Raw genomic sequence first — 115343 nt, 5'->3', positions numbered from 1 at the left:
CGCACCTCCCGCCCTCCGCTGCTGCCGACGCTGGAGACGTATCTGGCCCACGCGGGCCGCAAGGCGGAGACGGCGCGCGAACTGCATCTGAACCGTCAGACGCTGTACAACCGGCTGGCCCGCATCGGCGAACTGCTCGGCACCGACCTGGACGACCCCCAGGCGGTCCTGGCGCTGAGCCTTGCCCTCCGGGCCCGCCGCCACACTTCGTAGCTCCGGACTCGTTCGACGAGCAGCCGCTCACCGCGTCCGCGCCACCGCCAACGGTTTCGTCAACTCGTCGTAGATGCTGAGAACTTGAGCGATCGTGTCGTCCTCCGTCGGCCAACTCGCGGCCTGTACACGCCCCGCGGCCACCAGCTCCGCGCGCCGCCCCCGATCACCGAGCAGTCTGACCACCGCCCGCGCGAGCGCCTCCGCATTCCCGTACGGTACGAGCTCCGCCCCGTCCCCCACGAGTTCGGGCACCCCTCCGACCGCGGTGGCGACCAGCGGTACGCCGAGCCGCAGCGCCTCCTGGGCAAGTACCGAGCGCGCCTCCCACCGGCTGGACAGCACGGCCAGATCGGCGGCGGCGAGAAGTTCTGCGATGTCGTCGTGGCTGCCGATGAGCCGGACGGGCAGCTCCTCGTTCCTGATCCGGCGCTGCAGAGCGGCCCGCTCCCGCCCCTCCCCCACGATGATCAGCAGCGGTACGGGGTCGAGTTCGCGCCATACCCGTGCGGCATCTAGCAGCATGTCGTACCCGTGATGCGGTACGAGACTCCCGTACGACACGATCAACGGCCGTTCCACCACACCGAGTTCGGCCCGCGCCTTGCCTTCGTGGACATCGGCGGGAACGCGCGGTACGGGGGCGGAGACCGGCGAGAGCCGGGCATCGCGCGCTCCTCGGTGCCGCGCCCGGTCGACCAGGTCCGATGTCGTACCGAGCACAACTGCCGCCGCACGGGCGGCTCTTCGCTCCATCAGATGAAGCAGCCGGCTGCGTGCTCCCTCGGCGTGGGCGCGAGCGTGCCAGGTGACGACCAGCGGGATACGGCGGCCGCCGAGCGCAAGAGCGGCGCGTACGGCGGCGTGCAGACCGTGCGCGTGGACCACGTCCGCCGTCAGGCAGGCGGTACGCAGCGCGGCAACGGCGACGGGATCGCTGCGCCGCGGTACGGGAGCGAACCGGGCACCCGTACCGGAGAAGTCGTAGGCGTGGTCCAGTTCGGCCGGGGCACAGACGGTGACGTGCACGCCTCTCGCCACCAGCCCTGCGGCCAGCGAGCTGACGTGGGCGCTGCTGCCCGCGCTGCCGCCGCCCAGGACTTGGACCGTACGCAGCTGTGACACGTTGAATGGCTCCCGAGTGGCGGTGATGGCACCGTCAAGGATGCCAGTCCGTACGCACGTTCCGGCACAGTCGAGCCGCTGTCCCGCTGCATACAACAGCAACCGGCCGTGACGCACCACTCGCACGGGTGAGAAGGTGGCGCGATGTTGCCGCCTCCTTGGGCCCTGTCAGCGGTCCGACAGCATGTGGGCGAGGCGGCTGATCCGGTCCCCGTACACCGTCGCCGCGACAAGCCCCGCCGCATGGGCGACGAGCCCGGCCCGGCCGCGGCCCACGACGATGGCGACTCCGAGTGCGGCGCCCAGGGCGTGGGCCCCGGTGTCCCCGATCATGGTGCGCTCACCCAGGTCGTCGGCGACGAGGGCTGCCGCGGCCCCCATGGGCGCGGCAGCGAGGGCGCCCGGCAGGCCCGGGGCCCCGAGGGCGAGCACGGTGGCGGCGGCCACTGCGGGCCGTACATCCGCCAGATTGACAAGGTGCGCACCTCCGGCGATCACGACGCCGGCGAGGACCCGGTCGACGGGCCGCTCCTTGAGCAGCGCACCGGCCGCGAGCCCGGCGGCCCCGATCCCGAAGAGCTTCACCGCGCCACTGGTCACCTCGCCGTCCCGCAGCGCACCCAAGTGGGCACGGAACCCGCGGCGCGGATCGTCCGCACCGACGAGGTCGTCGTAGGCACCGCAGCCGCCGGCCGCGAGAACGGCGAGCACGGCGGCGTACCGGGTACGCGCAGGCAGTGGGAGAACGGCGGTTCCGGCTGCGGCGCCGAGGGCGACGGCCGGTCCCGCGTACAGATCGACGGTGCGGCCCGCGTAGTTGGTTCGCTGCCAGCGCCTGCGCGGCCGGGCCCGCAGCGCCCGGTACGCACCCCCCGCGACGGCGGCTGCGACGGCACCGGACACTGCGGCTCTGCTGAACGTTGCTCCCATGCGAGCCAGGCTACGCAGCGGCCCGCCGGACCGTCCGGAGGGCCGCTGCGTCCGCACATCGCCGGGCAGACTCGAATGACAATCCCGCCCGGAGACCGAGCACGAACACGCGCCCGACGGCCGCGAAGCCCCCGCTACCCGTCCGCCCGCGCCGCGGCCAGCAGCTCCTCCGCATGGGCCCGGGCCGTCTGCGAGTCCTCCTGTCCCGCGAGCATCCGGGACAGCTCCCGTACCCGGTCCTCGCCCTCCAGGACCGTGACCCCGCTGCTGGTCACCGACCCGTCGACCGTCTTCTCGACCAGCAACTGCCGGTCCGCGAAGGCCGCCACCTGCGGCAGGTGCGTGACGACGACGACCTGCGCGGACCTGGCGAGCTTCGCCAGCCGCCGCCCGACCTCGACGGCCGCCTTGCCGCCGACGCCCGCGTCGACCTCGTCGAAGAGGTACGTGGGTACGGGATCGGAGCCGGCGAACACCACCTCGACGGCGAGCATCACCCGGGACAGCTCACCGCCCGACGCGCCCTTGGCGATCGGCCGCGGCTGGGCGCCGGGGTGCGGGGCCAGCAGAAGCTCGACCTCGTCGGCGCCGGACGGCCCGTAGACCACACTCCGCCCGCCGATCTCGATGCCGGACGCCTCGTCCGCCGCCTCGGTCTGCCGGATGTCGAAGGAGACCCGGGCGTGCGGCATGGCGAGGGATGCCAGCTCCGCGGTCACCGCCTCGGCGAAGCGCTCCGCCGCCCCTGTACGCGCATCGGTCAACGCCTGCCCGAGGCCCGAGAGTTCGGCGCGCAGCGCATCGCGCTCCGCCGTCAGCTCGCCGATGCGGTCGTCGTCGCCCTCCAGCTCGGTGAGCCGGGTGGCCCCTTCCTCGGCCCAGGCGAGTACGGCGGTGATGTCCTCGCCGTACTTGCGGGTGAGTCCGGTGAGTGCGGCTCGCCGCTCCTCCACCGCGGCGAGCCGCAGCGGATCGGCGTCCAGCTGGTCGGCGTACCCGGCCAGTTCGCCCGCCACATCGGCGAGCAGGATCGAGATCTCGCCGATCCGGTCGGCGAGCGCGGCCAGCGCCGGATCGTGGGCCCGTACGGCGTCCAGGGACCGTCCGGCAGCCGCGACCACAGTCGTCGCGTCGACGCCCTCCGGATCCTCCGGGTTGCCCGCGAGCGCGGTGTGTGCGAGGGCCGCCGCGGAAGCGAGCGCTTCGGCATGGCCGAGCCGCTCGGCCTCGGCGGCCAGGTCGCCGTCCTCACCCGCGAGTGGTTCGACCGCAACGATCTCGCTCAGCCCGAAGCGCAGCAGATCCGCTTCCTGGGCGCGTTCGCGGGCGCGCGTCGTCAGCTCGTCGAGTTCCGTGACGACGGCCCGCAGCCGTCGGTAGGCCGACGCGTACTTGGCGTGCGGCACGGCGACACCGTCGCCCGCGTACCGGTCGAGGGCCTGCCGCTGCCGCGCGGGCTTGAGCAGCCCCTGCTGGTCGGTCTGGCCGTGCACGGCGACGAGTTCGTCGGCGAGTTCGGCAAGCACTCCCACCGGCACGGATCTGCCGCCGAGATGCGCCCGGGAGCGCCCCTCCGCGGAGACGGTACGACTGATCAACAGCGCGCCGTCGTCGAATTCGGCCCCGGCCTCCTCGGCCCGCAGGGCCACGGCGTCGCCGTCGGACACCGTGATCCGCCCCTCGACGATCGCGGCCTTGGCCCCGATCCGCACCAGGGCAGGGTCGGCACGCCCGCCGAGCAACAGCCCGAGGCTGGTGACGACCATGGTCTTGCCCGCGCCGGTCTCACCCGTCACCGCGGTGAAACCGGGTGACAGCTCGACCACCGCGTCGTCGATGACTCCGAGCGACCGTATCCGCATCTCCTCCAACACGGACATGACCTTACGAGGTCCGGGCCCCGATGTGCGACGGGCCCCGCCCCCCGGGGGTCACTCTCCCGTGTGCTCCTGGAGCATTCACACCGCCTCCGGGGGAATGTACGCCGGTCAGTGCGGCGCGCCCCGCCACCCCGAGACGGGCAGTGCGAACTTCGCCACCAGCCGGTCCGTGAAAGAGGCGTGGTGCAGCCGCGCGAGCCGTACGGGCACCGCACCGCGCCGCACCTCGACCCGCGCCCCCGCGGGCAGCTCCACGGTCCTGCGCCCGTCGCACCACAGCACTCCGTGCGGGGTGTGCTGCTGGACCTCGACGGCGAGCACCGAGGTCGGCGAGGTCACCAGTGGCTTGGCGAACAGTGCATGGGCGCTGATCGGCACCATCAGCAGCGCCTCGACCTCGGGCCAGACGACGGGTCCGCCCGCCGAGAAGGCGTATGCGGTCGATCCGGTCGGGGTCGCGCAGACGATCCCGTCGCAGCCGAACCCGGTCACCGGCCGACCGTCGATCTCCAGGACCACCTCCAGCATCCGCTCGGGCGACACCTTCTGCACCGCTGCTTCGTTGAGCGCCCAGTCGGTGTGGACGATGTCGCCGTTGCTGTGCACGACGACGTCGAGCGTCATCCGTTCCTCGACCTGGTACGCCCGGGTGACGACCCGGTCGACGACCTTGTCCAGGTCGTCCCGCTCGGCCTCGGCGAGGAAGCCGACCCGGCCGAGGTTGACGCCGAGCATCGGCACCCCGGAGGCGCGGGAGAGTTCGGCGCCGCGCAGCAGTGTCCCGTCCCCGCCGAGCACGATCAGCAGCTCACAGCCGTCCATGGCCTTGGGCGTGGTGTCCGTGACCGTCTCGACGGACGGCGGCAGCGGGAGATCGGCCGCCTCGGTGGCCAGCACCCGTACGCCGAGGCCGCTGCGCAGCAGTCCCTGTACGACCAGCTCGGCGCTGCGGATCGCGGCCGGGCGGCCGGTGTGTGCCAAAAGAAAGACAGTTCGTGCCGCATTCGTCGTCAACGAGGCCCCTCCGCCACTGCACGGTCGACATCTGCGGGATCCAGCTCAGGTGCTCCGGCCCGCAGCCACAGAAAGTACTCGACATTTCCCGAGGGCCCCGGCAGTGGACTCGCCGTCACCCCCTGCACTCCGAGACCCAGCGCCCAGGCCCGGCGCGCCACCTCCCGTACCGCTTCGGCCCGCAGCTCGGGGCTGCGCACCACTCCACCGCTGCCGAGCCGCTCCTTGCCGACCTCGAACTGTGGCTTGACCATGAGGACCAGGTCCGCGTCCGGGGCGGCGCAGCGCGCCAGAGCGGGCAGGACCAGCCCCAGCGGGATGAACGACAGATCGCCGACGACCAGGTCCACCGGCTTCCCGTCGATGGCTTCCAGCGTCAACTCCCGCACGTTGGTACGGTCCTTGACGGTGACGCGCTCATCGGACTGGAGCGACCAGGCGAGCTGCCCGTAGCCGACGTCGACGGCGACGACATGACCGGCGCCGGCCCGCAGCAGGACGTCGGTGAAGCCACCTGTCGACGCCCCGGCGTCCAGTGCCCGCCGCCCCTCGACCTTCAGCCCGAGGGGCACGAAGGCGGCGAGGGCACCGGCGAGCTTGTGCCCGCCACGCGAGACGTACTCGGGGTCGCTGTCGTCCTTGATCACGACGACGGCGGCGCTGGTCTCGACCTGGGTGGCGGGTTTGGTCGCGGTGTTTCCGCCGACGGTCACCCGCCCTGCGGCGATCAGCTGGCTCGCATGCTCGCGCGAGCGGGCGAGCTTACGACGTACCAGCTCGGCGTCGAGACGGCGACGTGCCACTCCTGCCACGTTCGGTTCAGCTCCTGTTGTTGTACGAGGGCATCGGTGCGGGTACCGGTGCGGGTGCGGGCCTGGCGTCCAGCGCGGTCAGCGCGTCGCGCAGCCCACTGTGTACATCCTCGTACACCTCGATGTGTCCGTCCGCCGGGAGGTGGTCCGCATCGGCGAGACGCTCCAGCCGTGCGTCGACCTCGGCGTTGCCGGTGGGGGTGCGTACGACGCCGAGGGGCGCGGGTGCGGCGGGGTCGACAGGGGTTGCGGCGGCCGGGGCCGGGGCCACGCCCTCGTCGGACGGATCTTCCGCCACGGCCATGGGTGTCACCCCGGGCGCTGTTCCGGCTGCCGGGATCGAGTCGCTCATGCGGGAAACGCTACCGCGAAGGGCTGCGGTACCGTCGGTCACGATGGCGACCATGGCGGAGTGCCGCAGCGCACTCGACAAACTTTCCGACAACCTCGCGAGGGCCGACGGCGACGTGCGCAGCGCGGCTGCCCTCGACCGCTCGCTGAGCTGTCACATCAAGGACCTCGACGTCACCTTCACCGGCCGGCTGGCCAATGGCCGGATCCAGGTCCTGGACACGGTCGACGGCCCGCCCGGGGAGAAGGCCGAGATCCGGCTCGCGATGACCGGCGACGATCTGGTGGCCATGGTGAACGGCGAAATCAACTTCGCCAGGGCATGGGGCGCGGGCCGGGTCCGCCTGGAGGCCGGCTTCCGCGACCTGCTGAGACTCAGGTCACTGCTGTAGCGGCGGGGCGGATCCGCTTTCCCGGCCGGTCCCGCCACTGAGGGCGGGCCCCGTTCGGTCAGCCTCCTGCCGACGCCCCGGCGGCCGCCCTGCCCTGCACGCCCACCGCGCCGCTCCGCTGCTTGCGCGCGGCCGGCACCACCAACGGCGTCCCGGTCTCCGGGTCGTCGATGACCTGGCAGCGCAGCCCGAAGACCCGCTCCACCAGCTCCGCGGTGACGACCTCGCCGGGTGTCCCCTCGGCGATCACCTCGCCTTCCCGCATCGCGATGAGGTGCGTGGCGTACCGCGCGGCATGATTCAGATCGTGCAGGACGGCCACCAGGGTGCGCCCCTGCGTCTCGTGCAGCTCCGCACAGAGATCGAGGACATCGATCTGGTGCTGGATGTCGAGGTACGTCGTCGGCTCGTCGAGCAGCAGCAGCGGCGTCTGCTGGGCGAGCGCCATGGCGATCCAGACACGCTGCCGCTGCCCACCGGACAATTCGTCGACATAGCGACCGGCAAGCGCATCGACTCCGGTAGCGGCCATCGATTCCTCGACAATGCGTTCGTCGTCCGGCGACCACTGGCGCAACAGCCCCTGGTGCGGATACCGACCGCGTCCGACGAGGTCGGCGACGGTGATGCCGTCCGGCGCGATGGAGGACTGCGGCAGCAGCCCAAGCGTCTTGGCGACCTTCTTGGCCGGCATTCCGTGGATCGTCTGCCCGTCCAGGAGTACCCGCCCGCTGTTCGGCTTCAGCATCCGCGAGAGCGCACGCAACAGGGTCGACTTCCCACAGGCGTTGGGGCCGACGATCACCGTGAACGAGTTGTCGGGGATCTCGACCGAGAGATTCTCCGCGATGACCCGCTGGTCGTAGCCGAGGGTCACCGAGTCCGCGGTGAGGCGCTGCATGGTCGTACTCCCGGAGTCGGAGGTGATCGGGTGCGCGGGGTCGCCCCTCGCCACGGGCAGAGGCCGCGGCCGAGGCCCGGTCGCCCGGCGGGTCGGCCATCCGGACGGTGGCACACCGGGCAGAACAAAGTTAGGTTAGCCTACCCTCCTTTTGGCTCGAATCGCCGGGAGTCTCCCTTCACAGCCCCAGCCTGGCGACCGCCTTCCCCGCGTCCAGCCCGCACGAGCCGTCTCCGGCGTACGACCACGCCGCCCCGCAGAGCGCCCGCAGCCCGTCGAGCACGTCCCCGTCCCCTTCGAGCACCAGGTCGCCACCGCGCACCGACGCCGTCCAGCCACCGCAGCCGAACCCGTCGCCCGCCCGCACCACCTCGGGCTGCCCTGTCAGCAGCCCCCGCAGATCCGCGTCCACGTACGTCGGCCGGTGCTTCGGCTCGGCGGCCACCAACTGCGCCGCGTCCGTCACCCCGGTGAGCACCAGCAGCGAGTCCACACCGCCGTTGAACGCCCCCTCGATGTCCGTGTCCAGCCGGTCCCCGACCACCAGCGGGCGCTCGGCCCCGGTCCGCAACACCGTCTCCCGGTGCATCGGAGGCAACGGCTTCCCGGCGACCTGCGGCTCGGCCCCGGTCGCGATCCGTACGACCTCCACCGCCGCACCGTTCCCCGGCGCGATCCCCCGTGCACTGGGAATCGTCAGATCCGTGTTGGACGCGAACCACGGCACCCCCCGCGCAATCGCGTACGCGGCCTCGGCGAACCGACCCCACGTCATGTCGGGGCCGCCGTACCCCTGCGCCACCGCGACCGGCTCGTCGTCAGCCGATTCCACCGGCACCAGACCGCGCTCCCGCAGCGCGACGTGCAGCCCCTCGCCACCCACCACCAGCACCCGCGCCCCGGTCGGCAGCTGATCGGCCATCAGCCTGGCCACCGCCTGCGCCGAGGTGATCACATCGGCGGGCTCGGCAGGAACCCCGAGTTCGGTCAGATGCTCGGCCACCGCGGCCGGGGGCCGCAGGGCATTGTTCGTCACATACGCCAGGTGCATCCCGCCGTCCCGCGCCGCTCCCAGCGACTCGACGGCGTGGACGATCGCATGACCGCCCGCGTACACCACCCCGTCGAGATCGAGCAGCGCCGTGTCGTACGCCTCGTTCAACGCGGTGCTGCTGCCGCTCGGCCTGGTCCTGCTCGCCTGACTCATTCTTTGCGCTCCTCATTCCATGCTTCTGTCCCGATCATCGCGCATCCCCGCCGCGCACATACCATGCAGAAATGAACACATCAGGTCCGGCCGGGCAGGGACTGCGTCTGATTCCGTTCCGTGGACTGCGATACGTCCCCGAGCGGGTCGGCAGTCTTGCCGCGGTGACGTCACCGCCGTACGACGTCGTCGTGCGCCCCGACGGGCTGCACCACCTGGAGTCGGCGGATCCGCACAACATCGTCCGGCTGATCCTGCCGCAGGCCGACTCGGCCGCGGCCCGCCACACACAGGCCGCCGAGACCCTGAACCGCTGGCTGGCCGAGGGCATACTCGCTCCCGATCCCGAGCCCGCACTGTACGTCTACGAGCAGAGCAACACCGAGATCCTGCAACGCGGCATCGTCGGCGCGCTGGCGCTCTCCTCCCCCGCCGACGGCATCGTGCTGCCGCACGAGGACGTGATGGCCCATGTCGTCGAGGACCGGGCCAACCTGATGCGCACCACCGCGGCCCATCTCGAACCGCTACTGCTCACCTACCGCAGCGAAGGCCACCCGACCGGTGCGTCCGCCGTCATCGAACGGACCATCCACCGGCCGCCGCTTCTCTCCACCACCACCGAGGACGGCTACAGCCACCGGCTCTGGGCGGTCACCCGCCCGGCCGACCGGGCCGAGATCGAGACCGATCTCGCCCACCACCAGGCCCTGATCGCCGACGGCCACCACCGCTGGGCCACCTACCTCCGCCTCCAGCAGGAGCACACAGCTCCAGGCCCCTGGGACTTCGGCCTGGTCCTCCTCGTCGACACGGCCCGCTACCCGCTCCGGGTCCGCGCCATCCACCGACTGCTGCACCGCTTCCCGGTCGCCGACGCGCTCGCCGCGCTGAACGGCCTCTTCCGCATCCGCGACATCGAGGGCCCGCTCCCCCGGGCCCTGGACGCACTCGCCGAGGCGGCCGCCGAAGGCAACGCATTCCTGCTCGCGGGCGACGGCGGCTTCCACCTCATCGACCGTCCCGACGCCGGTCTGCTGTCCCGTACGATTCCGGCCGACCGTCCGACCGCCTGGCAGACCCTCGACGCGACGGTCCTGCACGCGGCTCTGCTCGACCACGTCTGGCAGATTCCCGACGCCCCGGAGCACATCGCGTACATACACGACACCGCGGCCGTCGTCGAACAGGCCGAACGTCACAATGCCACGGCGGTCCTGATGCATCCGGTACGTGAGGAAGTCGTCCGGGATCTCGCCCGACAAGGCGTCACCATGCCCCGCAAGTCGACTTCCTTCGGTCCCAAGCCGGCCACCGGCCTGGTCCTGCGAAGCCTCACCCTCGACTGACCCCCACAGCAACAAAAAAGGGCGGCACCCCTTGCGGGGTGCCGCCCTTTCTCATGCCTTACGACTCGGACGTACCGTCCTCGTCCTTGCTGCCCTTGTCCTTGCCGTCGCTCTTGTCGTCATCCGCAGCGTCGGCCGGCGTCTGAGCGGCGTCGTCCTCGTCCTCGTCCTCACCGAGGGCATCGACGAACTCGACACCGTCCAGCTCGGCAAGCCGGTCCGAGGCATCGGTGGCGCCGTCCTTGTCGGCCTCCAGCGCCTTCCCGAACCACTCACGCGCCTCGTCCTCGCGTCCCGCCGCCAGCAGCGCGTCCGCGTACGCATAGCGCAGCCGCGGAGTCCACGGGTGTACCGCGTTCGAGGCGAGCTCGGAGCTCTGCAGCGTGACGATGGCGGCATCGATCTGCCCCATGTCCCTACGGGCCCCGGCAGCCACCAGACGCATCTCGACCTGACCGGCCTTGTCCAGCTTCTGCACCTCGGGCTCGCCGGCCATGGCCATCGCCCGCTCGGGCCGCCCGAGTCCGCGCTCGCAGTCGGCCATGACAGGCCACAGCTCCACGGAACCGGTCATCCGCTTGGCCGCCCGGAACTCCGCCAGCGCCTCCGAGTACTTCTGCGTCGCGTACGCGGCGAACCCGGCCGCCTCACGCACGGCAGCAACCCGCGAGGCCAGCCGCAACGCGATCCGCGAGTACGCGTACGCCTGCTCAGGGTCCTCGTCGATCAGCCGGGCCACCATCACAAGGTTCCTGGCTACATCCTCGGCCAGGGTCTTCGGCAGGCTCATCAGCTCCTGCCGCACGTCCTTGTCGATCTCGTCACCAGTGACGTCGTCAGGAATCGGAAGCCGCTTGATGGGCTCACGGTCCCGGTCGTCACGCCGCTCGAACCCACCACGGTCGTCACGCCCGCGGTAACCACCCCGTCCGCCACGGTCGTCCCGCTGCCCGCGGTCGTCCCGCTGCCCGCGGTAACCCCCGCCTCGGCTGTCGTCGCGGCGGAAACCGCCGCCGGAGCCGCCACCGCGGCTGTCGTCGCGCCGGTAGCCGCCACCACGGCTGTCGTCGTCACGGCGGGGGCCACGCGGCCGGTCGTCACGCCGCTCGAACCCACCCGCAGGACGCCCACCACGGTCGTCATCACGCCGCGGACCACGGTGGCCACCGCGGTCATCCTCCCGACGCGGACCACGGTCACGATCCCGGTCACGGTCGTCACGACGGAACCCACCACCGGAACCACCCCGGCTGTCATCACGACGGAACCCACCCGGACGGTCATCCCGCCGGTCGTCCCGACGGAAACCGCCGCCGGAGCCACCACCGCGATTGTCGTCGCGACGCGGCGCACGATCCCGGTCGCGGTCGTCGCGGCGGAAACCGCCGCCGCTTCCACCGGTGGGCCGGCTGTCGTCACGCCGCTCGAACCCACCCGCAGGACGCCCACCACGGTCGTCATCACGCCGCGGACCACGGTGGCCACCGCGGTCATCCTCCCGACGCGGACCACGGTCACGATCCCGGTCACGGTCGTCACGACGGAACCCACCACCGGAACCACCCCGGCTGTCATCACGACGGAACCCACCCGGACGGTCATCCCGCCGGTCGTCCCGACGGAAACCGCCGCCGGAGCCACCACCGCGGCTGTCGTCCCGACGGTAGCCGCCACCACGGCTGTCGTCGTCACGGCGGGGGCCACGCGGCCGGTCGTCACGCCGCTCGAACCCACCCGCAGGACGCCCACCACGGTCGTCATCACGCCGCGGACCACGGTGGCCACCGCGGTCATCCTCCCGACGCGGACCACGGTCACGATCCCGGTCACGGTCGTCACGACGGAACCCACCACCGGAACCACCCCGGCTGTCATCACGACGGAACCCACCCGGACGGTCATCCCGCCGGTCGTCCCGACGGAAACCGCCGCCGGAGCCACCACCGCGATTGTCGTCGCGACGCGGCGCACGATCCCGGTCGCGGTCGTCGCGGCGGAAACCGCCGCCGCTTCCACCGGTGGGCCGGCTGTCGTCACGCCGGTAGCCGCCACGGTCGTTGTCCCGGCGCGGTCCGCCCGAGCTGAAGCCGCCTCGGTCACCACCGTCCCGGCGACGCGGCTCGCGCTCCGAACGATCGTCGGGAGAGTTGGGGGACATCGGTGTGACTCCTGTCATCGGTACTACAAGACATTCTCGCGCAGCCGGACACCCGACGCGCTTCGGCAAAACAAAAAGACCCTCGGTCCCAGCATGAACGCTGGGACCAAGGGTCCTTGAAAGATTGTTCGGCGGCGTCCTACTCTCCCACAGGGTCCCCCCTGCAGTACCATCGGCGCTGAAAGGCTTAGCTTCCGGGTTCGGAATGTAACCGGGCGTTTCCCTAACGCAATGACCACCGAAACCCTATCGGGTTCTAGCGAACAAGCACACTTTTCAATTAAGTAGTGAAGCTGTTCAACCGGTGCGACTGTTCGCAACCCGGGAACAACACAGTGGACGCGAGCAACTGAGGACAAGCCCTCGGCCTATTAGTACCAGTCAGCTCCACCCGTTACCGGGCTTCCACATCTGGCCTATCAACCCAGTCGTCTACTGGGAGCCTTAACCAATCAAGTTGGTGGGAATACTCATCTCGAAGCAGGCTTCCCGCTTAGATGCTTTCAGCGGTTATCCTTTCCGAACGTAGCCAACCAGCCATGCCCTTGGCAGGACAACTGGCACACCAGAGGTTCGTCCGTCCCGGTCCTCTCGTACTAGGGACAGCCCTTCTCAATATTCCTACGCGCACAGCGGATAGGGACCGAACTGTCTCACGACGTTCTAAACCCAGCTCGCGTACCGCTTTAATGGGCGAACAGCCCAACCCTTGGGACCGACTCCAGCCCCAGGATGCGACGAGCCGACATCGAGGTGCCAAACCATCCCGTCGATATGGACTCTTGGGGAAGATCAGCCTGTTATCCCCGGGGTACCTTTTATCCGTTGAGCGACAGCGCTTCCACAAGCCACTGCCGGATCACTAGTCCCGACTTTCGTCCCTGCTCGACCCGTCGGTCTCACAGTCAAGCTCCCTTGTGCACTTACACTCAACACCTGATTGCCAACCAGGCTGAGGGAACCTTTGGGCGCCTCCGTTACTCTTTAGGAGGCAACCGCCCCAGTTAAACTACCCATCAGACACTGTCCCTGATCCGGATCACGGACCCAGGTTAGACATCCAGCACGACCAGAGTGGTATTTCAACGGCGACTCCACAACCACTGGCGTGGCTGCTTCAAAGTCTCCCACCTATCCTACACAAGCCGAACCGAACACCAATATCAAACTGTAGTAAAGGTCCCGGGGTCTTTCCGTCCTGCTGCGCGAAACGAGCATCTTTACTCGTAGTGCAATTTCACCGGGCCTATGGTTGAGACAGTCGAGAAGTCGTTACGCCATTCGTGCAGGTCGGAACTTACCCGACAAGGAATTTCGCTACCTTAGGATGGTTATAGTTACCACCGCCGTTTACTGGCGCTTAAGTTCTCAGCTTCGCCGACCCGAAAGTCAGCTAACCGGTCCCCTTAACGTTCCAGCACCGGGCAGGCGTCAGTCCGTATACATCGCCTTACGGCTTCGCACGGACCTGTGTTTTTAGTAAACAGTCGCTTCTCGCTGGTCTCTGCGGCCACCCCCAGCTCACCGAGCAAATCGGATCACCAGTGATGGCCCCCCTTCTCCCGAAGTTACGGGGGCATTTTGCCGAGTTCCTTAACCATAGTTCACCCGAACGCCTCGGTATTCTCTACCTGACCACCTGAGTCGGTTTAGGGTACGGGCCGCCATGAAACTCGCTAGAGGCTTTTCTCGACAGCATAGGATCATCCACTTCACCACAATCGGCTCGGCATCAGGTCTCAGCCTTAACGTGTGACGGATTTACCTACCACACGGCCTACACCCTTACCCCGGGACTACCACCGCCCGGGCTGGACTACCTTCCTGCGTCACCCCATCGCTTACCTAGTACAAGTCTGGTTCGTCGGCTCCACCACTACCCTCAACTCCGAAGAGATCGGGCCGGCTTCACGGACTTAGCATCGCCTGATTCAATATTGGGCGTTTCAAAGCGGGTACCGGAATATCAACCGGTTGTCCATCGACTACGCCTGTCGGCCTCGCCTTAGGTCCCGACTTACCCTGGGCAGATCAGCTTGACCCAGGAACCCTTAGTCAATCGGCGCACACGTTTCTCACGTGTGTATCGCTACTCATGCCTGCATTCTCACTCGTGAACCGTCCACAACTCGCTTCCGCGGCTGCTTCACCCGGCACACGACGCTCCCCTACCCATCCACACAGGCGTTAGCCCTTAATGTATGAATGACACGACTTCGGCGGTACGCTTGAGCCCCGCTACATTGTCGGCGCGGAATCACTTGACCAGTGAGCTATTACGCACTCTTTCAAGGGTGGCTGCTTCTAAGCCAACCTCCTGGTTGTCTCTGCGACTCCACATCCTTTCCCACTTAGCGTACGCTTAGGGGCCTTAGTCGATGCTCTGGGCTGTTTCCCTCTCGACCATGGAGCTTATCCCCCACAGTCTCACTGCCGTGCTCTCACTTACCGGCATTCGGAGTTTGGCTAAGGTCAGTAACCCGGTAGGGCCCATCGCCTATCCAGTGCTCTACCTCCGGCAAGAAACACACGACGCTGCACCTAAATGCATTTCGGGGAGAACCAGCTATCACGGAGTTTGATTGGCCTTTCACCCCTAACCACAGGTCATCCCCCAGGTTTTCAACCCTGGTGGGTTCGGTCCTCCACGAAGTCTTACCTCCGCTTCAACCTGCCCATGGCTAGATCACTCCGCTTCGGGTCTTGAGCGTGCTACTGAAACGCCCTATTCGGACTCGCTTTCGCTACGGCTTCCCCACACGGGTTAACCTCGCAACACACCGCAAACTCGCAGGCTCATTCTTCAAAAGGCACGCAGTCACGACTGTTGCTCCGAAGAACAACAGCGACGCTCCCACGGCTTGTAGGCACACGGTTTCAGGTACTATTTCACTCCGCTCCCGCGGTACTTTTCACCATTCCCTCACGGTACTATCCGCTATCGGTCACCAGGGAATATTTAGGCTTAGCGGGTGGTCCCGCCAGATTCACACGGGATTTCTCGGGCCCCGTGCTACTTGGGTGTCTCTCAAACGAGCCGTTAATGTTTCAGCTACGGGGGTCTTACCCTCTACGCCGGACCTTTCGCATGTCCTTCGCCTACATCAACGGTTTCTGACTCGTCTCACAGCCGGCAGACCGTGAAAGAGAGATCCCACAACCCCGCATGCGCAACCCCTGCCGGGTATCACACGCATACGGTTTGGCCTCATCCAGTTTCGCTCGCCACTACTCCCGGAATCACGGTTGTTTTCTCTTCCTGAGGGTACTGAGATGTTTCACTTCCCCTCGTTCCCTCCACACTGCCTATGTGTTCAGCAGCGGGTGACAGCCCATGACGACTGCCGGGTTTCCCCATTCGGACACCCCCGGATCAAAGCTCGGTTGACAGCTCCCCGGGGCCTATCGTGGCCTCCCACGTCCTTCATCGGTTCCTGGTGCCAAGGCATCCACCGTGCGCCCTTAAAAACTTGGCCACAGATGCTCGCGTCCACTGTGCAGTTCTCAAGCAACGACCAGTCACCCGTCACACACCGCACAAGCGATGCTTCACCGGGACCGGCGTTTGAAGGCAACCTTGCGGCCATACCTTCAGACACCCAACAGCGCGCCCAGTACCCGAAATTCATCCGGTTCGTTTTCCACGCTCCGAGGAGCAGTACTTACGACCCGGTTGAACCACCAGGTACTGAATAGTCAACGTTCCACCCATGAGCAACCACCGCCGAACATTTGCCGACGTAGTGGCCTCTGACCGAGCAAGCCCGGTAAGAAGTGCTCCTTAGAAAGGAGGTGATCCAGCCGCACCTTCCGGTACGGCTACCTTGTTACGACTTCGTCCCAATCGCCAGTCCCACCTTCGACAGCTCCCTCTCACAAGGGGTTGGGCCACCGGCTTCGGGTGTTACCGACTTTCGTGACGTGACGGGCGGTGTGTACAAGGCCCGGGAACGTATTCACCGCAGCAATGCTGATCTGCGATTACTAGCAACTCCGACTTCATGGGGTCGAGTTGCAGACCCCAATCCGAACTGAGACCGGCTTTTTGAGATTCGCTCCGCCTCGCGGCATCGCAGCTCATTGTACCGGCCATTGTAGCACGTGTGCAGCCCAAGACATAAGGGGCATGATGACTTGACGTCGTCCCCACCTTCCTCCGAGTTGACCCCGGCAGTCTCCTGTGAGTCCCCATCACCCCGAAGGGCATGCTGGCAACACAGAACAAGGGTTGCGCTCGTTGCGGGACTTAACCCAACATCTCACGACACGAGCTGACGACAGCCATGCACCACCTGTACACCGACCACAAGGGGGGCACCATCTCTGATGCTTTCCGGTGTATGTCAAGCCTTGGTAAGGTTCTTCGCGTTGCGTCGAATTAAGCCACATGCTCCGCTGCTTGTGCGGGCCCCCGTCAATTCCTTTGAGTTTTAGCCTTGCGGCCGTACTCCCCAGGCGGGGAACTTAATGCGTTAGCTGCGGCACCGACGACGTGGAATGTCGCCAACACCTAGTTCCCAACGTTTACGGCGTGGACTACCAGGGTATCTAATCCTGTTCGCTCCCCACGCTTTCGCTCCTCAGCGTCAGTAATGGCCCAGAGATCCGCCTTCGCCACCGGTGTTCCTCCTGATATCTGCGCATTTCACCGCTACACCAGGAATTCCGATCTCCCCTACCACACTCTAGCCTGCCCGTATCGACTGCAGACCCGGGGTTAAGCCCCGGGCTTTCACAACCGACGCAACAAGCCGCCTACGAGCTCTTTACGCCCAATAATTCCGGACAACGCTTGCGCCCTACGTATTACCGCGGCTGCTGGCACGTAGTTAGCCGGCGCTTCTTCTGCAGGTACCGTCACTTTCGCTTCTTCCCTGCTGAAAGAGGTTTACAACCCGAAGGCCGTCATCCCTCACGCGGCGTCGCTGCATCAGGCTTTCGCCCATTGTGCAATATTCCCCACTGCTGCCTCCCGTAGGAGTCTGGGCCGTGTCTCAGTCCCAGTGTGGCCGGTCGCCCTCTCAGGCCGGCTACCCGTCGTCGCCTTGGTAGGCCATCACCCCACCAACAAGCTGATAGGCCGCGGGCTCATCCTTCACCGCCGGAGCTTTCAACCCCGTCCCATGCGGGACAGAGTGTTATCCGGTATTAGACCCCGTTTCCAGGGCTTGTCCCAGAGTGAAGGGCAGATTGCCCACGTGTTACTCACCCGTTCGCCACTAATCCACCCCGAAGGGCTTCATCGTTCGACTTGCATGTGTTAAGCACGCCGCCAGCGTTCGTCCTGAGCCAGGATCAAACTCTCCGTGAATGTTTTCCCGTAATCGGGACACACATCACGAGAGCGGAACGATCAGCCGGAATAAGACCGATCGTTCACAGCGTCCTCGCTGTGTAAATTGCCCACCGGAACCGTGAGGCCCGGCAGGACTTTCAAAGGAACCACCAACCTGCCGAAACAGGCCGGGGTATCAACATATCTGGCGTTGACTTTTGGCACGCTGTTGAGTTCTCAAGGAACGGGCGCTTCCTTTGTACTCACCCTCTCGGGCTTTCCTCCGGGCTTTTCCCTTCGGTCTTGCGTCTCCGACTCTACCAGACTCTTTCGTGTCCGATTCCCGGTCGAAACGGGGCTGCTTTCCAGTTCTTCGCTTTCGCGTTTCCCTTTCCGGCGTTTCCAACCTTACCAGATTCCTTTTCGTTCCGTTTCCGGTCCGAATTTGAATTCCGGTGGCCTTTGGAGTGGCCTTTGCCTTTCGGCACGTCCACTACATTAACCGATTTCCTTGGCGACTCATAATCGAGTCGATGAGGTCGAATTGCGGCATACCGAATTCGCACCCGTCAGGGTGATTCGTAGGTAGTGGTTGGCCGCTTCCGGATGCTCGGGGCGGTCCGATGGACCGTACCGACAGCAGTACCCGTTTCAAGCGGCTCGGGCTACATTAGGCGGCCCCCAAGGGCGAGTCAAGTTGCACGGCGGCGTGGCACATGGGCTCTGTAGGGGCTCACCGTGGGGTCTCCGTCGATCCAGAAGCGCCACGGGTGTGCGGCACCGTCGCCGCCCACTCCGGTGCGCGGACCGTTGCGTACCTGGTCGCGGGGTGGTGGGGTGCCGTGCAGTACGGACAGCGGGGCGCCGGGGTGGGCGATGGCGTCGGTGCCGTTCAGTGCGCGGTCGACATCGAGAGCGGTGGCCAGTCGGGCCGGGCCTTTGGCCAGTTCCTTGTCATTACGGGCCGAGATTCGACGTTTGCGGGTGAGGTCGGCGCCGACCTGGATGTCGCCGGCGCGGAGCAGGACACCGCTGGCCTTACCCTCCGGGCCGCACACCAGGTTGAGGCAGTGCCACATGCCGTACGTGAAGTAGACGTACGCGTGGCCGGGTGGTCCGTACATGACGCTGTTGCGTGGGGTGCGGCCTCTGAACGCATGCGATCCGGGGTCGATCTCGCCGGCGTAGGCCTCCACCTCGGTGAGGCGGAGTTCGATGGGGCCGTAGGGGGTGGTGCGCACCAGAGTCCGGCCCAGGAGATCGGGTGCCACGTCCAGTACGGGGCGGTCGAAGAAGTCGCGTGTCAGTGGCGTACGGTCCAAGCCCTCGATCATGGCGTTCGAGGTTACCGGGAACCGACCACGGTCGTGGCGCGTATGTAGGGGTCAGGACCAAGGAGGAGTAAACATGGGCTTCAAGCGGCTGCTCGCGAGCATGGGTGCCGGTGGTGCTTCGGTGGAGACCGAGCTGACCGAACTCAATGTCGTACCCGGTGGGGTCGTCCAGGGCGAGGTGCGGATCCAGGGCGGATCCGTGGATCAGCAGATCGAGGGGCTCTCCGTCGGTCTGCAGGCCCGGGTCGAGGTCGAGGGCCAGGACACGGAGATGAAGCAGGACATCGAGTTCACCAAGCTTCGGCTCGGTGGCGCGTTCGAGGTGCGGGCCGGTGCCGTGCACGTCGTACCGTTCGGGCTCGAAATTCCATGGGAGACGCCGATCACGATGTTCGCCGGTCAGCATCTGCACGGCATGAACATCGGCGTGACCACGGAGCTGGAGATCGCGCGGGCGCTGGACTCGGGCGACCTGGACCCGATCAATGTGCACCCGCTCCCGGCCCAGCAGGCCATTCTCGACGCCTTCGGGCAGCTCGGCTTCGGCTTCCGCAGTGCGGACATGGAGCGCGGCCACATTCGCGGTACGCGCCAGCGGCTGCCGTTCTACCAGGAGATCGAGTTCTTCCCGCCGCAGCAGTACCGCGGGCTGAACCAGGTGGAGCTGACGTTCGTCGCGGACGACCGCGAGATGGACGTCGTCCTGGAGATGGACAAGAAGCCGGGGCTCTTCAGCGAGGGCAGCGACTCGTACCGCGCGTTCAAGGTCGGACTGAACGACTTCCAGGGGACCGACTGGGCGGCTTACCTCAATCAGTGGCTCGCCCAGGTCGGCGGTCAGCGCAACTGGCTCTAGGGTCGGTGGGAGACCTGCTGACAGCAGGAGAGCGATCAGGAGAGGTGCTGACGTGACCGAGCCGAAGAGGGCGCCGCTGCCGCACGACTTCCATCCCGAGGTGCCGTCGTTCACGGTGGTGAGCGAGGATCTCGCGCCCGGGGCTGTGCTGGCGGATGCCCAGGTGTTCGCGGCCGGGAACACCTCGCCGCAGCTGCGGTGGGAGGGATTCCCGGATCGGACCAAGAGCTTCGCCGTGACCTGCTTCGATCCCGATGCTCCTACGGGCAGCGGATTCTGGCACTGGGTGCTCTTCGACGTCCCGGCATCGGTCACGGAGCTGCCGGCCGGTGCGGGCAGCGGGAAGTTCGAGGGCCTGCCGGCCGGTGCCGTACAGGTCCGTAACGACTACGGGTCGAAGGACTTCGGCGGTGCCGCGCCGCCGGCCGGTGAGAACCACCGCTATGTCTTCACCGTGTACGCGGTGGACAGCGAGAAGCTGGGTGTCGACAGCGATGTGTCGCCCGCGGTCGTCGGATTCAATCTGCGGTTCCACACGCTGGGCCGTGCTCAGCTGATCGGTGAGTACACGGGTCCCGCCTAGTACCCGGTGATCCGAGAGTTCCCCTGCTGTTTGCCCTGCCCTGGTCCTGGAGAGACCAGGGCAGGGCATTTTTTATTGCGTTGTCCATCCCGGCCTGCCCAGCCAGAGTTGATCCGGGCCTGCCAGGGGGCGGGCGGCACACGGGAGGTGGGCGAGATGCGGGACACGCTGGTACTGAACGCGAGCTTCGAGCCGCTGTCGACGGTGACGCTGAACCGCGCGGTGGTGCTGATTCTGCAGGACAAGGCTGTCGTCGAACAGTCGCACCCCGATCTCCGTATGCGTGGCGCCGCCGTGGACATTCCGGTGCCCCGGGTGATCAGGCTCTGCCGGTACGTACGGGTGCCGTTCCGAAGACAGGCTCCATGGTCCAGAAGGGGCGTGCTGATACGGGACCAGCACCGGTGCGCATACTGCGGGCGGCGGGCGAGCACCGTCGACCATGTGGTGCCGCGTGCCCAGGGCGGTCAGGACACCTGGCTGAACACGGTGGCGTCCTGCGCCGAGGACAATCACCGCAAGGCGGCCCGGACGCCGGAGCAGGCTGGGATGCCGTTGCTGCGGCAGCCGTTCGTACCGTCTCCGGCGGAGGCGATGCTGCTGGCTCTGGGGGCCGGTGAGCGGTCGGAGCTGCCGGAGTGGCTGGACCGCACCGCGGCGTAGTCGGCGTGCGTACGCATGTTGTCGTACGGGATGCCCGTCTCTTTGCGGAGGTGGGCATCCGTGTATCAGCGGAGCAGCAGCTGGACGATGGCGACCGTGCCGACCGCGACGACGAGTATGCGCAGGACGGTGGGGCTGAGGCGGCGGCCGATCTTGGCGCCGATCTGGCCGCCGAGTGCGGAGCCGACCGCGATCAGTACGACGGCCGTCCAGTCGAAGTCCGCGACGAAGAGGAAGAAGAGCGCGGCGATGCTGTTGACGACGGCGGCCAGGACGTTCTTGACGGCATTGAGACGCTGCATCGTGTCGTCGAGCAGCATGCCCATCAGGGAGAGGTAGATGATCCCCTGGGCGGCGGTGAAGTAGCCGCCGTAGACGCTGGCGAGCATCAGTCCGACGAAGAGGAGCGGGCCGCCGTCGGGAAGGGCGGGGGTGCCGGTGTGTTCGCGTCGGCGCTGGACCGCTTTGCTGATGCGTGGTTGCAGGATGACCAGGACGAGGGCCAGGGCCACCAGGATCGGCACGATCGTCTCGAAGGCCGTGGAGGGCAGGGCCAGCAGCAGGGTGGCCCCGGTGAGGCCGCCGATCAGGGCGCCGATGGCGAGCTTGAGGACGCGACGGCCCTGTCCTGCGAGTTCCTCGCGGTAGCCGATGGCCCCGCTGATGGAACCGGGGATCAGACCGAGGGCGTTGGAGACGGTGGCCGTGACCGGGGGCAGGCCGGTGGCGAGCAGCACCGGGAAGGTGATCAGCGTTCCCGATCCGACGATCGTGTTGATCGTGCCGGCGCTGATGCCCGCGACGAAGACGGCGAGCATCTCCCAGGTGGTCATGGTGAATCCCCCGTGCATGATCGGTGCTTGGTGCACTGATCATGCACGGGGGCGTGTACGCGTCAGTCGACCGGGGGCTGCTCTCGGCGTTCCTTGCCGGTGTCGAATCCGGGGACGCCGTTGCCGAGGTTGCCGAAGGCCCCGCTGAGGCCCTTGAGGGCGTCCCCGATCTCGCTGGGCACGATCCAGAGCTTGTTGGCGTCGCCCTCGGCGATCTTCGGGAGCATCTGGAGGTACTGGTACGACAGGAGCTTCTGGTCCGGGTCGCCCGCATGGATGGACTCGAAGACCGTACGAATGGCCTGGGCCTCGCCCTCGGCGCGCAGGGCAGAGGCCTTGGCCTCACCTTCGGCGCGCAGGATCGCGGACTGCTTCTCGCCCTCGGCGGTGAGGATCGCGGACTGCCGGGTTCCTTCGGCCTGGAGGATCGCGGCGCGCTTGTCGCGGTCGGCGCGCATCTGCTTCTCCATCGAGTCCTGGATGGAGGTGGGCGGTTCGATCGCCTTGAGCTCGACGCGGTTGACGCGGATGCCCCACTTGCCGGTCGCCTCGTCGAGGACTCCGCGGAGGGCGGCGTTGATCTCCTCACGGGAGGTCAGGGTCCGCTCCAGGTCCATGCCACCGATGATGTTGCGAAGGGTGGTGACGGTGAGCTGTTCGATCGCCTGGATGTAGCTGGCGACTTCGTAGGTCGCGGCCCTTGCGTCGGTCACCTGGTAGTAGATGACGGTGTCGATGTTGACGACCAGGTTGTCCTGGGTGATCACCGGCTGGGGCGGGAACGGCACGACCTGTTCACGGAGGTCGATGCGGTTCCTGATGGAGTCGATGAATGGAACGACGATGTTCAGGCCTGCGTTGAGCGTGCGGGTGTAGCGGCCGAAGCGCTCCACGATGGCGGCGCTGGCCTGCGGGATGACCTGGATCGTCTTGATCAGGGCGATGAAGACGAGCACCACCAGAATGATCAGGACGATGATGATCGGTTGCATCGTGTTCCTCGTTGCCCTTCGGTTGCCGACGGATCGCGCTGATCGAGGTCGAGATCGCGGGAGGGGCCGTATGCCTCGACGGCCCCGATCTCATGATGATCGACATCGAGTCTGACAGAACGCGCTCTGCTGTGTGGGTGGTTCGGTCACATGACGACTGCCGTAGCTCCGTCGATGTCGACGACATCGACCTGTTGGCCCGGATCGAAGCTCTGCCCCTCGTCCAGTGCGCGGGCGGACCAGATCTCTCCGGCCAGCTTGATCCGGCCGCCACTGCCGTCGACCCGTTCCAGGACGAGGGCCTGACGGCCTTTCAGCGCATCGATGCCGGTGGCGAGTTGGGGCCGGTCGGCACGGTGTCTGGCGGCGATCGGGCGGACCACGGCGATGAGGGCCACAGAGACCGTGACGAATACCAGCACTTGGGCCACGATGCCGCCGCCGAGTGCCGCGACAACCGCCGCGACGACCGCTCCGACGGCGAACATGCCGAACTCGGGCATCGCGGTCAGGACGAGCGGGATGCCCAGTCCCACCGCGCCGATCAGCCACCACACCCACGCGTCGATGTCCACGTGGTCATGGTAGGACTGCGGGTGCCCTCGCGGACAGGGCGCGGGCGGGCGACTGCGGTGTTGTGTCCGCAGAGCGTCGTCCAGCTGCGGCTACGAGAGCGGCAGTCCGTGGGCCGTGTAGCGGTCGCCGGTGTGCTCGACGACGAGCGGCAGGCCGAAGCAGAGGGAGAGGTTGCGGGAGCTGAGCTCGGTCTCCATGGGGCCCGCGGCAAGCACCTTGCCCTGGCGGATCATCAGGACGTGGGTGAAGCCGGGGGCGATCTCCTCGACATGGTGGGTGACCATGATCATGGAGGGGGCATACGGGTCGCGCGCCAGTCGGCCGAGGCGGCGGACCAGGTCCTCGCGGCCCCCGAGGTCGAGACCCGCGGCGGGCTCGTCGAGGAGCAGCAGCTCGGGGTCGGTCATCATGGCGCGGGCGATCAGGGTGCGCTTGCGCTCGCCCTCGGACAGGGTGCCGAACTTGCGGTCGAGGTACTCGGTCATACCGAGCCGGTCGAGGAAGGCGCGGGCGCGCTCCTCGTCGACCGCCTCGTAGTTCTCGTGCCAGGTGGCGGTCATGCCGTAGGCGGCGGTGAGCACCGTCTGCAGAACGGTCTGGCGCCTGGGCAGCTTCTCGGCCATGGCGATGCCCGCGATACCGATGCGGGGGCGGAGTTCGAAGACATCGGTGCCGACGCCGCCGAGCTGCTCACCGAGGATCTTGGCGGTGCCGGTGCTCGGGAAGAGGTAGCTGGACGCGATGTTGAGGAGGGTGGTCTTGCCGGCGCCGTTCGGGCCGAGGATGACCCAGCGCTCCCCCTCCTTGACCTGCCAGGAGACGTCGTCCACCAGAGCGCGTCCGTCGCGGACCACGGATACGTCCACCAGCTCCAGTACATCGCTCATGGCGCGTTGTCTCCCCATGCAGTGTCGAGATCGTCGCGTGCCTGTGGGCACAGCTCCCAGGGAAATCTACGCCACCGCAGGAGAGCTCCCGGCGCTGGGCCCGTGTGAGGACAGGCCCCGGGTCCGTTCCCTAGGCTGTTCCCATGCTTTCGGAACCACGCTCAGGGCTGCTGGCCGCTTGGGGCAACGCACTGCTGGCCGGATTTGTGTCGCCGGACGACGCGGCGCTCGCCATTGTCGGGGAGGACGCGGTGCATCGCGTCGAGGGACTGCCGGGTGAGACGGGGCCTGTCGGGCTCACGCTGGCGCTCGGGCGGTTGCGGAGTCTGGGGGTGACCGGTTTCCGGGTCGCGCTGCCGGCGCCCGGGCATCCACTGGGGTTGAGCGGGCCGCCTGACTTCAATGCGCGGGCGTTGGATGCCGAGGAGGCGGTGGTCGCGTTCGGTGCGCCGTACGGGCTGGTTCCCGAGGTGCGTGAGGTGGGCCCGGACGGGGATCTGCACGTCGAGGTGGTGTGGCGTTGTCTGCCGGTACGGGAGGCGCCGCCGGCCGATGTGCCGTCGCTGGGTGAGGCGGAGCGGGAGCTCGCCGAGGCGTTGCGGGATGCGACAGCGGTGCTGTCGCGGTTGGACGTGGCTGGTTCCGGGCCGGTGGCGGAGGCGGCGGTGGATGCGTACCGGGCACGGACGGAGCGAGGGCGCGAGGTGCTGGCTCCGGGGTATCCGCCGCGGGCGGTGCGGGTACTGGAGCTGGCGCAGCGGGTCGGGCTACTGATCTCCGTGGCGTACGAGAACGGGCACGGCGGGGCGGTGAGCGCGTCGGAGATCGCGGCTCGGCAGGAGGCGCTGAGGCCGGTGGAGCGGGTGGCCCGGCGGGCGCAGGTTGCCGCGTACAACGCGTATGTGGAGGAGCGGGAGCGATAGGCCTGGGCGAGGTGCCTTGTTGCCCGGAGCCGTCCGGGAGCCGTTTCGCCCTCGATCGCCGGACGGGCTCGAGTGTGCCGGAGTGGGTTTCGGATGTCGCCGGGCGGGCTCGATGCGCCCGGCCGGCGACACAGGACCGTGAGGTCGGTCAGCCGTTCAGGCCGAAGTTGCCGAAGGCCGGGTTGAGCAGGCCGATCACGTTGACGGTGTTGCCGACCGCGTTCACCGGAATGTGCACCGGGGCCTGGACGACGTTGCCGCTGACCACGCCCGGGGAGTGGGTCGCGGCGCCGTGGGCGCCGGCGCCGTGGCCGGTGGCGGAGGCCGCGCCGGCACCGGCGGCGATCATTCCACCGGCGATCATGGTGACGGCGGCGGCCTTCTTCAGGTTCTTCACTTCAGGATCCTCCTAGCGTGACTGCGGCAAGCCGCCGCAGCACCCTGAAGAACGCCTCGGGGTCGAACAGGTTGCGCCGTCCGGGTGACATACACCCGACAGTATGAATCTCGGTCCGGGGGAAACAGTCTGCTTCGGTGTCGTCAGCCCGCCGCCCCGTGCCGGACGGCCCAGAGGGCCGCCTGGGTCCGGTCCGAGAGATCCAGCTTCATCAGAATGTTCGAGACGTGTGTCTTGACTGTCTTCTCGGAGAGGACCAGTGCCCGCGCGATCTCGCGGTTGGACCGGCCGTCGGCGATCAGGCCCAGCACCTCCCGCTCCCGTTCGGTGAGGGTGCTTCCCCGGCCCGTACCGCCGCCCGCGTCGTCCTGGGCGAGCAGGGCTCCCGCGACCTCCGGCTGGAGCAGGACGTGGCCCGCGTACACCGAGCGGATGGCGCCGGCCAGGGCGTCCGGGTCGACGTCCTTGTATACGTAACCGGAGGCTCCGGCTCGCAGGGCGGGGACCACGGTGCGCTGCTCGGTGAAGCTGGTGACGATGAGGACCTTGGCCGGGTTCTCCAGCTCGCGGAGCTTGCGCAGGGCCTCGATCCCGTCGGTGCCGGGCATCTTGATGTCCATCAGGACGACGTCGGGGCGGAGCTCCTCGGTCCTGGCCACTCCCTCGGCACCGTCGGACGCCTCGCCGACCACTTCTATATCGTCCTGGATCTCCAGAAATGTACGCAGACCGCGGCGGACCACCTGGTGGTCGTCGACCAGCAGCACCCTGATGATCTTGTCAGCCACCGGGCACCTCCATCTCGATCGTGGTGCCCTTGCCGGGCGCCGATTCAACGGTGAGCCTTCCGCCGACACCGCTTGCGCGGTCCCGCATCGACACCAGGCCCAGGTGGCGGCCTGCCTGCCGGGTCGCCGTGGGTTCGAAGCCACTGCCGTCGTCGGTGATCCGCAGCAGCGTGCCGCTGCCGTGCCGGGCCAGGGTGACGTCGACGTGCTCGGCGCCCGAGTGGCGCAGTGCGTTGTGCAGGGCCTCCTGGGAGACCCGGAGCAGCGCTTCTTCCTGGGCGGCGGGCAGGGCCCGTACGCCCAGGCTCTCGAAGGTGACCCGGGCCGCGTGGGCACGGTCCAGGACCTGGATCTGGGTACGGAGTGTCGCAATGAGGCCGTCCTCGTCGAGCGCGGCCGGGCGAAGTTCGACGACGGCGGCGCGCAGCTCTTCCACGGCTTCCGCGGCGAGCGCGGCGACCTGGTGGAGCTCGCCCTTGGCGCGGGCCGGGTCGCGGTCCACCAGGGCGGTGGCGGCCTGGGCCGTAAGCCGCAGCGAGAACAGCTTCTGGCTGACCGCGTCGTGCAGCTCATGGGCGAGCCGGGAGCGCTCCTCGGCGATGGTGAGCTCGCGACTGCGTTCGTACAGCCGGGCGTTGGTGAGGGCGATCGCCGCATGCTGCGCGAGGATCGACAGCAGTTCCTCGTCCTCGGCGGTGAAGCCGCAACTGCCCTCGGGTTTGGGGCAGTGCTTGTTGGCGAGGAAGAGCGCGCCAATGATCTCGTCGCCGTCCCTGATGGGCAGGCCGAGGAAGTCGGACATGTCGGGGTGGGCGGCGGGCCAGCCCTCGAAGCGGGGATCCTTGCGGACGTCGGCAAGTCGCTCGGGCTTCGCCTCGTGGAGCATCGCAGCGAGGATGCCGTGCTGCCGGGGCAGGGGACCGATGGCCTTCCACTGCTCGTCGCTGACGCCGTCGACGACGAACTGGGCGAAGCCGCCGTGGTCGTCGGGGACGCCCAGGGCGGCGTACTCGGCATCCAGCAGCCGGCGGGCCGAGGCGACGATCGTCTTCAGGACATCACGCACTTCGAGATGCCGGCTCATGGCGAGCAGCGCGGCACTCACCGCTGCGAGGCCCGACTGTGGGCGATGACTCATGGCCTCACCGTACCGGCGGGGCGCGGACGCCGTATCGGCCTGTGGACGGTGCCGATCGGGACGCAGGGACTAGGTCCCGTCCAGGTCCTGTCGGCCTGGGCCGAAGTGCCTTGTGGTGGTGCGGCTCTTGGACGAGGCGCGGTGTGGGACGGCGTTTCTGCGTCGGGGGTGCCGAGGTTCATCGGGCTGGGGCGCGCGCTGGGGGCCGAACTCCCGCAGCGGGGCTGGGATCCGGTGCTGGATGCCAGGTCGTCGGCGGTGGTGGCGGCGCGGACCGTGAAGGAGTTGGGTGACCGGTACGGGACGCAGGTGGTCGGCCTTGCCGGGGATGTCATGGACGCCGGGGACCGAGCGGGGCCGGCGGCGGCCGCCCGGGGGCTCGGCAGGCTCCATCTGCTGGTGAGCAATGCGAGCGCGCTGGGCGCCGAGCCTCTCGTGCGGTCGACGGGCTGCCGTTGGACGGGCTGCGGCAGGCACTGGAGACCAATGTGGTGGCGGCGCTCGGTCTGGTGCAGGAGACCCTGCCGGTGCTGTGGGCCTCGGCGGCGGGCACGGTCGTGGTGGTGAGTGCGGACGCGAGCACGTCGCCGACGCCGGTCGCCGCGGCGAACGGGCGGGTGAGTGGTGCCCGGGTGGTGGTGCGCTTCTCCACACGGTGGGCGGTGGACGGCCTGCTGACCGGGCTGCACGAGCCTGAGGCCTCGTATCTGCTGATGCCGGCGGCGGTCGCGGGGCGGGATGCCCTGGCGTACGGATGCGCCCGGCGCTGCGCCATCGGCACCTCCGGCATGAGTCCGGGGACGTCCATCTACTGCCACCAGAGCCGGAGCCTCACACTCCGAATTGCCGAAGCAACGGTTGGTCAGTTTGTTACACGGTCGATGTGAGGCCGGGCATAGGACCCACGTCACTTACGAAGCCGGCTAGTGGATACATAAGCGTCACATCAGCGGGCATGAGCGCGGACCGTCACGTTCGAGCGCGGCCGTGATCCACTATCCGGGGTCGTACGTCACACCTTTGCCACCGGATTTTGCTGGCGCTAAGAATTGCACTCGTCCCCGACGGAGATGCGAAAACACTGCTTCCCGTCTTCGTCCTCCGTGAGGACTCCCGCGATTCGTTAGAGGTCCTGTATGTCCGTGTCCAGCATCCCCGGCCGCCGTCGTCGACTGAACAAGACGCAGAAGCTCTCCGTTGCGGGTATCTCCGCCATCGCTCTCGCATCGCTCTCGTTCTCGCTCGTCCCCGCCAACGCCGAAGGCAAGCCCGAGGCGCAGACCCCCGCGTCCGCCGCCCCCGTGGTCCTGGCATCGGTCGCCGGTACTCCGCAGGTCAAGGCCGTGCAGGCCAGCATCATCGAGCAGCACTCCACCGCCGAGCAGCTGGTGAAGGCCGCCGACCTGGCCAGGGCCAAGAAGGCCGCCGCCGTCAAGGCGAAGGCCGAGGCCGCCGCGAAGGCCAAGGCCGCCGCCGCTGCCGAGGCCAAGGCCCGCGCCGAGGCGAAGGCCGAGGCCGCCGCCCGGGTGAAGGCCAAGGCCGCCGCCGAGCGCACCGGGACGCAGGCCGCCAGCCGCTCCGAGGCCCGTACCCCGGTCTACGCCAACAACCTGGACGGCTGGATCAGCCAGGCCCTGGCCATCATGAGGACCCACGGCATCCCCGGCTCGTACGACGGTCTGCACCGCAACATCATGCGGGAGTCCACCGGCAACCCGAACGCTGTCAACGGCTGGGACATCAACGCCCAGAACGGCACCCCGTCCTGCGGCCTGCTGCAGGTCATCCAGCCGACGTTCAACGCGTACCACGTCCCCGGCACCTCGACGAACATCTACGACCCGGTCGCCAACATCACCGCCGCGGCCAACTACGCCGCCGACCGTTACGGCTCGATCGACAACGTCAACAGCGCGTACTGATCGACTCCGGACGTCCTCGGACGACATACGCATACGCCGAAGGGCGGCACCCCGCGTGGGGTGCCGCCCTTCGGCGTTGCGTACCGGCGCCCGCGCCTACTTGCGCATGACCTCCGGCTCGTGGCGGCGCAGCAGTCGCGCGACCACGATGCCGCAGATGATGCCGAGGAACAGCAGTACCGAGATGTTCATCCCCCACTGACCGGCAGAGTGCTCCCACAGCGGGTCCAGGTCGGTCGGGTTCTTCGGATCCCACGGCGCCATGAGGTGCGAGAGGTCGAGCGTCGTGCCCGCGCCGGCGATGGCCCAGCGGGACGGCATCAGCCAGGCGAACTGCTCCAGGCCGGGCGATCCGTACACCTGGAAGAGGATGCCGGTGAAGACGACCTGGACTATGGCGAACATGACCAGCAGCGGCATGGTCTTCTCGGCGGTCTTCACCAGTGAGGAGATCACCAGGCCGAACATCATCGAGGTGAAGCCGAGCGCGATGATCGTCAGGCAGATCTCGACGGCCGGCGGCATGACCAGGCCCTCGGCCGGCAGCTCACGGGTGGCGAAGCCGATGCCGCAGATGATGACGCCCTGGATGGCGGTGATCACGCCGAGGACGATCACCTTGGACATCAGATAGGCGGAGCGGGACAGACCGGTGGCCCGTTCCCGTTCGTAGATGACGCGTTCCTTGATCAGTTCTCGTACGGAGTTGGCCGCGCCGGAGAAGCACATGCCGACCGCGAGAATCAGCATGATCGTTCCAGCGGCGCTGTTGAACCGGGACGGCGGGTCCGGCGGGGCCAGGCCGAACTTGGCCGGGATGACCACGCTGACGACGCCGAGCACGGCGGGCAGGATCACCATCAGGCCCATGAAGCCCTTGTCGGACGCGATCACCGAGACGTAGCGGCGCATCAGCGTCCACAGCTGGGCCGACCAGCTCTGCGGCTTCGGCGGGCGCATCTGCTGCGGGGGCGGCATGTGTACGGACTGCGCGGCGACGGCGTCGATGTCCGCGGCGTACATCTGATAGTGCTGCGAACCGCGCCAGCGGCCCGCCCAGTCGTAGTCGCGGTAGTTCTCGAACGCGGAGAAGACATCGGCCCAGGTGGTGTAGCCGAAGAAGTTGAGCGCCTCCTCCGGCGGACCGAAGTAGGCGACGGAACCGCCCGGCGCCATGACGAGCAGCTTGTCGCAGATCGCCAGCTCGGCGACGGAGTGCGTGACGACGAGGACCGTACGGCCGTCGTCGGCCAGGCCGCGCAGCAGCTGCATGACATCGCGGTCCATGCCCGGGTCGAGGCCGGAGGTCGGCTCGTCCAGGAAGATCAGCGACGGCTTGGTGAGCAGCTCCAGGGCCACGGAGACACGCTTGCGCTGGCCACCGGAGAGCGAGGTGACCTTCTTGTCCTTGTGGATGTCGAGCTTGAGCTCGGCAAGGACTTCGAGGATCCGGGCCTGGCGCTCGGCCTCGGTGGTGTCCGCGGGGAAGCGGAGCTTGGCCGCGTACTTGAGGGCCTTGGTGACCGTGAGTTCCTTGTGCAGGATGTCGTCCTGCGGGACCAGACCGATACGCTGGCGCAGCTCGGCGAACTGCTTGTACAGGTTCCGGTTGTCGTAGAGGACATCGCCCTGGTTGGCGGGCCGGTAGCCGGTGAGCGCCTTGAGCAAGGTGGACTTGCCGGATCCTGACGGGCCGATGACCGCGATGAGCGACTTCTCCGGGACGCCGAAGGAGACGTCCTTGAGGATCTGCTTCCCGCCGTCGACCGTCACCGTGAGGTGGCGGGCGGAGAAGGAGACCTCACCGGTGTCGACGAACTCTTCCAGCCGGTCGCCGACCAGGCGGAAGGTCGAGTGGCCGACGCCGACGATGTCGTTCGGGCCGATGAGCGCGGAGCCGGACTTGGAGAGCGGCTGGCCGTTGACATAGGTGCCGTTGTGGGATCCGAGGTCACGGATCTCGAAGCGGCCGTCGGGCGTCGCGTGAAACTCGGCGTGGTGGCGCGAGACCTGGAGGTCGGAGACGACCAGTTCGTTCTCGAGCGCACGGCCGATGCGCATGACGCGGCCGAGGGCCAGCTGATGGAACGTGGTCGGGCTGCGGTCGCTGTACACCGGCGGCGCCCCCGCGACACCGCCGGGCACGCCCGCGCCGGGCGTCTTCGCCATGCCCTGCTGCTGCGGGACCTGGGGCTGTTGGGGCTGCGCGGGCTGCTGTTGCGGCTGGACCTGAGGGGCCTGCTGCCAGCCCTGCTGCGGCTGTTGCTGCTGTGGCGGAACGGGGGCCTGCTGGCCGGGCCAGCCGGCGCCGCCCTGCTGGGGCTGCTGGACAGGGGCCTGCTGCGCGCCCGCGCCCTGCCCGCTGTGCACATCGGCGCCCGCCGCGGCGCCGATGGTCAGCCGCGGTCCGTCAGTGGCATTGCCCAGGTGCACGGCGGAGCCGGGCCCGATTTCCAGTTGATGGATCCGCCGGCCCTGCACATAGGTGCCGTTGGTGCTGCCGTGGTCCTCGATGAACCAACTGTGGCCCCCCCAGCTGATCGTGGCATGCCGCCACGACACCCTGGCGTCATCGATCGTCAGGTCGCCCTGCGGATCGCGCCCAAGGGTGTACGACCTGGACGGATCGAGCGTCCAGGTCCTGCCATTCAATTCCAGTACGAGTTCCGGCACTCCGCGCCCCACTAGTTGTCCCCCGAGTTACCCCCATCACAGGGAGTCTAGGGATGCTGAACATCGTGGGGAACTATTCCAGGAGCAGTCCCCGATACGAAAGTCGGGCGGGGTGAAGACCCTGCCGAGACCTGCGTCGTTGTGCCGTCGAACAGGGAGGAACGGGCTCGGAGAGTGGCAAGTCCCATGGGTGCGTATGAGTGCGTGCGGACCGTGAGCGAACAGGCCGGCCCGAGGCACCCCGGTCCGTTCGGATCCGCCTTCGGTCGCCGGGCGTGCCCGAGCGCGTGCCGTCCGTCGCCCTGCCTGTGGTCCGGGCGAGGGTACGGGGACGACGCGCTGTCCGGTCCTCGGGACGGGCCTCCGGTGCGATGAGGCGGACCGATACGGTGGGAGCACCATGAGCGCATCTCAGCCACCTCAGTCTTCCCCGTCTCCTGAGCCCCCTGAGTCCCGTCAGGGCACGGACACACCCACCCTTCTTGTGAAGATCTTCGGGAAGGACCGCCCCGGGATCACCGCCGGGCTCTTCGACACCCTCGCCGCCTACTCGGTCGATGTCGTCGACATCGAGCAGGTCGTCACCCGTGGCCGCATCGTCCTGTGCGCGCTGGTCACCGCCCCGACCGCGGGCGGCACCACCGAGGGCGACCTGCGGGCGACCGTGCACAGCTGGGCCGATTCGCTGAAGCTGCAGGCCGAGATCATCTCCGGTACGGGTGACAACCGGCCGCGCGGCTACGGACGTTCCCATGTGACGGTGCTCGGGCACCCGTTGACCGCGGAGTCGACCGCGGCCATAGCGGCCACGATCACCTCGACCGGCGGGAACATCGACCGGATCTTCCGGCTCGCGAAGTACCCGGTCACGGCAGTCGAGTTCGCGGTGTCCGGCACCGGGACCGAGGAGCTGCGGACGGCGCTGGCGACGGAGTCCGCCGGGATCGGTGTCGATGTGGCGGTGGTGTCGGCCGGGCTGAGCCGCCGGGCGCAGCGGCTGGTCGTCATGGACGTCGACTCGACGCTCATCCAGGACGAGGTCATCGAGCTCTTCGCCGCCCATGCCGGCTGCGAGGACAAGGTCGCCGAGGTCACCGAGCAGGCCATGCGCGGCGAGCTCGACTTCGAGCAGTCGCTGCACGCACGGGTGGCGCTGCTGGCGGGGCTCGATGTGTCGGTGGTGGACAAGGTGCGCGCCGAGGTGCGGCTGACGCCGGGCGCCCGCACCCTGATCCGTACGCTGAAGCGGCTCGGTTACCAAGTGGGCGTGGTTTCGGGCGGGTTCACCCAGGTGACCGACGATCTGAAGGAACGGCTCGGGCTCGACTTCGCCTCTGCCAACACCTTGGAAGTGGTCGACGGAAAGCTCACCGGACGGGTCGTCGGCGACATCGTCGACCGGGCCGGCAAGGCCCGGCTGCTGCGCAGTTTCGCCGCGCAGGCCGGGGTGCCGCTGGCACAGACCGTCGCGATCGGTGACGGTGCGAACGACCTGGACATGCTGAACACCGCCGGGCTCGGGGTGGCCTTCAACGCGAAGCCGGTGGTCCGCGAGGCCGCGCACACCGCGGTGAACGTACCGTTCCTGGACACGGTGCTGTACCTGCTCGGCATCACCCGCGAGGAGGTCGAGGCCGCCGACGGTCTCGTCGACTGACGCGTACCCGCGTACGAGCAGGGCCCCGGTCGTTTCCGTACCGGGGCCCTGCTCGTACGACAGCGGAAAACCGTGCGGCAGCGGGATCCGTACGACAGTGGGATCAGTCGTTGGGCGTCCAGTACTCGACCAGCTTGCCCACTCCGTGCTCCACGCCCTTCCAGGAGCCGGAGAACTCGACGACGGCGAAGGCGGCGGTCGGGAAGCCGCCGCGGTTCATCCGGGCCAGGGCGTCGCCCTCGGCCGATTCCGAGAGGGCGTCGGCGACGGCGTGCATACCGGGGTTGTGGCCGATCACCAGAAGGTCATGCACATCGTCGGGGGTCTCGTTGATCAGGGCGATCAGTTCGCCGGGAGACGCCTCGTACAGTCGCTCCTCGTAGACGGTCCTGGGACGGTGAGGCATCTCGTGAACCGCCAGCTTCCACGTCTCGCGCGTCCTGACAGCGGTCGAGCAGAGGGCCAGATCGAGGACGATCCCGGAGTCGACGAGTTTGCGGCCTGCGACGGGGGCATCCTTGCGGCCGCGTTCCGCGAGCGGCCGCTCATGGTCGGAATCCTGCGACCATTCCGCCTTTGCATGCCTGAGAAGGACGATCCTGCGAGGTGTATCGACGCTCATACACCTCAGCTTCGCACGAAATGTGCCGCCCGGCGCAGGGTGTTGAGGGGCTCCTGCGGTGGGCACGGGCGCCGTCAGCGGGTCATCAGGGTCATGATTCGCTCAAGCAACCGGCCGACCGCGGGGTCGGTCGTCGCCGCGTGCGCCTCGCCGGATCCCACGATCAACAGCAGGAGCGCGGCGAACCCGATCGCGGGCAGCGCGATGGCCCACCACGGCAGCCGGACCTCGACGCTGCCCGTGGCCGGGTGGGTGGACCGGGTGTGCGTACGGGCCGACATGTCCGCCTCCGTGGGTCATCGGTTCTGATACCCAGAACCTACGGATGCGGGGGTGCCGGTCCCATCCGGTGAGCCACCCACTTGACCCTGACCCTGGCCCCCTAGGGGAAGGTGGTGCCAGCCCCACCATCGGCCGTCGGGGCCACGCGGTTCAGGGGGATGCGACCGAGGCGATCACCGCGATGATCACGGTGACCAGCAGCATCGCCCCGAGCACGAGGAGGAGCTTCTTCTGACCGTTCTGGGGATTCGGGTCGAGCACAGGAGACATGGGCTCAGTCTCGCATCTCAGCATTCGTCCTCGATCGTCCGGTCCCGCCCGGCCAGGATCCCGGCCGCCATCTGCGGCACCATGAGGCCCGCCATCAGTGCGATCGGCAGCCCCCAGCCACCGCTGTGCTGATGGAGCACGCCGACGAGCAGCGGGCCGGGGATCGAGATCAGATAGCCGGTGGACTGTGCGAACGCGGACAGCCGGACCACTCCGGCGCCGCTGCGGGACCGCATGCCGATCATGGTCAGGGCGAGCGGGAAGGCGCAGTTCGAGATGCCGAGGAGCAGCGCCCAGGCCCAGGCCCCGGCGGCCGGTGCGAGGTAGAGGCCCGCGTATCCGATGAGCCCGCAGCTGCCGAGGAGGACGACTATCGGGCCCTGAGTCCTCAGCCGGGTGGCGACTCTGGGGATGACGAAGGCGAGCGGCACGCCCATCGCCATGGTCACGGCGAGCAGAACGCCCGCGGTACCGGCCGAAACCCCCGCGTCGCGGAAGATCTGCGGCATCCATCCCATGGTGATGTACGCGGCGGTGGCCTGCAGGCCGAAGAAGCAGGCCAGGCCCCAGGCGGTACGGCTGCGGGTGATCCTGAGAGTCGGGGAGTCCTGGTGGTGCGCGGCGGGCTGCCCGGAGGCTCCGTGCCGGTCCCGTACCAGCGGGATCCAGGGCAGGATCGCGGCGGCGGCGAGCACGGCCCAGATGCCGAGGCCCGCCTTCCAGCTGCCGCCCAGCGCATTGGTCATGGGCACGGTCACTGCGGCGGCGAGCGAGGTGCCGAGGGCCAGGGCCATCGAGTAGAGCCCGGTCATGGAGCCGACGCGGTCCGGGAACCAGCGCTTGACGATCACTGGCATCAGGACGTTGCTGACGGCGATGCCCATGAGGGCCAGCGCGCTCGCGGCGAGGAAACCGGCCGTGCCGCCGACAAGGGGCCGGATCACCAGTCCGGCCGTGATGGCGATCATGCCTGCGCAGACGACCGCCCCCGGGCCGAAGCGGCGGGCGAGGCGGGGCGCCATGATGCCGAAGACCGCGAAGCAGAGCGGCGGTACGGAGGTGAGGACACCGGCGACGCTGCCGCTCATGTGCAGCCCGTCCTGCACCTCTTGGAGGAGGGCGCCGAGGCTGGTGATGGCGGGGCGGAGGTTGAGCGCGGCAAGGACGAGCCCGATGGTGACCAGCCGGAGCAGCCATGGGGAGGGCCCGGCGGCGGCCTGTGTCGTCTGCGGGGCCTGTGAGGCTTGCGGGGCCGGGGTTTTCGTGGGGGCGTCCGCCTTGGTGGCGGGGCTCAGGGTCCGGGTCCGGTACTGGGTCTCGTCGTCGGGCATGAGGCCCATCATAGAATCATGGGATGATTGATTGTCCAATCCTTCGAGCGCTCCTCTGAGACCATTCGCTGCAAGCAGAGCGAGCCCCATCACCCCTCATCACCCCCTCATCACCCCAGCAACCCGAGCAAGGAGCACCATGGCGCTGACGTCTCCGCGGCGTTCGGCACTCGCCGACCAGGTGATTGCCCAGCTGAGGAATCAGATCACCTCCGGCGAGTGGCCCGTGGGTTCACGGATTCCCACCGAGCCCGAACTGGTGGAGCAGCTGGGGGTGGCCCGTAACACCGTCCGCGAGGCCGTGCGCGCGCTCGCACACAACGGCCTGCTCGACATCCGGCAGGGCTCGGGCACCTATGTCGTCGCCATCAGCGAACTGGCCGGGGTGATGCACCGTCGTTTCGCCTCCGCCGATCCTCGCCATGTCGCCGAGCTGCGCTCCACCCTGGAGTCGTCGGCGGCGCGACTGGCCGCTGCCCGGCGCACCGAGCGGGATCTGAAGCAGCTGGACGCGCTCATGGCGCGCCGGGAGGAGACCTGGGCCGCGGGCGACGCCGAGGCGTTCGTCGCGGCGGACGCGACGCTGCATCTGGCCGTGGTCGCGGCCTCGCACAACGACGTGCTGACCGGCCTCTACGCCGACCTGGGCGATCTGCTGCGCGACTATCTCAGGGTCGATGTCGGTCATGAGCTGCGGCCGGAGAATCACATGGACCACGGCCGGCTGGTCGAGGCGATCCGGGCCGGGGACGCGGAGACGGCGGCAGCCGAGGCCGCGAGTCATGCGCTGAGTTGTCTGGTGGACCGGGTCTAGGCCGGTCTAGGCCGGACGGCGCTGGAGCGTGACCTGCACCCGGTGCGTGATCCAGACGGAGCCGACTTCCTTCCAGCAGCGGTCGTCGAGCCGCACGGTCTGTCCCGGTCCCACGTCGACCGGGGTGGCGTCCGCGTCTATGTCCCACCAGCGGCGGCATTCGGTGTGCAGCTGCACGCGGTCGGTGGAGGGGTACGGGTTGTGGCAGTAGGCGACGACCCGGGAGCCCCGGACCGACGTACGGCATTCGGATCCGGCGGGGTCGGGGGTCGGAGCGAGGGGCGCGGACGCCCCGGTTCCTGCCCGCCCCGCCATGGATATGGCTACGTGGGCGAGAAGTGCGGCGACGGCTATGGAGGCCGCCAGCAGCGTCCAGGTTCGGCGACGTGTGGAGCGCACAGCGACCTCCTCCCCGCAGCCTGACCAAAAGTCCGGTTCCACCACATTCTGCGGTGGATCGACCATCTTTTCGACTTGAGCGGGTCGGGGCCGGGCACGGACGCACAACGGCCGCGTACCGCCCGATCGGAGGCGGTACGCGGCCGTGTCACAGCCTGTTGTGCCGGATCAGGCACCCATCATGTGCACGCCACCGTCGACGTGGATGATCTCGCCCGTGGTCTTCGGGAAGAAGTCCGAGAGCAGGGCGACGACACCGCGGCCGGCCGGCTCCGGGTCCGACATGTTCCAGGACAGTGGGGAGCGGGTGTTCCACACGTCCGCGAGCTCGGAGAAGCCCGGGATGGACTTGGCGGCCATGGAGCCGATCGGTCCGGCCGAGATCAGGTTGCAGCGGATGTCGTCCTTGCCCAGGTCACGCGCGAGGTAGCGGGAGGTGGCCTCCAGCGCGGCCTTGGCCGGGCCCATCCAGTCGTACTGCGGCCAGGCGTACTGCGCGTCGAAGGTGAGACCGACGATCGATCCGCCCTCGCTCATCAGCGGCTTGCAGGCCATGGCGAGCGACTTCAGCGAGAACGCCGAGACGTGCATCGCGGTGGAGACGGACTCGAACGGGGTGTTCAGGAAGTTGCCGCCGAGCGCGTCCTGCGGCGCGAAGCCGATGGAGTGCACGACGCCGTCGAGCGAACCGAGCTCGTCACGGACCAGACCGGCGAGACGGTCCAGGTGCTCGGCGTTGGTCACATCCAGCTCGATGACCTTGGCCGGCTTCGGCAGCTTCTTGGCGATGCGCTCCGTCAGCGTGGGCCGGGGGAAGGCGGTCAGGATGACTTCGGCACCCTGCTCCTGGGCCACCTTGGCGGTGTGGAAGGCGATGGACGACTCCATCAGCACACCGGTGATGAGGATGCGCTTGCCGTCGAGAATTCCGCTCATGGTGATCAGTGACCCATGCCCAATCCGCCGTCAACGGGGATGACGGCTCCAGTGATGTACGACGCGTCGTCGGAAGCGAGGAAGCGCACAGCGGCGGCGATCTCCTCGGGCTGCGCATAGCGGCCGAGCGGCACCTGGGACACGATGCCCTTGCGCTGCTCCTCGGTGAGCACCTGGGTCATGTCGGTGTCGACGAAACCGGGTGCGACGACGTTGAAAGTGATGTTCCGCGAGCCGAGTTCACGGGCCAGCGACCGGGCGAAGCCGACCAGACCAGCCTTGGAGGCGGCGTAGTTCGCCTGCCCGGCCGAGCCGAGGAGCCCGACGACGGAGGAGATGAGGACGACGCGGCCCTTCTTGGCACGCAGCATGCCGCGGTTGGCGCGCTTGACGACCCGGAAGGTGCCGGTGAGGTTGGTGTCGAGTACGGACGTGAAGTCGTCCTCGGACATCCGCATCAGCAACTGGTCCTTGGTGATACCGGCGTTGGCGACCAGTACCTCGACGGGGCCGTGCTTGTCCTCGATCTCCTTGTAGGCCTGCTCCACCTGTTCGGCGTCCGTGATGTCGCAGCGGACGGCCAGAACGCCCGCCTCGGTGAGGATCTGGGGGGGCTCGCCCGAGCGGTACGTGATCGCGACCTTGTCGCCGTTGTCGGCGAAAGCGCGGGCGATGGCGAGGCCGATGCCCCGGTTTCCTCCGGTGACGAGAACCGAGCGGCTCAACGGATCACCCTTTCGATAGCGGTCTGGTACCTCGAAAACCTATCGGTACCACCCGCTCCGCGAGCAATCGGCCCCTGACAGCGCCTTCCGCGGGGCTCTGTGGGGTTCCTACAGTTGGCACCCGGCCCGGCCTCATTCCGCCATTCCGGGCGCATGTGCGGAGAGACCTTCTTCCCTCGCTGAGTCGAGCATGCGCTTGTCGTACGTAATCAGGGAGTCAAGAGCTCCGCCGATGACGAGCGCGCTCGCGACGTGAATGGCATCAAGGGATCTCAGAGCCCCCGAGACCCTGGTGGCCAGATCCCGGACCTCTTCCGTCAGCAGGATCTCGGTGACCATCCCGTCCAGATCCGACAGTGCGTCGGGGAATGATCCGGCCTTGTCGAGCTGTCGGACGGTCTCGACGATGCCGATGGTGCTGGTAGCCAAGGGCAGCCCGGGCCGGTCGGACAGGAATGTCCTGAGCTCGGCGGCACCCGGCCTGCCTGTGAGCAGTGTGATGAGCGCCGAGGAATCCATGTAGATCAACGGTCGTCCTCCTCGCGTTCGGCCAGGAGAAGTTCCAGCGGATCGGGGGAGCCTGAGGGGAGGTCGTAGCGCGGGAAGTGGTCGAGGTCCGAGGTGGTCGCGGCCTTGAGCCGGATCTTCCCCTGAGCCACCAGGTCCGCGTACCGGGATGTCGCCCCGGAGCCGGGCAGCAGTATGGCGATCACCTTGCCGTGCCGGGTGACCTGGACCGCCTCCCCCTTCTCCACGCGGGCGAAGACGGCGCTCGGGTTGTACGAGAACTCTCGGACGGAGATTGCGCTCATCGGGGACGGAGCTCCCTTCAGCATGCAGCCAAGAAAGTACCTACACTCCAAGAGTGTACCTACAATGGCCGCCCGTGCTTACGGCAGTGCCCGCGCGAGCGTTTCCGCGAGGGCGTCGACGCGACTGCTCAGCTCCGCCTGCGGCAGGCTCAGGTCCAGGACGTGTCTGTGCAGCCTGATCTCCTTGCCCGGCACCGGCACGCGTACGACGCCCGGCCTGCCGCCGGCATACACGAGATGACCGTCGTCGAGTCCGAGACGTACGCAGTAGGCGAGCATCTGATAGAGGTCCTCGCGGCGGAAGCCTCGCTTGTACTTGGCGTCCACCACGATCGCAGGCCCGGCTACCCCTGAGGCGCCGGGGAGGTAGTGGACCAGGTCCGGTTTCAGGACGTGCCGTCTCCCGACCGCGAGGTGGTGATTGCGGTCCGCGGGTTCCGCCCGGCCGCCCACGAGGTTCACCAACGCTTCACCCAGTGCCCGGCCCAGGAAGTCCTCGTAGACCTGCCACATCCGGAACACCAGGCCGTCGACGGACACGTTGCGTCCATCCTCGAACTCGTAGGAGGCGCCGCCCAGGATCAGTGCCGCCAACGCGAGTACCGGCTGGTAGCGCTGGTTGAGGCGGCTCGGCTGCCAGGCGGGCACGGGTGCCCCGGGAACGAGTGAATTCACCCCGTCCAGTTGTGCGGCAAATCCCTGCAGTTCGGCACGCAGGCGTGGCTCCATGCCGGGAACCCTCAGCAGCCTGCGGGCCGCGCCGAGCAGTAGCCGGTTCTCCGCGATGTCGACGGTGTGCTCGTCGTACGTCACTTCCAGTGGCACCACGAGCCCCGGGCGCCTACTCAGCTGGGCGGAGGCCCGTAGCCGGCCGCGCAGCACCGGCAGGGTGTCCTCGGTCTCCCGGTAGCCGAACAGCGGCCCTGCCCGCAGAGCCCGCCGCGCGGCGCGGTTGAACGCGTGCGCCACGGCCGGCAGGAGGTCGGCGCGGGCCACCGCGTCGACCTGCTGGTCCTGCCACTGGAGCCGACTCGGCGCGTATCCGAGAAGGTACATGAGCCGGTCGACCGGAATCTTGGGCTCGATGGACAGCCGGACCCGGCCGGGGCCACGCCCGAGCCGGACGGCCCCCACCCGGTCCCTGGCACGCAAGCGATACGTTCCCGCACGGCCCGTGGCCCGTACGTCGAGGAGTTCGGACCGGTCCAGCTCCCACACCTGCTCAGGGGTCAACGGCCATTCTGACCACGCATCCCCTTCGCGGAGCCGTACGTGCTCCTCCTCCCTCGTCATGCACCGCCGCCGGACTGCAGCCCGAGGTGTTCCCTGATGCCGGCCAGGCCGTACGTCCCCTCGATGTCGGTTGTGTCGCCCCAGTGGTATTCGGTGAGCAGCGGTATGACCTGGCTGCGCCAGATGAGGTCCATGGCCTCCGGGCTGCTGTGGGCCATGGACTGCATGAGATACGAGTGCCCGACGCGGAAGTCCCGGTCGTTCGCCGGGCCTTCGGCGATACGGCGGTTGAGTTCGTCGAGCAGCAGCGCGGCGTCCTGCGGGTGCTGATTTGCGGTGAGCCAGCGGCTGAGGAGGCCGGTGAGAGGCGGAACGTCCGGGTGCAGCTCCATGAAGGAGAACCGGCGGCGCATCGCCGCGTCCATCAGCGCGACGGTCCTGTCCACCGTGTTCATGGTGCCGATGATGTAGAGGTTGGGCGGCAGCCGGAAGCCGCGGCCCTCGTCGGATCCGTAGAGGAGGTGCACGAACTCCTTGCGGTACTCCAGCAGGAAGTACATCTCACCGAAGACCTTGGCGAGGTTCCCGCGATTGATCTCGTCGATGACGAGGACGAAGACTTCGGCAGGGCGTTCCTCGGCCGCGTCCGCGAGCCTGCGCAGCGGGCCCTGGACGAGATCGAAGACAAGGCCCGTCGAGGTGTCGGCGTCCCGCTCGCGCTTCTCGGCAGGGCTGTCGGACGCCTTCTTCTTCGGCAGCCGGGGGCGGAACCCTTCGAAGAAGTCCTCGTAGGTGTAAGCGGGGTGGAACTGCACCAGTCGTACGTTGTTGGGGCTGCCGCCGGTCAGATGGCGGGCGAGGGCGAGGGCGGTGTAGGTCTTTCCCGTACCCGGAGGGCCGTGGAAGATCAGCTGCGGTTTACCTCGGAGAAGTTCGACGCTTTCCTGCAGCCAGGTGGCGTTGTCCAGGAAGAGGCCGTCAGCCAGCTCCTCGGTGGCATCGGGAATCTCCGCCGTGATGTCCGGCGGGGGTGCGGCGCGCTCCGGTTCGGGCCCGACGAGCGGCTCTAGCCGGGAGGCGAATTCGCTGATGTCGACGATCCGCGCGTCCGCGTCGGCGACCCGGCCGGTCAGCTCGGCAGGAAGGTCGCGCACGAAGTCGAGCGGCGCGTCGAGGTTCCGCCAGGCGACCGACCGGGCGAAGTGGGCCGCGTCCTCGAGCGGGTCCGTATAGACGGCGGGGCCCCGCACCACGCCCAGATACGCCTTGGGGCCGTCGGTGCACACCACGATGTCCCCCTCCTGTATCCGGGAGAGGAAGGTGTGGAGCTCGTCCGCGCGGCGGTCGCGCTGGGCAGCGGTGGCCCCGGAGTCGGCATCGTCGACAGCCTTGCGGACCCGCTGCGGGCCGGCGCCCTGGGCGAGGGCCGGCAGCCGGTCGGCCGACAGGGTCACCACGCCCTCGTCACGCCAGTGGCTGCGGATGAGGCTGGCGCCCCCGGCATCCGTACCTCTGATGATCCACACCCTGCGCGGCCGCTGGGGGATGCTGTCCTGCCCGGGTTCCTCCCCGAGCACGAGCGCGGTGATCTCCTCGGCGGTGAGCCGCTTGCCGGGCAGTGCCCGTACGGTGTCGATGCTGGAGGCGGCTTCGTCGTAGAGCTCGTCGCGCTCCAGCAGGGTGCGCCAGGCCCCGATCTCGGTCGCTAGCAGCGTGGTGCCGAAACCTGCCTCACCATCAGGGGAGAGTGCGAGATGCCAGCCCTCGGGCCTGGTGCCCTGGAGGCAGGCGGCAAGGGCCTCGGGGTCGATCTCGTACTCGGCCGCAAGGTCCTCGATACTCACCCACCGGTCGTCGGGCAGTTCAGAGAGCAGTTTGGCGGCGGCATCGAAGTAAAGGCGCCCGGCCCTCCAGTGGGTGTACCGAGTGCCGGCCTCGGAGAAGAACGTCCCCGGCTCCGGGTAGGCGTGCAGGGCCTCGACGCCGAGACCGGTCAGCCGCCAGGTGCGGTTCGCCCGTGTCAGCCAGCCCGCCTTGGTCAGAGTGGTAGCCGTGAAGCTGAGGTTGCGGTCGATATCGGTGGTCACCGCGGCGCCGAGAGCTTGCCAGTCCTGCGCGAGCGTCGGGTCCGCAGCGTGGATCAGCGGCCGGAGTTCGCGGAACGGCAGGCCGTCCTGGAGGTGGTCGGCGAGGACGGTCGCGGCCTGGCGTACTGCGCGGGCGCTGATCTCGAAGGCGGTGGGCACGGCTTCCTTTCGTGGGCCCCACAAGGGCGTTCTACGGTGTTCAGCCGAGAGCGACGGGAGTGGTCGGCTGTACGGCACCGTTCACGGTGACCAGCAGCAGATCGCCGACGGTGGCGTCGTCGCCCAGGCCCAGTTCCGAAACGGGCCGCGCCCCCGGTACATCTCGCGCGGCAACCGGCATGAGCCGCAGTTCGCTCCGCTTGCCCTGAAAGGCGAGCATCACCCAGCTCTCGTCCTGGCGGATCCGCGCGACCACATCGCTCAGCCGGTCGGGCAGCACGGCGCAGACCACGGTCAGCCGTTGCCGCACGGCCCGGGGAAACGCGGAGATCGATTCCAGCCACCCCGGGGCGGAAAGTGTGCCGTCCAGTAGCCGCGCCACATCGGCACGGTCGTCGGAGCGATCGTCGTCCCGTGCGTGCACGAACCGCACGATCGGCAGGCCCTCGGCCAGCGCCTGTTGCCAGCGGGGCAGCATGAAGTCGATGTGCAGGGCGTCCTCCCGGGTCGCCCCCATATCGCCCACCTGTCCTCCGATGCCCGCCAGCCAGGCATTGATCTCGGCCCAGCGCCAGACGAGCGAGCGCCCGACCGTGCCTTCCGGATCCGGGAACGCGCCTGCTTCCGTGCGCCGCTCGCCGTTGACCCACTGGAGGACGTTCTGCCGGGTGCGGCCCGTGCGTTCGGCGATGTCCGGCACACCGACCAGATCCGGGTCCAGCCGCAGCAGCCTCAGCTGGGGCAGCTCTTTCCTCAGCCGGACGACCAGGCGGTGAGCGGCGTCCACGGCGCTGTCTCCGGACTCGGCAAGATCGAGCAGGTACTTGTCCCGGTGTTGGGTGAGTAGCCCGTCGAACTCGTCGAAGATGACGCCGACCGCAACATCGTCGTCCACGCCGACACCATCCACGACAAAGAGAAACTCGTACTCCATTTCGCCCTCAACCCTCTTTGTCCGTGCCCGTCCAAGCTTTCGCGCCAGGGCGCGCCACCCCTGCGAGGCAGACTTACCCAGCCCCCATGCGTTGTCAAACGACAACAGGGAATCGCTTGTCAAACGACAGCACCCCCTCCGGGGGTACGGCGCGGGTCGCTCTCGGGGAGCGGGCAGCGACTCGCACGCTGCACGATCCAGCGCGCCGCGCGCCCCGGGTTGGCCGCTGTGCCGGGCACGGTAATGGTGGTGCAGCCACGCCCAGCGCAGGGGCAGTACAGGCGGCCCCAGTGGGCCTCCTTGCGCAGCGTCCAGCCTTCAGTGACAAGCCGCTTGAGAGCTACTCGGATCTCTTTCTGCTGGTGATCTGCCGGTGACAATCCTGACCCGACCATCCACCATCTCCCCAACAAACAACGCCGTCGCAGAAGTTGACGGTCAACCCGGCGTGATCGGGAGACTACCCCGTGAGACTGACACGCGGTCAAATCGCACAGCTGTGTGTTAGTTGGAGGCGTGTGCCGTCAAGCGCCACCATGCCGGAGCAGGCAGCAGATCTGCTTGCCGACGGGCGTCAGCGTGACGTCCCAGCCGGGCGCGAAGTAGTCCATGAGCGGCAGCCCTCGGCCGGATTCAGCCTCAGGGTCGTCGAGTTGAACTCCCGAGCGGTGCGGGAGGCACATCCGGTCGGGGTCGTGGAGCCGGACCCAGACGCCGGCGTGCGTCGACTCGACCTCGGCAACCAGGGGGACGAACTCGCCGCAGGCATGAACGGCGTTGCCGTACAGCTCGGAGAGAACGAGTTGGGCGGAGTCGACGAGATCGGGAGCGACGCCCGAACCGAGGAGCGTCGCCTCGGTGAGGCCTCTGACCGCGCGGAGATTGCGCGGGGAGGCGGACATGTGGAGGGAAAATCCGGCGGGGGTGGGGGTGAGGTAGTGGCCGAGGGCGGCGGTGGGGCGGGGCTTGAGTTGCACATGAACCTCCGGACAGGGGCGCTCCTTTGCGCCTTCACGGCGACGCAATGCGTTCAGCATCTCGCCGCGCCGACGATCCCACCGGGATGCACACTTTCCATAGTCAAGTGCAAGCTTTCCACCCGATCGAGTTATGTGCCCCGCGATTGCGGCTGAACACTTCCCAACGGGTACAGACTTCCGCCATGCCCAATGCTCCTCTGGTTCCTACCGTCCGTCGCCGCCGCCTTGGTGCGACCCTTCGCAGGATGCGCAACCAAGCCGGTCTGACTCTCGACGAAGCCGCTGCATCCATGGGCTGGAAGGGACCGAAGCTGTCGAAGATCGAGAACGCGACTTTGGGGATTCGCCCCAACGACCTTCATTCCCTGCTCGACGTCTACAGCATCACCGATCCCGAAGCTCGTGCCGCTCTGGACAGTCTGTCCAGGGATGCCGGGAAGCGCGGCTGGTGGCAGACCTACGCTGGAATCCTCTCGCCCTCGTATGCCGACTTCATCTCTCTCGAATCCGATGCCGAGAAGATCTGCAGCTGGTCACCACTTCTCATCCCGGGGCTACTCCAGACGCCGTCCTACGCACGGGAGACCATCTCGGGAATCACCACAACTCGGAGCCCGGAGGAAGTGGCTGCGCTGGCCGAAGTCCGGATGGCCAGGCAATCGGTACTGACCAGGCCGAGCCCTCCGATGGAGCTGTGGACGATCATCCATGAGGCAGCACTCCATCAGCGTTTCGCCGCCCGGCCTACCACGATGCGGGAGCAGTTGCGCCGACTTCTGGATGCGTCGGAGATGCCCAATGTGACGGTTCAGCTCATGCCGATGGCCCCAACTGCCCATCCGGGGCTGCTGGGTGGCTTCAGTCTGGCAACCTTCGCCCAGCCGTTGCCGGAGGTCGTCGTTCTGGAGAATCTGAGCGGGGCGGCATACGTTGAAGGCGAGGACATAGCCCCTTACGCACTGGCGTTCCAGCACATTCAAGCCACTGCCCTGTCAGTGGAGGACTCGCTCGTGCGCATCGCCGAGATGGAAGAAGGCCTCCGGAAGTGAACCGCCCCAAGGCAGACCTGTACACCCATGACCTCTCTGGCTCCATATGGCGCAAGTCGTCCGCGAGCGGCGCAGAGCACGACTGCGTCGAAATCGCAGAGCTGCCAGGAGGTGCCAGGGCCGTACGCGACTCGAAGAACCCTGATCGCGCGCCCCTGTGCTTCACGGACACGGAGTGGGCCGCCTTCCGGGCGGGCGTGATCGCGAACGAGTTCTGACGGCCGCGGTACGCGAACGGCCGCCCGGCCGGGGTATCCGGGCGGGCGGCCGTTGCTGTGTGCGGGACGGGCCTGGCTACTCCTCGCGTCCGAAGAAGTCGAGCTGTATGTCGACTCCCTCCACTTCCTCCAGGCCGAACAGAGCACCGCCCAACTGGTTGTCGGTGACCGGCTTGCTCCTCTTCTTCGCAGGAACGGGCCGGACCGGCGGGGTGGGCGGGGCCACGCGGGTGAGAGGACTGGCGCCGGGGTTGTGCCGAGGACCCTGGCCCGGGAGCGGGGTGAAGGGCGTGATGTACGGGCCGACCGCCATGGCCTCGTAGATGCGGATGATCTCGTCCTTGGTGCGCTGAAAGAGCTCCGGCTTCTTGTTGCGGAAGGCACGGAAGCTGTCCAGGACGAGGTCGAGTTCCTTGCGCTCGATGCCGTAGAGGTGGAAGTACGCTGCGTCCAACTCGGCGCGCATGAGGAAGCGGCGCTCTTCGTCCCAAACGAAGGGGGCGCGTTCCTCGCCGAGGTAGCTGGCCCAGGGGGCCATCTCGTATGAGGTGTAGGTCAGTTCGAGAACGCGGGCGCGAATCCAGGACTCGGGCGACTGGCCGCCAAGCCAGCTGACAGGCTTCGCGTACTCGTCAGGGGCAAGGACCGGCAGCTGCTCCAAGTACGTGTACGTGAGGTGCGCGCCTTGAATCTTCTGCCGGGCCGCAAAGTCCAGGACGAAGGACGACAGATTCGCAAGGAAGCCGTCAAGCGGCGCAGCCAGATCTGTGGGCATGAAAAGCGGCTCTGTGTGCCCCACCGCAATCCTCGGCAGAGCAGACGCGATGACCGTCCGCTCATCCGAAGCTCGGCACACATCGCGCCAGCCAAGCAGCCAATCGTGCGACCACTCCTTCCGCTGGTTCGCCAGGTCCTCTGCGAGCCGTGCATCGACCTCAGCTTCGTTCACCCAGTGCCGGGGAAGCGGGAGTGCGGCCGGATCCTGGTGCGAATCAGTGTCCAGCCGAGGCAACGTTCCCTTATTGATCTGAGCCTGAGTGGCGTTCGCATAGGTGGCGAATCGCGCGTCGTAGTGGTGGGCGAACTTTCCCTCGTACAGGGGTAGGTACCGTTCGGGTCCCTTAGCAAAGACCGTTCCCACCTGTTTCCACTCAGCATCTACCAATGCCTCTGCACCAAGGAAAAGATCAGAGTCGCCTGACATGTGGAACATAACCTGCAATTTCAGCTTCCAAGGGTTGGCACCGCCAACCCTTCCGGTCCTGTCCCAAAGGACTGGCACCCGGCGATGTACTTCCTCCAGCACTTCCAGGTGCTCCGGGCTCTCGCACACCGGTGCCGTCCGGGTATTCGGGTTGATCCGCCGGAACCCCTCCGCGTCCAGTGTGAACTCCCGCGCATCCAGCTGATCCGGCCGACGCGCCCGGAACGCAAGGCGGACGTGCTCGAATGCGCCGGCCACACCGCCGAAGATGAACAGGCAGAAGCGGTACTGGTTGTGGACGTCCGCGAACAGCTTCTCCTCGTTCTCAAGGTCCAGCACCGTGCCCAGCTGCCGCCGCTCCACCAGGTCCGAGAAGAACGCCGACGTCGTCTTGTCCGTCGCGATCCCGGTCGGCAGGACCAGCCCGACCATCCCCTCCGGCCCCACCAGCATCCGGGACTTCTCCGCGAAGACCGCGTATGTGTTGACGTCGCCCTTGCCCGTCAGCGGGAAGATCCCCGAGTCCCGGAGCATGTTCGTCGTGCCCTTGGACTCGCGCTGAGCAATCAGATAGTCCCGGTGCAGCTTCCGGTCGCCCTCGATCGGGTTGCCGTGCTCGTCCACCGACTTGAGCAGCGCGCCGATGCGGCGCTCCCGCTCGCTCGCTGTCTCGGCGTCCGCGACGTACGGGTTCTGTGCGGCAAACCACTCCTTCTTCTGGATCTTCACCCGCTCCCACGGCGGATTCCCCAACACCGCGTCGAAGCCGCCCTGCCACCCCGTCTCCGCGTTCGCGTCCGCCGCGTCCGTGTCCTCGACCCGGAACACGCGCGGGAACTCCAGGTGCCAGTGGAAGAACCGGTTACGGGCCACCACCTCGCGCAGCTCACGCTCCCCCGCGCCCTCGCGCCACTCGCGGTCCTCGTTCGACTCCGGCACGGGGTCTTCACCCATCGGAGGCAAGGGCTCCGGGAGCCCTTCCAAGGGTTCGCCCTGCTCCAGCCGCTTCAGGGTCGACGTCGTGATGGCGGCCGGTGCGTCCTTCCGCTTGGGCCAGATGAACGCCGCGCACCAGGCGTCGGCCACGCGCTTGAGGCGCTCCAGCTCCGGGTTGGCCTCGAACTCCTTGTGCCGCCGGGCCAGCTCACGGATCGCGGCGAGCCCTCTGCCAGTCGGCTTCGCGGCTGCCTCCTCGGCGGCCACCCGAACCTTTGCCGTGCTCGTACGGACCGCCGGCTCGCCCAGCTGGCTCTGGATCCAGACCTCGATGCCCTTGCGTTCCTTGCGGTTGCGGTCACGGGCCTCGGTCACCGCCTTGGCTTCGTCGCCCTCCAGCTTCTTGAAGGCCTCCTCGGGCACGCCTGCCTCCAGCAGCCGAGGAGTCGTGCCCAGCAGCGCGTTACCGACCTTGATCCGGTCGTCCAGGAAGGCCAGCGGCTCGCCCGGATTCAGGGATTCCAGCCACAGCGACACCTTGGCGATTTCGGCGGCGAGCGGGTTGATGTCGACGCCGTGGACGCAGGACCGTACGACTTTGCCCATCGCCTCGCGCACCTTCTCCGGTGCGGGCTCGCGCTCCTTGTCGTACATCTGGGCATAGCGCAAAGCGATCCGCCGGGCCGCCGCCACCAGCATGTGGCCGGAACCACAGCTGGGGTCCACGAAACGGATCCTCAGCAGGTCGTCGGGGATTCCTGACGCCGCGTGGCGTTCGATGACCGGGTCCAGGGCATTGTCGAGGAGCTTCTCGATGAGCACGGACGGTGTGTAGTACGACCCGGTCGTCTTGCGCTTGTTGCCAGCCACCAGGTCCTGGAGCCAGAACTCCCCTTTCTGGACGTCGTGGCGCGGGATCAGCTCCAGCAGGGATTCGTAGACGCTGCCGAGCTCGTCGGCGCCCAGGTGGCGGTAGTCCACCCGGCTCGGGCGGCCCTGCTTGTCCCGTACGCGGGAGAGGAGCCTGACCGCGTCGAGCAGGTTCTCGTTGGGGAGCTTCGCCTCGCGCAGAGGTTCGGGACTGCCGGGAAGCAGCGCGTCGTGGGCCGCGTCCGTGGCCGCGCGGAAGTACAGGCCGCCGAGTTCGGGCAGGGCGAGGGCTCGCAGACCCTCGTCCTGGCCGAGGGCGTCTAGGACGATGCGCAGGCCCTCCCACAGGTCGCCGTTGTGGTCGCCCTTGCGTCGCGAGGCGATGCGGCGGAGCCGGGCGGTGGAGAAGTAGCGGGCGTAGTGGACGCGGGCTCGCTCCACCGCCTCGACCTCCTTGCGAGAGGCATTCGCCTCGGGCCGCAGCAGCAAGGCGTCGCGGTCCTCGGCGACGAAGAGGAAGATCAGCTGGTAGGCCAGCCTGAGGAGCTCGTGGTGGAAGTCGTCCAGTGCGGCCTTGCCGCCCCGGGTGAGCGCCTTGCCAAACTCCGGGTTCGCCTGGAGGAAGCCGGAGCCCAGGATGCTGAGGGCCTGCTTGACCTGGTTGCGCAGGCGGTCGCGGGCGCGGATGCCGGTCTCGATGGCGTAGGCACGCCACCATTCGATGCGGCAGTCGGCAGGGGTGAAGGCGGCGGCTTCGTCGAGGGGGGCCTCGTCGGTCTCGGTGTCGTCCTCGGCGGCCTCGTCCTCGTCGGCCTCAGCGTCCACGACCGCTGCCGCGCCGCGTCGCTTCTTCTCCGGTTTCGCGACGAGCTCGAAGCGGGACGAGTGGAGCATCGCGTAGAGCAGCAGGAAGTCGGCGAACTGGTCGCCGCCGAAGATCGCTTCAAGGTTGAACTCGACGTACGCGGAGCCGACCAACGCGGTGGAATCGCGCAGGACGCGCAGGACGCTGCCGTTGGAGAGCAGTGCCCACAGGTGCTCGTCGGAGACGTTGAGGAGTTCCTGGACCATCGACTGCGGTGCACGGTCGCTGCCGATACCCCGGTCGAGGGGGGTGTTCCAGCCCAGGAGGTGGATGGGCAGGTGCTGCTGCCACTGGTGGCTCACCCGGTACGGATCGGGCCGCCCCGGCACGCGGATGCCCTGCCGTGCCGGCACGGCGGTGCGACCCCCATAGCCGAGTTCGTCGAGGAGGACGCCGAGCCATTCCTGGTGGGTGACCTTGGCCGGCGCGGTGTGATCGCCGGATTCGGCGAGCTGCTCCAGGAAGGTCGCGTAGGTGGCCTTGAGGTACTCCCACTTGCGGCTGGCAGCGTCCTCGACCCGTACGCCGCGCGGCAGGCCGTAGTCGGCGGGTGCGGCACCGGGAAGCTCCCGGTCGGCGAAGCGGATCTTGTTGATGAGGTCGGCGGAGAGCAGTGCCCCCTCTATGCGGACGGCTGTGCTCGCCGGGAGGTGGTCGGGGGCGAGAGTGGTCACCTGGATCCTCCGGGACGCTTGACGTACACATACACACCGAGCAGGTCGGGTTCGCCCGCGGGGACGGCGGTGATACGGCGGGCCGCTGCCGCGCCGCGCGCCCGGCCCCGCTCGCCGGCCGCCTCACGCACGCGCTGGTGGGCGGCTTCGAGACGGCGGGCGACCTGGTCGCCGTGGGCTCTGAGGTGGTCCTGCACCTCGGCCAGTTCGTCCAGGGCTCGCTCGATCTGCTGTCCGCGCATGGACAGGTTGGTGTTGCGGTCCGGGGCGGCGAGGAGCAGTTGGGCGGTCTTCTCGTCGCTGAGCCAGACGCGCCCGCCCTCGGGGTCGTTGCGCCAGGCCAGGAGCTGGGCGTCCTCGGCCACCAGCTCATTCGGCTTCTCGGTGGTACGGCCGGGGCGGGGAAGAGTCAGGCGGAAGCGGTAGCGGACCAGGAGCAGCACAGTGCGGTGGGCCACGTCCGGGGTGCGGATGACACCGAGCCTGCGGGCAGGGCGGTCGTTGTCGCTCAGTTCCTTGTCGAGGGCCGAGTCAAGGACGTAACGGGCAACGGCCCGGACGGCGGGGTCCGTACGGAAGAGGGCATGCTCGCCGGCGGGCACCGGGAGGTCCTGGTGGAAGACGAGGTTGTCCACTGCCGGCTTGCGGGCCTTGCCCTTGGCCGGGGTGCGGGCCGGGGCCTTGGCGGCGCCGGGGCCGAGGGCCTGGTCGGAATCCTCGTAGATACCGAGAGCATGACGCAGCCCGCGGGGCAGCGCCCCGGCCGGAGCTGTGAACCCGGTCGAGCGTGTGTCGGGGCGTACCGCCGAGCCCAGGGCTTTCAGGGACTCCCGGGTGAAGTCGGCGATGTCGGCGGGGTCACCGAGTGCTTGGCGCAGGGCGTCCAGCTCGGCTTGGACCTCGTCGGGACGCAGACCGCTGTGGGCGAATTTCGTCAGCACCTTGGACTCGCGGTCGGCCGCGCTCTCCCACTCCGTCTCCAGTTGTCGGCGCGCGTGGCCGAAGAGCTCGTTCGTGTCGAAGTCGAGCGTGAGCTGTCCGTCGCGCTCACCCTCACGGCCTCTGAGCAGGAGGGCCTTGGAGAGTGCCTGAAGCACTCCGGCGCCGCCGTCCGGGACAGGGACGACGACGCCCACCTGTTCGGCGATGTCCCGGTGCTTGCGGATGAGCACGTCCAGCACGAGGCCGTCGATGCCGGTGTCGGTGTCGTACAGGGTGATGGCGCGGACGTTCTCACGGGACTGGCCGAAACGGTCGACGCGGCCCTCGCGCTGTTCGTGGCGGGTCGGGTTCCAGGACAGGTCGTAGTGGACGACGGCACCGAAGTGCTCCTGAAGGTTGACGCCTTCGGAGAGGCAGTCGGTGGCGACGAGGACGTGCCGGCCGCGCTTGGCGGTGAGCTCGTCAATGCGGGCCTGGCGGGCGTCAGGGTGGAGTTTGCCGGTGATGGCCTCGACGTGGGCACTGCGGCCCAGCGCTTCGGCCAGGTGCTCGGCGACGTACTCGGCGGTGGGGATGTAGCGGCAGAAGACGATCGGGTCGTAGCCGTCGACGAGGAGGCCCTTCACCGCGTCGATGAGGAAGGCCAGTTTGGTGTCGTGCTCCGGGCCGGCCAGCAGGGCGGCGCGCGCGGCGAACTCGCTCAGCTTGCGGCTGCCCGCACGTGAGCCGGCATCGTCGTCGAGAACGGAACCGGGGACCGCGTCGAGGCCTTCACTCGCTTCGTCGTCGGTGAGTTCCAGGACGGCCCGGCGCCCAATGCTTTCGGCCTCCTCGGGGGTGCGGGCAGCACCTACGGCCGCGCGCACCTTGAGCGTCTCGGCCGCCGCAGCGGGCGAGGAGAGCACACAGCGCAGCAGGGCGAGGACGGACCACCAGGTGAGGCGTTGACGGAGAGCCCCGTCGGGGCGGCGGACCTGCTCGCGGGCGAAGGCGAGGACATCGGTGACGAACTGGGCGTATTCCGTTCCCAGCTGGTACGGGGCGGGGCGCAGCTTGCGGTCGCGCGGGAAGGGGGTGTCCTCGTCGAGGTAGCGCCGGATGTCCCGGCGGCGGCGCTGCACGAAGTGGCGGGCGAGCCGGTCGCGGTGCGCGGGGAGCGTCGGGTCCAGTGCCTGGAGACCGGGGTCGAGCAGGCTGGTGAGCTTGGCGAAGGCGTGGGCGTCGCCGCTGTGCGGGGTGGCGGTGACGAGAACGAGGTGGCGACTCTTGTCCTCGGCAAGTGTGCGCAGCAGCTCGTAGCGTTGCTGGTGTCCCGTGCCCGCTCCGACGCAGGTGTGTGCCTCGTCGACGATCAGGAGGTCCGGGCAGGTGCGGCGGAACGCCTCACGGCGGTCGGGCTGCTTGATGAAGTCGGTGGAAACGATCGTGCAGGGGTAACGATCGAAGAGCGTCTGGCCGGGCTCCACTCCCTTTTGCAGGCGGGCAGCGGTGGAGGGCAGGACGAGCTCCGCCTCCATGCCGAACTTCTCCCGGAGCTCGGACTGCCACTGTTCGGCGAGGGAGGGCGAGCACAGCACGGCCATGCCGCGTGCCGACCCCTGCTCGATGAGTTCCTTGGCGATGAGGGCGGCCTCGATGGTCTTGCCGATGCCGACGTCGTCGCCGATGAGGAGCCGTACGGTGTCCATCCGCAGGGCCATCATCAGCGGGACCAGCTGGTACTGGCGCGGCTGGACGGCGATGGATGCAAGGCTGCGGAACGGCCCGGCACCGTGCGTTGCGGCGACCCTCAGGGCCGTCCGCAGAAGCCCGGCCGAGGCGAAGTCGCCGATCTCGCCGTTCACCGCGCTCGGCCAGCCGAAGCCGGGGTCCTCGATCTCGTGTGGGAAGAGCGCGGTGATGAACTCGCGGTCTCCATCCAAAGGCTGCGCGATGACCAGGTCGTCGGAGGCACCGGGCAGAATCACCCAGTCACGTCCACGGGCCGACACGAGGTCGCCGGGGGCGCGGGGGACGGTCGTCATCGGATGCTCCGTCCGGGGCCGAATACATCCGGATGTGCGCGCACGGTGCTTTCCCACTCCTTGGTGTCGGCGCCGGCCCGGATCACGAGCCAGCCGTCGTCGATCAGCCGGTACTCGGCCGGTTTGTCCAGGTGACGGCCGGCTGCCGTATCCAGGTACACCGCGACATCGGCGCCGGGCAGACGGTAGACGATGTCGGGGTGGACGGGGGCACCGGTCTGCTCCGGGTGCGTCTCGTCGGGCAGCCGGTGACCCGATTCGCCGAGCCACTCCACGAAGTCGGCCACCGGCCCCCGAGCGCTCTGTGTCGCCTTGGCCAGTGCCTGAGCCCGCTGTGCGGCGGGGGTGGTCTGCCGCTCGCCGCTGGCGGTGGCAGCTGCCAGCCGCATCAGCAGCGGGACGGCTGCGTGCCGGTCGATGCGGGTGTGGAAACGCTGGTTGCTGTACGAGAGGAGGCAGTCGTAGCAGCCGAGCTCGCACCGCTCGGGCGCCCCCTCCGCCCGGTCCAGGTCGCGGCCGGTGTCCGGGTCCACGTGAATGATCTTCAGTGCGGCCCTGGCCACCTCGGCGAGGGAGCCCGGATCGTCGTGGAGCAGCCGCAGGACGCCTGCGCCGCCTTCCGCGCCCTCGACGAAGAGCATGCGGCCGCGCGAGTCCTCGTCGGGAAGGTCCTGGCTGTCGAGCTCGGAGTCCTCGAGCTGGTAGCGGGCTTCTATACCGCGCTCGAGGGCATACCTGAGCGTGATGGCAACGGTTTCGTCGCCGACGGGCTCGGCGAGCCGCAGCACAGCGATGTTCTTGCGGTCCTCGACGTACGGGATGACCTGGAGCGCACGGTCCGCGGATGCGAAGGCGCCCAGCGCCTCGTCTTCGGGGGACGCTTCCTGCGTCTCCGCCGCCTTCTTGGCGCTCAGCCATCTGCCCTGCACGGGGTCGAGCCAGAAGCCTCGGTCCCCAGGGTGCTTGCGCTTACGACGGCCGATGTTGAAGACGCGGACACGAGCGGTGTCGCCATAGCTGACGCTGAGGACCGGGCCGTGCGGGTCGGCGGCCACAGCGTCCAGCCGACCGCCCACCTGGGAGAACTGGTAGCCGGTCAGCAATTCGAAGCCGGATTTGAGACGTTCCTCCTCGTCTGAGGAGATACGCCGCACCGGCGAGGCCTGGACCGTGGTCAGCACCATCGTCCGGCTCAGCGTCAAGGTGAGTGGGACATGGCAGTCGTCGCACTGGTCGGCGCCTTCGGAGCGGTCGTACCAGGTGCCGCAGCTTCCGCAGATCCGGACGTCGCTGGTGGCCACCTGCCCAGGGACGGCACCGGTGGGGACCTGGACGCGATCGACGGCGTACCGCTGGCCCTCGTGGTAGATGAGCGCTCCGGGCCCGAACTCGGAGACGGCGATGAAGCGCGGGCGCTGAATGTACGCCCCATTCTTCTGGCCGTACCGGCTCTCGCCCCGCTGGCCTGGGATGTAGGCAGCCAGGGGCAGTCGCGGGAAGGAGTAGCCGGGGAGAAAGCCTTCCGAGGCGAAGTAGCGGTAGGTGTAGAAGTCGCTGAAGGACTCCTCGCTGTCCTCGTTACGCAGCAGCTTCAGCTGGCTCTCGGCTTCGGCACGGCGGGCCTGCGCGCGACGTCGTGACTTCGGGTCGACGGAGAGGTCTCCGGCGATGCGGTGCTGCTCCTCGCGTTCGACAAGGGCGGAACGGTAGAGGCGACGCCAACGCTCGCAGTCGTCGTCGAAGCGGCGCAGGGCCGAGCGTACGACGTCCTCGATCCAGCCGTCGTACCACCAGCCGGCGCGCTTCTCCAGATCGGCCAGCAGGGGTCGCAGAACCTCCTCCGCCCGGGCGACGGCCCGGCGGCGGGCCGCCTCGCTGTCGAGCTGGGCGCGCATCGCTTCGCTGAGCGGCAACGGCACCACGCCGCCTGCGGGGTCGCGCGTCTCCGCGTCCAGGACGTCGGTCATGCGGGACTCCAGCGAGGCGCCGGTCTCAGCCAGCCAGATGGCGTGCACGTGCGAGCGCAGGAGCTCCTCATTGGCGAGGTCAAGGCGCGGCGGCGTAACGCTGCCGGCCACCATCAGTTCAGGGCGACGGAAGTAGTACTGATCGTGGGCACTTCCCGTCGAGCAGTACGTGGTGACCAGTGCGGGCTGCCCGGAGCGTCCGGCCCGGCCGGAGCGCTGGGCGTAGTTGGCAGGGGTGGGCGGTGCGTTGCGCATGGCGACCGCGTTCAGAGTGGCAATGTCGACACCGAGCTCCATGGTCGGCGAGCAGTACAGGAGGCTCAGCTCGCCCTCCCGGAATGCTTCCTCCCGTTTCTCCCGCACGTCCGAGGGGACCTGAGCGGTGTGCTCCCTGGCTTCCAGGCCGACCAGCTCGGCCGCGGTGTCACGGTAGAGATCGCGGAAGTAGGTGTTGACGCGAGGCTCCGCGCCGGAGTCGCTCACCTTGCGCAGAGGGTCCGGCTCAGGGGTGATCCCGTCCCCGGGAAGCCAGCGCAACGCGGCCGACCTGACTTGGTGTCCGCGTGAACCGTCGCGCTCCTCCCGGACGACGGCGACAAGCCCCTGCGTCTCCAGCACCTCCAACAGGCTGCGAATCACCGCGTCGGCGTCCGCGACCGCCATACGTGTGCCTGCCAGGCCCTGAATTGCCGCGAACTGGCCGGGCCGACGTAGAAAGCGCCCGTATGCCCCCAGGCCGCTGAGGTAGATGGCCTCGCCGGACGGGGCGCCCTTGGGACCGCTTCCGGGGAAGGCGACGCGAGAGGGGACACGGGGTTCCTTGGGAGGCAGTGCCCACACGCCCAGGAGGTGCCCCTCGGATTGGCGCTGAAGCTGATCGAAGCCTTCCTGCGTGAGCAGTGGATCGTCCACGGCGAGCGACCGGCGGAGTTCGTCCAGCAGGACGCGCGCAAGGTGGGCGCGGTGCTCCGGCGAGTCTGCGGCCAGGGCAGGATGCGTGTGCTGCCAGCATTCCTCGTCGGCGGCGATCTCCGTCAGGTCGGTGTAGTCGAAGCGCAGCAGCCCGGTCTGGGTGAGGTTGGGCATGGTGATGCGCCAGCCGCGCTCCAGGTCGGCGTTGGCCCGGTAGGCGAGGACCGTACGCAGCGCGGACCGCGCGAACTCTCGCTGGCTGTATTTCGCGCCCGGGTGGCGGGCGAATGCCTCCATGGGGAGGGCGAGTGCTTCCTCGATCGCCTTCGGCAGCACATCGTGGCGGAGCCCTTCTGGCCCTGCGGCCGCCAGGGCCCGGTAGAGCGCGCCACGGATCTGAGTGACCTGGGCAAAGTCGTTGAAGTGCCCTGCCTGGAGGCTGGCGTCCTGCCGGTTGTCGACGAAGGTGAGGAGCTTGCGGGCCCGCTCATCGATCTCCTTCTGACCGCGCAGCGACCGCACCACGCTGGCGCTGATCAGGGAAACAGCCGAGCTCCGGCCCTCTGCAGCGAAAGTTGCCAGCTTGACGAAGTCGCGGGCGCGCAGTTGCTCATGACTGACACGGCAGCGCAGACAGAAACGGAACGGGGCCCCGATCCACCAGGCGCGCAGTCCCTCACCCCCTACCGGGTCGAGCGTGCCGTCTGAAGCGACGCGGACCTCACGCGGCACATCCCCGGTCCGGGCCTGTACGACCGTGCGGACGCCCTCGTCCGAGGTCTCGACCCAACTGTCGGGCAGGCGGACCAGCCGTTGCCCGGCGTCGTCCGGCCAGGGGTGCTCCTCACTGACGTAGAGATAGCCGTCGCCGTCCTCGGCCGGGGCCTCCGGGTCACGGCGTGCGGTGAGGCGGAGCCCGGCAGCGCCCTCCTCACGGGTTACCACCAGGTATTCGTGCCCGCAGTCGCGGCAAAACGCCAGGGGGATCAGTGGCTTGTCCCGGTGTTCGGGCACGCTGACCTGGTACTGGCTGGTCAGGTGGCGCTGCCCCGCCGGTTCGAAACTGGTGTAGACCGTGTCGCCCTTGGACAGGAACTGATGAAGCCGGAAGGCGAACAATGGGCGCCGGTGCTGCGGGTGCCGTGCCTCGGCCCCCGCCCGGAGTACCGCTTCGATGGCATCGCGGCATACGTCCTCCGGCTCCCCGCTCGCCTTCGCCAGGGCCTGACCTGCGAACGGCACGGTCACAGGTGTCCTACGAACCAGCCGGCCCCCGGCCTTCTCGTCCTCGACCAGGCCGAACGAGTCCTCCACCCATACCGCGAGCGGGTTCGTCCGCAAAACCATGTAATCGCGCGACAGCGCGTGGGGTTCCTCCGCAGCGCGGCGTACCGCCGTGCCCAGTGTCCGAAGCCGTGCGTCCCTGGATGCCGTGTGGGAAGGGCCTGGGTCCGTTGCGCGTTCGAGTGTCTCGCCGATCACCCGTTCCGGACGGACAGTGGCCCCAAAGAGGCTGGTGGCGACGTCTGCGACCTTCGACTGGGCATCGGCGAACGTCGCGGCGCTGGCCATCGTGGCGGACGTGCCGATGCACTGGAGGTGGGGAGCGGCGCAGGCGTCCCGCAGCCTGCGTACCAGCAGGGCGACGTCCGCGCCCTGTCTGCCGCGATAGGTGTGCAACTCGTCAAGGGCGAGGAAACGCAGGCCCTGGGCGGCACCGATCAGCGCTTCGCGCTCACGGGGGCGGGTGAGCAAGTACTCCAGCATGACGTAGTTGGTCAGCAGGATGTCCGGCTTCGACCGCAGGACAGCGGTCTTCTTCTCCAGGGACTCCTGCCCGGTGTATCGCGCGAACGTCACCTTTCGGTCCGCTTCCGGGACACCCCACTGCAGATAGCGCGCCAGCTCGTGCTGCTGACTGTTGGCGAGCGCGTTCATGGGATAGACGACGATGGCGGAGATGCCGTCCGGATTGGGGTGGCGCAGCACCGCGTCCACGACAGGAACGATGTAGGCGAGGCTTTTCCCCGACCCGGTTCCTGTGGTCAGGACGTACGAATCGCCAGAAGCGGCCGCTTCGATGGCCTCCCGCTGGTGACGGTGGAGGGTGAGCGTCCGGGAGCCGGGGTCGTTCTCATTCTCCTTCGACCGGAAGTAGTCGCGGCACCCGCGGTGCAGAATGCCTTCGTCCACGAGTTCCGCAACGGTGCCCCCGCTGCGGAAATTCGGATTGAGCGAGATTCGGGGGTCCGGCCAGCGGGCCTTACGTTCCCGCTCCTCGTCGAGGTGCTGCTGGATTTCGCGATCCCTCACACCGACCAACGAGCTGGTGAAGGCGTCGTAGTCACTGATCAGCCTCTGGTGAACCCCGAAAACATCCATTGTCGCGCCCGCTCCCCGCTGCCTGCTGTACTGCGTCGGCCCTGCCCGTACCGCTGCTGGCCCCCCGGCCATCCGCAGCGATCAGCCTACTGCCGTGCAGCACACTCACGGCCCGCAACCCAGTAGCCGCCCGCCGGCGTCTCCTCCATGATTCACTGCCAGGACCGTCAAAGGAGGGGAGCCCTTCGTGGCCCACGAGGTAGATCAGTCGTTCCTGGCCCTGCCCCTGCGGGCGCTCGCCGACGCGGCGCTCGCCCGCGCGCGTGCGCTGGGGGCCGTGCATGCCGACTTCCGGTTCGAGCGGGTGCGCAGCGCGTCCTGGCGGTTGCGGGACGCCCGGCCCGCCGGGACCTCGGACACCACCGATCTCGGGTACGCGGTGCGCGTGGTGCACGGTGGGGCGTGGGGGTTCGCGTCCGGCGTGGATCTGACGATGGACGCCGCGGCGAAGGTGGCCTCGCAGGCCGTCGCCATGGCGAAGCTGTCGGCGAAGGTGATCGCGGCGGCCGGCTCCGATGAGAAGGTCGAGCTGGCGGACGAGCCGGTGCACGGTGAGCGGACCTGGGTCTCGGCGTACGACATCGACCCCTTCGACGTACCGGACGAGGAGAAGGCGGGGCTGCTCGCCGAGTGGAGCAGCCGGCTCCTGGGCGCCGAGGGCGTCGCGCATGTGGACGCCTCGCTGATGACCGTCCACGAGAACAAGTTCTACGCGGACACGGCGGGCACCGTCACCACCCAGCAGCGGGTGCGGCTGCATCCGCAGTTCACCGCGGTCGCCGTGGACGGGACCACCGGTGAGTTCGACTCGATGCGGACGATCGCCCCGCCGGTGGGCCGCGGCTGGGAGTACCTCACCGGGACCGGCTGGGACTGGGACGACGAGCTGGAGCGGATTCCCGGGCTGCTGGCCGAGAAGATGCGGGCGCCGAGCGTCGAGGCGGGGACGTACGACCTGGTCGTCGACCCGTCGAATCTCTGGCTGACCATCCATGAGTCGATCGGCCACGCCACCGAGCTGGACCGGGCGCTGGGGTACGAGGCGGCCTACGCCGGTACCTCGTTCGCCACCTTCGACCAGTTGGGGAAGCTGGCGTACGGCTCCCCCGTGATGAATGTGACGGGCGACCGCACCGCCGAGCACGGGCTCGCGACCATCGGGTACGACGACGAGGGTGTGGAGGCGCAGTCCTGGGACCTGATCAAGGACGGGACGCTGGTCGGGTACCAGCTCGACCGGCGGATCGCGAAGCTGACGGGTCTGGGCCGGTCCAACGGGTGTGCGTACGCCGACTCGCCGGGCCATGTCCCCGTGCAGCGGATGGCGAACGTGTCGCTGCGGCCGGATCCGGGCGGGCTGTCCACGGAGGATCTGATCGGCGGGGTGGAGCGCGGGATCTATGTGGTCGGCGACCGGTCCTGGTCGATCGACATGCAGAGGTACAACTTTCAATTTACCGGGCAGCGGTTCTTCCGGATCGAGAACGGCAGGCTGGCCGGTCAGCTGCGCGATGTCGCATACCAGGCGACGACGACGGACTTCTGGGGCTCGATGGAGAAGGTCGGCGGCCCGCAGACGTACGTCCTGGGCGGCGCCTTCAACTGCGGCAAGGCCCAGCCGGGCCAGGTCGCGGCCGTCTCGCACGGCTGCCCCTCCGCCCTCTTCCGGGGCGTGAACATCCTCAATACGACGCAGGAGGCCGGACGATGAGTCGCGTCAGCAAGCCGCACGAGATCGTCGAGCGGGCGCTCGAACTGTCCACCGCCGACGGCTGTGTCGTCATCGCCGACGAGGAGTCGTCCGCGAATCTGCGCTGGGCCGGCAACGCGCTCACCACGAACGGGGTGACGCGGGGGCGGACCCTGACCGTCATCGCGACGGTCGACGGTGCGCAGGGCACCGCGTCCGGGGTGGTGTCGCGGTCCGCCGTCACCGCCGACGACCTGGAACCGCTGGTGCGGGCCGCCGAGGCCGCCGCGCGCGGGGCCGGTCCGGCGGAGGACGCGCAGCCGCTGGTCGGCGGGGTGCCCTCGTCGCCCGATTTCACGGACGCGCCGGCCGAGACGGGCTCGGACGTCTTCGCGGAGTTCGCCCCGGCGCTCGGCGACGCCTTCGCCCGTGCCCGCTCCGGTGGCCGTGAGCTGTACGGCTTCGCCCACCACCAGCTGACCTCGACGTACCTCGGTACGTCGACGGGGCTGCGGCTGCGCCACGACCAGCCGAACGGGACGCTGGAACTCAACGCCAAGTCCCCCGACCGGACCCGTTCGACCTGGGCGGGCCGCTCCACGCGCGACTTCAAGGATGTCGATCCGGCCGAGCTCGACGCGGAGCTGGCGCAGCGGCTGCGCTGGGCGGAACGCCGTACCGAGCTGCCCGCCGGGCGGTACGAGACGCTGCTGCCGCCGACCGCCGTGGCCGATCTGCTGATCTACCAGCTGTGGTCGTCGACGGCACGGGACGCCGCGGAGGGCCGGACGGTGTTCTCCAAGCCGGGCGGCGGGACGAGGATCGGCGAGACCCTGTCCGAGCTGCCGCTGTCGCTGCGCAGCGACCCGCACGCTCCGGGCCTGGAGTCGGCGCCGTTCGTGATCGCCCATGCCTCCGGGGACGGGGCTTCCGTCTTCGACAACGGTCTGCCGCTGACGTCGACCGACTGGATCCGGGACGGCAGGCTGGAGCACCTGACGACCACCCGGCACACGGCCGGGCTGACCGGGCTGCCGGTCGCGCCGGCGATCGACAACCTGATGCTGGAGGGCGGCGGTGAGCAGTCCCTGGAGGAGATGGTGGCCGCGACGACCGGCCGCGGGCTGCTGCTGACCTGCATGTGGTACATCCGGGAGGTCGATCCGGCGACACTCCTGCTGACCGGGCTGACCCGCGACGGGGTGTATCTCGTCGAGGGCGGCGAGGTCGTCGGCGAGGTGAACAACTTCCGGTTCAACGAGTCGCCGGTGGATCTGCTGTCGCGGGCCACGGAAGCGGGCCGTACGGAGAAGACGCTGCCGCGCGAGTGGGGCGACTGGTTCACCCGGGCCGCCATGCCCGCGCTGCGGATCCCGGACTTCAACATGAGCTCGGTGAGCCTGGGCGTGTGACCCGCCTAGACTGACTGTTGCCTTTCGAGACACGTAGCTGAGGAGACACGGAACCGTGACGGACATCGTCGACGAGCTGAAGTGGCGTGGGCTGTTCGCCCAGTCCACTGATGAGGACGCACTGCGCAAGGCTCTCGCGGACGGTCCCGTCACGTTCTATTGCGGCTACGACCCCACCGCGGCGAGTCTGCACGTCGGCCATCTGGTGCAGGTGCTCACCATGCGCCGGCTCCAGCAGGCCGGTCTGCGGCCGCTCGCCCTGGTGGGCGGGGCCACCGGTCAGATCGGTGACCCGAGGCCGACCGCCGAGCGCACGCTGAACGACCCGGAGACGGTCGCCAACTGGGTGTCGCGGCTGCGGTCCCAGATCGAGCCGTTCCTGTCCTTCGAGGGCGAGAACGCGGCGGTCATGGTCAACAACCTGGACTGGACCGCGGGCATGTCCGCGATCGAGTTCCTGCGGGACATCGGCAAGCACTTCCGCGTCAACAAGATGCTGACCAAGGACTCCATCGCCCGGCGGCTGGAGTCCGACGAGGGCATCAGCTACACGGAATTCAGCTACCAGCTGCTCCAGAGCATGGACTACCTGGAGCTGTACCGGCGCTACGGCTGCACTCTCCAGCAGGGCGGCAGCGACCAGTGGGGCAACCTCACCGCGGGCCTCGACCTGATCCACCGTCTGGAGCCGGGCGCCGAGGTGCACGCGCTGGCGACCCCGCTGATGACGAAGGCGGACGGGACCAAGTTCGGCAAGTCCGAGAGCGGGGCCGTCTGGCTCGACCCGGCGATGACGACGCCGTACGCGTTCTACCAGTTCTGGCTGAACGTGGACGACCGGGACATCTCCCGGTACATGCGCATCCTCAGCTTCTCCAGCCCCGCGGAGCTGGCGGAGCTGGAGAAGGTCACCGAGGAGCGTCCGCAGGCCCGGACGGCGCAGCGCGCGCTGGCCGAGGAGCTGACGACGCTGGTGCACGGCGCCGACCAGTGCGCTGCGGTCATCGCGGCGTCGAAGGCGCTCTTCGGCCAGGGTGAGCTCGGCGAGCTGGACGAGGCGACGCTGAGCGCCGCACTGTCCGAGGTGCCGCACGCGCAGGTCACGGAGCTCGGCCCACTGGTGGACCTCCTGGTGGAGGTCGGCCTGGCGCCGAGCAAGTCGGGCGCCCGCCGCACGGTGAAGGAGGGCGGTGCGTACGTGAACAACGTCAAGGTCACGGACGGCGAGAGCGCACCGGCCCGCGAGGAGCTGCTGCACGGGCGCTGGCTGGTGCTGCGCCGGGGCAAGAAGAACCTCGCCGCCGTCGAGGTCACCGGCTGATCCCGCACACGCAGGCACTGCGGCCGGGTACGCGTGACGCGTACCCGGCCGCAGTGTGTTGTGGCCCAGTGGCCCAGGCCGTCTGTCGGCTCACGCCTCGTGTCGACTCAGGCCTTCTGTCTGGTGCCGCGGAACGAGGCCCACAGCATGTCGCCGACACCTACGATGACCACGGCACCGATCAGCTGGAACAGGTGGCGCGTCCAGTCGATGCCCCTGGTGTCGTTGACACCGATCCAGGTGGCGGCCGCATTGCCGAGGACGCTGCCGATGATGCCGAAGATCGTCGTCAGCCAGAGGGGGATGTTCTGTTTGCCGGGCAGGATCGCCCTCGCGATCAGACCGAGCACCAGACCCACGATGATTGCCCACAACCAGCCCATGTCGCCTCCTCGTGCGACGCGATGTCGCGCATGTGCGCCCAGTCTCGGCCCGTGGGCCGTACACCGCATGTCGGACGCGTCCGTATGTGCGGCACGGCTGCCGATAGGCACGAATGCGGCGCGCCCCGGTCTCGAAGCCGTCGCGCACCGGGCGTACGGTGGATACGGTCCGGTCCGGGGAGCGTCCCGGCGCGGGAATGAGGTCTCCCCCGGCCTGCGAGGTGCTGGGGGAAGGGTGGTGGAGACGTGATGCGGAAGCAGAGCGGTGTCGAGGTCTTCCGGATCACGGGAGCCCGGCAGGGGCTCGCGGACGATGTGCGCGGCAGGCAGCGGCGCTATGTGATCTCGATGTCCGTACGGACGGTTTCGGTGATCCTGGCCGCCGTGTTGTGGAACGTCGAGCGGTATGTCGCGATCGTGGCGCTGGCACTCGGTGTTCTGCTCCCGTACGTGGCGGTGGTCATCGCCAATGCGGGCCGGGAGAACACCCCTTCGCTTCCTTCGACCTTCGTCCCGGCGCCGATGCGTCCGGCGCTCGACGCGGCTCCTGCGGCCGGATCCGAGCAGTCCGGTCCGGAGGCCGACGGGGCCCGGCGCGGCGGGGAATCGGCATGATCGAATCGGCATAAGCACAGTTGGGGCCGTACCGCACCCAAGGCTCGAGAAAACCTCAGCTCAATCATGAAGTTACGGTGCACCGCACCCGGGTCTGCGTGACATACTTCGTAGGCGCTCCGCATCCCCCGTCGGAGCGACAGACCGACGCCGGGCAGCTCCCCCCGTGGCTGCTCGGCGTCGCTTTTTTCGCCGGTATTCTCCGGTAGGGGATGCGTCGGGCGGCCCGGCCCGTGGGGTCGGCACAGGCCCTGACCTAGGGTTGAGTCCGTGAACTCCCCTGAATCCGCGGCCGAGAGAGCTGCCGCCGCACCCATCTGTTCCGCCAAGGGCTGCCGGGCCGACGCCGTATGGGTGCTCGCCTGGAACAACCCGAAGCTGCACACCCCGGAGCGCCGTAAGACCTGGCTGGCCTGCGAGGAACACCGGGAGCATCTCTCCTCGTTCCTGGGCGTCCGGGGCTTCCTCAAGGATGTCGTGACGCTGGCGGAGTGGGAGTCCGACCGCTCGGGGACGGACGGACGCTAGGGCCCGGGGCCGGGCAGACCCCCTGGGGCCGGGCAGACCTTAGAGCCTGTCGGGTGACCTCCGATGGGATAGCGGACGCGGTCTGGTGCGTGCGACTCCAAGGCGGAGGAGGGAGTCGACGCGAAGGGGGTCCCCCCATGCCTTCAGCTATGGGGGAGTTGGTGACTGACGACAACGCGGGAAGCGTGCGTGCCAGGGCGTGGCCGCCCGGTCGGGGTCACCCGACAGGCTCTCAGCCGCCGATCGCCGACATCGGCCGCTCGGGCTGCAGGAAGGACGGGTCGTCCAGTCCGGATCCGGCCTTCTTTCCCCACATCGCGAGCGTCCAGATCCTGGCGATCTCCTCGTCCGGCGCGTCCGAGCGCAGGACGCCGCGCAGATCGGTCTCCTCGCGGGCGAACAGACAGGTGCGCACCTGGCCGTCGGCGGTGAGCCTGGTCCGGTCACAGGCCCGGCAGAAGGGGCGGGTGACGGAGGCGATGACACCGACACGGTGGGGTCCGCCGTCGACGAGCCAGCGCTCGGCGGGGGCGGAGCCGCGCTCGCCGTCGCCCTCCTCGGTGAGGGTGAAGCGGGTGCGTAGCGACTGGAGTATGTCGCCTGCCGTGATCATGCCGTCGCGCTTCCAGCCGTGCTGCGCGTCGAGCGGCATCTGCTCGATGAAACGGAGCTCGTAGTCGTGCTCGACGGCCCAGGCGAGCAGGTCGGGGGCCTCGTCGTCGTTGAGTCCTGGCATCAGGACGCTGTTGACCTTGACCGGGGTGAGACCGGCGTCGCGCGCGGCTTCCAGGCCGGCCAGCACGTCGGGGTGGCGGTCACGGCGGGTGAGCGTCTTGAAGACGTCGGGGCGCAGGGTGTCCAGCGAGACATTGACCCGGTCCAGACCGGCGGCCTTGAGCGCGGCCGCTGTGCGCTTCAGCCCGATGCCATTGGTGGTGATCGACATCTTGGGGCGCGGGCTCAGGGCCGCGCATCGCTCGACGATGGAGACGAGCCCGGGACGCAGCAGCGGCTCACCGCCGGTGAAGCGGACCTCGGTGATGCCGAGCCGGGTGACGGCGATGCGGACCAGCCGGACGATCTCGTCGTCACTGAGCAGGTCGGGCTTGGCCAGCCACTGCAGGCCCTCTTCCGGCATGCAGTACGTGCACCGCAGATTGCACCGGTCGGTCAGCGAGACACGCAGGTCGGTGGCGACCCGATCGTAGGTGTCGATGAGCATGTGGGCCCCCTCCCCCAGTAACTTCCCGGCTGCGGATCCGGCTTCCGGCTGACTCCTCCGAGACTACGCGAGACCTGCGACATCGGAGGGGGCCCGTTTGCCACGAGGAGCGGCGTGGCCGCGTCGTAGGACTCTACGACGCGGCCACGGAACGGGAGTGACGCGTGGAGCGAACTCCTCGGAGAACTTTTCCTCTTTCAGTGCGCCCCGACGCCCGTGAGGGACTTGACCTCCAGCTCGGCGTACTTGCCCTTGTCCGGCTCCTCCTTCGAGAGGAGGGAGCCGATCCAGCCGAGCAGGAAGCCCAGCGGGATGGAGATCAGGCCCGGGTTCTCCAGCGGGAACCAGGCGAAGTCGACGCCCTTGAACATCGACGTCTTCGGATTGCCCGAGACGACCGGCGAGAACAGCACCAGGAACACCGAGCTCGCCAGACCTCCGTAGATCGACCACAGCGCGCCCTGGGTGGTGAACCGCTTCCAGAAGAGGCTGTAGAGGATCGTCGGCAGATTGGCGGAGGCGGCGACGGCGAAGGCGAGTGCCACCAGCCCGGCGACGTTCATGTCGCGGGCGAAGGCGCCCAGGGCGATCGCGACCGCACCGATGAGGACGGTGGCCCAGCGGGCGGCCCGCATCTCCTCCTTCTCGGTGGCCTTCCCCCTGCGGATGACGTTGGCGTAGATGTCGTGTGCGAAGGAGGAGGAGGAGGCGAGGGTGAGCCCCGCGACGACGGCGAGGATGGTGGCGAAGGCGACGGCCGAGATCACGGCCAGCAGCACGGCGCCGCCGGTGGAGCCGACCCCGCCGAGGTATTCGGCGAGCTGCGGGGCGGCCGCGTTGCCGGCCGGGTTCTTCGCCTTGATCTCGTCCGGGCCGATCAGGGCCGCGGCGCCGAAGCCGAGCGCGATCGTCATCAGGTAGAAGGCGCCGATGATGCCGATGGCCCAGTTGACCGACTTACGGGCGGCCTTGGCGGTCGGCACCGTGTAGAAGCGGATCAGGATGTGCGGCAGGCCGGCGGTGCCGAGGACCAGGGCGATACCGAGGGAGAGGAAGTCCAGCTTCGAGGTGCCGGTGGCGCCGTACTTGAGGCCGGGCTCCAGGAACGCCGCTCCGTGGCCGCTCTTCGCGGCGGCCGTGCCCAGCAGGTCGGAGATGTTGAAGTCGAACTTCAGCAGCACCAGGAAGGTCATCAGGAGGGCACCGGCGATCAGCAGCACGGCCTTGACCATCTGGACCCAGGTGGTGCCCTTCATGCCGCCGATGGTGACGTACACGATCATCAGCACGCCGACCAGCGCGACAATGAGGATCTTGCCCGCGTCGCTGGTGATGCCGAGGAGCAGGGAGACCAGGACGCCCGCACCCGCCATCTGCGCCAGCAGGTAGAAGATCGAGACGATGATGGTGGAGACGCCGGCGGCGGTACGGACCGGGCGCTGCCGCATCCGGTAGGCGAGGACGTCGCCCATCGTGTAGCGGCCCGAGTTGCGCAGCGGTTCGGCGACCAGCAGCAGGGCCACCAGCCAGGCGACGAGGAAGCCGATGGAGTACAGGAAGCCGTCGTAGCCGAAGAGGGCGATGGCCCCGGCGATCCCGAGGAACGAGGCCGCCGACATGTAGTCGCCGGAGACGGCGAGTCCGTTCTGGAACGCGGTGAACTGGCGTCCGCCGGCGTAGAAGTCGGAGGCGCTCCTGGTCTGCCGTCCGGCCCAGACGGTGATGCCCAGGGTTGCGGCTACGAACACCGCGAAGAGCGTGATGATCAGCGGCCGGTGCTCGGTGGTCGAGGAGGCGGCCAACTGGAGGGCGGGGTGCGACTGGTACGCGGCGCTCATGCGTCGGCCTCCATACGGGACTTGATGGCCTCGGCCTTCGGGTCGAGCTTCGCGGCTGCGTGGCGCGAGTAGAGCCAGGCGATGAGGAATGTGGTGACGAACTGGGCGAGACCGAACACGAAGGCCACGTTGATGTTGCTGTAGACCTTGGTGCCCATGAAGCCGCCCGCGTAGTTGGACAGCAGCACGTACAGCAGGTACCAGAGGACGAAGGCGATGGTCAGCGGGAAGGCGAACGAGCGGTACGCGTGGCGCAGTTCGCCGAACTCCGCGCTGTCCTGCGTCGCGATGAACGCCTCGGTCGTGGGCTCGGCAGGGCGGGTTTCCGTAATGCCCTCGGGCGGCGGTGCATCGGTAGCCACGGAATCTCCTCGCGACGCGGGTGCGGTGGTGGTGGGGACGGTGGGTTTCACTGGGGATCCTCGTTATCGGGGGTGATGGTGCGTCTCCCCCTGACAACGGCACGGAGAGCGCGGCGAAGCGGTTCACCGCGGGTCCGCACTTCTCGAACTCGGCTCTTCGCGGCCGTCCGGCCGAACCGGGTACGCCAAACTCATTGATCAACAGGGCTGATCAGCGATAACTTCACTCGTCATGTACGCGACTTGGCACACCCCGTGTCCGGTCGACCGCACGGATGATGTGGAGACCCCATGGCTCATCTGGGATCCAGACGGACGCGCGCACTGACGCTGCCCGTCGGATTGGCACTCACGGCCTCGCTCGGCTTCCTGCCGACGGGTGCCGCCTCTGCCGCACCGGTGGACGCGCAGCCCACGGCGGCGGTGTCGACGGACGGCCCGAAGCTCTCGTACGTCGTCAACACGCGGAGCAATCACGGCACCGTCAAGCAGGTGAAGAAGGCGATAGCCGAGGCCGGCGGCACGGTGGTGATCGCCTATGAGCAGATCGGCGTCATCGTCGTCGAGTCGCAGAACCCGGACTTCGCGAAGTCGATCCGCCGGGTCAAGGGTGTCGATTCGGCCGGGGCCACCCGGACCAGCCCCATCGTTCCGCAGGCCACCACGGACATCGGGGTCGCGCAGCCGCTCACCGCCGAGCAGGCCCGGGACGCGGCGGCGGAGGCGACGGCGGACCAGGATCCGATGGAGCCCCTGCAGTGGGATCTGCCCGCCATCAAGGCGGACCAGGCGCACCAGAAGACGCTGGGCAGCAGCAAGGTCACCGTCGCGGTCATCGACACGGGTGTCGACGACACCCACCCGGACCTGGCGCCGAACTTCGACCGCGGGGCCTCCGCGAGCTGCGTGTCCGGGGCGCCGGACACGACGGACGGCGCATGGCGTCCCAAGACCGGTGAGAGCGACCACGGCACGCATGTCGCGGGCACCATCGCCGCCGCGAAGAACGGCATCGGGGTGACCGGTGTCGCGCCGGGCGTGAAGGTCGCCGGCATCAAGGTCGCGAACCCGAACGGCTTCTTCTACACCGAGTCGATCGTCTGCGGCTTCGTCTGGGCCGCCGAGCACGGTGTCGATGTCACCAACAACAGCTACTACACCGACCCGTGGATGTTCAACTGCAAGAACGACCCGGACCAGGGCGCTCTGGTCGAGGCCGTCGCCCGTGCCACGCGGTACGCGGAGCACAAGGGCACGGTCAATGTCGCCTCGGCCGGCAACAGCCGCTTCGACCTGGCCTCCGGCGCGATCGACGACACGACCAGCCCGAACGACACCACGGCGGCCACCCGGACCATCGACCCGCGCGAGTGCCTCGACATCCCGGCGATGCTGCCGGGCGTCGTGACCGTCTCCGCGACCGGCGCCAAGGGGCTGAAGTCCTCGTACTCGAACTACGGGAACGGTGTCATCGATGTGGCGGCCCCGGGCGGCGACTCGACGGTCTACCAGACGCCCGCACCGCCCGCCACGAACGGTGCGATCCTGTCCACGCTGCCGGGCGGCAAGTACGGCTACAAGAACGGTACGTCGATGGCCTCCCCGCATGTCGCGGGTGTCGCGGCCCTGATCAAGTCGACGCACCCGCACGCCTCGGCGGCCCAGGTGAAGGCGCTCCTGGCGTCCGGGGCCGACGCCACCGAGTGCGGTGCTCCGTACGACATCAACGGTGACGGGAAGATCGACGCCGTCTGCGAGGGCGACAAGAACCACAACGGCTTCTACGGCGCCGGTGTGGTGAACGCGCTGAACGCGGTCCGCCGGTAGGTGACGCGACGGAGCGGGAGGGGCCCGGAGTCGTCGGCCGGCCCCTCCCGCTACTTCTTTCCAGGTCGCTTCCCGACTCGTGGCACTCAGTGCCATAGTGCGGGAATGACTCATGCACGAAAGTCCGGTACGGAGCAGGCCTGGGCGGCGCTCGGCGGTGATCCCGCGCTTCTCGCGCACATCGGGACGAGCGGCCCCGACGGGCTGCTGCCCGCCCGGCTGCCCGCCATGGAGCTGGCCCGTTCCGCCGTCGCGGTCTGCTCACTGGCCGCCGCCGAACTGGCCGCCCGCCGCACCGCGCGCCCCGTGCCACAGGTCCTGGTCGACGCCGGTGCGGTGGCCACGGCGTTCACGAGCGAGCGCCATCTGCGGATCGACGGGCGCGCACCGACCAACTTCGCCCCGCTGTCCCGGTTCTGGCGCACGGCGGACGGCTGGGTCCGTACGCACGCCAACTACCCGCACCACCGGGCCCGGTTGCTCGCCACGCTGGGGCTGCCCGCGGACACCTCGGACGACATCGCCGTGGACGCCGTCGCCGCCTCGTTCGCCGGGCGCCGGGGACCGGAGATCGAGCAGACGGTGTACGCCGCGGGCGGGCTGGCCGTGGTCGCCCGTACGCCCGAGGAGTGGGCGGCCGACCCTCGGGGTGCCGCGGTCGCGGGCACACCGCTGGTGGCCAGGGACCGTATCGACAGCGCGCCGGTCCGCCGGACGGCGGCGCTCGCCGGTGAACCGCTGCTGCCCGCCGCCGGGTTGCGTGTGCTGGACCTCACCCGGGTCATCGCGGGGCCCGTCGCCACCCGTACGCTCGCGCTGCTCGGCGCGGACGTCCTGCGGATCGACGCCCCGCAGCTCCCGGAGAGCCAGGACGCGCACAGCGACACCGGTTTCGGGAAGCGTTCGGTCGAGCTGGATCTCGGCAGCCGCTCCGGTGCGGCCGCGTTCGACGAGCTGCTGGCCGGCGCGGATGTGGTCGTCGTCGGTTACCGGCCCGGTGCGGTCGAGCGGTTCGGCCTGACGCCGGAGTCCCTGGTCGCGCGCAGGCCCGGGCTGGTGATCGGGCGCCTGTCCGCCTGGGGACACGGTCCATGGGCGCAGCGGCGCGGTTTCGACAGTCTGGTGCAGGTGGCCACCGGCGTCGCCTCGATCGAGGCCGCGGCAGGGCCCGAGAACCCGCCCGGTGCGCTGCCCGCCCAGGCGCTCGACCACGGCACGGGTTATCTGCTGGCCGCCGCCGTGCTGCGCGCACTGACCGAGCAGCACGACGACGGCGGCTCCCGGCTGGTCACGCTCTCGCTCGCCCGTACCGCCGCCTGGCTGCTGGACGAGCTGCCCGCCCGGCAGGAGCCCGGCGCCGGGGCCGGGGGTTCGTACGACCCGGCGAAGTGGCTCACGGAGACGGACGGCCCGCTGGGCCGGCTGCGTCACGCCCTGCCGCCGGTCGCCTTCGACGGTTCCCCCACCGACTGGTCGCGCCCGCCCGGCCCGCTGGGGGAGGACGCGACCGCCTGGCTCACGGCTTGATGAGCACCTTCAGCGCCGTCCGGTCGTCCATCGCCTTGTAACCGGCGGGGACGTCATCGAGGCCGATGGTCAGGTCGAAGACGGGCGACGGGTCGATCGTGCCGGACAGCACGTCGGGGAGCAGCTCCGGAATGTACGTGCGCACGGGGGCGACGCCGCCGCGCAGGGCGATGTTCCGGTCGAACATGACGCCGAGGTCCAGGCCGGTGCCGCTGCCGTGCGGCACGCCGACGTAGCCGATGGAGCCGCCGTCGCGGGTGATCCCGACGGCGGTGCGCATCGACTGCTCGGTGCCGACGGCCTCGATCACGGCGTGCGCGCCCTCGCCGCCGAGCAGTTCCCGTACGGCTTCGACGGCCGCTTCGCCGCGCTCGGCGACGACGTCCGTGGCGCCGAAGGTGCGGGCGATGTCCGTACGCACCTGGTGGCGGCCGAGCGCGATGATCCGCTCGGCGCCGAGCCGCTTGGCGGCCATGACGCCGCACAGTCCGACCGCTCCGTCACCGACGACCGCGACCGTGGTGCCGGGCTTCACGCCCGCGCCGACAGCGGCGTGGTGTCCGGTGCCGAGCACATCGGACAGGGCCAGCAGCGCGGTGAGCAGGTGGTCGTCAAAGGCCGCGGCGGCGGGGAGCTTGACCAGAGTGCCGTCGGCGAACGGGACCCGCACGGCCTCGCCCTGCCCGCCGTCGGAGCCGACCGAGCCCCAGAAGCCGCCCTGCGGGCACGAGGTCGTCAGGCCCTGCGCGCAGTACGCGCAGCTGCCGTCGGACCAGACGAAGGGCGCGACGACGAGGTCACCGACGGCGAAGCCGGCCACCTCGGAACCGGCCTCCTCGACGATCCCGAGGAACTCGTGCCCGATGCGCTGGCCGGGCTGCCGGGCGGACTCACCGCGGTACGCCCACAGATCGCTGCCGCAGATACAGGCCCGCAGGACCCGCAGCACCACATCGGTGGGCTGCTGGATCGACGGGTCAGGCACCTCCTGCACACGTATGTCGTGGGGGGCGTGGATGACGGTGGCGCGCATGCGTGTGGGTCCTTGCTGATCTCAGATACTGATACTCCGCTCACGGTACGCCCCAGGAGCGACACCAGCCCATTTCGCACCGGGTGCGAGCGCTCCGACGGTCAGCAGGAACTGCGCGGCGATGTAGGTGAGCATGACCCAGAAGTCGGGGGCGGGCAGCTGCGGCCAGTCGGCGATGCCGGTGGCGATGAGCGCGTCGGAGAGCAGGAAGAGCGCCCCGCCGGCAGCCGCGTACCGGCCGAGGGTGCCGGCGCGGTACGCCATCGCCGTGAGCAGCAGGCTGTAGCCGGTCATCGGAATCCGCATGTCCGCCGGCAGCCCGCTCCAGAGCAGCGCGACGAAGGTGGTCAGGACGGCGGCGTAGACGAACCCGACGGGCAGCGAGCTGCGGGCACGTCCGAAGAGCCACAGGTAGCAGACGTGACCTGCGGCGAAGGAGCCCATCCCGATGAGGAAGGCGGCATCGGCATCGGACAGCAGCAGCGTGTCGCCGCCCCAGCCGAACAGGAGCGCCGCGATGAGCAGCCCGGGGCCGCGCCGCGCGGCGGCGTACCCGGCCAGCAGCGGCATCAGCAGGGGCTTGGCGACGAGGTGTGCGGCTCCGACATCTGCGAGCACACCGAAGAGGTCGACGGCCGAGGCCACCAGGAAGGCGATGAGCAGCGGGCGCACGAGACGTTCCCGCCGGTCCGTGACGGCAGCGGCGCTCATCCGGTGCGCTCCTGGGCGGGGAGGGCCGTACGGGCGGCCGTTCCGGCCGGCTGCCAGCCGGGCCCGCGGAAGATCCGCCCGGCCCGCTCGCTCCAGCTGCCCGCCGCCCGCACATCGCGGGCGATGGCGGCGTACTCATGGGTGGCGACACGGAGCGGATTGAAGGTGTCGATGTTCTTGGTGAGGCCGAACACGGGCCGCTCCGTCTCGGCGGTGAAGGACCCGAAGAGCCGGTCCCAGAGGATCAGGATGCCGCCGAAGTTCCGGTCCAGGTAGCCGCCCTGCGAGGCGTGGTGCACCCGGTGGTGGGAGGGCGTGTTCAGTACGTACTCGAAGGGCCCGGGCAGCTTGTCGATGCGCTCCGTGTGCACCCAGAACTGGTAGACGAGGTTCGCCGACGAGCAGAAGGCGAGCGCGGCCGGATGGACACCGCAGGCGATGAGCGGCACATAGAACGGCCAGACGGTCAGCGACGTCCAGGGCTGGCGCAGCGCGGTGGAGAGGTTGAACTTCCGGCTGGAGTGGTGGACCACATGGCAGGCCCAGAGGATCCGGATGACGTGGTGGCCCCGGTGCGACCAGTAGTAGAAGAAGTCCTGCGCGAGCAGCATCAGCAGGACGGTCCACCACAGCACGGGGACGCGGAGCGGGGTCAGCTCGTAGACCGCGGTGTAGATCGCGACGATGGGCACTTTCCACAGCAGGTCGAAGACCAGGCTGCCGAGCCCCATGGTGATGCTGGTGACGGCGTCCTTCGCCTCGTACCCGGCGGCTTCGTCGTCGGGATGGAAGTGGTGGAGGGCCATTTCGAGGACAGTGAGCAGGACGAAGGCCGGTATGGACCAGAGCACGACATCGGGCAGGTTCGGCGGCATGCGAGCACCGTAGAGCCGCAGGTCGGCCGGGGACTAGACGTTGTTACCAACAAGTATGCGAGACGCGGTGTCAGCAGTCTTTGGTGACTTCTGCCAATGCGGGCGTCGTGCGATCCCTCCACCGCGGTTTCCAGGGGCAGGGAACTGCCGTGCAAGGGCTTCGTCGCGCACTCGCTGCTGCCGATGGAGCAGGACGACATCCGTGCGTTCATCAGGCACTGGCACGACGCGGCGCGGGCGGAGTGCCTGTCCGACCACGACCGGGCGCAGCTCGACACGTACGAGGGTTCGCTGCGGCAGGCGGTCGGAATGTGCCGGGACCTGGGCCGGCCGGCGACCAACCCGAGCGTATCGTCCGCCTCCCCTAAACCCCCACCGCCCCCAGCAGCTCCCCCGCCGTATAGGTGACCGCCATCGCCACCGCTCCACCGCCCATGTTCCGCAGCACCGCGGGTCCCGGCGCCGCGTCGCCCAGGCGTGCGCTCCACCAGCCCGTCAGTGCCAGCGCCGCCAGTACCGACAGCACGGTCACAAGGAGCCGCAGCGACGCCGGGGGCAGCACGATCGCCAGCAGCGGCAACAGCGCGCCCGCCGTGAACGCCAGGAAGCTCGCGCCCGCCGCATGCCACGGGTTCGTCAGCTCGTCCGGGTCGATGCCCAGCTCGACCTCCGCGTGGGCGCGCAGCGCATCGCGTTCGGTGAGCTGGAGGGCGGCCTCGCGGGCGACTTCCCGGCTCAGGCCTTTTCCCTCCAACAGGCCGGTGAGTTCCACGAGTTCGGCTTCCGGGGTCTCCGCCAGCTCGCGTTTCTCCGTCGCCAGCGCGGCCCGCTCCGAATCGCGCTGGGTGGAGACCGATACGTACTCGCCCGCCGCCATCGACATGGACCCGGCCAGCAGCCCGGCCAGGCCCGCCGTGAGCAGGGTGCCGCGGTCGCCGGTGGCGCCGGCCACGCCGACGACCAGGCCCGCGGTGGAGACCACACCGTCGTTGGCGCCGAGGACCGCGGCACGCAGCCAGTTCAGCCGCGCGCCGAGCCCGTTGCCGTGCGCTTCGTCATGCGCCTGGGTATCCGTCACCCGGGGATGGTCTCACTCCGCCCGGTCACCAGACGCGTACCGACCCGCCCGGTGCGAAGGCGGGGCTGGTCGCGTCCGGCGGAACCTCCTTCAGCGGCTCGGCGATCTCCTCGACCGTCGGGCCGACCTCCTCCGCGATGCGGTCGAGCGCCGCCAGGTCGAACCCGTAGACGCGCGCGGCGTTGCCGCCGACCATTGCCGCGATCTCCTCGGGCGGCAGGCCCGCGTACGCGATCCGCAGCCCCTCCCGTGAGTACGGGGCAGTGCCCTCGTCATGCGGGTAGTCGCTGCCCCACATGATCTTGTCGAGGCCGATCCGGTCGCGCAGCGGCACCTCGTGCGGCCGCATGAAGCTGGCGCCCACGTAGCAGTTGTCGCGCCAGATTTCACGGGGGCTGTTCCCCATCGAAGCTGCCAGCCCCGCACCGAACTTGGACTCGGCAGTGGATGCCCTGCTCGCCGCCGCGACCAGCCGTCCGTGGTAGTAGTCCAGCATCTCCACGACACCCGGGATCCAGCCGGAGCCCTGTTCGGTGAGGACCAGTTTCAGCCCGGGGTGGCGGCGGAACGCTCCGCCGAAGACCAGGTGCCACAGCGCCCGGTGCGAGAACCAGGTCGTCTCCACCATGAAGACAGCGCGGGCGGCCGGTTCGTCGCCGAGCGGCGGGGAGGCCGAGCCGCCGTGGTGGTTCACCGGTACGTCCAGCTCCTCGCAGACCGCCCACAGCGGGTCGTACACCTGCGAGTACAGCTCAGGAATGCCGGAGCCGGGCGGTGCGCCGGGCAGCAGGATGCCACCGGTCAGGCCCGCAGCCTTGATGCGGCGGACCTCGCGGACCGCTTCCGCCGGGTCGTTGAGGAGGATCTGTGCCACGCCCGCGCGCCGGCCCGGTGCCTGCCCGCAGAAGTCGGCGAGCCAGCGGTTGTGGGCGCGCAGGCCGGCCCAGCGCTGTTCGTACTCCGCCTGCGACGGCGCGGGCGCCATGAGGGAGGCCGAGGGGAAGAACGGCGGGATGGTATTCGGAAACACCACTTCCGCCACAACACCATCCGACTCCAACTCGGCGACGCGACGGTTCGAGTTCCAGTTGCGGTCGGCGGTGTCGGCAAGGAGGTCCTCGTACGGATTGACGTATGTCGCCGCCCACGCGTCGAATTCGTCGTGGTACTTCGCTTCCAGGTAGGGCCTGTAGTCGAGGAGATCCGCTCCGGCATGGCAGTCGGCGGAAATGACTGTGTAGCGGTCCATCACTGAACCCCCAGGACCGGGAAGTCGTGGTCGGTCAGCCAGTGCCGGCCCACTTCGCGCGACCTGGCCCAGGACGCCTCGACCGCTGTCTGGTCGGCGCTCTGGCCCAGATCCTCGGGTGTGGGGCCGATGCGCTCGGCGATCGGGGCGAGCTTCGCCGTGTCGAAGCCGAAGACCTCGGCCGCGGCGAGGCCCAGCATGCGGCGGGTCTCGGCCACCGGGATGTCGTGGAAGGTGTTGCGCAGCCAGTTCGCGGTGTTCGGCCAGGTGCCTTCGGGGTGCGGGAAGTCGCTGCCCCACAGGATGTTGTCGACGCCGATCTCGTACCGCTGGGCGAGTTCGCGGCGTTTGGTGTTGGTGGCGCAGATGAAGACCTGGCGGTCGAGGTACTCGTGCGGGGGGCGCTTCAGTTCGGCGAACGGGGAGAGTTTCTTTCCGCCGTGGGCGCCGAGGTAGAGCCGGTCCATGAACCAGAGGAGGTTCGGCAGCCACCAGCAGCCGGACTCGGCGACGCCGAACCTCAGCCCGGGATGGCGTTCGAAGGCGCCCGACCAGAGCAGGAACCAGAGCGGGCGGGACGGCCACCAGGTGACCTCGGAGACATAGATCCCGAGGTGGTCGCCGTACTCGTGGCGCGGGGCCGCCCCGGAGTGCGTGACGACCGGCATCCCCGTCTCGGCGGCGGCCGCCCACACAGGGTCGTAACGGCGGTCGTGGTACGGGGCCTTGTCCACCCACATGGAGGGAATCATCAGCGCCCCGAGTCCGGACTCCTTGGCCCGGTGGATCTCGGCGACGACCCGTTCGACCTCGCCGGTGACGGGCAACAGGGCGACCCCGCAGTGGCGTTCGGGGTTCTGCGAGACGAGGTCGGCGAGCCAGCGGTTGTGGGCCTGCGCTCCCGCCATGCCCAGTTCCGGATCCTGGTCGCCGGAGAGCCCGAGGCCCACGCCGAACGGGGCGGCGGTCCGGCTGTCGACGGCGTCCGCGTCGGGAAAGACGACCTCGGCCGCCACCCCGTCGCCGTCGAGCTCCTTGAGACGCTGTGCGGTGTCCCAACCGCCCTTCAGGCCCTCCTCGTTGTCGTGGAACCACTTGTCGGCGAAGGCCTCGTTGCGTACGCCGAGGCGGGTCATCTCCGCACGGCGGCGGTCGCGCCCGGCGAGGAATTCGTCGAACTCCCGGTGGAAGCGGGCGTCGAGATAGGGCCGGTACTCCTCGGTGGGCAGCCCGGCGTGGCAGTCGGAGGAGATGATCAGGTACGGGTCGTCGGTCATCGCTCGCTCCTCAGTCGAGTATGAAGCTCTCCAGGTACGACGGGTTGGTCCGGTCGAGCATCGACTGCGACCTGGCGCGGATCTGCCGGTCGCTGTGCTCGCTGTCCGGCAGCATCCAGAAGCGGTCGGCGCGTATCCCGTCCACGACGGTCCCCGCGACGTCCTCCACCGGGGTGAACTCCACCTCGTGGCCCGCCGCCCGCATGGCGGACTCCCACTGGCCGAGGCTGCGGTACGGGGTCCTGCGCGGGCGCTCCTTGGCGTACCGCTCCGGCCGGTTGCGGTGCGACTCCCACAGTCCGGTACGGAGCATGTGCGGGCCGGGGAAGAGCACCGAGGCGCCGACCGCCGCGCCCTCCGCCTTCAGATGTGCGTACAGCGACTCGGTCATCGTGACGACGGCGGACTTGGTGACCGCGTACACGGAGGCGGTCGGCAGCGGGGCGATCCCGCCGTCGCCGGACGAGGTGTTGACGACATGGCCGGGGTCGCCGCCCGCGATCATGCGCGGCACGAACGCCTGGATGCCGTGGAAGACACCCCACACATTGACCGCGAACGCCCACTTCCAGTCGTTCGGCTCGTGCTCCCACATCCGCCCTTCGGCACCGGAGCCGACGCCCGCGTTGTTGCACAGCACATGGACGGCGCCGAAGGTGTCGTACGCGGCGTCGGCGAGAGCCTGGACGGAGTCCCGCTCGCTGACGTCGACCACCCGCGCCAGCACCTGCGCACCGTTCTCGCGCAGCTCGCCCGCCGCCTTGTCGAGCGCGCCTTCCTCCACATCGGCGAGGACGACCCTCAGCCCCTCGGCAGCGAACCTGCGTGCCATCGCCAGGCCGATGCCGCTCGCGGCGCCGGTGACGACGGCGACCTGGCCCTCCTCGAGTCTCATCGGACGCTTCCTTCCGGCGGGCCGTCGTGGATCTGCTGCGGGTCGTCGTAACGCTGGTGGATGTACGGCAGCAGGGCCTGGGCGCTCACCCGCTCCACGGCCCTGCCCCGCTGGTCGCTGGTCTTCTCGCCGATGGTGAGGTCGACCAGCCGTCGTACGGGGAGGTCGGCGACCGGGTCGTACACCGACTCGCGCAGCACCACATCGCCCGAGATGCGTTCCAGTCTGCGGACCTTCTCGTGACGGGTGCAGTGGATCAGGACGGGGTCGGAGTCGAAGCCCTCGCCGTCCACCGCGGGCAGGAATTTGAAGTAGAAGTCGAGCTTGGCCGTCGGCCGCGGCAGCGGGAGCGGCCCGCTGACCGCGCCGCGCACCTCGACGAACGCGATGCCGTGCCGGGCGAGCGCGGCACGGACGACGAGGCCGTCGCGTTCGACGGTCACCTCGCCGAGCTTCTTCGGTTCGCCGAACACCTCACGGCCGCCGATCAGAGCCCGTTCATGGGTCATCGGCATGACGAGCGGATACCAGCCCTCGTGGCCGTCGTGGACGGCGGCGACGGCGACGGAGCCCGCACCGAGTGGGTAGCCGGGGAGTTCGACCGTACTGATGTTGGCCCGGACGAGCGGGCGCTCGGCGGGCTTGAGGGGCGGCGGAAGGACGGCCGCGACCGCGTCGGGGTCGCTCTCCCAGAGGGCCACCACACCGGTGGACCAGATGTCGGGGAGCGTGGAGCGGGCCGCGCGGGCCGCCGCGATCTCGGCCTCGGTGCGCGCGCCGTACCGTACACGTGCCATGCCGTACCACCCTTTCTCGATCGTCCGTGAATCGGTTCCCTGTGTCTCGGTGTCCCGGTTCTCCGTGCCGGTTCTGTAACACAGTTACACCGACGCCGATGAAGGGTAAATAGGCATGCACGTAACGGAGTTCGAGAATCAAGGAGCCCTGTGGCGCGATCGTCACTGACCCGCGAAGAGGTCCTGGACACGGCCGGCGCCCTGGTGAAGCGGAACGGCCCGCAGGCCCTCACCATGCGCGCTCTCGCCGCGGAACTGGGCACCGCGGTCACGTCGATCTACTGGCACGTCGGCAATCGTGAATCGCTGCTGGACGCCCTCGTCGAGCGCACCGTGCAGGAGATGGGCACCCTCCGCCCGGCCGGCCGGACCCCGGCGGCCCGTATCGTCTCCGTCGCCCGCGGCCTGCACCGCGAACTGCGGGCCAGGCCGCATCTGATCGCGATGGTCCACGAACGAGGGCTCACCGAGCGGATGTTCCTCCCCGCGCAACAGGCCCTCGTCCACGAGGTGCACGCCGCGGGGCTGCGCGGGGCGCGGGCGGCGGCAGCGGTGCGCGCGGTGCAGTTCCAGACCGTCGGCTTCCTGCTCGTCGAACGCAACCGGGAGCGGTCCCCCGTCCAGTCACCCGGCGAGGGCGATCTGTGGGCCGCGTCCACCGCGGACGACGACCCGGCGCTGGCCCGCGCACTGGCCCGGCCCGCCGACCCGGACCGGCTGTTCGCGGATTCTGTACGTGCCCTGGTGGAGGGGCTGCTGGCCGGGTCCGTACAACAGCGGTCGCGCCGTGGAACCGGCATGCGGGGGCGGGAGACAGCCGAATAGGAGACTGTCAGTCGCGGCCCGTATTCTCTGTGACCATGCTCGACGACCGCCAGACCGCAGCACCGTGGCCGACCGCCTACCCGCAGGGGTACGCGGTCGTCGACGTGGAGACCACCGGACTCGCACGGGACGACCGGATAGTGTCCGCTGCCGTCTACCGCCTGGACGCGCAGGGCAATGTCGAGGACCACTGGTACACCCTCGTCAACCCTCTGCGTGATCCCGGTCCGGTCTGGATCCACGGGCTGACCAGTGATGTCCTCGAAGGCGCTCCGCTCTTCCCGGAGGTCGCCGCCCAGCTCTCCGAGCGGCTCGCGAACCGCGTACTCGTCGCGCACAACGCGGCTTTCGACTGGTCGATGCTGGCCCGGGAGTACGCACGGGCCTCGGTCATCGCCCCCGTCGAGCAGCGACTGTGCACCATCGCGCTGTCCAAGGAGCTGCGGCTGCCGCTGCCCAACCACAAGCTGGAGTCGCTGGCCGCGCACTTCGGAGTCGTGCAGCAGCGCGCCCACCATGCCCTGGACGACGCCCGGGTGCTGGCCGAGGCGTTCCGGCCGAGTCTGCATGCGGCGGCGCGGGGCGGGGTGCGGCTGCCGTTGCTGGAGTGCCGGCCGTTGACCGAGTGGTCGGACTCCCCGGTCACACCGCGGGTCGGCTACCAGCCTTCGTACGGTCAGAACAGCTGGCGTCCCTCACGTAAGCGTCCGGCGTGCCCGTATCCGAACCCCGGACGGTACGAGAAGGACAAACCTCTCATGCAGGGCATGCGGGTGGCGTTCTCGGGGGACACCTCCGTCGACCGCGAGCTGCTGGAGGACCGGGCCGTGGAGGCCGGGCTGCACGTGGCGACCAGTGTGTCCCGGCTGACCAGCCTGCTCGTCACCAATGACCCGGACTCGGCGACGTCGAAGACGGTGAAGGCGAAGTCGTTCGGCACACCGGTTCTGGACGAGAGCGCGTTCACCCATCTGTTGCGCGATGTGGCGCCGGCGTCGACGCGGGCGGCCGCGCCGTCATCGGAGTGAACCAGGGACGACTCGCCCGCCCGCCGCTCGCCCGCCGCCGCCCTTGCGTCCCACCCTGTGGCGCATGGCACGTTGCGAGGTTTGTGGAAACGACTACGGCATGTCCTTCGAGGTGCACGCGCAGGGCGCGGTGCACGTCTTCGACTGCTTCTCCTGCGCCATTCACCGCATGGCGCCCATCTGTGAACACTGCAGGGTCCAGGTCATCGGCCAGGGAGTCGAGGTCGACGGGCACTGGTTCTGCGGCGGTCACTGCGCCCGCGCCGAGGGGAAGGTGGGCATCGTCGACAAAGTCTGATCACCGGCCGCCACGCGCCCTTCCCCCACCCCTCCGCGATGCACCCCATGACGCAGTTGTACCGTCATGGGGTGTACCGCTTCCTGTTGACCCGGCAGTGGCTGATCCTCGCCCTCCTCTCCCTCGTCCTGATTCCCACGATGGTCGAACTGGGCTTCTGGCAGCTGCACCGGCATGAGCACAAGGTCGCGCAGAACTCTCTGATCTCCCACAACCTCAAGGCGAAACCGGTTCCGGTCGCCTCGCTCACCTCTCCGGGTCACACGGTCCCGCGCTCCGACTACTGGCGAGCGGTGACGGCCACGGGTACGTACGACACCGCGCACGAGGTGGTCGTACGCCGCAGGACCTCCACCGACGGCCGGATCGGCGTCCATGTACTGATCCCGCTCGACCTCAAGGGCGGCGGCACGGTCCTGGTCAACCGCGGCTGGGTACCCTCCGCCGACAGCCAGCGCGCCTTCCCCGACGTACCGGCCGTGCCCAAGGGCGAAGTGACCGTCACCGGGCGACTCAAGGCCGACGAGACGACGAGCGCCAGCGGCATCAAGGACATCTCGGACCTGCCGGACCGCCAGGTGATGCTGATCAACAGCGCCCAGGAGGCCAAGAGGCTCTCCCGGCCCGTGCTCGGCGGCTACATCGAGCAGACCGGACCCGAGCCCTCCGGCGACTCCCCGGAACTGATCGCGGCTCCCGACGACAGCTCGATCGGCCCGCACATGGCGTACGCCGTGCAGTGGTGGCTGTTCGCCGCCGGTGTCCCGGTCGGCTTCGTGGTCCTCGCCCGCAGGGAGAAGCGCGACCGGGTGGAGGCCGCGGCCAAGGCCGCCGCCGGGGAGCAGGATGCCTCCGAGCCGAAGAAGCCGGAGCAGCCGGAACCCGCGACGGCCTGACACCGGCTCCGCCCGGGTGTCGGCGCGCTGTCCGGGGGCCGGCTCCAGCTGTCCGTCGGAGTGACACCCATCTCTCCTGGGACTGCTTAGCGAGGCCCAGGTTCGGGAACACGCCAGAACGTGACCCCATTCATCGAGGACTATGCCCTCATCGGCGATCTGCAGACGGCCGCCCTGGTCGGCAGGAACGGTTCTGTCGACTGGCTCTGCCTGCCTCGCTTCGATTCGGGCGCCTGCTTCGCGGCCCTGCTCGGCGACGAGGACAACGGCCATTGGCGGATCGCCCCGAAGGACGCGGGCACCTGCACCCGGCGCGCCTATGCGGGTGACTCCCTCGTCCTGGAGACGTTCTGGGAGACGCGCACCGGCACGGTCAAGGTCATCGACTTCATGCCGCAGCGCGACCAGGAACCCGATGTCATGCGGATCGTCGAGGGCATCAGCGGCACCGTCGACATGAGTTCCGTGATCCGGCTGCGCTTCGACTTCGGTTCGGTCGTGCCGTGGGTGCGCCGCTCGCAGGGGCACCGGGTGGCGGTCGCGGGACCGGACTCGGCCTGGCTGCGCAGCGAGCCGCCGGTCAGAACGTGGGGCCAGCAGTTCTCCACCTGTTCGTCGTTCACCGTCTCCGAGGGCGAACAGGTGGCGTTCGTCCTGACCTGGCACCCCTCGCACTCGCCCCGCCCCGATCTCGTCGACCCGTTCGAGGCGTTGAAGAGCACCCTGTCCGACTGGGCGGAGTGGTCCGCGCAGTGCAAGTACCGGGGCCCGTACCGGGAGGCGGTGATCCGCTCGCTGATCACGTTGAAGGCGCTCACCTTCGGCCCGACCGGCGGCATCGTGGCGGCTCCCACCACCTCACTGCCCGAGGAGATCGGCGGCGTACGGAACTGGGACTACCGTTTCTGCTGGCTGCGGGACTCCACCCTCACCCTCGGTGCCCTCATCTCGGCCGGTTATCTGGAGGAGGCCGCCGCCTGGCGGGACTGGCTGCTGCGGGCCGTCGCCGGGGACCCGGCCGACCTGCAGATCATGTACGGCCTGGCGGGCGAGCGCAGGCTGCCCGAGTCGGAGCTGCCGTGGCTGACCGGATACGAGAACTCCAGCCCGGTCCGGATCGGTAACGCCGCGGTCCGCCAGCGTCAGCTCGATGTGTACGGAGAGGTCATCGACTCGTTGCGGCTCGCGCGCGAGGCGGGCCTGGACGACAAGCCGCACGCCTGGAGTCTTCAGCTCAGCCTGCTCGGCTTCCTGGAGTCCACCTGGCGCGAGCCGGACGAGGGGCTGTGGGAGATCAGGGGGCAGCGCCGCCACTTCGTGCACTCCAAGGTGATGGCCTGGGTCGCCGCCGACCGTGCCGTACGCACCCTGGAGAAGAACCCCTCGCTGGCCGGCGACGCCGAGCGGTGGCGGGTGATGCGGGACGCCGTGCACCGGGAGGTGTGCGAGAAGGGATTCGACCCGGTACGGAACACCTTCACGCAGTCCTACGGCTCCCGGAACCTGGACGCCGCGACGCTGCTGATCCCCCGGACCGGGTTCCTGCCGCCGGACGATCCCCGGATGATCGGGACGGTCGACGCGGTCCGGGACGAGCTGGGCAGCGGCTGCCTGGTCCGCCGCTACAGCACGGACGGCAGCTCGATCGACGGACTGCCCGGCAGCGAAGGGGCCTTTCTGGCGTGCTCGTTCTGGCTGGCCGACGCCCTGCTCCTGACCGGGCGCGCCGAGGAGGCCGGAGAACTCTTCGAGCAGCTCCTGGCGCTCCGCAACGATGTGGGGCTGCTCGCCGAGGAGTACGACATCGTCGGGCACAGGCAGCTCGGCAACTTCCCGCAGGCGTTCAGCCACATCGGGCTGGTGGGCACCGCCATGGCGCTGGCCGGGGAGAACACGATGGAGGGCGACACGGCAGGATAGGGCCCATGGATCTTGGACTGAAGGACCGTGTGTACATCCTCACCGGAGCGAGCCGGGGGCTGGGCAACGCCACGGCGCGGGCGCTGGCCGAGGACGGCGCGAGGGTGATCATCACCGGCCGGGACGAGAAGCGCGTCGAGGCGGCCGCTGCCGAGCTGGGGCCGGACGCCGTCGGCCTCGCTGCGGACAACGCCGACCCCGCCTGTGCGCAGCGTCTGGTGGACAGCGCGCACGAGCGTTTCGGGCGGCTCGACGGCATTCTCATCAGCGTCGGCGGACCGGCGCCCGGCTTCGTCGCCGACAACACCGACGAGCAGTGGCAGTCGGCCTTCGAGTCGGTGTTCCTGGGCGCGGTGCGCCTTGCCAGGGCCGCGGCGGCCACGCTCGGCGAGGGCGGAGTCATCGGCTTCGTGCTCTCCGGCTCCGTGTACGAGCCGATCGCCGGGCTGACGATCTCCAACGGTCTGCGCCCCGGCCTGGCCGGTTTCGCCAAGTCCCTGGCCGACGAGCTCGGCCCCCGGGGCATCCGCGTGGTAGGGGTGCTGCCGGGCCGGATCGGCACGGACCGGATGCGTGAGCTGGATGCGCTCTCGGGCGATGCGGAAGCCTCTCGTACGGCCAATGAGGCAGGTATTCCGCTGCGACGCTACGGCGCTCCGGAGGAGTTCGGCAGGACAGCGGCGTTCCTGCTCTCGCCCGCGGCGTCGTACCTGACGGGCATCATGATTCCGGTCGACGGCGGCTCCCGGCACGGCTTCTGAACCGGCCCGCTCTCTCCTGGATCGCCGGACGGGTTCGATTTCCTCAAGCCCGTCCGGCGGTCCAGGACGCCACACCGAAGGTCGTCAGCTCACCCTTTCCGCACGGTGCTTGACCGCCCTCAACCGCACCTCGGCCGGGAGCTGCGCCAGCCCCGCCGAATCCCGCGCATGGGCCAGCGCCTCGTCGGTGAGGCGGCCGAGCGCCTCGTCCGGCGCCGCGTGCGGCTCCATCAGCAGGCGGATCCTGGCGTGCGGCGAACTACGCCGGCCGGTCAGCACGACCTGGGCGCGGGCCACCCCGTCCAAGGCCCCCGCCTCATCGGCGAGCACCCCCTCCAGGGCCCGGCCCCGCAGGAGCGCGCCCTCGCCGTCGCCGCTGTCCACAAGCACCTCGGCGAGACGGGCGCGGCGCGGCTGGGCCAGCAGCCACCACAGGGCGAGGACGACCGCGACGGCCAGGACCGCGATCACCGTCGGCCACCACCAGCCCTCGCCGCGCCAACGGTCCCGGTCGGCCACACTGAGGAGCACATCGCCCTTGCCGTACCAGGGCCACCAGGACGGTACGGAGAGGCCGAGCCCGGCCGCGAGCACCGCACCGCCGCCGCAGATCAGCACCAGCCCGGCCAGGCCGAGCAGTACCCGGTTGACGGTCCTGAGCAACGGGCTCACCCCTTCTTCGTGGGACGGCGGACATGTACGGACAGGCTCGGCGGCCTGGCCAGGCCCAGGTCCTTGATGCCGGTCCCGAGCACGGTGTCCAGATCGGCCCTTACGTCGTCGAGTTCACGAAAGTGCGACACCGCACGCACCCCGACCTTGCCCCGGCCCATCCGGACCCGTACCGACTGCACACCCGACACCTCGATGGCCCGGTCCCGCAGGACCAGTGCGGCCGCGGCCCGGTCGAGGCCGGCCCGTACACCGGGGCGGTCGCGGCGCATCGGCAGCAGGTCGCGGAGTCCGGGGGTGACGGCGAGCACGAGCAGCCACAGGCCGATCGCCACGGCGGCCGCCGCGCCGGCCAGCACCCAGACGTTGTCCAGCGGCCGGCCGGCGAGCTCGTCGGCCAGCGTGCGGCGCCACTGCATCGCCGGGTGGTGGGCCCGTACCGCCGCCACGTCGTAGAGCAGCAGACCGGTGCCGCCGAGGATCACCAGGGCGAGGATTGCCGCGGGGATGCGGCGCGCGGACCAGAAACGGCCCGCCCTGCCGCCGCTCTCCTGCTGCGCGGGCACCGGGTCGTAGGCGGCGGACGAGGCGGACTGGTCGAGTTCGAGCACGGTCTCCTGCTCGACGGGCCGGGTGATGGGCAGCCGTTGCGTACGGTGTTCCGGTTCGTGGGGCTCGGTCATCGGATCCTCCCCTGTGCCGCGATGCTCGCTCCCGTCGGATGCAGGCGCTCGACCTGTACGGCGACCTCGGGCACTTCCATCCCCGCCAACGCCTTCACCCGCTCGGTGACATGCCGACGCACCCCGCCGCACTGGCGACCGATGTCGGAGGGGTAACCGAGCTCCAGGCTCACCCGGACCCGGGCGGTGTCGCGGTGCACCGTGACCGTGGCGCGCGGCGAGGCGCCTTCCTTCGGCGGCTCGTCGATCGCCTCCTTCGCCGCCTGTGCGGCGATCTTCGCGACCACCCGGTCGGCGATCCGGGTCTCCCCGCGCTCACCGGCGGCGACCCGGCCGCTCGCCCCCGACAACGCCGTCACCGCCGTCGGTCGCCGCGCTCGCGACTCCGGAAGAAGTCGCCGGGCTCCAGGTCACCCTCCAGGAAGCGACCGACGATGAAGCCGATCGCCCCCAACGCGGCCACCAGCAGAAAGGCCCCGAATCCGCCGAAGTACCCGGCGAATCCGAGCGCCATGCCGGCCACCATGCCGACCACAGCCATGTTCATCCTGCGCTCCTCAACTGCCTCGGTCAGGAGGCCTACTGGAGACGTGGCTCGGGCTCTTCCTCTTCCTCGTCGGGCAGCTTCACATCGCTGACCGCGATATTGACCTCTACGACTTCGAGGCCCGTCATCCTCTCGACCGCCGCGACCACGTTCTCCCGTACGTCCCGGGCGACATCGGCGATCGACACGCCGTAGTCGACGACGATCTCCAGGTCGAGGGCGGTCTGTGATTCGCCGACCTCCGCCTTTACCCCTCGGGTGACGGACTTCCCACCTCCGGGTACCCGTTCGCGCACCGCTCCGAACGTACGCGCGAAGCCGCTGCCCATCGCATGGACACCGACCACGTCGCGTGCCGCCATTCCCGCGATCTTCTCGACCACGCCGTCCGCGATGGTCGTACGGCCACGGGTGGCGGGGTCTCCCCCGCCGCGCTTGGTGATCGGGATCGATTCCTTGTCGGGGCTCTCGGGACGGTTCCGCTGTGGGGTGTCGGTCATCGCCACTCTTCCCTTCGGGGCAGGTTGGACCTCGTTGCCCACATTAAGTGCGCTTGCCCCGTCTCGCGCCATGGATGCGGCAGGCTGGGGAAATGACGATGGCTGACAGCCCGCACAGGGCCGACGGATGGACGGCAGCGGTTCGGCAACGGCTCGGCCTCGGCCGGCTGCTTCCGCTGGGCGGTCCGGCGGACGGGGCCTGGATCTCGGAGCGGGCCGCGGCCCGGGTGCTGCGCGACTCGGTGGGCGGGCCGGGACCTGGACCGGTGCTCGGGGAGCTCAGGATCTTGGTGGCTGATCCGGACCGGGCCCCGGACGCGGAGGTGGAACCGCCGCCGAGCGCACTGCCGCCGGGGCCGCTGCGGATCGAGGCGACCATGTCGGCGATGTCCGGCCAACCGCTGCCCGCCGCGGCCGCGGCGCTGCGCTCGACACTGCTGGCGGCGGCCGGGCACCGGCTGGGCCTGGTGGTCGCCGAGGTGGATCTCCGGGTGACGGAGCTGCTGGACACACCACCCGAACGGCGGACGCCCGCACCGGCCGAGGTGCGCTCGGCGAGGCCGGAGGGGGCGGCGGGGCTCGCTGCCGCGGGTGTTCCGGGTGTCGTGACGCTGACCCGGGTGCTGGGCGACGCTGTGCACGCGGGCCCGGACCATGTACGGGTCGAACTGGCGACGGACTCCGGCCACCGGGCGCTCGATGTGGCACGTGCGGTGCGGGGCGCGGTGTCCGATGCCGTGGAAGGGCGCCCCTCAGTCGCGGTGCTGGTCACGGCGGTGGTGGAGCGGGACTGACCACCGGACGGGGCTGATCGCCGGCGGGGGCTTACGACCTCGCCCACGATTGGCAGGGGGAGAAGGAGCGGCGTCCGGGGCCTTCGAATCCAAGGCGGAGGAGGGAGTCGACGCGGAGCGTCGGCGACTGACGACAACGCCGGAGGCGGAGGTCCCGGACACCGCGACGCCGCTGGCAATCGCGGGCGAGGTCGTCAGGAGCGAGCCCGCCCGGTGATCGAGGGCGCAGCCCTCTCAGTCGGTGATGCCCGCCAGGTCGCGCAGACGGCGGCCCTGCGCGGCGCGTTCGGCGACGCGCTGCTCCTCGTAACCACGGGAGGCGGCACCGCTCAGCAGCGCCTTGGTCTCCACGACCGCGTCGCGCGGGGCAGCCAGCAGTGCGCCGGCCAGATCGCGGGCGGCGGCGTCCAGTTCGTCGGCGGGGACGACGAGGTTGGCCAGGCCGGTGCGCTCGGCCTCCGCGGCGTGCACGAAACGGCCCGTGGCGCAGATTTCGAGCGCGCGGGCGTACCCCACCAGGTTGACCAGGGGGTGTGTGCCGGTGAGGTCGGGGACCAGACCGAGGCTGGTCTCGCGCATGGCGAACTGCACGTCCTCGGCGACGATCCGCAGATCGCAGGCGAGGGCGAGCTGGAAGCCGGCGCCGATCGCATGCCCCTGGACGGCCGCGATCGACACGATGTCGTTGCGGCGCCACCAGGTGAACGCCTCCTGGTACTCGGCGATGGTCGCGTCGAGCTCGGCCTCCGGGCCGCGCGCCATGTCGAGGAAGGACGGCTCACCGTCGAACCCCTCAGGGGTGAACGCCTGCCGGTCGAGGCCCGCGGAGAAGGACTTGCCCTCGCCGCGGAGCACAACGACCCGCACATTGCCGGGCAGTGCCCGTCCGGCCTCTGTCAACGCCCGCCACAGAGCGGGGGACTGAGCGTTGCGCTTGGCCGGATTGGTGAGGGTCACCGTGGCAACCGCGTCATCGACGGTGAGTCGTACGCCGTCCTTGTCGAGCACAGAGTCGAGCGAGGTCATGGGGCGCCTCCGGATCGGGTCAGTCAGCACTTCGAGCTAAGTGACTGAACAGTAACCACCCGGCCGACATCACGATCGACCGGGTGGCCACCGCCGAAACCGGTGAGCCCCGGGACGGGCCGGACGACCTGCCCCGATCCGCCGAAGGCCGTCAGGCCGTGGCGGCCTTCTTGCCTCGTGTCGCTCCGCCGCGTCCACGCAGCGTGACTCCGGACTCACTGAGCATCCGGTGGACGAATCCGTAGGAGCGGCCGGTCTCTTCGGCCAACGCCCGGATGCTCGCACCGGAGTCGTACTTCTTCTTCAGGTCTGCCGCGAGCTTGTCGCGCGCGGCGCCGGTAACCCGGCTGCCCTTCTTCAGAGTCTCGGCCACCCGTGCCTCCTCATGGGAAGTGCGCTCTGGACTCTCATGATCACCCCTCGGAGGCTTCCTGGCCACCCATTCGGCAAGGTCCGTGCAACCGGATTCCTGCTCGGGGAACGGGCCTACACGACTGGAATCCTGCATTCCGCGGGGCTGCGGGGGCGAGTGGGGACAGGCCCGGGACGAACCACCAGGTCAGGGCCACACGGGGATTGCGGCCCCAAATGGGTGCGCCCGGCAGGTACCTGCCGGGCGCCGCGCCGAGGTACGAGACGTACTCACGCAGATGATGGATCACGCATAGGCCGAATGATCCAGAAGAAGTGGATCAGACGGTGACGGGTCCGGGATCAGGCCAGAGCGACGAGGTCCCGGTAGTCCGCGCCCCACAGGTCCTCGACACCGTCCGGCAGCAGGATGATGCGCTCCGGCTGAAGCGCCTCGACCGCTCCCTCGTCGTGCGTGACGAGGACGACGGCGCCCTTGTACGTACGCAGCGCGCCGAGGATCTCCTCGCGGCTGGCCGGGTCGAGGTTGTTCGTCGGCTCGTCCAGGAGCAGCACATTGGCGGAGGAGACCACCAGGGTCGCCAGCGCGAGACGGGTCTTCTCACCGCCGGAGAGGACGCCGGCGGGCTTGTCGACGTCGTCGCCGGAGAAGAGGAACGAACCCAGCGTCTTGCGGACCTCGACGAGGTCGAGGTCCGGGGCGGCGGAGCGCATGTTCTCCAGGACGGAGCGCTCCGGGTCGAGGGTCTCGTGCTCCTGCGCGTAGTAACCGAGCTTGAGCCCGTGACCCTCGATGACCTCGCCGGTGTCCGGCTTCTCGGCGCCGCCGAGGAGCCTGAGCAGGGTGGTCTTGCCTGCACCGTTGAGGCCGAGGATGACGACGCGGGAGCCCTTGTCGATGGCGAGATCCACATCGGTGAAGATTTCGAGCGAGCCGTAGGACTTGGAGAGCCCCTCCGCCATCAAGGGGGTCTTGCCGCACGGCGAGGGCTCGGGGAAGCGCAGCTTGGCGACCTTGTCGGAGACCCGGACGGCCTCCAGGCCGGAGAGCAGCCGCTCGGCGCGCTTGGCCATGTTCTGCGCGGCAACGGTCTTGGTGGCCTTGGCGCGCATCTTGTCGGCCTGCGAGTTGAGGGCCGCGGCCTTCTTCTCGGCGTTCTGCCGCTCGCGCTTGCGGCGCTTCTCGTCGGCCTCGCGCTGCTGCTGGTAAAGCTTCCAGCCCATGTTGTAGATGTCGATCTGCGAGCGGTTGGCGTCGAGGTAGAAGACCTTGTTGACGACCGTCTCGACGAGCTCGACATCGTGGGAGATCACGATGAAGCCGCCGCGGTAGGTCTTGAGGTAGTCGCGCAGCCAGACGATCGAGTCGGCGTCGAGGTGGTTCGTCGGCTCGTCGAGCAGCAGGACGTCGGCGTCCGAGAACAGGATGCGGGCCAGCTCGACGCGGCGGCGCTGACCGCCGGAGAGTGTGTGGAGCGGCTGTCCGAGCACCCGGTCGGGCAGGCTGAGCGCGGCGGCGATGGTGGCGGCCTCGGCCTCGGCGGCGTATCCGCCCTTGGTGAGGAACTCCGTCTCCAGGCGCTCGTACTTCTTCATCGCCTTGTCACGGGTGGCGCCCTTGCCGTTCGCCATCCGCTCCTCGTTCTCGCGCATCTTGCGCAGGATCTCGTCGAGACCGCGGGCGGAGAGGATGCGGTCGCGTGCGAGTACGTCGAGGTCGCCGGTGCGCGGGTCCTGCGGGAGGTAGCCCACCTCGCCGGATCGGGCGATGGTGCCGCCGGCGGGGTTGCCCTCGCCTGCGAGGCACTTGGTGAGGGTGGTCTTGCCCGCTCCGTTGCGGCCGACGAGGCCGATGCGGTCACCCTTGGCGATACGGAAGGAGGCGGACTCGATGAGGATGCGGGCGCCGGCGCGCAGCTCGATGCCGGAAGCGGTGATCACGGTAAAACTCCAGGGCGGTGTGGACGGCGGACGGGACGATGACAGAGTTCGACTCGACGCCGCTACTCATGCACAAGGAGATTTGCCATACGGGTCATTCTACTGGCGGTGTGCAACTGCTTTTCCGCATGCACTCACGGCACTTGCCGAAAACTCGCTCAGTGCTGCCGCTCCACTCCACCGCGCGACCAAAAAAGGGCATTGCGGTGTGAACTACCTAATACTCGGCGGAGGTGGTGAGACCACCGCGGCCGGAGCAGAGGGTGGTGCCCATGCAGTTCGACGACGACGCCGATCTGGACACGTCCGAGGTCCAGGATGTGCGCGGCAGCCGCATCCCCGGCGGCAAGGCCACCGTGGGCGGTGGCATCGCCGGTCTCATCGCACTGATCCTGGGGCTGCTCTTCGGCGTCGGCCCCGATCAGCTCGGCCTGTCGTCCGGCGGCTCCGGCACGACGGCGACCGCGTCCTCGGCAGCGCAGGTGCAGCAGTCCTGCCGGACCGGACAGGACGCGAACACCAGGGAGGACTGCCGGATCGTCGCGGTGGTCAACAGCGTGCAGGACTACTGGAAGCAGGAGTTCCGGCGGCGCGGCGGGACGTATACGGATGCGCCGACGGTCCTGTTCACCGACCGGATCGCCACCGCGTGCGGCACCGCGACCTCGGCGGTCGGGCCGTTCTACTGCCCGGGTGACCGGAAGGTCTATCTGGACCTGGGTTTCTTCGACGAGCTGCGGACGAAGTTCGGCTCCAGCGGCGGCCCGTTCGCCCAGGCGTACGTCGTCGCCCATGAGTACGGGCACCGTGTACAGGACCTCATGGGGACGCTGAGCCGTTCGCAGGACAGGCAGACCGGCGCCAACAGCAATGCGGTCAAGGTGGAACTGCAGGCGGACTGTTACGCCGGGGTCTGGGCGCATCACGCGACGACCACGCCCGACGAATCGACCGGGCGGCCGCTGATCACCTCGTTGACACAGGCGGACATCCGGGACGGACTCGATGCGGCGGCCGCTGTCGGCGACGACCGGATCCAGGAGAGGTTCCAGGGCCGGGTCACGCCCGAGTCCTGGACGCACGGCTCGGCCGTGCAGCGGCAGCAGTGGTTCACCACCGGCTTCCGCAGCGGAGACATGGCCGACTGCAACACCTTCCGCTGAGCCGGGCCCCTTGGGCCGAGCCGAGCCGTTGTCAGCGGCCGGTGGAAGACTGAGATGCAGATCACAGAAGAAGGTCTCGGGAGTACGAGAAGGGGTGAGCGCGATGGCAGGCGCACCGGCCGGCGTTCCGACGATCTATCCGACGATTCTGTACGACGACGCGAAGGCCGCGATCAGGACGCTGACGGAGGGCCTCGGCTTCACCGAGGAAGCGGTGTACGAGGGCGAGAACGGCACGGTGCTTCATGCGGAGCTGTCCTGCGGCAACGGCAGGGTGATGCTGGGCTCCAAGGGCCGCGAGGGTGTCTTCGCCAAGGCGATGCAGGGCGCCGGCCCGGCCGGTGTCTACGTCGTGGTGGACGAGGTCGATGAGCATCACGCCCGGGCCGTGGAACACGGGGTGGAGATCCTGATGCCGCCGACGGACCAGGACTACGGCTCCCGCGACTTCATTGCGCGGGACGCGGAGGGCAATGTGTGGAGCTTCGGGACGTACGCACCGGGGTCGGCGGACTGACGGGCGGTCGGCCGGACGGGCTTGGGGCCAAGCCCGTCCGACGCGGACTCACCCGCGCTACGCGCCGCCCGTGTGCACCTGGAACGCGGCCCGGCGCACCGCTTTGGCCAGCGCGGGGTCCGGGTGCGCGGCGGCCAGGGCCACCAGGACCTGCACGGTGCGCGGATGGCCGACCGCCCGTACCTCGTCCAGCAGCGCCGGCACCGTGCCCTGGACGGCCGAGTCGAGATGGCGGACCAGCAGCCCGGTCTCGCCGTGGTCCGCGACCGCCGCCGCGGTGTCGACCCAGAGCCAGGTGGCTTCCTCGCGGCTGAGGACGTCCTGGGCGTCCTCGGGGTCCGTTCCGCCGTACTCGGCCAGCCACAGCAACGCGTAGGGGCGCAGCGAGGGGTCGCCCACGACGGAGCGCACCTCGGGCTCGGCGGGTGCGCCGACGACCCGGAGCGCCTCGAAGGCGAGCCCGCGCAGCAGCGCGTCCTCCCCGCGGGCAACGCCGAGGAGTTCGGCAACGGCACTGCCGACGGGGCGGGCGGCGAGCCAGGCCCGGTATTCGGCGCGGGCCGGGCCGGGGGTGAGCCGGGCGCAGCCGAGCAGCATGTCTGCGGCGGACTGCTCGATGTTCCCGGCCGGACTCTGGGCCGCGACGCAGATCTGTTCCAGCTTGACCCAGACCGCCCAGTTGCCGAGCGGGGTGAGGGTGGCATGTCCGGCGCCGAGGGTGAGCGCGCCTACCGCGGCCAGTCCCTCAAGGGCCCAGTCGAGAAGGAGGGCGACCAGGGTTGCGGGGTGTGCCGCGGGGGCGGATTCGGCCGGTGCGGGCGGCGCCTGCGGACCGTACGGCACCTCGCAGCGCTCCTCGTGGAGTTCCGCGACACGCTGGCCGAGAAGGTCCAGGAGGGCGGGCACGGTGACCGGGCCCGCCGAGAGCTGGAGAAGGGAGAGCACCTGCGGCACGGCCTCGACGGCCTCTGCGACCGCGGTGGACTCGATGCCCTCGGGGGCGGGGTGGACGAGCGACCAGGCATCGAAGAGCGCCACCCAGCCGCGGAGCACGGCGGAGTCGTCGCGGTCCCAGGCGCGCAGCCGCCAGCCGGGGCGTGCGGTGTCGCCGTGCAGTTCGACCAGACCGGCGAGCCGGGCCCGGTCCCAGCCGGAGCGCACCTGGGCCGGGGACAACTCCAGGGCTGTCGCGGCCCGTTCGAGGGCCTGGGCGGCCAGGGGCGGCGCGCCGGGGATCGCGCCGTCGGCTGCCCAGCGGGCGATCCGTACAGCGTCGGCGAGGGCCGTCCTGGCCTGGCGGGCCAGTTCCGCCCTGGGAGGGGTGCCCTCCGGGGGGCGGGGAGCCGGCCTGGTGCGCCGGGTGGTCACGGCCTTGCGAGCGGTGGCAAGGGGTCGCGGGCGGACAAGTCGCAGCCTGGAGTCGCGCGGGGTACGGGACGTCACGGGGAGCAGTCTTGCCCCTGACGGCCCGAAAGCCCAAACGGAACCCGAATTCGCGGTGGAAGGGGTGGCGGGCGGGTCCGGCACCAATCGGCCGATCCCTCGCATCAGGTCACATCAGAGGCGTGAGGAAGCGGCGCAGGGCCTCTTCGTAGTGGACCGGGTCGGCATTCCACATCGCCGCGTGCGGAGCCTGCGGTACGGCGCGCAGGGCGACCAGGTCCGGACGGCGGGCGGCCAGATCGCGGGACGGCTGCCAGGGGGCCAGGGTGTCGTCCGGGCCGTGGAAGATCAGGGTCGGGACATGCAGCGCCATTGCGAGGGAGCCGTCCAGGAGCCGGGCGCCGCGCAGCCCTGTCTGCCCCTGGGCGGCCCGGACGGCGAGCGGCAGCAGTGCGGTCGGGACACCGCGGGCGACGGCCAGGGCGCGCAGCGTGGTGACCCAGTCCAGGACCGGGGAGTCGAGGACGAGACCGCAGATCCGATTGCGGAGCGCGGAGTTGACGGCCGCGTGCAGTGCCATCGAGGCGCCGGTGGACCAGCCGTGCAGGACGACCTTCTCGGCTCCGTACCGCACGGCGAAGCGGATCGCCGCGTCCAGGTCGCGCCATTCGGACTCGCCGAGGTGGATGAGGCCGTCCGGGGAACGTGGGGCTCCGGCGTCACCGCGGTAGGCCAGGTCGAGCACGGGCAGGCGCAGATCGTGCAGGAACTCCATGACGTTCATGGGGTGTTCCCTGGTGGTACCGAGGCCGTGCACGGTGATGACCCAGGTGTCGCGGGGGCCGGGCAGGAACCAGGCGGGCAGGGGGCCGAGTTCGCCGGGGATCTCGACTTCCCTGTGATCGAGTCCGAGGGCCGATGAGGGGTCGCCGCTGTGCAGTTGCGGGGTGACGCGGACCTTGGCGCCGGTTTCCAGGCTGCCGCGGTTGACCCGTTCCAGTCTGCGGACGACGGTGTCGGGGGCGTGGTGGGCGTGTTCGATCACCGGGCCGACGACGGCGTGGACGTCGTCGCCCACCAGTCCGTACGTACCGGGCCGCAGGGCGGCGAAGGAGCGGGTCAGGGTGACCTGCCCGGCCGCTGTGGCGTGCACGGTGAGTCTGCGGTCGGCGGGGAGCGGTCGTCCGGACGGCACTCTGAGGGCGGCGTCGCTGGCGTACCGGCCGGCCGCGACCGTTGCCGCACCGACGCCGAGGATCGTGGTGACGGCTGCTGCCGTGACTGTTGCCGGGCGCACCGCTTCAGTGTCGTGGGGTGCGCCGCGCCCTGCCAGCGGACGGGGGCCGTCCGGTGCGCCGCCGGGGGCAGGACGGACGGATGGGATGGGACAGCCGGGACGGCGGGGACAGGCAGGGGCCGGGTCAGCCCGGTTGCCCGTATCCCTTCAGTGCCTCCTGTACGTCGCGCAGCTGGGCCGGGGAGAGCAGGGCCGGTGTGTGTCCGGGGACGGAGCTTGCGGTGAGCCACAGCCGGCAGAGCCATTCCAGCTGGGCGGTCCGGTCGTACGCCTCGTCCAGGGTCGCTCCGTAGGTCACGGTTCCGTGGTTCTGGAGCAGGCAGCCCGTACGGCCCCGCAGAGCGGCGAGCATGTTCTCGGCCAGCTCCTCGGTCCCGTAGCGCGCATAGGCCGCGACCCGGACGGGGCCCCCGAGCATGGCTGCGGCGTAGTGGACCGAAGGGACCTCGGGGACCAAGGTGGAGACGGCCGTGGCGTGCACCGCGTGGGTATGCACGACGGCGGCCGCATCACTGTTCCGGTAGACCGCGAGATGGAGCGGGAGTTCGCTGGTCGGGGCCAGTTCGCCGAGGACACGGTTGCCTTCCAGATCGACGCCGACGGCGTCCTCGGGGCGGAGCCGGTCGTACGGCACTCCGCTCGGGGTGACCAGGACCGTCCCGCCGACCCGTGCCGACACATTTCCCGAGGTCCCGACGACGAGGCCGTCCGCCGCCGTCCTGCGGGCGGTGGCGACGACACCGCCCCAGGCACGTTCGATCGCATCCCGTTGCTGATCGCTCATGCGGAGATCCTGTCAGCCCTGGAGGCGAACGGGCATGCGATCGGGGGGATAAGTCACAAACCGGAGAAGTTTACAAAGGGGGTGACAGAGGGCGAATCGGGCCCGAATCGCCCCTTCGCCCGGCCCCCACCGCCCCGCGAAGGACAAACGGAACGGCCCGACTCCGGTTGGAGTCACCACAGCGCCCTGCCCAGTTCATCTTCCGTTCATCCAGGTTGCCTACGGTCCACGTGCCAATGACGTCGAACGATTGCCTGGGTAAATGGAACACATCACGCTGCTACTCGCGATTGTGATCGTGACAGCTCTAGTGTTCGATTTCACGAACGGTTTCCACGACACCGCCAACGCGATGGCGACCACCATCTCGACCGGTGCACTCAGACCGAAGACAGCGGTGGCCATGTCCGCCGTTCTCAACCTCGTCGGCGCGTTCCTGTCGGTCGAGGTCGCCAAGACGATCTCCGGCGGGATCATCAACGAGGACGGGCTGCGGACAGAAGTCATCTTCGCGGCACTCGTCGGCGCCATCCTGTGGAATCTGCTGACCTGGCTGGTCGGACTGCCGTCCAGCTCCTCGCACGCCCTGTTCGGCGGACTGATCGGCGCAGCCGTGATGTCGGCGGGCTGGTCGTCGGTCAACGGCGGCACCGTCGTCACCAAGGTGCTGCTCCCCGCGGTCGCCGCCCCGATCGTCGCCGGTCTGGCCGCACTGCTGGCCACCAGGCTGACGTACCGGATCGGCGGGAAGATCCGCAACGACGCCCAGGAGAAGGCCACTGCCAAGGGCTACCGCGCCGGCCAGATCGCCTCGGCCGGACTGGTCTCCCTCGCCCACGGCACCAACGACGCGCAGAAGACCATGGGCATCATCACCCTGGCCCTGGTCACCAGTGGCGTCCTGCACCCCGGCTCCAACCCGCCGGTCTGGGTCATCGTCTGTGCCGGTACGGCCATCGCACTCGGCACCTACCTGGGCGGCTGGCGCATCATCCGCACCATGGGCAGCGGCCTCACCGACCTCAAGCCGCCACAGGGCTTCGCCGCCCAGACCAGCGCGGCCACGGTCATCCTGGCCTCCTCGCACCTCGGCTTCTCCCTCTCCACCACCCAGTCCTGCTCCGGCGCCGTGATGGGCGCGGGGCTCGGCCGCCAGGGCGGCGTGGTCCGCTGGTCCACCGCCACCCGGATGTTCATCGCCTGGGGTCTGACACTGCCCGCCGCGGGCCTGGTCGGCGCGGGCGCGGAACTCCTCACCAAGCAGGGCACCTGGGGTGTCGTGGTCGTCGCGGCGCTGCTGGTCGTGGGCTCCGGGGCGATCTGGCTGGTATCGCGCCGCAAGCCGGTCGGCCACGGCGATGTCGCGCCGACGGGCGGCGACGCCGAGCCCGCGGGCGTCGTCACCACGGCCATCGCCGCCGTCAGCCCGCCGCTCACCACGGCCCAGGCAGCGGCCCAGGACCTCAAGACCACCATTCCGGCTCCGGCCGGAACCACCCAGGACCCGGCGCGACCCGCCACCGTCTAGGCCAGCCGCCTAGGCAGGCCGTCTAAGGATTCAGCATGAACATCGACTGGGCAGCCCTCGGCTCCGTCTTCGGCGTCTCCCTCGTCGTCACCGTCGCGCTGGTGGGTTTCTTCACCCTGGGCATCGTCGGTCTCTCCAAGCAGCCCGAACCGGCGGCGCAGGGCGGCTCCGGAGGCTCGCTCCTGCTGGCCCGCGTCGGCGCTTACGTCTGCTTCGCGCTGTGCGCTGCGGCGGTCGCGTACGGGATCTATCTGATCGTCGCCTGAGCCCTCCTCCGCGCACTCCCCCGTCGGGCCGGACACACCTCGTGTGTCCGGCCCGTTGTGGTGTGCCCGGTCCGATGTGGGGCTCAGCACACTGCACCGTCGCAGGTCAACGGCAAGTTGACGGGCGTTCGCGGAGCGTGGTGGACTGCCGGAGCCAATTACGGCGACAGCAGAGGAAGCCGGTGCGAATCCGGCGCGGTCCCGCCACTGTCACCGGGGAGCAGTCCCCCACACCGGAAGTCACGGCACGCGCGAGCGGGTTGGAAGGCCGGGGGAACTGCGGATCCGGGAGCCAGGAGACTCTCGTCGCCGGTCACGTCGAACCAGGGCGCGGACCCTGAGTGAGGACATATCGCCATGCCTGGCTGCCGTGCGTCCGTTGCTGTGGCGCTCTCGACGAGAGCCGCCTGTACGAAGGTCCTTCGAGGCGTATCGGCCGGTTGAGCCGTGCGTGCCGACCGCATTTTCGCGTACGGCGCCACGGCCGGTCTGATCGGCGATCTGCTGCTCGGTGACCCCCGCAGGGGACATCCGGTCGCCGCCTTCGGGCGGGCCGCAGCGGGCGTCGAGCGGCGTCTGTGGCGCGACCACCGCGGGTGGGGCGCGCTGCACATGCTCGTGTGCGCCGGAGGCGCCGCGGGTGGTGCGGCGCTGATCACCCGTGCCGTACGCAGCCACCCCGTCGCCTCCGTCGCGCTGACCGCGGCCGCCACCTGGTCCGTCGTCGGCGGTACGTCCCTGGGGCGTGAGGCCCGGGCGATCGGCGGCGCCCTGGCGGCCGGTGACATCGAGTCGGCCCGCGAGCGTCTGCCGCATCTGTGCGGGCGCGACCCGTACTCCCTCGACGGACCGCAGATCGCCCGCGCCGTGGTGGAGTCCGTGGCCGAGAACACCTCGGACGCCGTGGTCGGCGCCCTGGTGTGGGGTGCGCTGGCCGGTGTGCCCGGGCTCGTCGGATTCCGGGCCGCCAACACCCTCGACGCCATGGTCGGCCACAAGTCGCCCCGCCACCGGCGCTACGGCTGGGCCTCGGCCCGCCTCGACGACCTCGCGGGCTGGCCCGGTGCCCGGCTCACAGCCCTGCTCGCCGTGGCCGCCGGGGGGCGGCCGCGTGGAGCCGTACGGGCGTGGCGGGCCGACGCGGCGAAGCACCCGAGCCCCAACGCGGGCCCGGTGGAGGCCTCGTTCGCGGGTGCGCTCGGCGTACGGCTCGGCGGGACTCTCGCGTACGGCGGCCGGGTCGAACACCGCCCCGTCCTCAACGGGGAGGCGGGCCGGGCGGTGGAGACCGAGGACATCGAACGCGCGGTACGGCTGTCGCGCCGGGTGAGTGCGCTGGCCCTCGGCGTGTGTGTGGCGGGACGACTGGGTGCGGGCCTCGCCGCACGACGGATCGCAGGACTTCGGTCCGCAGGACTTCGGTCCGCAGGACTTCGGTCCGCAGGACTTCAGGTCACGGGACTTCAGGTCACGGGACTTCAGGTCACAGGACGTCGGATCGCAGGACGGAGACGGACATGAGCGGCGGGCTGCTGGTCGCCGGAACCACCTCGGACGCGGGCAAGAGCGTCGTCACGGCAGGCATCTGCCGTTGGCTCGTACGCCGGGGCGTGAAGGTGGCGCCCTTCAAGGCGCAGAACATGTCGCTGAACTCGTTCGTCACCCGCGAGGGTGCCGAGATCGGGCGCGCCCAGGCCATGCAGGCCCAGGCGGCCCGGGTGGAGCCGACCGCGCTGATGAACCCGGTCCTGCTCAAACCCGGCAGCGACCGCTCCAGCCAGGTCGTCCTGATGGGCAGACCGGTGGGCGAGATGAGCGCACGCGGCTACCACGGAGGCAGGCAGGAAGCGCTTCTCGGCACGGTCGTGGACTGTCTGGAGCAGCTTCGGGGCACGTATGACGCAGTGATCTGCGAGGGGGCGGGCAGTCCGGCCGAGATCAATCTGCGGCGCACGGACATCGTGAACATGGGCATCGCGCGGGCGGCACGCTTCCCGGTGGTGGTCGTCGGCGACATCGACCGCGGTGGCGTCTTCGCCTCGTTCTTCGGTACGACGGCGCTGCTCGACGCCGAGGACCAGTCGCTGATCGCCGGCTACCTCGTCAACAAGTTCCGTGGCGACGTGTCGCTGCTGGAGCCCGGCCTGGAGATGCTGCGCGGGATCACCGGGCGGCAGACCTACGGGGTGCTGCCCTTCGCCCACGGACTCGGCATCGACGAGGAGGACGGGCTGAGGGTCTCGCTGCGCGGAGCCGTACGCGAATCGGTCGTCGCGCCGCCGCACGGCGACGACGTGCTGCGCGTCGCGGTGTGCGCCGTACCCCTGATGTCGAACTTCACCGATGTGGACGCACTGGCCGCCGAACCGGGCGTCGTCGTCCGGTTCGTGGACCGCGCCGAGGAGCTGGCCGACGCCGACCTCGTCATCGTGCCGGGCACCCGCGGCACCGTGAACGCGCTGGCCTGGCTGCGCGAGCGCGGCCTCGCCGACGCCCTGGTGCGGCGTGGAGCCGAGGACCGGCCGGTCCTCGGCATCTGCGGCGGCTTCCAGCTCCTCGGTGAACACATCGAGGACGACGTCGAGTCGAGGGCCGGGCACATCGACGGCCTCGGCCTGCTGCCCGTACGCATCCGCTTCGACCGCGAGAAAACCCTCGCCCGCCCCGCCGGCGAGGCGCTCGGCGCCCCCGTCGAGGGGTACGAGATCCACCATGGCGTCGCCGATGTAAGCGGCGGCGAACCATTCCTGGACGGCTGCCGGGTCGGCGCCGTGTGGGGCACCCACTGGCACGGCTCGCTGGAGAGCGACGAATTCCGCCGCCGCTTCCTGAGCGAGGTCGCGCGGGCCGCCGGCCGGCGCTTCGTCCCCGCCCCCGACACCGGCTTCGCCGCGCTGCGCGAGGAACAGCTCGACCGCCTCGGCGACCTCATCGAAGAACACGCGGACACCGACGCGCTGCTGCGGCTCATCGAGTCGGGTGCGCCGTCAGGACTTCCCTTCATCGCCCCCGGAGCACCTGGAGCACGCGCATGAACGCCCCTATGAGCACCGTGCTGTTGCTGTCGACCGCCGACACGGACCTCCTCGCCGCCCGCGCCTCCGGCGCGCCGTACCGGATCGGCAACCCCACCCGCGTCGACGTCCACGAGGAACTCCCCGCACTGATCGAGGGTTCCTCCGTCGCCGTCGTCCGCCTTCTCGGCGGCAAGCGCGCCTGGGAGGACGGGCTGGCCGTCCTCAAGGCATCCGGCATCCCCACCGTGCTGCTGGGCGGCGAGGCCGTGCCGGACGCGGAGCTGATGGCCGAGTCGTCCGTACCCGCCGGTGTCGTCGCCGAGGCGCTGCGCTACCTCGTGGAGGGCGGCCCCGGAAACCTCGTAGAACTGGCCCGCTTCCTCTCCGACACCGTCCTGCTGACCGGCCACGGCTTCGCCGAACCGCAGAAGATGCCCGAGTGGGGCCTGCACGGCAGCCGCTCGTTCGTCGAGGGCCGCCCGACCGTCGGCGTGCTCTTCTACCGGGCGCACCAGCTGTCCGGGAACACCTCGTTCGTTGACGTCCTCTGTGACGCGGTCGAGGCCCGTGGCGCCAACGCCCTTCCCGTGTACTGCGGTTCGCTGCGCGGCGCGGACGCCGGTCTCTACGAGCTGCTCGGCAGGGCCGACGCCCTGGTCGCCACGGTGCTCGCGGCAGGCGGCACCCGTGCGTCGGACGCCTCCGCCGGGGGCGACGACGAGGCCTGGGACATCGGCGCGCTCGCCGATCTGAACGTCCCTGTGCTGCAGGGCCTGTGCCTGACCTCCACGCGCGCCGCGTGGGACGCCTCCGACGCCGCGCTCTCCCCCATGGACGCCGCGATGCAGGTCGCGATCCCCGAGTTCGACGGCCGTCTGATCACCGTCCCGTTCTCCTTCAAGGAGGAGGGTCCCGACGACGTACCGGTGTACCGCGCCGACCCGGAACGGGCCGCGCGCGTCGCCGGAATCGCGGTCCGCCACGCCGTCCTGAAGCACAAGGCGAACGCCGAGAAGAAGCTCGCCCTCGTCTTCACCGCCTACCCGACCAAGCACTCGCGCGTCGGCAACGCCGTCGGTCTGGACACGCCCGCATCGGCGGTGCGGGTCCTGGACGCCCTGCGCGACGCCGGTTACGGAGTCGACGGACACCCCGACAACGGCGACGAGCTCATCCACCGACTCATCAACGCCGGTGGCCACGACGTGGAGTGGCTGACCGAGGAGCAGCTCGCGGCAGCGCCCGCGCGTGTGCCGCTCGCCGACTACCGGGCCTGGTTCGACAAGCTGGAACCGGAGCTGCGCGACTCGATGCTGGAGCACTGGGGCGAGCCGCCGGGTTCGCTGTACGTGGACGGGGACGACATCGTCCTCGCCTCGTTGCAGTTCGGGAACGTGGTGGTGCTGATCCAGCCACCACGCGGCTTCGGCGAGAACCCGATCGCGATCTACCACGACCCGGACATGCCGCCGTCGCACCACTACATGGCGACGTACCGCTGGCTGGAAAACTCCTTCGGTGCGGACGCCGTCGTCCACATGGGCAAGCACGGCACGATGGAGTGGTTGCCGGGCAAGGGCCTCGGCCTGTCCTCCGGTTGCGGCCCCGATGCCGTGCTCGGTGAACTGCCGCTGATCTATCCGTTCATCGTCAACGACCCGGGCGAGGGCACCCAGGCCAAGCGCCGTGGGCACGCCACGGTGGTGGACCATCTGGTGCCGCCGATGGCGCGCGCCGACACCTATGGCGACCTGGCCAAGCTGGAGCAGCTGCTCGACGAGTACGCGCTGGTCAGTGATCTCGACCCGACGAAGGCCCCATCGGTGCGGGCACAGATCTGGACGCTGGTGAAGGCCGCCGAGCTGCACCACGACCTCCATGTCGACGAACAGCCCGGCGACGACGACTTCGACTCGTTCGTCATGCACATCGACGGCTACCTCTGCGAGATCAAGGACGTCCAGATCCGGGACGGCCTGCACATCCTGGGCGGCGGCCCCGTCGACGAGGCGCGGGTCAACCTGGTGCTGGCCGTGCTGCGCGCCTCCCAGGTGTGGGGCGGAACGGCGAACGCACTCCCCGGGCTGCGGGCGTCGATCGCCGAGCACTTCGGGCTCAGCGAGAAGGAGTTGCTGGCCGAGCCGGGCGCCGCGGTGAAGGTGCCGGCCGAGCTGACCGAACTGGTCGACGGCCCGGCGCGCACCGGTGCGGACGCGATCGATCTGCTGGAGAAGCTGTGCCGCCGGCTCGCGGAGGGCATGGAGGAGCGCGGCTGGGACCTCGCGGCCGTGGCGGGGCTGGTACGGGACGTCCTCGGCTTCGAACTCCCGGACGCCGTGGCCGTGTTGGGCTTCGCGTGCGAGGAGGTCGTACCGCGGCTGGCCCGGACGACGGACGAGATCGACCACATCCTGCGGGCGCTGGACGGCGGCTTCGTACCGGCCGGCCCGTCCGGATCGCCCACGCGCGGGCTCGTCAATGTCCTGCCGACGGGCCGCAACTTCTACTCCGTGGACCCGAAGGCGATTCCGTCCCGGCTGTCGTGGGAGGTCGGCCAGTCCCTCGCGGACTCCCTGATCGCCCGGTACCTCGCCGACACGGGCGACTACCCGAAGTCGGTCGGCCTGACCGTGTGGGGCACCTCCGCCATGCGTACCCAGGGCGACGACATCGCGGAGATCCTTGCGCTGCTCGGCTGCCGGCCGGTGTGGGACGACGCGTCGCGGCGGGTGACCGGGTTCGAGGTCGTGCCCGTGATCGAGCTGGGGCGCCCGCGCATCGATGTGACCGTGCGGATCTCCGGGTTCTTCCGCGACGCGTTCCCGCATGTGGTGGGGCTGATCGACGATGCGGTACGGACGGTGGCGGAGCTGGACGAGCCGGCGGACGCCAACTACGTACGGGCGCACGCCGACGAGGACACGGCGGTCCACGGCGACCGGCGCCGGGCGACGGCACGCGTCTTCGGGTCGAAGCCGGGGGCGTACGGCGCGGGATTGCTGCCGCTGATCGACGCGCGGAACTGGCGGAGCGACGCGGATCTGGCCGAGGTGTACGCGGTGTGGGGCGGTTACGCCTACGGGCGCGGGCTCGACGGGCGGGCGGCGCGCGGGGACATGGAGACGGCATTCCGGCGGATCGCGGTCGCGGCGAAGAACGTGGACACCAGGGAACACGACCTGGTGGACGCCGACGACTACTTCCAGTACCACGGCGGCATGGTGGCCATGGTGCGCCATCTGACCGGCGAGTCGCCCGAGGCGTACGTCGGCGACAGCGCCACGCCGGACCAGGTGAAGACGCGAACGCTGGGCGAGGAGACGCACCGGGTGTTCCGGGCGCGGGTGGTGAATCCGCGGTGGATGGCTGCCATGCGGCGACACGGGTACAAGGGCGCCTTCGAGATGGCAGCGACCGTGGACTACCTCTTCGGCTACGACGCGACGGCCGGGGTCGTGGACGACTGGATGTACGAGAAGCTGTCGGCGGAGTACGTCTTCGACGAGACCAACCGGGACTTCATGAAGAAGTCCAACCCCTGGGCGCTGCGCGGGATTTCGGAGCGGCTGCTGGAGGCGGCCGAGCGGGGGCTGTGGGCGGAGCCGGACGCGGAGACGCTGGAGCGGCTGCGGGCCACGTATCTGGAGCTCGAGGGCGATCTGGAGGGGGACGAGTGAGCGGGGTGCGCACGCCCGCTGACCGGGGGATCCGCTCCCGGACCCCCGCTCCTCGAACGCCGGAGGGGCTGACATCACACCGTTCACCCAAGGAGGCATCGTGAGTACGCCGTACCCGTTCACCGCCATCGTCGGGCAGGACGATCTCCGGCTCGGGCTGCTGCTCAATGCCGTCTCGCCCGCCGTCGGCGGCGTGCTGGTGCGCGGCGAGAAGGGCACCGCCAAGTCCACCGCCGTGCGTGCGCTCGCCGCGCTCATGCCGGAGGTTCCCGTCGTCGCCGGGTGCCGGTTCTCGTGCGACCCGGCGTCGCCCGATCCGGCGTGTCCCGATGGCCCCCATGAGGCCGGGACCGGCGTGTCGCGGGATGCGCGAATGGTGGAGCTTCCGGTCGGTGCGTCCGAGGACCGGCTCGTCGGGGCGCTCGACATCGAGCGGGCGCTCGCCGAGGGCGTGAAGGCCTTTGAACCGGGGCTGCTCGCCGACGCCCATCGCGGGATTCTGTACGTCGACGAGGTCAATCTGCTCCACGACCACCTCGTGGACCTGCTGCTGGACGCGGCCGCCATGGGTGCTTCGTACGTGGAGCGCGAAGGCGTCTCCGTGCGGCATGCCGCGCGCTTCCTTCTCGTCGGGACGATGAACCCCGAAGAGGGCGAACTGCGGCCGCAGTTGCTCGACCGGTTCGGGCTGACCGTCGAGGTCGCCGCATCCCGCGAGACCGATCAGCGGGTCGAGGTCGTGCGGCGGCGTCTCGCGTACGACGACGATCCTGCGGGCTTCGCCGCCGAGTGGGCCGACGAGGAAGGCGCGTTGCGGGCCCGGATCGTTGCCGCGCGTGCACTGCTTCCCGAAGTGCGGCTCGGGGACGGGGCGTTGCGGCAGATCGCGGCCACCTGCGCGGCCTTCGAGGTCGACGGGATGCGCGCGGACATCGTGATGGCGCGGACGGCCGCCGCGCTGGCCGCGTGGGCGGGGCGTACGGATGTGCTCGCCGAGGATGTGCGACAGGCCGCTCTGCTCGCGCTCCCCCACCGGCGTCGGCGCAATCCCTTCGACGCGCCGGGCCTGGACGAGGACAAACTCGACGACACGCTGGAGCAGAACAGCGGCGAGGACGACGATCCGGACCCGGACGGCCCCGGTGGCGGCGGCCGGCCCCCTCAGGGCGACGGGCCCGACACACCGCCGCAGCCCGAGGGCGAGGCGGGCGACACGCCCGCGCAGACCGTTCCCGAGCAGGGGCAGGGGCAGGGGCAGCAGTCTTCCGGGGGCGGCGAGCAGCAGCCCGTACGCGCCGGCGAGCCGTTCCGTACGAAGATGCTGAGCGTGCCGGGTCTGGGCGAGGGCGCGGCGGGGCGGCGGTCCCGGGCGCGTACCGAGCACGGGCGTACGACGGGTGCGCGGCGCCCGCAGGGCGCCCTGACCAAACTGCACCTGGCCGCGACCGTGCAGGCCGCTGCCCCGCATCAGCGGGCGCGGGGGCGGTCGGGGCGGGGACTGGTGGTCCGGCGGGACGATCTGCGGCAGGCGACCCGGGAGGGACGGGAGGGAAACCTCGTTCTCTTCGTGGTGGATGCGTCCGGATCGATGGCTGCCCGGCAGCGGATGAGTGCTGTGAAGGGTGCGGTCCTCTCGCTGCTGCTGGACGCGTATCAGCGGCGGGACAAGGTCGGGCTGATCACCTTCCGGGGCAAGGACGCCGAGGTGGTGCTGCCGCCGACATCGTCGGTGGACGCCGCGGCGGCACGGCTGGAGATGCTGCCGACCGGTGGGCGTACCCCGGTCGCGGCGGGGCTGTTGAAGGCCCATGACGTGCTGCGGGTGGAGCGGCTGCGTGATCCGTCGCGGCGGCCGTTGCTGGTCGTGGTGACCGACGGGCGGGCGACCGGGGGGCCCGAGCCGGTGGCGCTGGCGTCGCGGGCGGCGCGGCTGCACGAGGTCGAGGGCACCGCGTCCGTCGTCGTGGACTGCGAGTCGGGGCCCGTACGGCTCGGTCTCGCGGGAAGCCTCGCACGCGATCTGGGGGGCACCGCTGTCACGCTCGACGACCTGCGGGCCGACTCGATCGCCGGGCTCGTCAAGGACGTTCAGGGAACCAGCAGGAGGGCCGCGTAATGCCGCAGGGACAGCCGACCACCGTGCCGGACGACGGGCTCACCACCCGTCAGCGCCGCAACCGCCCGCTGCTGGTGGTGCACACCGGCATCGGGAAGGGAAAGTCGACAGCGGCTTTCGGGCTCGCGCTGCGCGCCTGGAATCAGGGGTGGCCCATCGGGGTCTTCCAGTTCGTCAAGTCGGCGAAGTGGAAGGTCGGCGAGGAGAACGCCCTGAAGGTCCTCGGAGCCAGTGGCGAGGGCGGGTCCGTCGCCTGGCACAAGATGGGCGAGGGCTGGTCGTGGGTGCAGCGCGACAAGCAGCTGAACAACGAGGAGGCGGCGCGCGAGGGCTGGGAGCAGGTCAAGCGCGACCTGACCGCCGAGACGTACCGGCTGTACGTCCTCGACGAGTTCGCGTACCCGATGCACTGGGGCTGGGTCGACACCGACGAGGTGATCGAGGTGCTGCGGAGCCGTCCCGGTACGCAGCATGTGGTCATCACCGGGCGCAACGCGCCTCAGAAGCTGGTGGAGGCCGCCGACCTGGTGACCGACATGTCGAAGGTCAAGCACCCGATGGACGCCGGTCAGAAGGGCCAGCGGGGCATCGAATGGTGAGGGGTCCGCGGTGAACGTTCCGCGTCTGGTGATCGCCGCGCCCTCGTCGGGGAGCGGCAAGACGACCGTGGCCACGGGGCTGATGGCGGCCTTCGCGGGGCGGGGACTTGCCGTGTCCGCGCACAAGGCCGGGCCCGACTACATCGATCCCGGCTACCACACGCTGGCCACGGGACGGCCGGGGCGCAATCTCGACGCGTACATGTGCGGTCCCGAGCTGGTCGCTCCGCTGTTCGCGCATGGGGCGCGCGGCTGCGATCTGGCGGTCGTCGAGGGCGTGATGGGGCTGTACGACGGGGCGTCGGGGCGGGGCGAGCTGGCGTCGACCGCTCAGGTCGCGAAGCTGCTGCGGGCACCTGTGGTGCTGGTGGTCGACGCGTCGTCGCAGTCGCGGTCCGTGGCCGCGCTGGTGCACGGCTTCGCTTCGTGGGATCCGCAGGTGCGGATCGGTGGCGTGATTCTGAACAAGGTCGGCTCCCAGCGGCACGAGGTGCTGTTGCGGGAGGCGTTGGACGAGTCGGGTGTGCCGGTGCTGGGGGTGTTGCGGCGGGCCGAGCAGGTGGCTGTGCCGTCGCGGCATCTGGGGTTGGTGCCGGTGGCGGAGCGGCGGGGCGATGCGGTGGGCGCTGTCGCGGCGATGGCTGATCGGGTGCGGGCGGGGTGTGACCTGGACGCGGTCATGGCGCTGGCGCGGTCTGCGCCTGAGGTGCCGGGTGAGGTGTGGGATGCGGTGGGCGCGGTGGGCGCCCCCGGCGGGGCTGTTCCCCTGCCCGCCCCTTCTGGCAACCGGGTAGCCGTTGCATCCGGGGCAGCGTTCACCTTCTCCTACGCCGAGCACACCGAGCTGCTGGCCGCCGCCGGGGCCGAAGTCGTGCCGTTCGATCCGTTGCGGGACGAGGCGTTGCCCGAGGGCACTCGGGGGCTGGTCATCGGCGGCGGATTTCCGGAGGTGTACGCGTCGGAGCTGTCCGCCAACGCGGCACTGCGCAAGGCCGTTGTCGAACTGGTGGAGTCCGGGGCTCCGGTGGCTGCCGAGTGTGCGGGGCTGCTCTATCTGGCGCGTTCGCTCGACGGGCTGCCGATGTGCGGGGTCCTCGGTGCCGAGGGGCGGATGTCCGAGCGGCTGACGCTCGGCTACCGGGAGGCCGTGGCGGTCTCCGACAGTGTGCTGGCGGCGCCCGGGACGCGGGTGCGCGGGCACGAGTTCCACCGGACCGTTCTGGAGCCGGGCGCCGGGGCCGAACCGGCGTGGGGTCTGCATCAGCCGGAGCGCCGCGTGGAGGGGTTCGTACAGCAGGGCGTGCACGCGAGTTATCTGCATACGCATTGGGCTTCGGCGCCCGGTATGGCCCGCCGATTCGTTGAGAGGTGCAAGGGATGAACCACGGTCACGGTACGAGCAGGCTGGTCGGCGTCGGTGTCGGGCCCGGTGACCCGGAGCTGGTGACCGTCAAGGGCGTGAACGCGCTGCGTGGTGCCGCGGTCGTCGTCGTACCGGTGATGGACACCGGTGAGCGGGGGCGGGCCGAGGCGACCGTCCTGCATTACGTGGCGGCCGACAAGGTCGTACGTGTGGTGTTCGCGCTGAATGAGCGGACGGACCGGGCGCGCCGGGAAGCGGCGTGGGACGCGGCGGGTGAGCGGGTCGCGGAGCTGCTGCGTACGCATGGTTCGGTGGCGTTCGCGACGATCGGCGACCCCAATGTGTACTCGACGTTCACGTATCTCGCGCACACGATAGGTGAGCTGCTGCCGGGTACGGCCGTGGAGACCGTTCCGGGGATCACGGCCATGCAGGATCTGGCCGCCCGCAGCGGTGCGGTGCTGACGGAGGGCACGGAGCCGTTGACGCTGGTACCGGTGACCGCCGGGGCCGCGGTGCTCAAGGAGGCTCTGGAAGGTCCCGGGACGGTCGTCGCGTACAAGTTCGGGCGGCTGGCGGCCGAGGTGGCCACGGCGCTGCGGGAGACGGGACGTACCGAGGACGCGGTGTGGGGTTCGGCGCTCGGGCTGCCCGAGGAGTCGATCCGGCCGGCGGCGGAGCTGGCCGAGGGGCCGTTGCCGTATCTGTCGACGCTGATCGCGCCCGCGCCGCGCGACGGCGGGCGGGGCGGGAAATTGTGAGGCGCCCGGGTGCGGCCCGGTGGTCAGTCCGCGATGCCCACCACCAGCCAGATGAAACCCACCCCGGCCACCGTGCACAGCAGCGTGGAGCGGGCCGGGTGTTCGTGGTGTGCCTCGGGCAGGATCTCGGCGGCGGCCAGGTACAGCAGCGCGCCGCCGAAGAAGCCGAGATAGCAGCCGAGCGGTTCCTCCGGAAGGGTGAACAGCAGTGTCGTCGCCGCGCCCACGAGCGGGGCCACGGCGTCCGCGAACAGCATGAGCACGGCCTTGCGGCGGGCGTTCCCGTACAGGCTGGTGATCGTGTAGGTGTTGAAGCCGTCGGCGAAGTCGTGCGTGATGACGGCGAGGGCGACGGCGGCTCCCATGCCGACGCCCACCTGGAAGGCCGCGCCGAGCGCGACACCGTCCATCAGGCTGTGGCCGACCATCGCCGCCGCTGCCGTGAGTCCGACCTGCGGCACCCGCTCCTCGCCCGCGCCGTGTGCCGCCTGGCGTACGGCGAGCAGACGCTCCACCAGGTGGGCGACCAGGAAGCCGCCCACGAACAGCAGCAGGGCCGCCGGGACGCCGAAGACCGGATCGCCCGCGGCGTCGATCGCCTCCGGCAGCAGGTCCAGGCCGACCACGCCGAGCATCAGTCCGCCGGCGAAGCCGAGCACCAGGTGGCGGCGGTCGGTGACGCGTTGGGCGACCCAGCCGCCGGCCAGGGTCATCAGGAACGCGCCGAGCGCCACGAACACCGCCATGCGCTCTTGCTAGCCGATTGACCCCGGTGCGCGCATCTCACCGCGCCCTGCCGTCCGTCCCACCCTTCTGTCCAGTTTTCCCGTTTCCCGAAAGGACCCCGTCCCATGTCCGAAGCAGTCGACGCAGCCGGCACGGTCGCCGCGCCCACCCACGGCAAAGTGACGTTCGTCGGTGCCGGCCCCGGCGCCGCCGATCTGCTGACTTTCCGGGCGGCGCGGGCCATCGCGGATGCCGACATCGTCATCTGGGCAGCGAGCCTGGTGCAGGCGGAGGTTCTCGAGCATGCCCGGGAGGGCGCGGAGATCCTCGACTCGGCGCAGATGTCGCTGGAACAGGTCGTCGCCGTGTACGAACGCGCGGCCGCCGAGGGGCTGAAGGTGGCCCGTATCCACTCCGGCGACCCGGCGCTGTGGGGCGGCACGCAGGAGCAGGTCGACCGGTGTGCCGGGCTGGGGGTCGCGGTCGAGATCGTGCCGGGGGTGTCGTCGTTCTCGGCCGTCGCCGCGATCGCGCAGCGGGAGCTGACGATTCCGGAGGTCGCGCAGTCCGTGATCCTGACCCGTCTCGGTGGCGGCAAGACGCCGATGCCGCCGGGCGAGGAGGTACGGGAATTCGCGCGCCACGGCACGACGATGGCGCTGTTCCTGTCGGCTGCCCGGTCCGGGCAGCTCACCCAGGAGCTGCTGGAGGGCGGCTATCCGACGTCGACGCCGGTCGTGATCGCGTACCAGGCGACCTGGCCGGAGGAGCTGATCCTGCACTGCACGATCGAGACCCTGGAGGAGACGGTCAAGGAGCACAAGCTCTGGAAGCACACCCTCTTCCTGGTCGGCCCGGCGCTTTCGGCTTCGGGGACACGTTCGCACCTCTACCACCCGGGGCACTTCCACGGTTTCCGCAAGGCCGACAAGGCGGCGCGGGCCGAACTGCGCGCCCAGCGGTCCGGCTCATGATCCGAGTCTTCGGCACGGGGACGGGCGAGCCGCTCGGTCCCGAGGCCCAGGAAGCGCTGGCCGTGGCCACGTTGGTGGTCGGCGCCCGGCGTCATCTGGAAGCCGCGGGGCCGCCGGAGCAGGCCGAGCGCATCGTGCTCGGTCCGCTGGCGCCGGCGCTCGACCGGATCGCGGAGCAGGCGCACGGGGGCGGGGCGCGGGTGGTCGTGCTGGCCTCCGGCGACCCCGGATTCTTCGGGATCGTACGGGCGCTGGCCGAGCGTTTCGGGGCGGGTGCGCTCGATGTGCGGCCGGGTTCGCCTTCCGTCGCGGTCGCGTTCGCCCGGCTCGGGCTGGCGTGGGACGACGCGGTCGTGGTCAGTGCGCACGGCCGCGACGCGCGTACCGCGGTGAACGCGTGTCTGGCGCACCCGAAGGTGGCCGTCCTGACCGGGCCCGGCGCCGGGCCCGCGGAGCTGGCGGCCGGGCTGGTGCACGGAGCCGAGGCGCGCACCCTGGTCGTGGCGACGGCGCTCGGCGATCCGGAGCGGGAGCGCATCGAGCGGCTGACCCCTGCCGAGGCGGTGGCCCGCGACTGGCCGGATCCGGTGAGTGTGGTGCTGTGTCTGGACGAGTCCCGGGTGCTCTCCCCGGTGCGGACCGTCGCGGGGCCGTCCGCCGGGCCCGGCCGGTGGGCGCTGGACGAGACGGAGTTCGAGCACCGTGACTCGATGATCACCAAGTTCGAGGTGCGGGCGCTGGCGCTGGCCCGGCTGGGACCCCGCACCGGTGACCTGGTGTGGGACATCGGTGCGGGTTCGGGTTCGGTCGCGGTGGAGTGCGCGCGGCTCGGCGCGGCCGCCGTCGCCGTGGAGAAGACCTCGGACGGGGTCGAGCGGATCAGGGCGAACGCGGCCGCGCACGCGGTGTATGTGCACGCGGTGCACGGCTCCGCGCCCGCCGTGCTCGACGGCCTGGGCGACCCGGACGCGGTCTTCATCGGAGGCGGCGGGCGTGAGCTGCCCGCCATCGTGACGGCGTGCGCCCGGCGGGCGCGGCGCTCGGTGGTGGTGGCGCTGGCGGCGCTGGACCGGGTGCCGGAGGTCCGTGCGGCGCTGGCCGGTGCCGGGCTCGTGCCCGAGGGCGTGCTGCTGCAGTCCTCCCGGCTGGCGCCGCTGCCCGGTGAGGTGACGCGGCTCGCCGCGACCAACCCGGTCTTTCTGCTGTGGGGCACCCGCCCCGCGGTCCGTGCAAGTGAAGGAGCAACCCAGTGATCGGCCTGATCTCCGCCACGGCGGCGGGCACCGTCGCCCGCGACCGGCTGGCCGCGGCCTGGCCCGGCCGCACCGTGGTCTACGAGGGACCGGTGCGCGAGGCCGTGCAGCGGGCGTTCGCCGAGTGCGAGCAGCTGGTGTGTTTCCTGGCGACGGGGGCCGTGGTGCGGCTGCTCGCGCCGCTGCTGTCGGACAAGTCCTCGGACCCGGGTGTCGTCTGTGTCGACGAGGCGGGTCGCCATGCGGTGGCGCTGCTCGGCGGGCACGGTGGCGGGGCGAACGCCCTGGCCGGGGCGGTCGGTGAGGTGCTGGGCGCGGCGCCGGTCGTGACTACGGCGACGGACGCGGTGGGGGTGCCGGGGCTGGACATGCTGGGCCTCCCCGTGGAGGGCGACGTGGCGGGGGTGTCGCGCGCGATGCTCGACGGGGCGGGGGTGGAGCTGCGGGCGGATGCGGTGTGGCCGTTGCCGCCGTTGCCGCCGAACATGGCCGCCGGTGCCGGGGGTGCTGCGGTGCTGCATGTCACCGACCGGATCGTTGAACTCGGTTCGCAGGCCGCCGTGTTGCGGCCCGCGTCGCTCGCTGTCGGGGTCGGCGCGTCCAAGGGCGCGCCGGTCGAGGAGGTCGTCGGGCTGATCCGGGACGCCCTGCACGAGGCCGGGCTGTCGCCGCTGAGCATCGTGGAGTTGGTGACGGTCGACGCGAAGGCGGACGAGCCGGGGATCGTCGCCGCGGCCTCGCAGCTCGGCGTACCGCTGCGGACGTACGCTGCCGAGGAGTTGGCCGGTATCGAGGTGCCCAATCCGTCCGGCGCGCCGCTCGCCGCCGTCGGTACGCCCTCCGTCGCGGAGGCCGCCGCGCTCGCCGCGGGGGGTGAACTCCTCGTACCGAAGCGGAAGTCGAACCCTGTGGGACGGGCCGCGATGGCCACCTGTGCGGTGGTTCGCCGCAGCCCGCGCGGGCGCCTGGCCGTCGTCGGGCTCGGCCCGGGTGCGCGCGATCTGCTGACCCCGCGGGCCCGCGAGGAGCTGCGGCGGGCCTCGGTGCTGGTCGGGCTCGATCAGTACGTCGACCAGATCAGGGACCTGCTGCGGCCCGGCACCACCATCCTGGAGTCGGGGCTCGGCGCCGAGGAGGAGCGGGCGCGTACGGCGGTCGCCGAGGCGCGCAAGGGGCATGCGGTGGCGCTGATCGGCAGCGGTGACGCGGGCGTGTACGCGATGGCCTCGCCCGCGCTCGCCGAGGCCGGCGCCGATATCGATGTGGTGGGCGTGCCGGGGGTGACGGCCGCGCTGGCGGCTGCCGCGATCCTGGGCGCCCCGCTGGGCCACGACCATGTATCGATCAGCCTCTCCGATCTGCACACTCCGTGGGAGGTCATCGAGCGCCGGGTACGGGCCGCGGCCGAGGCCGACATCATCGTGACGTTCTACAACCCGCGCAGTCGGGGCCGCGACTGGCAGCTCCCGAAGGCCCTGTCGATCCTGTCCGAGCACCGGGAACCGGCGACACCGGTCGGTGTCGTGCGCAATGCCTCGCGCCCCGACGAGAGCAGCCGGG

General features: G+C 69.5%; 99 protein-coding genes, 3 rRNA genes, 1 pseudogene and 1 riboswitch (2 of these 104 cut by a window edge). Of the genes and pseudogenes, 41 read left to right on the top strand and 62 right to left on the bottom strand.

Annotated features, from left to right (window positions below; translation table 11 throughout):
* Nucleotides 1-213, top strand: partial view of a PucR family transcriptional regulator gene (locus OG609_RS31895; RefSeq protein WP_327275999.1) — the 3' portion only. Its footprint begins 1413 nt before the window's first position; the window shows 213 of its 1626 coding nt (coding positions 1414-1626); the start codon falls outside the window, past its left edge; its stop codon occupies nucleotides 211-213.
* Between the two features lie 27 nt (nucleotides 214-240).
* Here OG609_RS31895 and OG609_RS31890 read toward each other — a convergent pair whose 3' ends face one another.
* The 6 genes from OG609_RS31890 to OG609_RS31865 form a co-directional block, all read right to left on the bottom strand.
* On the bottom strand, nucleotides 241-1338 hold the full coding sequence (locus OG609_RS31890; protein WP_327275998.1) for a glycosyltransferase family 4 protein: 1098 nt from the start codon (nucleotides 1336-1338) through the stop codon (nucleotides 241-243).
* Between the two features lie 168 nt (nucleotides 1339-1506).
* On the bottom strand, nucleotides 1507-2268 hold the full coding sequence (locus OG609_RS31885) for a hypothetical protein (RefSeq protein WP_327275997.1): 762 nt from the start codon (nucleotides 2266-2268) through the stop codon (nucleotides 1507-1509).
* Between the two features lie 134 nt (nucleotides 2269-2402).
* On the bottom strand, nucleotides 2403-4148 hold the full coding sequence (gene recN / locus OG609_RS31880) for a DNA repair protein RecN (RefSeq protein WP_327275996.1): 1746 nt from the start codon (nucleotides 4146-4148) through the stop codon (nucleotides 2403-2405).
* Nucleotides 4149-4256: 108 nt separating this feature from the next.
* Nucleotides 4257-5162: an NAD kinase gene (locus tag OG609_RS31875; protein ID WP_327275995.1), complete on the bottom strand. Its 906-nt coding sequence runs from the start codon at nucleotides 5160-5162 to the stop codon at nucleotides 4257-4259.
* Complete coding sequence (locus OG609_RS31870; protein WP_114243789.1) at nucleotides 5159-5974, bottom strand: TlyA family RNA methyltransferase; 816 nt, start codon at nucleotides 5972-5974, stop codon at nucleotides 5159-5161. The genes OG609_RS31875 and OG609_RS31870 overlap by 4 nt, the downstream gene beginning before the upstream one ends.
* Before the next feature lie 7 nt (nucleotides 5975-5981).
* Nucleotides 5982-6326 carry a hypothetical protein gene (locus tag OG609_RS31865; RefSeq protein ID WP_385655859.1) on the bottom strand — a complete coding sequence of 115 codons (345 nt, stop codon included), beginning with the start codon at nucleotides 6324-6326 and terminating at the stop codon, nucleotides 5982-5984.
* 43 nt (nucleotides 6327-6369) lie between these two features.
* On the opposite strand from OG609_RS31865, the gene OG609_RS31860 reads away from it, so the two are divergent.
* On the top strand, nucleotides 6370-6717 hold the full coding sequence (locus OG609_RS31860; RefSeq protein WP_327275994.1) for an SCP2 sterol-binding domain-containing protein: 348 nt from the start codon (nucleotides 6370-6372) through the stop codon (nucleotides 6715-6717).
* 58 nt (nucleotides 6718-6775) lie between these two features.
* Here OG609_RS31860 and OG609_RS31855 read toward each other — a convergent pair whose 3' ends face one another.
* A complete protein-coding gene (locus tag OG609_RS31855) occupies nucleotides 6776-7618 on the bottom strand; it encodes an ABC transporter ATP-binding protein (protein ID WP_327275993.1) in 843 nt (280 codons plus the stop codon).
* Between the two features lie 178 nt (nucleotides 7619-7796).
* On the bottom strand, nucleotides 7797-8825 hold the full coding sequence (locus tag OG609_RS31850) for an HAD hydrolase-like protein (protein WP_327275992.1): 1029 nt from the start codon (nucleotides 8823-8825) through the stop codon (nucleotides 7797-7799).
* A gap of 71 nt (nucleotides 8826-8896) precedes the next feature.
* On the opposite strand from OG609_RS31850, the gene OG609_RS31845 reads away from it, so the two are divergent.
* Nucleotides 8897-10174 carry a DUF1015 domain-containing protein gene (locus tag OG609_RS31845; protein ID WP_327275991.1) on the top strand — a complete coding sequence of 426 codons (1278 nt, stop codon included), beginning with the start codon at nucleotides 8897-8899 and terminating at the stop codon, nucleotides 10172-10174.
* 58 nt (nucleotides 10175-10232) lie between these two features.
* Here OG609_RS31845 and OG609_RS31840 read toward each other — a convergent pair whose 3' ends face one another.
* The 6 genes from OG609_RS31840 to OG609_RS31815 form a co-directional block, all read right to left on the bottom strand.
* On the bottom strand, nucleotides 10233-10964 hold the full coding sequence (locus OG609_RS31840; protein ID WP_327275990.1) for a tetratricopeptide repeat protein: 732 nt from the start codon (nucleotides 10962-10964) through the stop codon (nucleotides 10233-10235).
* Complete coding sequence (locus tag OG609_RS31835; protein WP_327275989.1) at nucleotides 10964-12211, bottom strand: hypothetical protein; 1248 nt, start codon at nucleotides 12209-12211, stop codon at nucleotides 10964-10966. The genes OG609_RS31840 and OG609_RS31835 overlap by 1 nt, the downstream gene beginning before the upstream one ends.
* Nucleotides 12212-12458: 247 nt before the next feature.
* Nucleotides 12459-12575, bottom strand: a 5S ribosomal RNA gene (gene rrf / locus OG609_RS31830).
* 108 nt (nucleotides 12576-12683) lie between these two features.
* Nucleotides 12684-15808 (bottom strand): 23S ribosomal RNA (locus tag OG609_RS31825).
* Nucleotides 15809-16117: 309 nt separating this feature from the next.
* Nucleotides 16118-17643: ribosomal RNA gene (locus OG609_RS31820) — 16S ribosomal RNA — on the bottom strand.
* The 16S, 23S and 5S rRNA genes sit together here, the layout of an rRNA operon.
* Nucleotides 17644-18299: 656 nt before the next feature.
* Nucleotides 18300-18941 carry a DNA-3-methyladenine glycosylase gene (locus OG609_RS31815; protein WP_327275988.1) on the bottom strand — a complete coding sequence of 214 codons (642 nt, stop codon included), beginning with the start codon at nucleotides 18939-18941 and terminating at the stop codon, nucleotides 18300-18302.
* A gap of 73 nt (nucleotides 18942-19014) precedes the next feature.
* Between OG609_RS31815 and OG609_RS31810 the strand changes: the two genes are divergently transcribed.
* The 3 genes from OG609_RS31810 to OG609_RS31800 all read left to right on the top strand — a co-directional run bounded on the left by OG609_RS31810 (nucleotide 19015) and on the right by OG609_RS31800 (nucleotide 21043).
* The gene (locus OG609_RS31810) at nucleotides 19015-19797 is read left to right on the top strand and encodes a sporulation protein (protein ID WP_327275987.1); all 783 of its coding nucleotides are present in this window, start codon (nucleotides 19015-19017) and stop codon (nucleotides 19795-19797) included.
* Between the two features lie 52 nt (nucleotides 19798-19849).
* A complete protein-coding gene (locus OG609_RS31805; protein ID WP_327275986.1) occupies nucleotides 19850-20380 on the top strand; it encodes a YbhB/YbcL family Raf kinase inhibitor-like protein in 531 nt (176 codons plus the stop codon).
* A 156-nt stretch (nucleotides 20381-20536) separates the two neighbouring features.
* The gene (locus OG609_RS31800; RefSeq protein WP_327275985.1) at nucleotides 20537-21043 is read left to right on the top strand and encodes an HNH endonuclease; all 507 of its coding nucleotides are present in this window, start codon (nucleotides 20537-20539) and stop codon (nucleotides 21041-21043) included.
* A 65-nt stretch (nucleotides 21044-21108) separates the two neighbouring features.
* Here the strand turns inward: OG609_RS31800 and OG609_RS31795 are convergent, their stop codons facing one another.
* The 4 genes from OG609_RS31795 to OG609_RS31780 all read right to left on the bottom strand — a co-directional run bounded on the left by OG609_RS31795 (nucleotide 21109) and on the right by OG609_RS31780 (nucleotide 24331).
* On the bottom strand, nucleotides 21109-21876 hold the full coding sequence (locus OG609_RS31795) for a sulfite exporter TauE/SafE family protein (RefSeq protein ID WP_327275984.1): 768 nt from the start codon (nucleotides 21874-21876) through the stop codon (nucleotides 21109-21111).
* A 62-nt stretch (nucleotides 21877-21938) separates the two neighbouring features.
* Nucleotides 21939-22868, bottom strand: a complete 930-nt coding sequence (locus tag OG609_RS31790; protein ID WP_266745381.1) for an SPFH domain-containing protein — start codon at nucleotides 22866-22868, stop codon at nucleotides 21939-21941.
* A 146-nt stretch (nucleotides 22869-23014) separates the two neighbouring features.
* The gene (locus OG609_RS31785; RefSeq protein WP_327275983.1) at nucleotides 23015-23443 is read right to left on the bottom strand and encodes an NfeD family protein; all 429 of its coding nucleotides are present in this window, start codon (nucleotides 23441-23443) and stop codon (nucleotides 23015-23017) included.
* A gap of 90 nt (nucleotides 23444-23533) precedes the next feature.
* The gene (locus OG609_RS31780) at nucleotides 23534-24331 is read right to left on the bottom strand and encodes an ABC transporter ATP-binding protein (protein ID WP_114243799.1); all 798 of its coding nucleotides are present in this window, start codon (nucleotides 24329-24331) and stop codon (nucleotides 23534-23536) included.
* Nucleotides 24332-24474: 143 nt separating this feature from the next.
* On the opposite strand from OG609_RS31780, the gene OG609_RS31775 reads away from it, so the two are divergent.
* The gene (locus OG609_RS31775; protein WP_327275982.1) at nucleotides 24475-25254 is read left to right on the top strand and encodes a hypothetical protein; all 780 of its coding nucleotides are present in this window, start codon (nucleotides 24475-24477) and stop codon (nucleotides 25252-25254) included.
* Between the two features lie 148 nt (nucleotides 25255-25402).
* Here the strand turns inward: OG609_RS31775 and OG609_RS31770 are convergent, their stop codons facing one another.
* The 3 genes from OG609_RS31770 to OG609_RS31760 form a co-directional block, all read right to left on the bottom strand.
* Nucleotides 25403-25651: a chaplin gene (locus OG609_RS31770; RefSeq protein WP_327275981.1), complete on the bottom strand. Its 249-nt coding sequence runs from the start codon at nucleotides 25649-25651 to the stop codon at nucleotides 25403-25405.
* A 143-nt stretch (nucleotides 25652-25794) separates the two neighbouring features.
* The gene (locus OG609_RS31765; protein WP_327275980.1) at nucleotides 25795-26439 is read right to left on the bottom strand and encodes a response regulator transcription factor; all 645 of its coding nucleotides are present in this window, start codon (nucleotides 26437-26439) and stop codon (nucleotides 25795-25797) included.
* Nucleotides 26432-27577, bottom strand: a complete 1146-nt coding sequence (locus tag OG609_RS31760; protein ID WP_327275979.1) for a GAF domain-containing sensor histidine kinase — start codon at nucleotides 27575-27577, stop codon at nucleotides 26432-26434. The genes OG609_RS31765 and OG609_RS31760 overlap by 8 nt, the downstream gene beginning before the upstream one ends.
* 168 nt (nucleotides 27578-27745) lie before the next feature.
* On the opposite strand from OG609_RS31760, the pseudogene OG609_RS31755 reads away from it, so the two are divergent.
* Nucleotides 27746-28158 (top strand): annotated as a pseudogene (locus OG609_RS31755) (SDR family NAD(P)-dependent oxidoreductase); the annotation flags it as partial.
* A gap of 555 nt (nucleotides 28159-28713) precedes the next feature.
* Nucleotides 28714-29499 (top strand): transglycosylase SLT domain-containing protein, encoded by a 786-nt coding sequence (locus tag OG609_RS31745; protein WP_327275978.1) that lies wholly within the window; start codon nucleotides 28714-28716, stop codon nucleotides 29497-29499.
* A 96-nt stretch (nucleotides 29500-29595) separates the two neighbouring features.
* On the opposite strand, the gene OG609_RS31740 is transcribed toward OG609_RS31745, so the two are convergent.
* Nucleotides 29596-32184 carry an ABC transporter ATP-binding protein/permease gene (locus OG609_RS31740; protein ID WP_327275977.1) on the bottom strand — a complete coding sequence of 863 codons (2589 nt, stop codon included), beginning with the start codon at nucleotides 32182-32184 and terminating at the stop codon, nucleotides 29596-29598.
* Between the two features lie 388 nt (nucleotides 32185-32572).
* Here OG609_RS31740 and serB point away from each other — a divergent pair, with 388 nt between their 5' ends.
* Nucleotides 32573-33829: a phosphoserine phosphatase SerB gene (gene serB, locus OG609_RS31735; protein WP_114243806.1), complete on the top strand. Its 1257-nt coding sequence runs from the start codon at nucleotides 32573-32575 to the stop codon at nucleotides 33827-33829.
* Nucleotides 33830-33932: 103 nt separating this feature from the next.
* Here the strand turns inward: serB and OG609_RS31730 are convergent, their stop codons facing one another.
* The 4 genes from OG609_RS31730 to OG609_RS31715 all read right to left on the bottom strand — a co-directional run bounded on the left by OG609_RS31730 (nucleotide 33933) and on the right by OG609_RS31715 (nucleotide 36334).
* Nucleotides 33933-34451, bottom strand: a complete 519-nt coding sequence (locus OG609_RS31730; protein WP_093895780.1) for a SixA phosphatase family protein — start codon at nucleotides 34449-34451, stop codon at nucleotides 33933-33935.
* Between the two features lie 74 nt (nucleotides 34452-34525).
* Nucleotides 34526-34732: a hypothetical protein gene (locus OG609_RS31725; protein WP_327275976.1), complete on the bottom strand. Its 207-nt coding sequence runs from the start codon at nucleotides 34730-34732 to the stop codon at nucleotides 34526-34528.
* A 151-nt stretch (nucleotides 34733-34883) separates the two neighbouring features.
* Complete coding sequence (locus OG609_RS31720; protein ID WP_266365722.1) at nucleotides 34884-34994, bottom strand: SGM_5486 family transporter-associated protein; 111 nt, start codon at nucleotides 34992-34994, stop codon at nucleotides 34884-34886.
* A 26-nt stretch (nucleotides 34995-35020) separates the two neighbouring features.
* Nucleotides 35021-36334: a CynX/NimT family MFS transporter gene (locus tag OG609_RS31715; protein ID WP_327275975.1), complete on the bottom strand. Its 1314-nt coding sequence runs from the start codon at nucleotides 36332-36334 to the stop codon at nucleotides 35021-35023.
* A gap of 139 nt (nucleotides 36335-36473) precedes the next feature.
* Here OG609_RS31715 and OG609_RS31710 point away from each other — a divergent pair, with 139 nt between their 5' ends.
* Nucleotides 36474-37148 (top strand): FadR/GntR family transcriptional regulator, encoded by a 675-nt coding sequence (locus OG609_RS31710; protein WP_266362522.1) that lies wholly within the window; start codon nucleotides 36474-36476, stop codon nucleotides 37146-37148.
* A gap of 6 nt (nucleotides 37149-37154) precedes the next feature.
* Here OG609_RS31710 and OG609_RS31705 read toward each other — a convergent pair whose 3' ends face one another.
* The 9 genes from OG609_RS31705 to OG609_RS31665 form a co-directional block, all read right to left on the bottom strand.
* A complete protein-coding gene (locus tag OG609_RS31705) occupies nucleotides 37155-37547 on the bottom strand; it encodes a hypothetical protein (RefSeq protein WP_327275974.1) in 393 nt (130 codons plus the stop codon).
* 168 nt (nucleotides 37548-37715) lie between these two features.
* A complete protein-coding gene (gene fabI, locus OG609_RS31700) occupies nucleotides 37716-38483 on the bottom strand; it encodes an enoyl-ACP reductase FabI (protein WP_327275973.1) in 768 nt (255 codons plus the stop codon).
* Between the two features lie 5 nt (nucleotides 38484-38488).
* Nucleotides 38489-39208: a 3-oxoacyl-[acyl-carrier-protein] reductase gene (gene fabG / locus OG609_RS31695; RefSeq protein WP_327275972.1), complete on the bottom strand. Its 720-nt coding sequence runs from the start codon at nucleotides 39206-39208 to the stop codon at nucleotides 38489-38491.
* 132 nt (nucleotides 39209-39340) lie between these two features.
* Nucleotides 39341-39727 carry a type II toxin-antitoxin system VapC family toxin gene (locus OG609_RS31690; protein WP_327278252.1) on the bottom strand — a complete coding sequence of 129 codons (387 nt, stop codon included), beginning with the start codon at nucleotides 39725-39727 and terminating at the stop codon, nucleotides 39341-39343.
* Nucleotides 39728-39732: 5 nt separating this feature from the next.
* Nucleotides 39733-40020 (bottom strand): type II toxin-antitoxin system Phd/YefM family antitoxin, encoded by a 288-nt coding sequence (locus tag OG609_RS31685; RefSeq protein ID WP_266745397.1) that lies wholly within the window; start codon nucleotides 40018-40020, stop codon nucleotides 39733-39735.
* A 78-nt stretch (nucleotides 40021-40098) separates the two neighbouring features.
* Nucleotides 40099-41253, bottom strand: a complete 1155-nt coding sequence (locus OG609_RS31680; RefSeq protein WP_327275971.1) for an McrC family protein — start codon at nucleotides 41251-41253, stop codon at nucleotides 40099-40101.
* Nucleotides 41254-41309: 56 nt separating this feature from the next.
* Nucleotides 41310-43499 carry an McrB family protein gene (locus OG609_RS31675; RefSeq protein ID WP_327275970.1) on the bottom strand — a complete coding sequence of 730 codons (2190 nt, stop codon included), beginning with the start codon at nucleotides 43497-43499 and terminating at the stop codon, nucleotides 41310-41312.
* Nucleotides 43500-43539: 40 nt separating this feature from the next.
* Nucleotides 43540-44394 carry a helix-turn-helix transcriptional regulator gene (locus tag OG609_RS31670; protein ID WP_327275969.1) on the bottom strand — a complete coding sequence of 285 codons (855 nt, stop codon included), beginning with the start codon at nucleotides 44392-44394 and terminating at the stop codon, nucleotides 43540-43542.
* 563 nt (nucleotides 44395-44957) lie between these two features.
* Complete coding sequence (locus OG609_RS31665; RefSeq protein WP_327275968.1) at nucleotides 44958-45410, bottom strand: ATP-binding protein; 453 nt, start codon at nucleotides 45408-45410, stop codon at nucleotides 44958-44960.
* Between the two features lie 185 nt (nucleotides 45411-45595).
* Here OG609_RS31665 and OG609_RS31660 point away from each other — a divergent pair, with 185 nt between their 5' ends.
* Together OG609_RS31660 and OG609_RS31655 are read left to right on the top strand one after the other, a co-directional pair.
* Nucleotides 45596-46462 carry a helix-turn-helix domain-containing protein gene (locus tag OG609_RS31660; protein ID WP_327275967.1) on the top strand — a complete coding sequence of 289 codons (867 nt, stop codon included), beginning with the start codon at nucleotides 45596-45598 and terminating at the stop codon, nucleotides 46460-46462.
* A complete protein-coding gene (locus tag OG609_RS31655; protein ID WP_327275966.1) occupies nucleotides 46459-46680 on the top strand; it encodes a DUF397 domain-containing protein in 222 nt (73 codons plus the stop codon). The genes OG609_RS31660 and OG609_RS31655 overlap by 4 nt, the downstream gene beginning before the upstream one ends.
* Before the next feature lie 76 nt (nucleotides 46681-46756).
* Here OG609_RS31655 and OG609_RS31650 read toward each other — a convergent pair whose 3' ends face one another.
* Genes OG609_RS31650 through OG609_RS31640 form a run of 3 tightly spaced genes read right to left on the bottom strand, consistent with a single transcriptional unit; the run spans nucleotide 46757 to nucleotide 59456 of the window.
* The gene (locus OG609_RS31650; RefSeq protein ID WP_327275965.1) at nucleotides 46757-51229 is read right to left on the bottom strand and encodes an Eco57I restriction-modification methylase domain-containing protein; all 4473 of its coding nucleotides are present in this window, start codon (nucleotides 51227-51229) and stop codon (nucleotides 46757-46759) included.
* On the bottom strand, nucleotides 51226-54195 hold the full coding sequence (locus tag OG609_RS31645) for a helicase-related protein (protein WP_327275964.1): 2970 nt from the start codon (nucleotides 54193-54195) through the stop codon (nucleotides 51226-51228). The genes OG609_RS31650 and OG609_RS31645 overlap by 4 nt, the downstream gene beginning before the upstream one ends.
* Nucleotides 54192-59456: a DEAD/DEAH box helicase gene (locus OG609_RS31640; protein WP_327275963.1), complete on the bottom strand. Its 5265-nt coding sequence runs from the start codon at nucleotides 59454-59456 to the stop codon at nucleotides 54192-54194. Before OG609_RS31640 ends, OG609_RS31645 begins: the two co-directional genes overlap by 4 nt.
* Nucleotides 59457-59643: 187 nt before the next feature.
* Between OG609_RS31640 and OG609_RS31635 the strand changes: the two genes are divergently transcribed.
* From OG609_RS31635 to tyrS, 3 genes are read left to right on the top strand one after another with little or no spacing between them, the layout of a single operon-like run.
* On the top strand, nucleotides 59644-61167 hold the full coding sequence (locus OG609_RS31635) for a TldD/PmbA family protein (RefSeq protein WP_327275962.1): 1524 nt from the start codon (nucleotides 59644-59646) through the stop codon (nucleotides 61165-61167).
* A complete protein-coding gene (locus OG609_RS31630) occupies nucleotides 61164-62558 on the top strand; it encodes a metallopeptidase TldD-related protein (RefSeq protein WP_327275961.1) in 1395 nt (464 codons plus the stop codon). Before OG609_RS31635 ends, OG609_RS31630 begins: the two co-directional genes overlap by 4 nt.
* Before the next feature lie 55 nt (nucleotides 62559-62613).
* A complete protein-coding gene (tyrS, locus tag OG609_RS31625) occupies nucleotides 62614-63879 on the top strand; it encodes a tyrosine--tRNA ligase (protein ID WP_327275960.1) in 1266 nt (421 codons plus the stop codon).
* A gap of 107 nt (nucleotides 63880-63986) precedes the next feature.
* Here the strand turns inward: tyrS and OG609_RS31620 are convergent, their stop codons facing one another.
* On the bottom strand, nucleotides 63987-64262 hold the full coding sequence (locus OG609_RS31620; RefSeq protein ID WP_327275959.1) for a GlsB/YeaQ/YmgE family stress response membrane protein: 276 nt from the start codon (nucleotides 64260-64262) through the stop codon (nucleotides 63987-63989).
* A gap of 249 nt (nucleotides 64263-64511) precedes the next feature.
* Here OG609_RS31620 and OG609_RS31615 point away from each other — a divergent pair, with 249 nt between their 5' ends.
* Nucleotides 64512-64877 carry a DUF3099 domain-containing protein gene (locus OG609_RS31615; protein ID WP_327275958.1) on the top strand — a complete coding sequence of 122 codons (366 nt, stop codon included), beginning with the start codon at nucleotides 64512-64514 and terminating at the stop codon, nucleotides 64875-64877.
* A 270-nt stretch (nucleotides 64878-65147) separates the two neighbouring features.
* Complete coding sequence (locus tag OG609_RS31610) at nucleotides 65148-65405, top strand: hypothetical protein (RefSeq protein WP_327275957.1); 258 nt, start codon at nucleotides 65148-65150, stop codon at nucleotides 65403-65405.
* Between the two features lie 232 nt (nucleotides 65406-65637).
* Here OG609_RS31610 and moaA read toward each other — a convergent pair whose 3' ends face one another.
* The 3 genes from moaA to OG609_RS31595 form a co-directional block, all read right to left on the bottom strand.
* Nucleotides 65638-66627 (bottom strand): GTP 3',8-cyclase MoaA, encoded by a 990-nt coding sequence (moaA, locus tag OG609_RS31605; RefSeq protein ID WP_327275956.1) that lies wholly within the window; start codon nucleotides 66625-66627, stop codon nucleotides 65638-65640.
* Between the two features lie 197 nt (nucleotides 66628-66824).
* Nucleotides 66825-68465 (bottom strand): solute symporter family protein, encoded by a 1641-nt coding sequence (locus OG609_RS31600; protein WP_327275955.1) that lies wholly within the window; start codon nucleotides 68463-68465, stop codon nucleotides 66825-66827.
* On the bottom strand, nucleotides 68462-68827 hold the full coding sequence (locus OG609_RS31595; RefSeq protein ID WP_327275954.1) for a DUF485 domain-containing protein: 366 nt from the start codon (nucleotides 68825-68827) through the stop codon (nucleotides 68462-68464). Before OG609_RS31595 ends, OG609_RS31600 begins: the two co-directional genes overlap by 4 nt.
* Nucleotides 68828-69118: 291 nt before the next feature.
* Here OG609_RS31595 and OG609_RS31590 point away from each other — a divergent pair, with 291 nt between their 5' ends.
* Entirely contained in the window at nucleotides 69119-70654 is a 1536-nt protein-coding gene (locus OG609_RS31590) for a S8 family peptidase (RefSeq protein WP_327275953.1), read from the top strand.
* A gap of 105 nt (nucleotides 70655-70759) precedes the next feature.
* Nucleotides 70760-72181, top strand: coding sequence for a CoA transferase (locus OG609_RS31585; RefSeq protein WP_327275952.1), 1422 nt, complete (start codon nucleotides 70760-70762; stop codon nucleotides 72179-72181).
* Here OG609_RS31585 and OG609_RS31580 read toward each other — a convergent pair.
* The 8 genes from OG609_RS31580 to OG609_RS31545 all read right to left on the bottom strand — a co-directional run bounded on the left by OG609_RS31580 (nucleotide 72171) and on the right by OG609_RS31545 (nucleotide 80096).
* Complete coding sequence (locus tag OG609_RS31580) at nucleotides 72171-73214, bottom strand: zinc-dependent alcohol dehydrogenase family protein (protein ID WP_327275951.1); 1044 nt, start codon at nucleotides 73212-73214, stop codon at nucleotides 72171-72173. The two genes, OG609_RS31585 and OG609_RS31580, sit on opposite strands and share 11 nt — an antisense overlap.
* A gap of 21 nt (nucleotides 73215-73235) precedes the next feature.
* Nucleotides 73236-73925: a lysoplasmalogenase gene (locus tag OG609_RS31575; RefSeq protein ID WP_327275950.1), complete on the bottom strand. Its 690-nt coding sequence runs from the start codon at nucleotides 73923-73925 to the stop codon at nucleotides 73236-73238.
* Complete coding sequence (locus OG609_RS31570; protein WP_327275949.1) at nucleotides 73922-74800, bottom strand: sterol desaturase family protein; 879 nt, start codon at nucleotides 74798-74800, stop codon at nucleotides 73922-73924. Before OG609_RS31570 ends, OG609_RS31575 begins: the two co-directional genes overlap by 4 nt.
* A 364-nt stretch (nucleotides 74801-75164) precedes the next feature.
* Complete coding sequence (locus tag OG609_RS31565; RefSeq protein ID WP_327275948.1) at nucleotides 75165-75878, bottom strand: VIT1/CCC1 transporter family protein; 714 nt, start codon at nucleotides 75876-75878, stop codon at nucleotides 75165-75167.
* 25 nt (nucleotides 75879-75903) lie between these two features.
* Complete coding sequence (locus OG609_RS31560; RefSeq protein WP_327275947.1) at nucleotides 75904-77127, bottom strand: amidohydrolase family protein; 1224 nt, start codon at nucleotides 77125-77127, stop codon at nucleotides 75904-75906.
* The gene (locus OG609_RS31555; protein WP_327275946.1) at nucleotides 77127-78404 is read right to left on the bottom strand and encodes an amidohydrolase family protein; all 1278 of its coding nucleotides are present in this window, start codon (nucleotides 78402-78404) and stop codon (nucleotides 77127-77129) included. The genes OG609_RS31560 and OG609_RS31555 overlap by 1 nt, the downstream gene beginning before the upstream one ends.
* A 10-nt stretch (nucleotides 78405-78414) precedes the next feature.
* Nucleotides 78415-79299: an SDR family NAD(P)-dependent oxidoreductase gene (locus OG609_RS31550; protein WP_327275945.1), complete on the bottom strand. Its 885-nt coding sequence runs from the start codon at nucleotides 79297-79299 to the stop codon at nucleotides 78415-78417.
* Nucleotides 79296-80096: an acetoacetate decarboxylase family protein gene (locus OG609_RS31545; protein ID WP_327275944.1), complete on the bottom strand. Its 801-nt coding sequence runs from the start codon at nucleotides 80094-80096 to the stop codon at nucleotides 79296-79298. The genes OG609_RS31550 and OG609_RS31545 overlap by 4 nt, the downstream gene beginning before the upstream one ends.
* Before the next feature lie 150 nt (nucleotides 80097-80246).
* Here OG609_RS31545 and OG609_RS31540 point away from each other — a divergent pair, with 150 nt between their 5' ends.
* The 6 genes from OG609_RS31540 (at nucleotide 80247) to OG609_RS31515 (ending at nucleotide 85824) form a co-directional block, all read left to right on the top strand.
* Complete coding sequence (locus tag OG609_RS31540; protein WP_327275943.1) at nucleotides 80247-80921, top strand: TetR/AcrR family transcriptional regulator; 675 nt, start codon at nucleotides 80247-80249, stop codon at nucleotides 80919-80921.
* A 29-nt stretch (nucleotides 80922-80950) separates the two neighbouring features.
* Complete coding sequence (locus OG609_RS31535; RefSeq protein WP_327275942.1) at nucleotides 80951-81949, top strand: DEDDh family exonuclease; 999 nt, start codon at nucleotides 80951-80953, stop codon at nucleotides 81947-81949.
* 64 nt (nucleotides 81950-82013) lie between these two features.
* Entirely contained in the window at nucleotides 82014-82247 is a 234-nt protein-coding gene (locus tag OG609_RS31530; protein ID WP_136330261.1) for a hypothetical protein, read from the top strand.
* A gap of 71 nt (nucleotides 82248-82318) precedes the next feature.
* The gene (locus OG609_RS31525) at nucleotides 82319-83143 is read left to right on the top strand and encodes an SURF1 family cytochrome oxidase biogenesis protein (RefSeq protein ID WP_327278251.1); all 825 of its coding nucleotides are present in this window, start codon (nucleotides 82319-82321) and stop codon (nucleotides 83141-83143) included.
* Between the two features lie 120 nt (nucleotides 83144-83263).
* Nucleotides 83264-85063, top strand: coding sequence for a glycoside hydrolase family 15 protein (locus OG609_RS31520; protein WP_327275941.1), 1800 nt, complete (start codon nucleotides 83264-83266; stop codon nucleotides 85061-85063).
* A 5-nt stretch (nucleotides 85064-85068) separates the two neighbouring features.
* Entirely contained in the window at nucleotides 85069-85824 is a 756-nt protein-coding gene (locus tag OG609_RS31515) for an SDR family oxidoreductase (RefSeq protein ID WP_327275940.1), read from the top strand.
* 84 nt (nucleotides 85825-85908) lie between these two features.
* Here OG609_RS31515 and amaP read toward each other — a convergent pair whose 3' ends face one another.
* The 5 genes from amaP to OG609_RS31490 are packed head-to-tail and all read right to left on the bottom strand — an operon-like array spanning nucleotide 85909 to nucleotide 88226.
* The gene (gene amaP, locus OG609_RS31510; RefSeq protein ID WP_327275939.1) at nucleotides 85909-86496 is read right to left on the bottom strand and encodes an alkaline shock response membrane anchor protein AmaP; all 588 of its coding nucleotides are present in this window, start codon (nucleotides 86494-86496) and stop codon (nucleotides 85909-85911) included.
* Nucleotides 86493-87179 carry a DUF6286 domain-containing protein gene (locus OG609_RS31505; protein ID WP_327275938.1) on the bottom strand — a complete coding sequence of 229 codons (687 nt, stop codon included), beginning with the start codon at nucleotides 87177-87179 and terminating at the stop codon, nucleotides 86493-86495. Before OG609_RS31505 ends, amaP begins: the two co-directional genes overlap by 4 nt.
* Nucleotides 87176-87538, bottom strand: coding sequence for a hypothetical protein (locus tag OG609_RS31500; RefSeq protein WP_382898826.1), 363 nt, complete (start codon nucleotides 87536-87538; stop codon nucleotides 87176-87178). Before OG609_RS31500 ends, OG609_RS31505 begins: the two co-directional genes overlap by 4 nt.
* Complete coding sequence (locus tag OG609_RS31495; protein ID WP_327275937.1) at nucleotides 87535-87726, bottom strand: hypothetical protein; 192 nt, start codon at nucleotides 87724-87726, stop codon at nucleotides 87535-87537. Before OG609_RS31495 ends, OG609_RS31500 begins: the two co-directional genes overlap by 4 nt.
* A 32-nt stretch (nucleotides 87727-87758) precedes the next feature.
* The gene (locus OG609_RS31490; protein ID WP_327275936.1) at nucleotides 87759-88226 is read right to left on the bottom strand and encodes an Asp23/Gls24 family envelope stress response protein; all 468 of its coding nucleotides are present in this window, start codon (nucleotides 88224-88226) and stop codon (nucleotides 87759-87761) included.
* Between the two features lie 92 nt (nucleotides 88227-88318).
* Here OG609_RS31490 and OG609_RS31485 point away from each other — a divergent pair, with 92 nt between their 5' ends.
* Nucleotides 88319-89020 (top strand): hypothetical protein, encoded by a 702-nt coding sequence (locus OG609_RS31485; RefSeq protein ID WP_327275935.1) that lies wholly within the window; start codon nucleotides 88319-88321, stop codon nucleotides 89018-89020.
* A 234-nt stretch (nucleotides 89021-89254) separates the two neighbouring features.
* On the opposite strand, the gene OG609_RS31480 is transcribed toward OG609_RS31485, so the two are convergent.
* The 3 genes from OG609_RS31480 to OG609_RS31470 form a co-directional block, all read right to left on the bottom strand.
* Nucleotides 89255-90046, bottom strand: coding sequence for an enoyl-CoA hydratase/isomerase family protein (locus OG609_RS31480; protein WP_327275934.1), 792 nt, complete (start codon nucleotides 90044-90046; stop codon nucleotides 89255-89257).
* 151 nt (nucleotides 90047-90197) lie between these two features.
* Nucleotides 90198-90419, bottom strand: coding sequence for a helix-turn-helix domain-containing protein (locus tag OG609_RS31475; protein ID WP_018518904.1), 222 nt, complete (start codon nucleotides 90417-90419; stop codon nucleotides 90198-90200).
* A gap of 341 nt (nucleotides 90420-90760) precedes the next feature.
* A complete protein-coding gene (locus OG609_RS31470) occupies nucleotides 90761-92359 on the bottom strand; it encodes an ABC-F family ATP-binding cassette domain-containing protein (protein WP_327275933.1) in 1599 nt (532 codons plus the stop codon).
* A gap of 272 nt (nucleotides 92360-92631) precedes the next feature.
* Here OG609_RS31470 and ypfJ point away from each other — a divergent pair, with 272 nt between their 5' ends.
* Together ypfJ and OG609_RS31460 are read left to right on the top strand one after the other, a co-directional pair.
* Entirely contained in the window at nucleotides 92632-93522 is an 891-nt protein-coding gene (ypfJ, locus tag OG609_RS31465; RefSeq protein ID WP_327275932.1) for a KPN_02809 family neutral zinc metallopeptidase, read from the top strand.
* Between the two features lie 103 nt (nucleotides 93523-93625).
* Entirely contained in the window at nucleotides 93626-94039 is a 414-nt protein-coding gene (locus OG609_RS31460; protein ID WP_327275931.1) for a VOC family protein, read from the top strand.
* Between the two features lie 57 nt (nucleotides 94040-94096).
* Here OG609_RS31460 and OG609_RS31455 read toward each other — a convergent pair whose 3' ends face one another.
* From OG609_RS31455 to OG609_RS31445, 3 genes are all read right to left on the bottom strand, one after another.
* Complete coding sequence (locus tag OG609_RS31455; RefSeq protein ID WP_327278249.1) at nucleotides 94097-95407, bottom strand: hypothetical protein; 1311 nt, start codon at nucleotides 95405-95407, stop codon at nucleotides 94097-94099.
* A 184-nt stretch (nucleotides 95408-95591) separates the two neighbouring features.
* Entirely contained in the window at nucleotides 95592-96719 is a 1128-nt protein-coding gene (locus OG609_RS31450; protein WP_327275930.1) for an alpha/beta hydrolase, read from the bottom strand.
* 124 nt (nucleotides 96720-96843) lie between these two features.
* A complete protein-coding gene (locus tag OG609_RS31445; RefSeq protein ID WP_327275929.1) occupies nucleotides 96844-97503 on the bottom strand; it encodes a class II aldolase/adducin family protein in 660 nt (219 codons plus the stop codon).
* Nucleotides 97504-97765: 262 nt separating this feature from the next.
* On the opposite strand from OG609_RS31445, the gene OG609_RS31440 reads away from it, so the two are divergent.
* From OG609_RS31440 to cobI, 9 genes are all read left to right on the top strand, one after another.
* Nucleotides 97766-99031: an inorganic phosphate transporter gene (locus OG609_RS31440; RefSeq protein ID WP_327275928.1), complete on the top strand. Its 1266-nt coding sequence runs from the start codon at nucleotides 97766-97768 to the stop codon at nucleotides 99029-99031.
* A 35-nt stretch (nucleotides 99032-99066) separates the two neighbouring features.
* Nucleotides 99067-99297, top strand: coding sequence for a hypothetical protein (locus OG609_RS31435; RefSeq protein WP_327275927.1), 231 nt, complete (start codon nucleotides 99067-99069; stop codon nucleotides 99295-99297).
* Nucleotides 99298-99469: 172 nt separating this feature from the next.
* Nucleotides 99470-99600: riboswitch (cobalamin riboswitch) on the top strand.
* 144 nt (nucleotides 99601-99744) lie between these two features.
* Nucleotides 99745-100818, top strand: coding sequence for a cobalamin biosynthesis protein (locus OG609_RS31430; RefSeq protein WP_327275926.1), 1074 nt, complete (start codon nucleotides 99745-99747; stop codon nucleotides 100816-100818).
* The gene (locus OG609_RS31425; RefSeq protein WP_327275925.1) at nucleotides 100815-102332 is read left to right on the top strand and encodes a cobyric acid synthase; all 1518 of its coding nucleotides are present in this window, start codon (nucleotides 100815-100817) and stop codon (nucleotides 102330-102332) included. Before OG609_RS31430 ends, OG609_RS31425 begins: the two co-directional genes overlap by 4 nt.
* A gap of 8 nt (nucleotides 102333-102340) precedes the next feature.
* Nucleotides 102341-105991, top strand: coding sequence for a cobaltochelatase subunit CobN (gene cobN / locus OG609_RS31420; protein ID WP_327278248.1), 3651 nt, complete (start codon nucleotides 102341-102343; stop codon nucleotides 105989-105991).
* A gap of 100 nt (nucleotides 105992-106091) precedes the next feature.
* Nucleotides 106092-108107 (top strand): putative cobaltochelatase, encoded by a 2016-nt coding sequence (locus OG609_RS31415; protein WP_327275924.1) that lies wholly within the window; start codon nucleotides 106092-106094, stop codon nucleotides 108105-108107.
* Nucleotides 108107-108706 carry a cob(I)yrinic acid a,c-diamide adenosyltransferase gene (cobO, locus tag OG609_RS31410; protein WP_327275923.1) on the top strand — a complete coding sequence of 200 codons (600 nt, stop codon included), beginning with the start codon at nucleotides 108107-108109 and terminating at the stop codon, nucleotides 108704-108706. Before OG609_RS31415 ends, cobO begins: the two co-directional genes overlap by 1 nt.
* 10 nt (nucleotides 108707-108716) lie before the next feature.
* Nucleotides 108717-110087 (top strand): cobyrinate a,c-diamide synthase, encoded by a 1371-nt coding sequence (locus tag OG609_RS31405; protein WP_327275922.1) that lies wholly within the window; start codon nucleotides 108717-108719, stop codon nucleotides 110085-110087.
* Nucleotides 110084-110830, top strand: a complete 747-nt coding sequence (cobI, locus tag OG609_RS31400; RefSeq protein ID WP_266362423.1) for a precorrin-2 C(20)-methyltransferase — start codon at nucleotides 110084-110086, stop codon at nucleotides 110828-110830. Before OG609_RS31405 ends, cobI begins: the two co-directional genes overlap by 4 nt.
* Before the next feature lie 23 nt (nucleotides 110831-110853).
* On the opposite strand, the gene OG609_RS31395 is transcribed toward cobI, so the two are convergent.
* Nucleotides 110854-111576 (bottom strand): ZIP family metal transporter, encoded by a 723-nt coding sequence (locus tag OG609_RS31395; RefSeq protein ID WP_327275921.1) that lies wholly within the window; start codon nucleotides 111574-111576, stop codon nucleotides 110854-110856.
* Between the two features lie 105 nt (nucleotides 111577-111681).
* Here OG609_RS31395 and cobM point away from each other — a divergent pair, with 105 nt between their 5' ends.
* The 3 genes in view from cobM to cobJ are tightly spaced (each overlapping or abutting the next) and all read left to right on the top strand, a layout consistent with a single transcriptional unit that may run on beyond the window.
* Nucleotides 111682-112530, top strand: a complete 849-nt coding sequence (gene cobM, locus OG609_RS31390) for a precorrin-4 C(11)-methyltransferase (protein WP_327275920.1) — start codon at nucleotides 111682-111684, stop codon at nucleotides 112528-112530.
* Nucleotides 112527-113783, top strand: a complete 1257-nt coding sequence (cbiE, locus tag OG609_RS31385; RefSeq protein ID WP_327275919.1) for a precorrin-6y C5,15-methyltransferase (decarboxylating) subunit CbiE — start codon at nucleotides 112527-112529, stop codon at nucleotides 113781-113783. The genes cobM and cbiE overlap by 4 nt, the downstream gene beginning before the upstream one ends.
* Nucleotides 113780-115343, top strand: the 5' portion of a protein-coding gene (gene cobJ / locus OG609_RS31380) for a precorrin-3B C(17)-methyltransferase (protein WP_327275918.1). The gene runs 161 nt beyond the window's last position; only the first 1564 of its 1725 coding nucleotides appear in the window; its start codon is at nucleotides 113780-113782; the stop codon falls past the right edge of the window. The genes cbiE and cobJ overlap by 4 nt, the downstream gene beginning before the upstream one ends.

Origin of the sequence: Streptomyces sp. NBC_01224 (assembly GCF_036002945.1) — a bacterium.
Classification (GTDB): domain Bacteria; phylum Actinomycetota; class Actinomycetes; order Streptomycetales; family Streptomycetaceae; genus Streptomyces.
Note: the sequence above shows the minus strand (reverse complement) of the source record. Positions and strands in the feature narration are given on the sequence as shown.

Bases quoted from the DNA above. Each gene is read 5' to 3' on its own strand.
- OG609_RS31885 (WP_327275997.1), bottom strand. From the start codon at position 2,268: ATGGGAGCAACGTTCAGCAGAGCCGCAGTGTCCGGTGCCGTCGCAGCC.
- recN (WP_327275996.1), bottom strand. From the start codon at position 4,148: ATGTCCGTGTTGGAGGAGATGCGGATACGGTCGCTCGGAGTCATCGAC.
- OG609_RS31865 (WP_385655859.1), bottom strand. From the start codon at position 6,326: ATGAGCGACTCGATCCCGGCAGCCGGAACAGCGCCCGGGGTGACACCC.
- OG609_RS31860 (WP_327275994.1), top strand. From the start codon at position 6,370: ATGGCGACCATGGCGGAGTGCCGCAGCGCACTCGACAAACTTTCCGAC.
- OG609_RS31855 (WP_327275993.1), bottom strand. From the start codon at position 7,618: ATGCAGCGCCTCACCGCGGACTCGGTGACCCTCGGCTACGACCAGCGG.
- OG609_RS31850 (WP_327275992.1), bottom strand. From the start codon at position 8,825: ATGAGTCAGGCGAGCAGGACCAGGCCGAGCGGCAGCAGCACCGCGTTG.
- OG609_RS31845 (WP_327275991.1), top strand. From the start codon at position 8,897: ATGAACACATCAGGTCCGGCCGGGCAGGGACTGCGTCTGATTCCGTTC.
- OG609_RS31840 (WP_327275990.1), bottom strand. From the start codon at position 10,964: ATGAGCCTGCCGAAGACCCTGGCCGAGGATGTAGCCAGGAACCTTGTG.
- OG609_RS31815 (WP_327275988.1), bottom strand. From the start codon at position 18,941: ATGATCGAGGGCTTGGACCGTACGCCACTGACACGCGACTTCTTCGAC.
- OG609_RS31810 (WP_327275987.1), top strand. From the start codon at position 19,015: ATGGGCTTCAAGCGGCTGCTCGCGAGCATGGGTGCCGGTGGTGCTTCG.
- OG609_RS31800 (WP_327275985.1), top strand. From the start codon at position 20,537: ATGCGGGACACGCTGGTACTGAACGCGAGCTTCGAGCCGCTGTCGACG.
- OG609_RS31795 (WP_327275984.1), bottom strand. From the start codon at position 21,876: ATGACCACCTGGGAGATGCTCGCCGTCTTCGTCGCGGGCATCAGCGCC.
- OG609_RS31790 (WP_266745381.1), bottom strand. From the start codon at position 22,868: ATGCAACCGATCATCATCGTCCTGATCATTCTGGTGGTGCTCGTCTTC.
- OG609_RS31780 (WP_114243799.1), bottom strand. From the start codon at position 24,331: ATGAGCGATGTACTGGAGCTGGTGGACGTATCCGTGGTCCGCGACGGA.
- OG609_RS31775 (WP_327275982.1), top strand. From the start codon at position 24,475: ATGCTTTCGGAACCACGCTCAGGGCTGCTGGCCGCTTGGGGCAACGCA.
- OG609_RS31760 (WP_327275979.1), bottom strand. From the start codon at position 27,577: ATGAGTCATCGCCCACAGTCGGGCCTCGCAGCGGTGAGTGCCGCGCTG.
- OG609_RS31745 (WP_327275978.1), top strand. From the start codon at position 28,714: ATGTCCGTGTCCAGCATCCCCGGCCGCCGTCGTCGACTGAACAAGACG.
- serB (WP_114243806.1), top strand. From the start codon at position 32,573: ATGAGCGCATCTCAGCCACCTCAGTCTTCCCCGTCTCCTGAGCCCCCT.
- OG609_RS31730 (WP_093895780.1), bottom strand. From the start codon at position 34,451: ATGAGCGTCGATACACCTCGCAGGATCGTCCTTCTCAGGCATGCAAAG.
- OG609_RS31725 (WP_327275976.1), bottom strand. From the start codon at position 34,732: ATGTCGGCCCGTACGCACACCCGGTCCACCCACCCGGCCACGGGCAGC.
- OG609_RS31715 (WP_327275975.1), bottom strand. From the start codon at position 36,334: ATGCCCGACGACGAGACCCAGTACCGGACCCGGACCCTGAGCCCCGCC.
- OG609_RS31710 (WP_266362522.1), top strand. From the start codon at position 36,474: ATGGCGCTGACGTCTCCGCGGCGTTCGGCACTCGCCGACCAGGTGATT.
- fabI (WP_327275973.1), bottom strand. From the start codon at position 38,483: ATGAGCGGAATTCTCGACGGCAAGCGCATCCTCATCACCGGTGTGCTG.
- OG609_RS31690 (WP_327278252.1), bottom strand. From the start codon at position 39,727: ATGGATTCCTCGGCGCTCATCACACTGCTCACAGGCAGGCCGGGTGCC.
- OG609_RS31685 (WP_266745397.1), bottom strand. From the start codon at position 40,020: ATGAGCGCAATCTCCGTCCGAGAGTTCTCGTACAACCCGAGCGCCGTC.
- OG609_RS31660 (WP_327275967.1), top strand. From the start codon at position 45,596: ATGCCCAATGCTCCTCTGGTTCCTACCGTCCGTCGCCGCCGCCTTGGT.
- OG609_RS31645 (WP_327275964.1), bottom strand. From the start codon at position 54,195: ATGACGACCGTCCCCCGCGCCCCCGGCGACCTCGTGTCGGCCCGTGGA.
- OG609_RS31640 (WP_327275963.1), bottom strand. From the start codon at position 59,456: ATGGATGTTTTCGGGGTTCACCAGAGGCTGATCAGTGACTACGACGCC.
- OG609_RS31630 (WP_327275961.1), top strand. From the start codon at position 61,164: ATGAGTCGCGTCAGCAAGCCGCACGAGATCGTCGAGCGGGCGCTCGAA.
- OG609_RS31620 (WP_327275959.1), bottom strand. From the start codon at position 64,262: ATGGGCTGGTTGTGGGCAATCATCGTGGGTCTGGTGCTCGGTCTGATC.
- OG609_RS31615 (WP_327275958.1), top strand. From the start codon at position 64,512: ATGCGGAAGCAGAGCGGTGTCGAGGTCTTCCGGATCACGGGAGCCCGG.
- moaA (WP_327275956.1), bottom strand. From the start codon at position 66,627: ATGCTCATCGACACCTACGATCGGGTCGCCACCGACCTGCGTGTCTCG.
- OG609_RS31600 (WP_327275955.1), bottom strand. From the start codon at position 68,465: ATGAGCGCCGCGTACCAGTCGCACCCCGCCCTCCAGTTGGCCGCCTCC.
- OG609_RS31590 (WP_327275953.1), top strand. From the start codon at position 69,119: ATGGCTCATCTGGGATCCAGACGGACGCGCGCACTGACGCTGCCCGTC.
- OG609_RS31585 (WP_327275952.1), top strand. From the start codon at position 70,760: ATGACTCATGCACGAAAGTCCGGTACGGAGCAGGCCTGGGCGGCGCTC.
- OG609_RS31580 (WP_327275951.1), bottom strand. From the start codon at position 73,214: ATGCGCGCCACCGTCATCCACGCCCCCCACGACATACGTGTGCAGGAG.
- OG609_RS31575 (WP_327275950.1), bottom strand. From the start codon at position 73,925: ATGAGCGCCGCTGCCGTCACGGACCGGCGGGAACGTCTCGTGCGCCCG.
- OG609_RS31570 (WP_327275949.1), bottom strand. From the start codon at position 74,800: ATGCCGCCGAACCTGCCCGATGTCGTGCTCTGGTCCATACCGGCCTTC.
- OG609_RS31560 (WP_327275947.1), bottom strand. From the start codon at position 77,127: ATGGACCGCTACACAGTCATTTCCGCCGACTGCCATGCCGGAGCGGAT.
- OG609_RS31555 (WP_327275946.1), bottom strand. From the start codon at position 78,404: ATGACCGACGACCCGTACCTGATCATCTCCTCCGACTGCCACGCCGGG.
- OG609_RS31550 (WP_327275945.1), bottom strand. From the start codon at position 79,299: ATGAGACTCGAGGAGGGCCAGGTCGCCGTCGTCACCGGCGCCGCGAGC.
- OG609_RS31545 (WP_327275944.1), bottom strand. From the start codon at position 80,096: ATGGCACGTGTACGGTACGGCGCGCGCACCGAGGCCGAGATCGCGGCG.
- OG609_RS31530 (WP_136330261.1), top strand. From the start codon at position 82,014: ATGGCACGTTGCGAGGTTTGTGGAAACGACTACGGCATGTCCTTCGAG.
- OG609_RS31515 (WP_327275940.1), top strand. From the start codon at position 85,069: ATGGATCTTGGACTGAAGGACCGTGTGTACATCCTCACCGGAGCGAGC.
- OG609_RS31505 (WP_327275938.1), bottom strand. From the start codon at position 87,179: ATGACCGAGCCCCACGAACCGGAACACCGTACGCAACGGCTGCCCATC.
- OG609_RS31495 (WP_327275937.1), bottom strand. From the start codon at position 87,726: ATGAACATGGCTGTGGTCGGCATGGTGGCCGGCATGGCGCTCGGATTC.
- OG609_RS31490 (WP_327275936.1), bottom strand. From the start codon at position 88,226: ATGACCGACACCCCACAGCGGAACCGTCCCGAGAGCCCCGACAAGGAA.
- OG609_RS31485 (WP_327275935.1), top strand. From the start codon at position 88,319: ATGACGATGGCTGACAGCCCGCACAGGGCCGACGGATGGACGGCAGCG.
- OG609_RS31480 (WP_327275934.1), bottom strand. From the start codon at position 90,046: ATGACCTCGCTCGACTCTGTGCTCGACAAGGACGGCGTACGACTCACC.
- ypfJ (WP_327275932.1), top strand. From the start codon at position 92,632: ATGCAGTTCGACGACGACGCCGATCTGGACACGTCCGAGGTCCAGGAT.
- OG609_RS31460 (WP_327275931.1), top strand. From the start codon at position 93,626: ATGGCAGGCGCACCGGCCGGCGTTCCGACGATCTATCCGACGATTCTG.
- OG609_RS31445 (WP_327275929.1), bottom strand. From the start codon at position 97,503: ATGAGCGATCAGCAACGGGATGCGATCGAACGTGCCTGGGGCGGTGTC.
- OG609_RS31440 (WP_327275928.1), top strand. From the start codon at position 97,766: ATGGAACACATCACGCTGCTACTCGCGATTGTGATCGTGACAGCTCTA.
- OG609_RS31435 (WP_327275927.1), top strand. From the start codon at position 99,067: ATGAACATCGACTGGGCAGCCCTCGGCTCCGTCTTCGGCGTCTCCCTC.
- OG609_RS31425 (WP_327275925.1), top strand. From the start codon at position 100,815: ATGAGCGGCGGGCTGCTGGTCGCCGGAACCACCTCGGACGCGGGCAAG.
- cobN (WP_327278248.1), top strand. From the start codon at position 102,341: ATGAGCACCGTGCTGTTGCTGTCGACCGCCGACACGGACCTCCTCGCC.
- cobO (WP_327275923.1), top strand. From the start codon at position 108,107: ATGCCGCAGGGACAGCCGACCACCGTGCCGGACGACGGGCTCACCACC.
- cobI (WP_266362423.1), top strand. From the start codon at position 110,084: ATGAACCACGGTCACGGTACGAGCAGGCTGGTCGGCGTCGGTGTCGGG.
- OG609_RS31395 (WP_327275921.1), bottom strand. From the start codon at position 111,576: ATGGCGGTGTTCGTGGCGCTCGGCGCGTTCCTGATGACCCTGGCCGGC.
- cobM (WP_327275920.1), top strand. From the start codon at position 111,682: ATGTCCGAAGCAGTCGACGCAGCCGGCACGGTCGCCGCGCCCACCCAC.
- cbiE (WP_327275919.1), top strand. From the start codon at position 112,527: ATGATCCGAGTCTTCGGCACGGGGACGGGCGAGCCGCTCGGTCCCGAG.